Here is a 115,343-nt window from a genome sequence, read left to right on the forward strand (position 1 = left end):
CACCCCACAACAGGCCTACGACGAATACCTGAAAAAGCAGGATGCCGCGTAAATCAGCTTAATAGGACCTGGCCGGATGCAAAGGGGCGCATCAGGGTGACTCTGTCGAAGCGTGCGTCCTGGTTCCTGATCGCGGTGGGTGTGTGGACGTGGGCCATCTGGCCGAATTTGTAGAACATTCACTTATGACCTAGGTACTGGGTCTGGGCCACAGATGATCGGCCAGCGGTTGCGGGGCCAGATGGTGGGTTACCCGCGAAGGAGGGTCTCGCTGGACGCGCGCACGTCACACTCTGGAAGCCTGCCGCCTCGATCGATGATCGGCTAGGGCAGTAGCGTGAGCGTCCGATTGGCTTTGACGACAGTGAAGTGCCGGCGGTCGACGGTGGCGACCTCGTCGACGCCGAGTCGTTCCGCGCAGGCGATCACCGATGCGTCCACGGTGCCCAGGGGCAGGCTGCGGTACTGGTTGACCAGATCGGCGATCCTCAGCCAGTCGGTTGGGTGGACGGTCTCGACATCGAACGCACCGGAGGCCAAGTCCGCGAGGAAACGCAGTTCAGCCTGCGTGCCGAGTCGGGTACCGAGTAGGTAGACCACCTCGGTGATTACAAGGGTGGGGACGATCAGCGGTCCGNGGTGGGTTTCCAGCAGATCCGCGCAGGCCTCGTGATGTTGGTCGTCGGCGTCGACGTACGCGTAGAGCGGGCCGGCGTCGACTACGAGGGCTATGACGCCACCTCGTTGGCGAGGATCTCCTCCATGCGCTCGGAGATGTCCTGCCGGCCGCTGCGGCCTGCGCCCCGGGCGCCGAGTACGCGCCGTCCGTTGGTCGTCTCGACCCGTTCGAGGAGTTCGGCGAGACCTGCCGGCACGATCGCGGCCAACCGCTGGCCCTTGTCCGTCAGGTAGACGACCTGACCAGACGCGGCAGCCTCTCGGACGACCTCGGCAAGCTGGTCGTCGGGGGGAAGCGGCATCTCCGTCATGGCGACATCGTAACTTTGGTTCACTCGTCTCACCCGCTGTCGATCGCTCGCTCGGGGGCGCGGCACAGCGACGTTCCCACCACTCAAACAGCAAGCTCTCAGGGATGCCGTCTACTGGTCCCACCCTACGGGCGATCGGCGTGGCTGAAATCGCGCGTCCACAGGGAGGCCACGGAGGCTGTGGGTGCGAGGCTGGTGGAGTGACTCTGTCGAAGCGTGCGTCGTGGTTCTTGATCGCGGTGGGTGTGTGGACGTGGGCCATCTGGCCGAATTTCCTGAAGAACATCTGGAAGGACGACCGCTCCTGGGATGACGGGCCGACCAGCTTCTTCACCGTTCATCTTGTCCTGGTCGTCTCTTCTCTGGCGATTGGATCGGGCGTCGGCTGGCTCGGCATCCGCGGGGCGCGAGCAGGCCGTCCCGGTGCGTCCGGTGATGCGGCTACTCCTGACCGACTGATCAGCTCCGGTCGCTGAGGCCGCTGCGGACCGGGTAGCACCCCGCCGCCACCGGAGTCGCCGCCACCGCCGAAGTAGCCGCCACTCGCGCCGCCGGACGTGGTGGTCTTGGGGTCTGGCAGGGCGGGGTGTACACCCCGTTGCGGGTAGGTTCCCGGTTCCGTCGACCCCGCCGGCTCCGGAAACACTGTTCGCCGCGGGACATCCCGGTCCGCCGCGGGCCTTGGTCGAGCGGCGACGGGTAGTTCCGGAGGCGGTGGTCGGCGCGGCTCATCCGGACGGCTGCCGCCGGTGTCTCCTGGGATGGGTCAGCGGCGCAGATTCCGGTGGCCCGACGGCCAGGTTGGTTCGGGGAGATCTCGCCCGAGGAGCCTGTCCGCCTTCCTGGTCCATCGCGGCCGCTGATGCCACAGTTCCGCTTCGACGTCGTCGGCCCAGCGGCGGCGGTTGAGCCGGGTCATCATGGTGCCCTGGTCGAGATAGCGCTGGTAGCGGCGGTAACGCAGTCGCATCGGCACTGTCGCCGAAAACAGTGCGATGCAGCCACCCGTCAGCAGTATAATTCCGAGAATTCCGGCCGCCGCCTCGTTGCGGAAGATGAAGCCGACTGAGACTGCGATGAAAAGAACCGCTCCGCAATAGGAGTAGCCAAGAATCGCGGTCGAGCCCTCTGGCTGCCTCTCACGAATCTCCAGCCAGAAGTACCACGGCGGCGGGAGGGGTGGCCTTGGTGCGTCTTCGTGGGTGAGTGCCGGGCGGGATGGGTCGTGCAAGGTTACCGTCCCCCCGATCCTGGCAGGCGGGCTGGCAGCCCGCGGCGCGATTAATTCTAGCGGTGATGGCACGTTCGGCGGCCTGGATCGTGGGATCCCGAGACGTCGCGCCGCGGCGTGCCGGGAGTGCGGCGGAGGTGTCAACATCCGACGGGGCGGAAGTGACCCGGTGGGCCCGGATGACGGTGGAGCGGGATCCGCACCTGCGCGCGGCTCCTGCCAGCGCACAGGTCGGGTACTTCGCCCAGCTGCTCCCGGACACNGCGATCGGCCGGCACGCCGTCCAGCACATCGAGACCGCGCTGCGCCCGCGAGAGTACGGCATCTATCTGCGGCCTCGCCAAGTGGCGCTCGGGGCGCGTGCGCAATGGCTCGACCGGCAGGAGCGGATCGCCGTCGACCTGAGAGTGATCCTCGGGTCCGGAGAACACAGCCAGTTCAATGCCGCACTGCGTGCTGGCTATCGGCAGCGGGCGCGTACCGGGCCGGATGGCGTCCAGTATTTCCCGCCCCCGAACCGGCTCCTCCCCGGCAGCCATGATGTCGCGGGCTTCGCGGCGGCTGTGGTCGACTACGACTGGATCCGCCAGCTCGTGCGGGACTTCGCCGCGCGGCCGGGGCACGGTGTGCTCGGCCGCGAGCCCGCCTGATAGGGCGACCCTGATCCGGGCGCCGAAACGGCCCCGCCGGATGGCGCGTCCCGGTGTAAGGAGAAACTGGCGGGATGATGCGTGGTGCCCGCGGGGCGGTGCTGCTTTCGCTTGGTGGGTGGCTGGTCTGCTTCCTTGGTTGGATTCTCCTGCTGACGAGCGAGGCCGTACTGGGCTGCCCGGCGCTCATGCACGATTCTGACTACGGCCAGCAAAGCTGGGTCTGGGGGCCGCCGGGAAACCGGTGTACCTGGTCACTGGCCGAGGGCACCTATGTTCAGGACCCGCCGTTCGCGAGGTACGGACTGATCCTGCTGTTTGTTCTCCGGCCGGCGAGCACCTTGCTCGTGGCCGGTGCGATCCGGCGGGAGGGCCGGGGCAAGGCCGGGTAGATAGCCGGGCCACCGTGGCTGGTTCGGAACGAAGGAAAGCCGTGGGGGCGCGGAGCCCGTGCGGGCAGCCCCTGTNCCCCCAGCGATGCCGCCTCGTCTGATCGGTTGATCAGTTCCGGTCGCTCTGTCGACAGCGCCGGGGAGACCCGGCCTGGCTATGCCGACTTCGTCGTCAACCGCCTGCGCGGCTGTACCTCTCCCGGGCCGGTCTGATCGCGCTGGAGGCCATGCTCGCCCGGTAACAGCGTGGTCGCGCGGGTGCCCGTGACCAGGGTTGTCGACGCTGAACGTCAGCTCGGCGATCATGAGGCCGGCGTAGTGACCTTCCCGTCGCGCCCACGGCTGTTGGAGCGGGCGCGGCGAAGGCCGGGTCAGGTGTTGCGGCCGCCGTTGACGCCGATGATCTGGCCGGTGATGTAGCCGGCTTCCTCGGAGACGAGGAAGGAGCAGGCCGCGGCGATGTCCTCGGGCCGGCCGACGCGGCGGACCGGGGTGCGGGCGGCGTGCTCGTCCACAGTCGCGCCGAAGCGGCCCTTTTCCTCACTGTGGCGCAGCATCGGGGTGTCGACGAAGCCGGGCGGGATGGTGTTGACGGTGATTCCGGCGGGGCCGAGTTCGAGGGCGAGGGCCTTGGTGAAACCGATGACGCCGGCTTTGGAGGCGACGTAGTGGGTCATGTAGGGCTGGCCGCTGTGGGCACTGGACGAGGAGATGTTCACGATCCGGCCCCAGCCGGCCTCGATCATGTCCGGGGCGGCCACCTGGCAGCAGTGGAAGGTCCCCGTCAGGTTCACGGTCAGAATGGACGTCCACTTCTCCAGGGAGATGTCGAGGAACCGGTGGTATCCGGTCTTGCCGGCGGAGTTCACCAGGATGGCGATCGGCCCGAGCTGGTCGCGCACTTCCGCCAACGCGGCCTCGACGCTCGCGCGGTCGGCGACGTCGACGCCGACGCCGACGGAGTGCGCTGATCCGCCTTCGGTCGCGGTCGACGTCGCGGCCGCGATCTCGGCCGCGACGTCCTTCGCGGCACCCTCATTGAGGTCGAGGACGGCGACCTTGGCGCCGTCCCGCGCGAGCCGAAGCGCACACGAGCGTCCGATTCCCGAACCGCCGCCCGTGACGACGGCGACCTTGCCGATCAGTGTGCCGGCCATGTGTGATCCTTTCAGCGTCAACTGCCCGCGCCGTGTGTCGTGCGCCGCGGGGTTGGGTGTGGTGCGCGGTTGGGTGAGGCGTGCGGTTGGGTGAGGTGCGCGGTGTCCTGGTCAGTCGGCAGGCCCGGTGGCGCGATCAAGCTCCGCGATGATCTCGGTGGGGATCTCCAGCCCCGAGGCGGCGAGTACCTCGTCCAGCTGGGTGGTGGTCGAGACGGCGACGCTGGCCGTGGCGACCGGCTTCGTCCACTGCCAGGCCAGCGCGAGCTGCGCGGCGGTGCAGCCGAGCCGCCTGGCGGCCGCCCGCACGGCGGCGAGGCGTGTGTCGCCGACCGGGCGCCCGGGAGTGCTGGCAGGGCCAGTGCCGGGGCCGGGGCCCATGTCAGTGCCAGCGCCAGCGACAGGTGCGGCGACTGGTTCGGGCTGGTCCGGCCCGAGGGCCGGGACGCCGATGAAGCCCAGGCCTTCCTCGGCGAGGAGCGGGAAGTGCTCGCGTTCCGCGGCGCGGACGGTCGGGCCGTACGCCCCCCGCGCTGAGACGAAACGGGCCCGGCCGGACCGGTCGCTGGCGGCGAGGGCCTTCATGAGGCGGTAGGCGGGGAAGCCGGTCGCGCCGACGTAGAGAACCTTGCCCGCGCGGACGAGATCATCGAGTGCCTCGATGGTCTCCTCCAGCGGAGTCGTCGGATCGTCGGCACCGAGCTGGTAGAGATCGATGTGGTCGGTTCCGAGCCGGCGCAGGCTGGCGTCGCAGGCGGCGCGCAGGTGGCGCCGGCTGTTGCGGGTGCCGTGGCGGGCCGGGTCCGGTGCGGCACCGGCGGTGGCGGCGAGCACGACCTCCGAGCGCCTGCCGCGCAGCGCCGCGCCGCAGATCTCCTCGGCGGTGCCGGGCAGGTCGGTGGTGCCGGGCAGGTCGGTGGTGTCGACGAAGTTGCCGCCGGCGTCGAGGTAGCGCGCGAGGATGTCGGCGGCGGTCCGCTGGTCACAGCCTCGGCCGGGGGCACCGAAGGTCGTGGCTGCCAGTCCGAGCTGGGAGACGTAGAGACCACTTCGGCCCAGCCGCTGGTAACGCATGCGCATCGGCCCGGTAGCCGCGGGCATGGTGGACGCCACGGCGGGTGCGGGTGCGGGTGCGGGGACGGGCACGGGCACGGGCACGGGCGCCGGGTGGTCGCGGGTCAGGACTCCGCTCAGGAAGAGGCGCACGGCGTGCTGAAGACGCTGCTCCTCCATCTCGGGGGTGCGGTAGATGCCGTAGGCCGCGAGCCAGGCCGGCATCGCCCCGACCATGGCGAAGAACTGCTCGGCGGCCAGCGTGATGTCCGGGACGGACACGGCTCCCGCCTGCTGGTGGTCATGGAGAAGATCGATGATGACCTGGATGCGGGGTGACCAGGTGGTCGCCTGGGAACTGGCCGCGAACTCCGGGAAGCGGGCCGATTCGGCGATGGCCATCCGGCTCAGCCGCACGATGTCCGGGTCGACGGAGCGGGCCAGGATCGCCCTCGCGATCAGGGTCAGGCTGGCGGCGAGATCGTCCGGCAGCGGTTCGAGGACCCTGGCGTCGCGTTCCTGCCGGGTGAGCGCCCAGGAGCTGACGGCGATGAACAGCGTCCTCTTGTCGGGGTAGCGGCTGTACAGGGTGCTCTTGGTGACGCCGGCGGCCCGCGCGACGGCCTCCATCGTGGTGCGGTCGTAGCCGTACTCGAGGAAGGTGTCGACGGCGGCCCGCCGCAGCTTCTCGGTGAGCCTGGCGGCCTCCTCGGACGTCGGCCGGCCGGCGCGGGACCGTCCGCTGTCGTCAGATCTGGGCTCCACCGAAAAAACGTACGAGCACGTCTGCTTCTGGGTCAAGGCGAGGCCCTCCGGTCCGCCGGTTGACCGAAACCGGACGCCGTCGTACGTTTTTGCCCGTCCGACCTGGCCGCAGTCCCGGAGGCAGTCCCATGGCCTACTTCTCCAAGCCCGCCGAAGGCAGCTGGACGGAGCACTACCCCGACCTCGGCACGGGGCCGGTCTCCTTCGAGGACTCGATCTCCCCCGAGCACTACGAGCTCGAGCGCGCGGCCATCTTCCGGCGGACCTGGCTGAACGTCGGCCNGGTGGAGCAGGTCCCGCGCAGGGGGTCCTATTTCACCCGGGAGATCCACGCCGCGAACGCGTCGGTGATCATCGTGCGGGACGCCGAAGAGCAGGTGCGGGCCTTCCACAACGTCTGTCGGCACCGCGGCAACAAGCTGGTCTGGAACGACTTCCCGCAGGCGGAGACCAGCGGCACGGCGCGGCAGTTCACNTGCAAATACCACGCCTGGCGCTACGGGCTGGACGGTGCCTGCACGTTTGTGCAGCAGGAGTCCGAGTTCTTCGATTTCGACAAGGCGGACTACGGCCTCGTTCCGGTGCGCTGCGAGGTGTGGGAGGGGTTCGTCTTCGTCAACTTCGACAACGAGGCCGGGCCGCTGCGCGAGTATCTCGGGCGTTTCGCCGCCGGTCTCGAGGGCTACCCGTTCGGCGAGATGACGGAGGTCTACCGGTACCGGGCCGACGTCGGCAGCAACTGGAAGCTCTATCTCGACGCGTTCGCCGAGTTCTACCACGCACCCGTGCTGCACGCGAAGCAGTACGTGAGCGAGGAGTCGCAGAAGCTCATGGGCTACGGCTACGAGTCGCTGCACTACGAGCTGGACGGTCCGCACTCGATGCAGTCGGCGTGGGGCGGCATGGCCCCGCCTCGGGACCTCAAGATGGTCAAGCCGATCGAGCGGGCACTGCGCAGCGGCAACTTCGGCCCGTGGGACCGCCCCGACATCGCCGGCCTCGACCNGCTTCCGCCGGGGGTGAACCCGGCCGGGCACAAGGCCTGGGGACTGGATTCCTACGTCTTCTTCCCCAACTTCATGATCGTGGTGTGGGCGCCGGGCTGGTACCTCACGTATCACTACTGGCCGACCGCCTACAACCGGCACATTTTCGAGGGGACGCTGTACTTCGTCCCGCCGAAGACCCCCGGTGACCGACTTCGCCACGAGCTGGCCGCGGTGACGTTCAAGGAGTTCGCCCTCCAGGACTGCAACACGCTGGAGGCCACCCAGAAGATGCTGGAGACCCGGGTCGTCCGGGAGTTCCCGCTCAACGACCAGGAGCTCGCCGTCCGGCACCTGCACCGCAGCGCCGGTGACCGGGTGGCCGCCTACCAGCGGGAGATGGCCGGCGGGCACTGACCGCGGACCTTCCGGCGGCGGCGGACCCCTCGGTGGCTCTTCGCCGGGCGTGTCGGTGGCCTCGACCGGACCTCTCGCCGGCGCCAGCCGAACCGGTCGGTGGCGTCCGGTAGACAGGGGGCATGGCGGACCAGGCTGCGCACCCCGGCACGGCACCCTTCGGTACGGCACTCTCCGGCCCGGCACCCCTCGGCACGGTGCCGCCCTCCGGCACTGAGCCGGGCGGCGCGGCATCCGCCGGTGTCGGTGCCGGTGTCGGTGCCGGTGTCGGTGTCGGTGCCGGTGCCGGTGCCGGGGTGCCGCGCGCCCGGGCCGAGGAACTGCTGCGGGCGCTGGCCGGTCCGGAGGCGGCCCTGCGTGACGATCAGTGGCGGGCGATCGACGCACTCGTGACCGGCCGGCGCCGGGTGCTGCTCGTCCAGCGCACGGGGTGGGGGAAGTCGGCCGTCTACTTCCTGGCCACGGCGCTGCTGCGGGGCGGCCGGAGCGCCGGTGGCGCACCGGTCGGGCCCACGGTGATCGTCTCGCCGCTGCTCGCTCTCATCCGCAACCAGGCGGCCGCCGCCGCGCGGCTCGGGGTCCGCGCCGGGGAGATCCATTCGGGCAACCTCACCGAGTGGGACGAGGTCTACGGCGCGCTGCGGGCCGGCGAGCTCGATCTGCTGCTGGTCGGCCCGGAGCGGCTGAACAACCCGAAGTTCCGGGACGAGTACCTGCCGGAGCTGGCCCGCACGACGGGCCTGCTCGTCATCGACGAGGCACACTGCATCTCCGACTGGGGCCACGACTTCCGGCCGGACTACCGCCGCCTGCGGTCGCTGATCGGCGGGCTGCGCCCGGAGGTGCCTGTGCTCGCCACGACCGCCACCGCGAACGCGCGGGTGGTCGAGGACGTCAGCGAGCAGCTCGGCGCGGGCTCGGCCGGCGCCGAGACGTTGGTCCTGCGCGGCCCGCTGGAGCGGGAGAGCCTGCGCCTCGCGGTCGTCACGCTGCCCAGCGCCGAGGAGCGGTTCGGCTGGCTCGCGGATCGCCTCGCCGAGCTTCCCGGCTCCGGGATCGTCTACACGCTCACCAAGCCGGCGGCCGAGGAGCTGACCGGGTTCCTGCGGGCCCAGGGGCACGCCGTGGCGACCTACCACGGCGGGACGGAGCCGGCCGAGCGGATCGTGGCCGAGGAGGACCTGCTCGCGAACCGGGTCAAGGCCCTGATCGCCACCAGCGCGCTGGGCATGGGGTTCGACAAGCCGGACCTCGGCTTCGTGGTCCATGTCGGGGCGCCGAACTCGCCGATCGCCTACTACCAGCAGGTCGGCCGGGCGGGCCGCGCGCTGGAGTCGGCCGAGGCGATCCTGCTGCCGGCCGCGGAGGACCGCGCCATCTGGCGGTACTTCGCCGACACGTCCTTCCCGCCCGAGCAGCTGGTGCGGGGGGTGCTCGGTGCGCTGGAGCAGGCATCCAGGCCGATGTCGACCCAGGCGTTGCTCGCCGTGGTCGACCTGGGGCCCAGCCGCCTGGAACAGATGCTGAAGGTGCTGGACACCGACGGCGCCGTGCGGCGGGTCAAGGGCGGCTGGGAGCACACCGGGCAGCCGTGGGCCTACGACGCACGCCGGTACGCGCGGGTCGCGGCGGCCCGTGCGGCCGAGGAGCAGGCGATGCTCGACTACATCGCGACCCCGTCCTGCCGGATGGAGTTCCTGCGCCGCGCCCTCGACGACCCGCACGCCCGCCCGTGCGGCCGGTGCGACCGGTGCACCGGCCAGGCCTGGGCTTCGGACGTCTCCGCCGGTGCGCGGGCCAGTGCCCGCGCCGAACTGCACCGCCCCGGAGTCGTCATCGAGCCGCGCAAGATGTGGCCCACCGGCATGCGCACACTGGGTATCGACGCCTCCGGCCGGATTCCGGCCTCCGCCGCGGCGAGGTCCGGGCGGGCACTGGCGCGGCTCAACGATCTGGGCTGGGGAAACAGGCTGCGGCCCATGTTCACCGGCGGCCCGGGGAGCGCCGGCCGGGAAGGGGGTCTGGACGCGCCGGTGCCCGACGACGTGTTCGACGCGGTGGTGCGGATGCTCGCCGCCTGGCAGTGGGAACAGCGCCCGGCGGCTGTGGTGACCATCGGGTCGCGGACCCGTCCGCGACTCGTCGCCGACTTCGGGAAGCGTGTCGCCGAGGTGGGCCGGTTGCCGCTGCTCGGGGAGCTGGCTCGGGTCGCGGACGGGCCGTTCGCGGGCCAGGTGCACAACAGCGCGCACCGGCTCGCCGGGCTGTGGTCCGCGTTCGAGGCGCCGCCCGCGCTGTCCCGGGCGCTCGGTGAGCTGGCCGGTCCGGTGTTGCTGGTGGACGATCTGGTCGTCACGGGCTGGACGATGACGGCCGCCGCCCGGGTGCTGCGCGCGGCCGGCGCACCCGCCGTGCTGCCGCTGACCCTGGCGGTCGAGAGCGGCTGACGGCTGACCGCGGCGGTGGCTGCGCGCGTTACGGACAGGGCCCGCCGCCTGCCCGGGGCCGGTAAGATCAAAACCGAATCCAGGCTTTCCCGCCCCATGAAGAGCGAGGTCCTCGATGGCGCTGCGGGCCAGGATCACCGGTCACCTGGCGCCCTTCCTCGTCCCAGGAGAGCGCGTTCAGCAGGCGTTTCCGGCGCAGGCCGGGCCGTCTTTCGCCCCCGGCCTTCTCATGATCCTGGGCTCCTTGCCGACCCTGCTGGTCGGTCATCTTTTTCCCGATCTCTATTTCCTTGGCTTCGGTGTTCTGGTGGTCTGCTACGCCGCCGCTCTCGTGATCCTGCTGGTCTCGGTGGAGAACAGGATTGTGGCCGTCACCGACCAGGGCATCCTGGTGCTCGCCGCCGGCCCGTTCTCGCCGTTCACGCCGAAGTGGCAGGCGCCGCTCGCGCGCCTGCCACGGCAGACCGCTCTGGGCCCGGTCAGGGGTCTGTGGGGAACGAGCAGGTTGGCCGGCGAGAAGCTGCGGGTCTCGATCGTGTACCGCGGGGAGGTCGCCGCCGCGAACGCCGCCGTGGCCGAGGCCATGGTGTGACGGAGTCGTCGCCGTGGCGGGGTGTCTCGACCCGGCTCGACCCACCCTGGCCGCGTGTGTCGGCGCTGGCGCCAGCGCTGTTGCGATGACGCGACACGGGCCGTGGTGTCTCCGATGTGGGTTTGTTGCGATGAAATGAGCTTCGTGATTAAGTTAGCTTTCCTTTACTTGCCCAGGATCGAGCAGGGGCCGTCAGCCCTGCCCTGATTCAGGGATGCAGGAAGGCAGGCGAGATCAGCGATGGCAGTGGATGTGCGGCCTGTGGTGTCTGGCCCGACGACGGTGCTGTATCCCCTGCGTAACCGCCTGGTAGAGGTCCGCCGAGTCACCCGGCTGACGCCCCGCATGGTGCGGGTGACCCTCGGCGGGGAGGAGATGGCGGGCTTCCAGGACGGCCAGGCGGGTTCGCCCGACGACCACGTGAAGCTCTGCTTCCCGGCACCCGGCGCGGATCTTCCGGTGCTGCCGGTCGTCAGGCCGGACGACCTGGGGGAGCAGGACCCGAATGGGCCGCTCCCGATCCTGCGGGACTACACCGTCCGCGCCTGGCGCCCCGAGCGGCTGGAAATCGACGTCGACATGGTGCTGCACGGCCACGGCATCGCCACCACCTGGGCCCGGGAGGCAAGGCCGGGGAAGGTGATCGGCGTGCTGGGGCCGCGCGGCTCGGTGCACTACACCGGTGACTACCCCTGGTACCTGCTCGGCGCGGACGAGACCGGGCTGCCGGCACTCGCCCGCCGCCTGGCGGAGTTGCCGGCCGGCGTGCCCACGTTCGTCTTCGTGCAGGTGGCGGGCCCGGCCGAGGAGCAGGAGCTGACGTCGGCGGCCGACGTGTCGCTGACCTGGCTGCACCACGGCCCGGCGCCGGCCGGCGCCGGCTCCCCGCTGGAGGCGGCGGTCCGGGCGCTCACCCTGCCCCCGGGCGAGGGCCTGGTGTGGTTCGCCGGTGAGGCGACGATGCTGCGCCCCATCCGCCGCTACCTGCGCCGGGAGCTGGGCCTCCCCAAGGAGCGGGTCGACGTCGACGGCTACTGGAGGCGTGGTGTGATCGAGCTCGATCACCAGGAGGCCGTCGGCGAGGACTGACGCCGACGGCCGCTCCCGGCCGGCTACTGATGGGTCAGCTTCTCGGCGATCTGGTCGATGAAGCCCTGCTCGATGGTGCGCGGCGGGACGTTCTGCACATTGATGACGGTGAGCTCGACCGCCACCCGGCCGACGTAGAAGTAGAACGTGTCGTACACGTAGCCGTAGGTGTCGTACTGGTCCGAGATGCCCAGCGAGGTGCGGACAAGCGCGGTGACGCCGCGCGGCGGGGTCGGTGTCTCGACCGCGACGATCTCGTAGCTGATGTCGTCGGTTCCCGCGCCCGCCAGCTGTTCTTCCAGGGAGCCGCGGAAGCAGTCACCGAAACGCGGGTTGGTCACGATCTCCGCGTCCTGGCGAATCTGCTCCGCCGGAAGAATCTTCGCCCGGCTGGACGCCGTGAAGTCGGACTCCTCGATGTTGGCGAACCTGTCACCGGTCGCCTCGTCCGAGGGGGGCGGCGGATCGTAGCCCGGAACCCCGACGCAGGCGGCGACCTCCGCGCGCATCGAGCTGTCCTGCTCGCTCTGGCCGGCGGCGCCCGAGCGTTCGAAGTCCGCCGTCTCGGGACCGGCGGTGAGCAGGTAGTCGTTCGCGCGCAGCTCCCGCGCGGGTGCGCCGGTGGGTCGCTCGGACGGGGCCGCCGGCCCGGTCGCCGCGGGCGCGCTCGCCGTGGGCGCGGCCGTGTCCGGGAGCGTGAGGGTGCCCTCCTGACAGCCGGCGACCGTGACCGCCAACGCCGCCGCGGCGATCCCACCGGACACCGCCCGCAGCGCGCCCCGGCGCCGCCGAATGCCGCCCATCGCCTACCTCCGTGTGTTCGCTCAGCCGGTGTCGAACGGCGCGAACCGCCGTTGACGACGAGCAAAACGATGCCGGAGGAAAGGTATTCATGCCAATTCCTGGGATGTCTTCCGCGAGACATGTGTCGTCTACTGAATATCCGGAGAGAATTCGGCCCGGTGGCGTCCGGTGCTTGTTCGTGATGCCCCCCTTGACAGCGGGGGTGGAGGGCCTCGGAGTCCCGTGGGTGCCGGGTGCCGGGTGCCGGGTGCCGGGTGCCGGGTGCCGGGTGCCGGGTGCCGGCGGAGCGGCCTTCCGCACCCATCGGTTCGCGTCCGGCGGGCCGGCGCCTCGCCGGCAGCCCGACGTGGTCGTCACGGCGGGCCGCCGGGTCGGGCGACGGTCGAACCACTCACCGAGGCCGCCACGACCACGACGGCGTCGGTGAGGTGCGGATGAGGTGCGGTGAGGCTCGGTGAGGTGCGGTGGGTGGGTGGTTGGGGCGGCCGCGTCGGTCAGTTCTGTGGCTGCGGGTTGTGCGGCGCCGGCAGGTACCGCGGCTCCGGGACCCCTGAAGCCACGCCCGCCAGCGGCGTCTCCAGCTCGGCGCGGCGGAGCACCGAGCCCAGGATCTCCCCGGCCCGGACGGAGATGTTCGACAGCAGCGAAGAGGAGATGCCGTGCGCGTATTCGCTGGCGCCGGGGATGTAGATCCCGGCGGTGGTCTCGGGTTTCGTGTCGACGCTGTAGTCCCGGCCCACCTGTAGCCGCCCGTCCTCGCCGACCAGGCAGGAGGATTCCAGGCCGCCGAGCACCCGGCGGGGGTCGCGGGCGTCGTAGCCGGTGGCGAGAACGACGATGTCGGTGTCGAGGAGCCGTTTGTCCCCGGTCGAAAGGTGGCGGATGTGCAGCCGGGTGCCGTCCGCCAGTTTCTCGTAGGACTCCACCGTCGACGCCCGCAGGAAGTGCAGCCGGCGCGGGCCGCGGATCTTCTCCTGGTAGGTGCGGCGGTACAGCTCGTCGATCAGGTCCAGATCGACCGCGGAATAGTTCGTGCCGCGATGGTAGGAGAGCAGCATCGACCGGACGCTTTCCGGCGCGTGGTAGAACTCGCCGACCGCGTCCGGGTCGAAGATCTGGTTGACGAAACCGCTGTTGTCGGCCGGGCTCAGGCCGTAGCGGGCGAACACGGCGTAGATCTCGGCCTGCGGGAACCGGGAGTGCAGGTGCTCGGTCGCCTCGGCGGCGCTCTGCCCGGCCCCGACCACGACGAAGCGCTGCCGGGGCAGCTCCGGCAGGTTCTCCAGCCGGTGCAGAAGCTGGTGGTTGTGCCAGGTGCGGTCGTCGAGCTCCACGCCGGCGGGAACGCGGGGTTCGAGCCCGGCCGCGATGACGACGTTGCGAGCCCGCCGGACGACGGTGCGATCGGGCTGGCCCGGCCGCCGGCNGATCACGTCGATGTAGGCGATGACGCCGTCCTGGAAGACCGGCTGCAGGTCGAGGACCTCGGTGTCGTATTCGACGACGTCCGAGAGCCGGTTCGCGGCCCATTCCAGATAGTCGTGGTACTCGCACCGCAGCGGGTACATCGTCTTGAGGTTGATGAAATCGACCAGGCGGTCCTGGGAATGCAGGTAGGAGAGAAAGCTGAAACTACTGGCCGGATTGCGCAGCGTGACCAGGTCCTTGAGATAGGAGACCTGCATGGTCGCGCCGTCCAGCAGCATCCCCCGGTGCCAGCCGAAGCGCTGCTGCCGTTCCAGGAAAACGGCGCGGAGCGCGGCCCCCGCGGAGACACTGCTGTTGTGTTCCTCGATCGCGATGGCCAGGGCGATGTTCGAGGGCCCGAAGCCGACTCCGATGACGTCGTGAACGCCGAGTTCCGCAATCGGTGAACGGTCTCCCACGGCTGNCCCTCATGTCGGTTGATTCAGTCTTCGGATCGATCCGTGTGATCCGAAATATTAACTTAGGCTAACTTTACCTATGTTCGGACGGACATGTTGCGCTGTCAAGGTGTTCGCCGAGGTCGGGGTGGTTGTCCCGGTGAGCCGACAGGCCCGCCGGGGTCGGACGGTTGCCCTGGGTGGTCGAGGTGTTCCGGTCGGGAGGCTCCGGCCGGTTGGAGTCGCGTGGCCCCTCTTGACGGTGTTGTGGGTGTTAAGTGAACCTAACTTAGGTGGGATGCGGTTGGTGGTCAAGTGAGTCGGATGGGCGGTCTGGGTCACTCGTAGGCGCCTGACCTGTATCGCGAGGTTATGTAGGTTAGGTTCACCTAATACGCCCGGCGACACGTCCGACGCCGACCGCGAGCCCAACACACACTCGGAGGACCGTTGCTTCCGCTGTTGACCGAGCCGGCGGACCTGCTGGCGGACTATCGATCCGGGGGGTCCTTCCTCTTCGCCTCGCGGCGGGGCGTGCTGCTCGCCGAGGGGGCGGCGGCGCTGGTGGCCGCCGGCCCGTGGGGGCTGGCCGCGGACAGCATCAGCGGCGAACTCGCCGGCTACACCGGTCTCGACCAGTTCGCCGGTGCCGGCTGGACCGGCACCCGTCGCTCGCCGATCGCCGTCGGGGTCGTCCCCTTCGACCTGAACCGACCCGGCCGCCTCGTCGTCCCCGCGGCGGTGCGCGAGTCCGAGCCGTTGGACGTCCCCGTCGCGCGGCCGAGGAACCCGGCCGCCGCCCCCGACGACAGCCTGGACCCGCTGGCCCCCCACCCCCACCCCGAGCCGGAGATGGCCGTGCGCGCCAGCGGGCGGCTGGAGGCGCTGCCCACCCCCGCCGACTACGCCGCCGGCGTCGCCCGCGCGGTGCGGATGCTGCGGGCCGGGGAACTCGACAAGGTCGTGCTGGCCCGCACCCTGCGGGTACCCGGCCCGGTGGACGCCGCCGCCCTGCTCCGCCGGCTCGCCCGGCGCGATCCGCAGGCGTTCGTTTTCGGGGCGCAGGCACCGCTGCCGGCGATCGGCCAGCCGGGCGTGTACGGGAGTGTGGGCGGCACGCTGGTCGGGGCGAGCCCGGAACTCCTGCTCTCCCGGCGCGGGCCGCTGGTCGTCAGCAATCCGCTGGCCGGTTCCGCGGCCCGCAGCGCCGATCCGCAGGAGGACCGCCGCCGGGCCGCGGCACTGCTCGCCTCGGCGAAGGACGCCCACGAGCACGCCGTCGTCGTCGGCGCGGTCGCCGACGCGCTGCGCCCGTTCTGCCTCGGGCTGGACGTCCCCGCGGCCCCCAGCCTGATCCGCACCGCGACCATGTGGCATCTGTCCACCAGGATCAGCGGCTGGCTGGCCGACCCTTCGGTGTCGTCGCTGCGGCTCGCCGCGGCCCTGCATCCCACCCCGGCCGTGTGCGGCTGGCCGACGTCCGCCGCCCGGGCGGCCCTCAACGAGCTGGAGCCGTTCGACCGGGGTAGCTACACCGGCCTGGTCGGCTGGTGCGACGCCGAGGGCGACGGCGAGTGGGCCCTGGCGATCCGCTGCGCCGAGATCGCCTCGGACGGCTCCCTGCGCCTGTTCGCCGGTGCCGGGATCGTCGCCGAATCCCGGCCGGCGGACGAGCTCGCCGAGACCTCGGCGAAGTTCCGCACGCTGGGCCGGGCGATGGGGCTGGGGGACGACCTCTGATGCCCGCTCGCCGGCCCGCGAGGCGGTCAGCGCGCGCTGAGGGCCATGGCGTCGCCCGCACCGCCCGCGTCGCCCGCCCCGCCCGGCGCGCCGGGCTCGAGGCCGAGATCCAGGCCCCGGGCGGCGCGCGCGCCCTGGGCGGCCCGGCGCCGGGAACGGTCCGCGGGCACCACCAGCGGCGTGCCGCTCTCGGGGTCGGGGACCACGACGCAGGGCAGCCCGAACACCTCCTCGACCAGCTCCGCGGTGACGACCTCGGTCGGGTCGCCCTGCGCCACGATCCGGCCGGCCTTCATCGCGACCAGGTGCGTGGCGTAGCGGCAGGCCTGGTTGAGGTCGTGCAGGACCGCGACGAGTGTGCGGTTGCTCTCCTCGTGCAGGTCCGCGCACAGGTCGAGGATCTCGATCTGGTGCGCGAGATCGAGGAAGGTCGTCGGCTCGTCCAACAGCATGATCGGGGTCTGCTGGGCCAGCGCCATCGCGAGCCACACCCGCTGGCGCTGGCCGCCGGAGAGCTCGTCGACGTAACGGTCGGCGAGATCCTGGGTGTTGGTCGCGGCGAGGGCGTCGCGGACGGCCTCGTCGTCCTGCCGCGACCACTGGCGCAGCAGCCGCTGGTGCGGGTAGCGGCCCCGGGCCACCAGGTCGGAGACGAGGATGCCGCTCGGGGCGATCGAGGTCTGCGGCAGCAGCCCCAGCCGGCGGGCGACCTCCTTGGACGGCAGCGACCGGATGAGCGCCCCGTCCAGGTAGACCGCGCCGGTGCGCGGGCGCAGCATCCTGGCCAGCGCCCGCAGCAGCGTCGACTTGCCGCAGGCGTTCGGGCCGACGATCACCGTGAAGGAGTTGTCCGGGATGCGCAGGCCCAGGTCGGTGGCGACGACGCGCTGTTCGTAGGCGAGGGTGAGGTCCTCGGCATACAGGCGGGCCCCGCCGGACGTCGAGGCACCGGCCGCGCCGGCCGGGGCCACCGCGGCGGCCGGGGCCACCGGGCCCGCCAGGTCGGCCGGGTCCAGCGGGCCCGGGGCGCTCGACGCGGCTCGCGTGCGATCCGTCCCGTCGGGGCCGCGGGATCCGTCGCTCCCGGGCCGGTCCGTCGCGTGGCGCTTTCCGCGTCGTATGTCCAAGACCTCAACCAATCCGCGTCATATTAAGTGAACCTCACTTATCGTGTGGGCTGGTGTCGTGACTGGTCAAGGGGCGATCCGTGGCATCCGGCGCGGTCGGTGGTGAGTCCGATGCATGCGGAGTTGACGGATAGAGGTAAGCCTGACCTAAATGGCCACGTGGACCAAGGAGCGGCGATCCGGAAGCCCGCCGAGCTCGTGCTGCCGGGGGCGCGAACACCCACCCCGCCCGATGGGCGGCGCGGGCGGCCTGACGAGGCGGCTGGGTCGGGCCGATCAGACGAGGCTGGTGAGGCGCGCGGGGCTGGTCAGGCGGGCAGGGCTGGTCAGGCGGGCGGTGCTGGTGAGTCAGGGGCCCGCAGGGCTGTCCGTCCGCTCGGGCTCGCCGCCGCGCTGGTGCTGCTCGCGGGCGGCGTCCTGGCCAGTGTGGCCCTCGGCGCCAAGCAGCTGCCGCCGGCCGAGGTGTGGCAGGTGCTCTGGCACGACGACCGCTCGGAAGCCGCCATCATCGTCCACGACCTGCGCGTGCCGCGGACGCTCGTCGGCCTCGTCGTCGGCCTCGGGCTCGGGGTTGCCGGCACGTTGGCGCAGGCGCTGACCCGCAACTCGCTGGCCGACCCGGGTCTGCTCGGCGTCAACCTGGGCGCGTCGGCGGCGGTCGTGGCCGCCGTGTCGTTCCTGGGGGTCACGACGCCGGCGGGCTATGTCTGGTTCGCGCTGATCGGCGCGGCGCTCGCCTCCGTCGCGGTCTACGTGCTCGGCGCGACCGGCCGGGCGGCGGTGGCGCCCGAGCGCCTCATCGTCGCCGGCGCGGCGCTGAGCGCGGTGCTCGCCGCCTTCACCTACGGTGTCGCCTTCCTCGACCACGAGACGTTCGACCGGCTGCGCTTCTGGGACGTCGCCGCGCTGAACCGGGCCAGCCTCGCCCAGGTCGGCGCCGTCGCGCCGTTCATCAGTGTGGGTGTCGCGCTGGCCGTCGCGATCGCGCCGGCGCTCAACGCCCTGGCGATGGGGGAGGACTCCGGGCGGGGCCTCGGCGTCAACGTTCGGTGGACCCGGGTGCAGGGCGTGCTCGCGATCGCGCTGATGTGCGGCGCCGGCACCGCGGTCGCCGGGCCCATCACCTTCGTGGGACTCGCTGTGCCGCACGTCGCCCGCGCGATCTGCGGGCCGGACCAGCGCTGGGTGATCGCGTACTCCGCCGTTCTCGCGCCGACACTGCTGCTGGTCGCCGATGTCGTGGGCCGGCTCATCATCGCCCCCGCCGAACTGGAGGTCGGGGTCGTCACCGCGCTCGTGGGTGCCCCGGTGTTCATCGTGCTGTGTCGGCGCGCACGGTTGGGCCGATTGTGAGCGGACCGCATCCCGGGCTGGCCACGATGATCGTGGCCACCGCCGGGACCCACGACGGTGACGGGGCGGGGGAGGTGAGCGGGCCATGACGCGGGCGGTGACGGGCACGGCGGTGGGCGGCGCGGCGGTGACCAGCGCGGCGGTGACCAGCGCGGTGACCAGCGCGGCGGTGGGCGGCGTGCCGACCCGGGGCTGGGTCGTCCGCGACCGCGCCGACCGGCTGTCCCTGCGGATCGACGGCCGCGGCCTGGTGGTCTGCGTGGGCCTGTTCGTCGCGATCCTGGCCGCCGGTGCGGTGGCCCTGACGACGGGCGACTTCCACGTCCCGGTCGGGGCGGTGGTCGACAGCCTGCTCGGCCAGGGCAGCCCGGGGACGGATTTCGTCATCCTCGACCTCCGGCTGCCCCGGCTGCTCACCGGGATCATGGTCGGCGCCGCGCTCGCCGTCAGCGGAGCGATCTTCCAGACGATGACGGCGAACCCGCTCGGCAGCCCGGATGTCATCGGCTTCACGGCGGGTTCGTCCACCGGAGCGGTGATCGTCATCCTGGTCCTGCACGGCAACACCTACGAGACGTCCTTCGGCGCGCTCGTCGGCGGGTTGGTGACGGCCGTGGCGATCTATCTGCTGTCGTTCCGGCGCGGGGTCGCCGGGCCGCGGCTGATCCTGGTGGGCATCGGGACGGCGTCCATGCTCACCGCGGTGAACTCCTACCTGATCACCCGGGCCTCGCTCGGTGACGCGATCACCGCGCAGACCTGGCTGCTGGGCAGCCTGAACCGGCGGAGCTGGGACAACGTGCGCCCGCTGGCGATCGCGCTGGTGGTGCTGCTGCCGACGGCGTGGTTTCTGGGCCGGCGGCTGTCGATGCTCGCGATGGGTTCCGACGCCGCGCGGGCACTGGGCGTCCCGGTGGAGCGCACCCGGCTGACCCTGCTCGCGACGGGCGCGGCGCTCGCCGCCTGCGCGACGGCCGCGGCGGGGCCGATCGGATTCGTGGCGCTGGCCGCGCCGCAGCTCGCCCGGCACCTGGCTCGCTCGCCGGGGGCGGCCCTCGTCCCGGCGGCGCTGCTCGGCGCGCTGGTGGTGGTGGTGAGCGACCTGGCCGCCCAGCGGATGTTCGCGCCGTCGCAGCTGCCGGTGGGCGTGGCGACGAACGCGGTCGGCGGCCTGTACCTGGTGTGGCTGCTGTCCCGCCAGCGGCGGCGGACTTGACCGGCGCGGTGGCGTCGAAAAATCCGCTGGCCTGGCCTTCTCCCAACTATTCCGCACCCACGATGGAGTGGTCCCGATGACCATGTCAGCCGGCAACACCGTCCTGTGGGCGCAGCTCCGCTCGATGCCCGGCCCGCTGTCGCTGAGCGTGCTGGCCACCCTCGTCCAGCAGCTGGCGATGCTCGCGTTGCCCTGGTGCATCCAGCACGCCCTCGACGACGGCATCACCCCGCTCGACGTGGGGGACACGGTGCGCTGGGCGCTCGTCACCGCGGCGGTCTCCCTCGCCTTCCTGCTCGGCGGGGTGGGCGGCCAGTGGTGGTCGGGTATCGCGGCCAACCGGGTCGCGCACGGGCTGCGCGCCGCGCTGATCGACAAGGTGACCGTGCTGGACCGCCCGGCGCTGGCCCGGTTCGGGCGCGGTGACCTCGCCATGCGGGTCACCCGGGACGTCGACCTGGTCCGCCTGTGGCTGCAGAACCTCAACATCTGGGTCCGGGTGATCGTCACCCTGGTCGTCGTCCTGCCCGCGCTGGGTCTGCTCGACCCGCTGCTGCTGGTCGTCGGCCTGGTCACCGTGCCGCTGGTCGGGCTGGCCAACGCGTTCTTCCCCGGCCGCTACGACGCCGCCAACGAGGCGCTATCCGAAGCGCACAGCACCCGCGCGGACGCCGTCGAGGACCTGCTCTCCGCCAGCGCCGCGGTGCGGGGCCTGGGCGGCGAGCGGGTGCTGGTCCGCCGCCACCACGGCCTCTCCCGCACGGTCACCGGCACCTCGCTGCGGGTCGCCGGGGTCTCGGCCTGGTGGTCCGCGGTGCCGCCGGCGCTGCCTCGGCTGGCCATCGCGGTCGGCCTCGGCCTCGGCGGCACCGCCGCCATCCGCGGCGACCTGACCGTGGGCGGCCTCGTCGCGTTCACCTCGTGGATGACCACCCTCGCGCTGGCCATCGCCATCCTGGTCGACCTGCTCGCCGGCCGCGGCCAGGCCCGGGTCGCGGCGACCCGCATCGCCGAGGTGCTCGACACCCCGGGGATGGCGGCGGACGACGCCGACCCGGTGCCGCTTCCCGCGGGCGGGGTCCTGGAAGCCGCGGCGGTCGTCGTCCGCGGCGAGGACGGGCGGGCCATCCTCGGGCCGGTCGACCTGAGCGCCGGGCCGGGCGAGTTCGTGGCGATCACCGGCCCGACCGGGTCCGGCAAGTCGACCCTGACCCGCCTGCTGTGCCGGATCGACGACCCGGCGTCGGGCACCCTCCGCTTCGGCGGGGTGGACCTGCGTTCCGCGTCGCGGACGGAGGTGCTGACCCGGATCGGGCTCGTCCCGCAGCGCCCGCTCGTGCTCTCCGGGACGGTCGCCGACAACCTGCGCCTCGGCCGTGACCTCGAGCTGGCCGAGCTGCGGGCCGCCTGCCACGCCGCCGCCCTCGACGAGTTCGTCATGAGCCTGCCCGACCAGTACGACACGGTGCTCGGCGAGCGCGGCGGAACCCTTTCCGGGGGGCAGGGGCAGCGGCTCGCGCTGGCCCGCGGCCTGCTCGGACGTCCCGCGGTGCTGGTGCTCGACGACGTCACCTCGGCGCTGGACGTCGAGACCGAGGCGGCCGTCCTGCGGCGGCTGCGCGAGTGGAACCCGGACGGCACGCTCATCGTCGTCTCCCACCGGCCGGCGGTGCTGGCCGCCGCGGACCGCGTGGTGACCCTGCCACCCCCCGACCGGACCACCACCCGCTCCGGCGACGGCGCGGCCCTGCCCATCACCCGCTCCGGCGACGAGGCGGCCCTGCCCACCACCGGAGGTCACCGTGGCTGAGGCCCGCCTGCTGACGGAAGAACCGGACACCGCGGGCGCGCTGCGCCGCGGGTGGGTGTACCTGCGCCCGCACCGCGCGCTGCTCGCGCTGGCGCTCCTCGTCACGGTGGCGAGCACGGCGGCCGTGGTCGGGATCGCGCCCGTGGTCGGCCGCGGTGTCGACGCCGTGATCGACCGTGACCGCACGGCGCTGTGGTGGTCGGTGGGTGCCCTGGCGGTGGTCGTCCTGGCCCGCCTGCTGCTGCTTCGCTGGTCGGAGCTGCTGCTGGCCCGGGCCGGCGAACGGGTCGTGCAGGACCTGCGCGACCTGGTCGTGGAACGCCTGGCCGGCGCGCCGCTGCGGTTCGTGGAGGCCCACCGCACCGGAGACCTGCTCCGCCGTGCCACCGGCGAGATCGCCGACCTGGCGCTGTTCATCCGCGAGCAGGTGCCGAACCTGCTCGGCATCGGGCTCACCGTGGTGCTGACGACGATCCTGCTGATCGTCTACTCGCCGCTGCTGGCCCTGATGCTCATCGTGCTCTTCCTCCCGGCGGCGTTCGCGGTCATCTGGTGGTTCAACCGGGTGGCGGGCCGGGCGTTCGGCCGGCAGGCCACCGCGGACGCGGCGATGACCGCGACCTTCACCGAGACGCTGGCCGCGAGCGAGGCGCTGGTGGTCGTCGGGCGTCCCGGAGAGTGGGTCGAGCGGTTCCGCCGCGACAACGACGAGCTGCTGCGGGCGTCCAACGGGACCATCGGGGCGCAGAACCGGTTGGAGCTGTTCAACCTGCTCGAAGGGCTGGCGACGGCCGCGCTGCTGCTGCTGAGCGTGTGGCTGGCCCGGGCCGGTCACCTCGGGGTGGGCGCCGTCGTGGTCTTCGTCCTGGCCACCCGCAACCTGTTCGAGGGCATCGCCGGGCTCTCCCGGCTGATCGGGCAGCTGCAGACGGCCCGGGTGGGTGTGGCGCGGCTGATCGACCTGCTCGACGCGACCGACACCTCGGCGACCGGTTCCTCGGCGACGGAGACCTCGGCGACCGGTTCGTCTGCGACCGAGACCTCGGCGTCGGGCGTCCCGGCGGACAGCGCCTCGGCGGGCGGCGGGTCGCTGCCGGCCCGCGGGGAGCTGGCGGCGACGGAGCTGCGGTTCGGGTACGGGACGGCCGGGGACGACGTGCTCCGCGGCGTGTCGGTCAGCTTCCCGGCCGGCGACCGCGCCGGCCTCGTGGGTACGACCGGTTCCGGCAAGACCACGCTCGCGAAGCTGCTCTGCGGCCTCTACCAGCCGGACAGCGGGGCGGTGACTTTCGGCGGCGTCGACCTGAGCACCGTGTCGCCCGCCGAGATCCGCTCCCGCATCGTGCTGGTGCCGCAGCAGGTCCACATCATCACCGGGTCACTCGCGGAGAATCTGGCGCTGGCGCCGGGCGAGCCCGACCGGGCGGCGATGGAGCGGGCGGTGACCGCGCTGGGGCTCGGCGAGTGGGTGTCGGGGCTGCCCGGCGGGCTGGACGCGTCGGTGGGGGCCCGCGGCGAGCTGCTGTCCGCGGGCGAGCGCCAGATCGTCGGCCTGCTGCGGGCGGCGCTGGTCGACCCGCCGGTGCTGGTGCTGGACGAGGCCACGGCCGACCTGGATCCCGAAGTGGCGCGCCGGCTGGAGACCGCGGTCGAGCATCTGCGCCCAGGCCGGACCCTGATCGTGATCGCACACCGTCAGTCCACGATCGACCGCCTGCCTCGCCGTGTCGGGCTGGCCGCCGGGCGGATCGTCACCGCCGACCACGCACCCTCCGTGCCTGGTCAGGCGCATAACGGGCACGTCGCCACCGATCGCGCCTAAAGGCTGACAAGCGGCCGAACTTAGCCTAGCCTTACCTAATACCACTAAGGTTGGCCTTACCCTGACGACGCGATCCGAGGAGACGGCAGCATGTCGACGAATCCCTTCGACGACGAGAGCGGAAGCTTCTTCGTGCTGGTGAACGACGAGGGACAGCACTCGCTGTGGCCGAGCTTCGCCGCCGTCCCGGCCGGCTGGACCGTCGTGCACGGNGAGGAGAGCCGCCAGTCCTGCCTCGACTACGTGGAGGCCAACTGGACGGATCTGCGCCCGCGCAGCCTCGTCGCCCAGATGGCCGCCCACGCGCCCGCGGGTGTCGCCGGCTCTGACACTCCCGCCAAGCGGTGATGGCGCCGTCGACTTCGTACCGAAGGACGGTCCCCCTCGCCCAACCCCCGGCGGCCGCCGCGGCACATCTTGCCCGTAGCGCCGCCGGGCCGTTCGTGGTCTACGAACGAGCCGGCGAGTGGTCCTTCGGCGCGGGAGTGCTCGCCGAGATCGAACTGCGGGCCAGCGAGCTGCGGCACCGCGTCGGCTCCGGGCCGTGGCAGGCCGAGCCGACCGGCCCGGATCCGCTGCACCGGGTGGCCGACCTCCTCGCCGGCCTCGGCGGCGCGGACTGGCGGGCCTACGGCTGGGCGGCGTTCGAGCTCAGCCATCTGCTGGCCGGTCTCGAGGTGCCAGCCGGCCCCGATCCGCTGCTGCATCTGATCATCCCGCGGCGGGAGGTGCGGCTGACCGACGGTGTCGCCGTTCTGCGGTCACTGGCGGCCTCCGGCCGGCCGGAGCTGGCCGAGCGGGCCGAGGCTGAGCGGGTCGAGGCTGAGCGGGCCGAGGCTGAGCGGGTCGAGCTGGACAGCCTGGCGGGGGCGTTGACGGCGGTGCGGCCGCCGGCCGCCGCCGACCGGCTGCTCACCGTCGATCTCGAGTACGGAGTCGACGACTACCAGCGGACGGTCGCGACCGCCGTCGCCGACATCCGCGCGGGGCGCCTGCGCAAGGTGATCCTCTCCCGGGCCGTGCCGGTCGACGGGGACGTAGACCTGGTCGCCACCTACGAGGCGGGTCGGGCGGGCAACACCCCGGCCCGGTCGTACCTGCTCGACACCGGCTACCTGCGCGCCACCGGATTCAGTCCCGAGACCGTGGTCGAGGTGAGCGCCGACGGCCTGGTCTCGACCCAGCCGCTGGCCGGCACCCGGGCACTGACCGGCGAGCCCGTCCTCGACGAGCGGCTGCGGGCGGAGCTGCGCGCCGACCCCAAGGAGATCTACGAGCACGCCGTCTCCGTCCAGGCCGCCCAGGACGAGCTGCGCCGGTTCTGCCGGCCCGGTTCGGTGACGGTCGACGAGTTCATGACGGTGCTCGCGCGCGGCAGCGTCCAGCACCTCGCCTCCCGCGTCGCGGGACGCCTCGCCGCCGGCCGCGACGCCTGGGACGCGTTCGCGACGGTCTTCCCCTCCATCACCGCCTCCGGCGTGCCCAAGGCCGACGCCTGCGCGGCGATCTCCGGCTACGAGGCGAGCCCCCGCGGCCTTTACAGCGGCGCCGTGCTCACCGTCGACGCGGACGGCTCCCTGGACGCCGCGCTCGTCCTGCGCAGCGTCTTCCAGCGGGAGGGCCGGACGTGGCTGCGCGCCGGTGCCGGGATCGTGGCGCAGTCCGACCCCGAGCGGGAGGCTGAGGAGACCCGGGAGAAGCTGCGCAGCGTCAGCCGTTTCCTGGTGGCCGCTCCCGCTCCCGCACCCGCACCCGCTGCCGGCCCCGCGCCCGCGGGCGTCCCGCCGTTCTGGTCGAGCCTCGCGGGCGTCCGCGCGGTGGTGGCCGAGCTGCTGGACGAGGAGCCGGCGGACATCGGCGACGAGGAGAACCTCTTCGAGCTGGGGCTGGAATCCATCGCGCTGATGAAGCTCGTCGGCCGGTGGCGCCGGGACGGGGTTCCGGTCTCCTTCGGGGAGCTCGCGGAGAACCCCACCGTCGACGGCTGGTTCAAGATCCTTTCCACCCGGGCGCCCGTGGAACCATCCGGGCCCGCGCCGACGGCGGGAACCGCGCCGTCGGCCGAGGCGGGTGGGGCGGCGGGCGAGCCCGCGGCCCCGGCAGGCCCGGACCCGGTCGTTCCCGCACTACCCGAGCAGGCCGTGCCCGAGCAGGCCGTGCCCGAGCAGGCCGTGGCGGACGGGACGTCCGCGGCGGCGCTGCCGGCAGCGGGGGCCGCGAGCTCGACCGCCGCGCTGGTGGACGACGCGGCCGAGGCGCGGGACGAGTTCCCGCTCGCGCTCATGCAGCACGCCTACTGGGTCGGCCGGGACGGCGGGCAGCCGCTGGGCGAGGTCGCCGCGCACCTGTTCACCGAGTTCGACGGCGCCGGCGTCGACCCCGAGCGGTTGCGCGCCGCGATCGAGAAGCTCATCGCGCGCCACGACATGCTCCGCATGCGGGTCACCGACAACGGCGCGCAGATCATCGAGGAGACGTCCGGCTGGCGCGGCCTCACCGTGCACGACCTGCGCGACCTGGAAGAGGCCGCGGTCCGGGCCAGGCTCGGCGAGATCCGCGAGCGGATGTCGCACCAGATGCTCGACATCGAGGCCGGCGAGGTCTTCGCGACCGCGCTGAGCCTGCTGCCGGGCGGCCGCGCCCGACTGCATCTCGACGTCGACATGGTGGCCGCCGACGCGGTCAGCTACCGGGTCCTGCTGGCCGACCTCGCGCACTTCTACGAGCGGCCGGCGGAGCCGGCGGTGCCGCCGGGCTACAGCTACCGCGAGTACCGGGCCGCGCGTGGCCCGGCCCGCGCGGCGGCCGCCCGGGCCGCGGCGGACTGGTGGCAGGGCCGCCTGCCCAGCCTGCCCGGTGCTCCCGGCCTGCCCCGCCCGTCGGTGCGCACCGAAAGCACCGGCCCGCGGGTCTCCCGCCGGTACTTCCTCCTCCCGCCGGCGGCCCGCGACGCGCTGCGCCGGGCCGCCCACAGCCGGGGTGTCACCCCGGCGATGACGGTGGCCGCGGCGTTCGCCGAGGTCCTCGCCGGGTGGAGCACCGAGTCGCGGTTCGTGCTCAACGTGCCGATGTTCGACCGCGAGCCGGTGCACCCGGACATCAACCACGTGGTCGGCGACTTCACCAGCTCGGTGCTGCTGGAGGTCGACCTGACCGAGTCGCTGCCGTTCGCCGCCCGCGTCCGCCAGCTCCAGGGCCGGCTGCACGCCGACGCGGCCCACGCCGAGTACTCCGGCGTCGAGGTGCTGCGGGACCTCACCCGCCGCAACGGTGAGCAGGTCCTGGCGCCGGTGGTGTTCACCAGCGCGCTCGGGCTAGGCGAGCTGTTCGACCCGAGCGTGCGCCGGCACTTCGGGGACCCGGTCTGGATCATCTCCCAGGGCCCGCAGGTGCTGCTGGACGCGCAGGTCACCGAGCTCGACGGCGGCCTGCTGGTCAACTGGGACGTCCGGGAGAACGAGTTCCCACCCGGGGTGGTGGACGAGATGTTCGCCGCCTTCGAGCGGCTCGTGCGCGACCTCGCCGACACCGCCGACGCCTGGGACTCCGCCGTGGACGCCCTGTTGCCGGCGGCGGCGCGGGACGTCCGCCGGGCGGTGAACGAGACTGCCGGGCCGCGCCCGACGCGCCTGCTGCACGAGGCGTTCTTCGAGCGGGCCGGGCAGCACCCCGACGCCCCCGCCCTGCGGTGGGACGGCGGCGACGGGCCGGCCGGGCTCAGCTACGGCGAGCTGAGCACCCGGGCGCTGGCCCTCGCGGCCGCGCTGGCCCGCCACGGGGTGCGCCGCGGTGACCTGGTCGGTATCAGCCTGCCGAAGGGGCCGGCCCAGGTCGTCGCCGTCCTCGGTGTGCTGGCGGCCGGCGGGACGTATGTGCCGGTCGGTGTCGAGCAGCCACCCGCCCGGGTGGAGCGGATCGCGACCGCCGCCGGGTTCACCCTTCTGATCACCGACGGCCCGCGGGACGGCCTGCCCGCCGGGGTCGTCCAGCTCGCACCCGACCAGCTCGCACCCGACCAGCTCGCACCCGACCAGCTCGCACCCGACCAGACCGCAGCCGACCAGACCGCAGCCGACCAGACCGCAGCCGACCAGACCGCAGCCGACCAGACCGCAGCCGAGCGGATCACGGGTCCCGACGTGCTGGCGCCCGCGGAGCTCGGTGGGCTCGACCGGCCGGCCTATGTGCTGTTCACCTCCGGGTCGACCGGCCAGCCCAAGGGCGTGGAGGTCGGGCACCTGGCCGCGGCGAACACCATCGACGACCTGATCGACCGCCTCGGCCTCGGCCCGGGTGACCGGACGCTCGCCGTCTCGGCGCTCGACTTCGACCTGTCGGTGTTCGACCTGTTCGCGCCGCTGTCCGTCGGTGGCGCCGTCGTCCTGCTCGACGAGACGTCCCGGCGGGAGGCGCGGCGCTGGGCGGAACTGGTGCGCGACCACCAGGTGACCATCCTGAACTGCGTACCCACCGTGCTCGATCTGGTGCTGTCCACCGGGGTGGAGCTCGGCGGCTCGCTGCGGGCCGTGCTGCTCGGCGGTGACCGGGTGGACGTCGACCTGCCGGCCCGGCTGGTCGCCGCGGTACCCGGCGCCCGCTTCCTCGGGCTCGGCGGCACCACCGAGACGGCGATCCACTCGACGGTGTGCGAGGTCGACGGCGCCCGGCCGGTACCCGACTGGTGGCGCTCCGTGCCGTACGGGACGCCGTTGCGCAACGTGCGCCTGCGGGTCGTCGACCCACTGGGCCGCGACTGCCCCGACCACGTGGCCGGCGAGCTGTGGATCGGCGGCGCCGGTGTCGCCCGGGGCTACCTGGGCGATCCGGAACGGACCGCCGACCGGTTCGTCGAACACGCCGGCCTGCGCTGGTATCGCACCGGTGACCTGGCGCGATACCAGCCCGACGGCTCGGTTGAGTTCCTCGGGCGGCGCGACCACCAGGTCAAGATCCGGGGCTTCCGGGTCGAGCTCGGTGAGGTCGAGGCGGCGCTGGCGACCCTGCCCGAGGTGCAGGCCGGTGTCGCGGTGCTCCTCGAAGGCGCCGGCGGGCATCCCGCCGCCCTCGGTGCCGGCATCGTGCCGGCCGCCGGGAGTGGTGGTGCCGGCGGGAGTGGTGGTGCCGGCGGGGCCGGTGGTGCGGTGGTGGACGCGTCGCCGGCGGCCGTGCGGGAGCGGCTGCGCGGGGTGCTGCCGCCGCACATGGTGCCGGACCTGATCGTCACCTTCGACGCGATGCCGCTCACCGCGAACGGCAAGATCGACCGTCGGGCCGTCACCGCCGCCGTGCGCCGGGCGGTCGGCGGCTCCGGCGAGCACGCCCCACCGCGCGACGACCTGGAACGGGTCGTGCACGCCGTCTGGCGGGAGGTGCTGGGGGTCGCGGAGTTCGGCGTCACCGACGAGTTCTTCGCGCTCGGCGGCGACTCCGTCCTCGCCACGGCGGTGGTGCGGCGGCTGCGCGACGAGCTGGACACGACGGCGGTCAGCGTGCGGTCCCTGTTCGCGGCCCCGACCGTGGCGACGCTCGCCGAGCGCATCCGCGCCGCCGACACCGTGCCCGGCCGGTCCGACCGGGTAGCCACGATCGCCCTGGAGATCGCGGCGATGACGGACGACGAGGTCGCCCTGGAGCTGGGCGATCCGGGCGACACAGGAGGCTCCCGATGACCGCCCCGTCGACGACGCCGTCGACCCCGCCCGCGCCCGCGCCCGCGCCCGCGCCCGCGCCGGCTCCGGCTCCGGCACCGGCCCTGGCCCCGGCCTCTCAACCGGGGGGCGCCGAGGCCGACTGGGTGCGGTGGCCGGCCGAGTTCGCCCAGCTCTACCAGGACACGGGGTACTGGCGGGAGCAGACCCTGGACGGGCTGCTGCGGGAGTGGGCCCACCGGTTCGGATCGGCCACCGCGGTGGTCGCCGGCTCCGAGCGGATCAGCTACGCGGCGCTCGACGAGGCGGTGGACGACCTCAGCGCCGGCCTGTCGGCGCTCGGCGTCGGCCCCGGTGACCACCTGGTCGTGCACCTGCCGAACCGGGCCGAGTTCGTGACCGTCCTGTTCGCGCTGATGCGCGTCGGGGCGATCGGGGTGCTGGCACTGCCCGCCCACCGGCGGGTGGAGATCGAGCACTTCGCCCGGCTGGCCGGTGCCGTCGGGTACGTCATCGCCGACCGGCACGAGGGCTTCGACTACCGGGAGCTGGCCCGCGAGGTGGCCGGCGCGGTCCCGTCGGTGCGGCACGTGCTGGTGGCCGGGGACCCCGGGGCGGGCTCCGAGACGGCGGCCCCCGCGGATGCCCCCGCCTTCACCGGGCTCGGCGAGCTCGCCGCGGCCGGGCGCGCCGCCCGCCGGGCCGCGGCGGCCGGCGGCGGGAACGCGGGCGTCGCGCCCCCCGGGCGGGGGCCGGATGACGTCGCCCTCCTGCTCATCTCCGGGGGGACGACCGGCAAGCCGAAGCTGATCCCGCGCACCCACCGCGACTACGCCTACAACGCCCGGGCCAGTGCCGAGGTGTGCGGGCTGACCGCCGACGACGTGTACCTGGCCGCGCTGCCGGCCGCGCACAACTTCCCGCTCGCGTGCCCGGGGATCCTCGGCACGTTCGGGGTGGGCGGCACGGTCGTGCTGGCGGCGGCGTCCAGCCCGGACGCCGTCTTCGACCTGATCGGCCGCGAGCGGGTCACCGTGACCGCCGCCGTGCCGCCGCTGGCCGGGCTGTGGGTCGAGGCCGCCGGGTGGGAGGGGCCGGACACGACCAGCCTGCGCCTGCTCCAGGTCGGCGGGGCCAAGCTCGACGAGGGCCTGGCCCGGCGGATCACGCCGGCGCTCGGGGCCCGCGTCCAGCAGGTTTTCGGGATGGCCGAGGGGCTGCTGAACTTCACCCGCCTCGACGACCCCGACGAGATCGTCTTCACCACCCAGGGCCGGCCGCTGGCCGAGGCCGACGAGCTGCGGGTCCTCGACGGGTCCGGGCACCCGGTTGTGGCCGGCCAGGTGGGTGAGCTGTGGACCCGCGGCCCGTACACCATCCGCGGGTACTACCGGGCCGCCGAGCACAACAGCACCGTCTTCAGCGACGACGGCTTCTTCCGCACCGGGGATCTCGTCCGCCGGCTCCCGACCGGCCACCTGGTCGTCGAGGGGCGGGTCAAGGATGTGATCAACCGGGGTGGGGAGAACGTGTCGGCCGGTGAGCTCGAGGAGCACCTGCTGACCCACCCGGCGATCGCCCGGGCCGCCGTCGTCGGCCTGCCCGACCCCGATGTGGGGGAGAAGGTGTGCGCGGCCGTCGTGCCCGTCGCGGGCGGGGCCGCGCCACGGCTCAAGGAGCTCAAGAACTACCTGCGTGACCGCGGCCTGGCCCATTTCATGCTTCCCGATCGCCTGGCGGTCGTCGCCGACTTCCCGTACACGGCTGTCGGCAAGATCGACAAGAGGGAGCTGCGCCGCCGCCTGGAGGAGTGAGCCTGCCCCGCTCACCCAGTCCGGAACCGCCCTGTCCCGCGGTCACCGGCCCGTTTGCCTGAGATCGCATCGATTCCGCCCGTCCCGCGTGCCCGCAGGTCCGCACGTTTCCGCTGGTGGAGGTCGGCCGTCACCCGCGGCCGCCTCGCCCCAGGCGGGAGCGCGCGAACGGGGGCGGGGGCGAGGCCCGCGGCCTGGCCGCGACGCATTTCCGGAGGTACGACACGTGGCCAGCCCCGACCCGCAGGAGCGCAAGCGCGAGCTGCTCCGCCGCCGCCTGGCGGCCGAGAGCCTCGCCGTGGCCGGGGGGCCGGCCGAGAGCCTCGCGGTGGCCGGCCCGCGGCGCCCCAGGCTGCCCGGCGTGGGTCATCCGCTGAGCCCCGGGCAGCTGCGGATGTGGTTCCTCCAGCAGCTCGACCCCACGAGCACCGCCTACAACGTCGCCGCGGCCTTCGACCTCACCGGGCCGGTGGACGCCCCCGCGCTCCGGGACGCCCTGCGCGCGCTCGCCGGCCGCCACGAGATCCTGCGGACCACCTACCGCACGGCGCCCGGCGGCCAGCCCGAGCAGGTGGTGCACGCCGAGCTGGAACCGGGCTGGTCCAGCCACGATGTCCAGGCCGAGCCGGAGCCGCGCCGCGAGGCGCTCGTCGAGGAGATCGCGCAGCGCGCCGGACGCCACGTCTTCGACCTCACCGCGACCTCCCCGCTGCGGGTCACGCTGATCCGCACCGCGCCCGAACGGCACGTTCTCGTCGTCGTCGCGCACCACGTGGCGTGGGACGACACCTCCTGGGAGATCTTCTTCCGGGAGCTGTTCGCCGACTACGACCGGCTGCGTTCCGGTGCCGCCGCGGCGCCGGTGGACGCCCGGACACCGCAGTACCTGGACCTGGCCGTGCCCGCCGCCGCGGGCGCGGGCGCGATGGCCGGAACCGACGCGGGCGCGGGCGCGGCGACAGGCGATGCCGAGGCCCTGGCGTACTGGCGGGACGCCCTCGGCGGCCTGCCCGAACCGCTGCGGTTCACCGGCGGCGCTGACGGCGCTGGCATGGATCGGGCCGGGCAGGTCGTCCACCGGGCGGCGGACGGGACCGCCGCGCGGGTGCGGGCCTTCGCGGCCGACCACGGCGCCACCCCGTTCATGGTGCTGCTCGCCGCGTTCGCCGGGGTGCTGCACCGGCACACCGGTGCCACCGACCTCGTCATCGGCTCCCCGGTCGTCAACCGGGACGCCCCGGGCGCGGACCGCCTCATCGGCTACTTCGGGAACACCGTCGCCGTGCGCGTCGGCGTGCGGCCCGGTGACACCTTCGCGGACCTGGTGGCGCGGACCCGGCAGGCCTGCCGGGGCGCGTTCGCCCACCGGCACGTCGACCTCGAAGACGTCGTCCGCGCCGTCAACCCGGACCGCTCGGACGGTGTCTGGAGCGTCTTCACCACGATGTTCGCGGTGCGCACCCCGGCCGCGGAGCACCTCGCGGCCCGCGACCTGCGTGGTTCCCGGCGCCCGCTGCACAACGGCAGCGCCCAGTTCCCGCTGGGGGTCATGGCCGAGATCGGCGACGACCAGCTCGACCTGGAGGCCACGTTCCTGGCGGCGGAGGTGTCCGCGGCGACGGCGGGGACGCTGCCACGCCACCTGGAGGCGTTCCTCGAGCAGGCGCTGCGGCACCCGGAGCGTCCGATCGCCGCGGTCGACCTGCTGACGTCCACCGAACGCCACCGGATTATCACCGAGTGGAACGACACGGTGGCGCCGAGTCCGGCGGAGACCTGGGTGGAGCTGTTCGCCCGGCAGGCCGGCGCGAACCCCCGGCGCCCCGCCGTCGTCACCACCGACGCCTCGCTCACCTACGGCGAGCTGGCCGACCGCGCCGAGCTGTTCGCGGGCCGGCTGCGCGGGTGCGGCGCCGGGCCGGGCACTCTCGTTGCCCTGGCGCTGCCGCGCACCCTCGACCTGCTCGTGGCCCTGGTGGGGGTCGCCCGCGCCGGTGCCGCGCACCTGCCGGTGGACCCCGGCTACCCGGCCGACCGGATCCGCTTCGTCCTCGACGACGCCGCCCCGGCGCTGCTGGTGACCACCCGCGCGCTCGCCGCCGAGCTGCCCACCCCCGCCGGGATCAGGGTCCTCCTCGTCGACGGATCCCCCGACTCGCCGCCGGCCGAACCAGCCGAACCAGCCGAACCGGCCGCCGCGGCCCCGGCCGCCCCGTCCTCGCTCAGGGCACCGGCGTACGTCATCTACACCTCGGGGTCGACGGGACGCCCGAAGGGCGTCGTGGTGCCACACCGCGCGCTGACGAACTTCCTGGACTGCATGGTCGACCAGTTCCAGCTGGGGCCGGCGGACCGCGTGCTCGCGCTGACCACCCTGTCGTTCGACATCGCCGTGCTGGAACTGCTCGCGCCGCTGACCGCGGGCGCCACTGTCCACCTCGCCAGCCAGGACGAGGCCCGCGACCCCGCCGGCCTCGCCGCACTGCTCGCCGGCGGAACCCTCACGCTCGCCCAGGCGACACCGTCGATGTGGCAGTCGATCATCGCGGCGGCCGGCGACGGCGCCCGCTTCCCCGGCGTGCGGCTGCTCAGCGGCGGGGAGGGCCTGCCCCCCGGGCTCGCCGACGCGCTCACCGCCCGCGCCGACGAGGTCGTGAACATGTACGGCCCGACCGAGACGACCGTCTGGTCGACGACCGGCCCGGTGCCGGCGGCGGGAGCCGGCCGGCCGACCGTGGGGCGCCCGATCCGCTCCACGCAGGTCTACCTGCTCGACGCCGGGCTCGCTCCGGTCGGCCCCGGCATGCTCGGCGAGCTCTACATCGGGGGCGTCGGCGTCGCCGACGGGTACCTGGGCCGCCCCGGGCTCACCGCATCCCGCTTCGTCGCCGACCCGTTCGGCGCCGGCGGGCGGATCTACCGCACCGGCGACCTGGCCCGCTGGACGCCCGACGGCGACCTGGACGTCGTCGGGCGGGTCGACGACCAGGTCAAGCTGCGCGGTTTCCGGATCGAGCCGGGCGAGATCGAGGCGGTGCTGTCCGCGCACCCGCGGGTGGGGCGGGCCGCGGTGATCGTCCGCGACGACGGCCCGGCCGGTCGCCACCTCGTCGCCTACCTCGTCCCGGCCGGTGACGCGGGTGACGCGGGGGGCACGGCCGGGCCGGATCACGCGGAGCTGCGCGCGCATGTCGCCGCCGCGCTGCCGGAGTACCTGGTCCCGGCCGCGTTCGTGCTGCTCCCGGCGCTGCCGACGACCCCGAACGGAAAGCTCGACCGGCGGGCGCTGCCGCGCCCCGACTTCGCCGCCGAGGCGGGGACCCGGGCCCCGGCCACCGCGGCCGAGGAAGTGTTCTGCGAACTGTTCGCCGCCGTCCTCGGCGTGGGGCGGGTCGGCGCCGACGACGCGTTCTTCCACCTCGGTGGCGACAGCATTCTGGCGTTCCAGCTGGTGGCCGGGGCACAGGCCCGCGGGCTCGCCTGCACCCTGCGGGACGTCTTCGCCCACCCCACTCCCGCCGGCCTCGCCGCGGCGGCCACCCTCGCCGCCGCCCCCGCCGCCCCCGCCGCCCCCGCGGACTCGGCAGCCGGCGGGGCGGCAGCCGGCGCCGGCACCGAGCCCCCGGACGGGATCACGCTCGCCGGGGCCAGCCCCGCCGACGTCGAGCGGTGGCGCGGGCGCTACCCGGACCTCGCCGACGTCTGGCCGCTGTCCCCCCTGCAGTCCGGGCTGCTCTTCCACGCGCTGCTCGACGACGCCTCGGCGGACGCCTACATCCTGCAGTTCGTCGTGGACGTCCACGGTGAGCTGGAGCCGGCCCGGCTGCGGTCCGCCGCCCGGGCGCTGTTCGACCGGTACCCCAACCTGCGCTCGGCGTTCGTCTACGACGGGGACACTCCCGTGCAGGTCGTGCCGGCGGGCGTCGGCGAGGCCGCGTTCGACCAGGCGTGGATTGAGGCCGACCTGGCCGGCTGGCCGCGGGCCGAGGCCCTCGCGGAGGCCGAGCGGCTCGGGCGCGGTGACCGCCAGACCCCGTTCGACCTCACCGCCCCGCCGCTGGTGCGGTTCCTGCTGGTGCGCACCGGCCCGCGGGACTGGCGGCTGGCGGTGAGCCCGCACCACATCGTCCTGGACGGCTGGTCGGTGCCGCTGCTGCTGCGCGAGCTGTTCGCCCTCTACACCGCGGCCGCCGACGGCGCCGGTCGGCTGGACGTCGCCGCGGCGGCGCTGCCGGCCGCCCCGTCCTACCTGGGCTACCTGCGCTGGCTCGCCGGCCGGGACAGGGCGGCGTCCCGGCGGGCGTGGGCCGAGATCCTCGACGGCGTCACCGAGCCGACCCTGCTCGCCGCCAGCCACGGCCCGACCGGCCCGCGGGCCACGCCGCCCGAGGCGGCGGCCGGCGCCGAGGTGACGGCGACCCTGGAGCGGCACGTCGACGCCGACCTGACGGCGCGGCTCGGGGAGCTCGTCCGCGCCCACGGCTCGACCCTCAACACGGTGCTGCGCGCCGCGTGGGCGATCGTGCTCGGCCGGGCCGTCGGCCGCGGCGATGTGATCTTCGGGACGTCCGTCGCCGGGCGCCCGGCGGAGCTGCCCGGCGCCGCGGAGATGGTCGGCCTGCTGCTCGCGACGGTGCCGGTGCGGGTCACCGTCGACCCGGCGGAGACCTTCGCCGACCTGCTCGACCGCGTCCGCGTCGAGCAGGCGTCGACGTTCGAGCACCACCATCTGGGCCTCGCCGACATCCACGCGGCGGCGGGCCTGCCCGAGCTGTTCGACACGCTGCTGGTGCTGGAGTCCTACCCGTTCGACCAGGCCGGGCTGCTCGGGACGGGCAGCGGGCTGACCCTGGCCAGTCTGACCGGCTACGACGCCACGCACTACCCGCTGACGATCCGGGTGATCCCGGGTGAGCGCCTGCGCGTCACCCTCAGCTACCGGCCGGACCGCCTGCCGCCGACGACCGTCGAAGGGCTCGCCGACCAGCTCCTCGCCCTGCTCACCGCCGCGGTGGCGGAGCCGCGCCGGACCGTCGGCACCCTCGGTTCGGTCGGTGCCGCGGACGGTGTGGCCGGTGCCGCGGACGGCGCGGTGGCCGCTTCGGCGGCCGGTGTGGTCGGCGGCCCGGGGCCCGTCGGTGGGAGCGCCGGGTGGTTCGACGCCGAGGCGGTGACGCTGCCCGAGCTGTTCGAGGCCCAGGCCGCCCGGGTACCCGGCAACGTCGCCGTGACCTGGGGTGACGTCCAGCTGACCTATGCCGAGCTGGATGCCGCGGCGAACCGGCTGGCCCGGTTGCTGGCCGCCCGCGGGGTCGGGGTGGAGTCGATCGTCGCCGTCGCGGTGCCGAGGTCGGCCGACCTGGTCGTCGCGCTGCTCGCGGTGCAGAAGGCGGGCGCCGCCTACCTGCCGCTGGACACCGCCTACCCGGCCGACCGGCTGGCCTACATGATCGCCGATGCGGCCCCGGTCTGCCTGGTGACGACCGCCGAGGCGCTGACGGCCATCCCCGCCCGCACCCGCGTCCCGGTGATCACGCTGGACGCCCAGCCGGTGGTCGCCGCGCTCGCCGAGCAGGACGCCGCGCCGCTGCCGCCGGGGCGGCGGGCACGTCCCGGCAACGCCGCCTACGTGATCTACACGTCGGGGTCGACGGGGCGCCCGAAGGGCGTCCCCGTCCCGCATCAGACCGTGACCAGGCTGTTCGCGAACGTCCAGCCGTGGTTCGGTTTCGACGAGACCGACGTGTGGACGATGTTCCACTCGGCGTCGTTCGACTTCTCCGTCTGGGAGCTGTGGGGCCCGCTGCTCTACGGCGGCCGGCTCGTCGTCGTCGACCATGACGTCTCGCGTTCCCCGGAGCTGTTCGAGCGGCTGCTGCGGCGCGAGGCGGTGACGGTGCTCAGCCAGACCCCGTCCGCGTTCAGCCAGCTCATCGAGGCCGACCGGGCCCGACACGAAGCCCTCGCCGCGGGCGCGACCGAGGACGCCCCCGCGGAGCTGGCGCTGCGTTACGTCGTGTTCGGGGGCGAGGCGCTCGACTTCACCCGGCTGCCCGGCTGGTACGCCCGGCACCGTGACGACGCCCCCGTGCTCGTCAACATGTACGGGATCACCGAGACGACCGTTCACGTCACCTACCTGCGGCTGGACGAGCGGATCGTCGCGGCGGCGCGGGCCAGCCTGGTCGGCGAGCCGATCCCGGGCCTGCGGGCCCGGGTCCTGGACCACCACCTGCGGCCGGTGCCGGTCGGCGGCGTCGGCGAGCTCTACGTCAGCGGCGGCCAGCTCGCCCGCGGCTACCTCGGGCGCCCCGGGCTGACCGCCACCCGCTTCGTCGCGGACCCGTCCGGCCCCGCGGGCAGCCGGATGTACCGCACCGGGGACCTGGCCCGGCGCACCGCCGACGGCGAGGCCGGTGGCTTCGAGTACCTGGGCCGCGCCGACGACCAGGTCAAGATCCGCGGGTTCCGGATCGAGCTCGGCGAGATCCAGGCGGCGATCGCGACGCACCCGGCGGTGGAACAGGCCGTGGTGGTGGCCCGCGAGGACCAGCCGGGCCAGCCCCGCCTCGTCGGCTACGTGGTGCCGGCCCCGGGTGCCCAGGTCAGTTCCGAGGAGCTGCGCCAGCACGCCGCCGCGACCCTGCCCGACTTCATGGTTCCGGTCGCGGTCGTGGAGGTGGCCGCGTTCCCCCTCACCGGCAACGGCAAGCTGGACCGTGCCGCGCTGCCCGCTCCCGACCTGTCGAGCGCGTCCACCGGCACCCGGGCGCGCACGGAGCGCGAGCAGAAGCTGTGCGACATCTTCGCCGGCGTGCTCGGCCTGGAACAGGTGGGCGCCCAGGACGACTTCTTCAGCCTCGGCGGCGACAGCATCAGCGCGATCCAGCTGGTCAACCGGGCCCGCCGCGAGCTGATCGGCTTCTCGCCGCGGGACGTCTTCACCCACCGCACCCCGGCCGCCCTCGCCGAGTCCGCCGGCTCGCTGGCCACCCCCGCCACTCCCGCCAGCGCCGCCACTCCCGCCAGCGCCGAACCCCACGCCGCGCCCGGCGCTCCCGCCGTGCCGGCCGGGCCCGGGACCCCCGCCGCGCCCGCCGGCCCCACCGGAGCCGGCGCCGCCGCCGATGCCGAGGCGATCGGCGTGTTCACCCCGCTGCCGATCGTCGCCCGCCTCGCCGGCTGGGGCGGCTCGGTTCGCCGGTACAACCAGGCGCTGCTGGTGTCCGTCCCCGCCGAGATCACCGAGGACGTCCTGCGGGTAAGCCTGCGGGCCGTGCTCGACCAGCACGACGCGCTGCGGGCCAGGCTGCTGCGGCCGACGCCGGCACTGTGGCTGATGGAGACCCGGTCCGCCGGCTCGGTGCGGGTCGACGACCTGCTGCGCCGGGTGGACGTCGCCGGGCTCGACGAGGCCGGGCTGCGCGCCGCCGTCGCCGCCGAGTCGGATGCGGCCGCCGGGGCGCTCGACCCCGAGGCCGGCTCGGTGCTGCGCGTGACCTGGCTCGACGCCGGTCGGGAGCGCCCGGGCCGGCTGCTGCTGGTCGGTCACCACCTCGTCGTCGACGGGGTGTCGTGGCGGATCCTGCTCGCCGACCTGCGGACCGCCGCCGAGGCGGCACTGGCCGGCGAGGAACCGCGGCTGGACCCGGTGGGGACGTCCCTGCGCGGTTTCGCGCGGATCGTCGCCGAGCGGGCCCAGGACCCGGCGCGCCTCGCCGAGCTCGCCCACTGGACCGAGACCCTCGCCCCCGGCGCCCGCCTGCTGGACCAGCCGGCCGCGACCGGCACCGCCGGCACCGTCGCACAGACCAGCCGGCAGGTCGTGGAGATTCCCGCGCGGCTCACCACGCCGCTGCTGACCACGCTGCCGGCCGCCGCCGGGGTGGACGTCACCGAGGTGCTGCTGGCCGCGCTGCGGATCGCGGTCTCCACCTGGCGGCAGACCCAGGGCCGGGACGTGCCGGCCGACCTGCTCGTCGATCTGGAACGCCATGGCCGCGAGCCGATCGCCCCCGAGGTCGACCTGGCGCGCACCGTCGGCTGGTTCACCTCGATCGCACCCGTCCGCCTGCCCGCCGGAACGCCGACCGCCGGCACCGCCTCCGCGGTGGATGGGGCGGCGGCCACGCTCGCCGCCGTCGCGGCCCGGCTGCGCGCCGTCCCCGACGGCGGCGCCGGCTTCGGGATGCTGCGCTACGCCAACGCGGCCGCCGCGCCGGTGCTGGCCGGGCTGGACCGCCCGGAAATCCTCTTCAACTACCTGGGACGGTTCGGCGCCGACGCGGCGGACGCCTGGGCACCGGCGCCCGAGTTCGACGCGCTGGCCGCCGACCCCGACCCGGACCTGGGCGTCGCCTACCCGCTGACCGTGGACGCCGTCTGCGTGCAGACCCCCGCCGGGCCCGTCCTGCGGGCGACCTTCACCCACCTGACGACGCTGCTCGACCACGCGGCCGTGGCGGCGCTGGGCGACGCCTGGCGTGACGCGCTCGCCAGCCTGGCCGCCCTCGGACCGTCGGTGCCGGCGGCCGGCGACCTCGTCGAGCTCGCGCCGCGGGACCGGGCGCGGGTCGAGGCGGCCAGCCCCGGCCCCGTCGAGGAGATCTGGCCGCTGTCGCCGCTGCAGGAGGGACTGTTCTTCCACTCGGCGTTCGACCGCACCAGCGACGCCTACACCGCCCAGTTCGCCCTCGACTTCGGCCACCGCTTCGACGCCGACCGGCTGCGCCGCGCCTGCGAGACGTTCCTGCGCCGCAACCCGACGCTGCGCGCCGGCTTCCTCGGAGACGGGCTGCCCAACCCGGTGCAGTTCGTCGTCACCGAGGTGCCCGCGCCGCTGTCGGAGGTCGATCTCACCGGCCTGCCTGAGCAGGAGCGGCTGGCCCGCGCCGAGCAGATCGCCGAGCGGGACCGCTCCCGGCCGTTCGACCTCACCCGCCCGCCGCTGTGGCGGCTGACCCTGCTGCGCCTCGGGCCCGACCACGACCGGCTGGTGTTCAACCGCCAGGTACTCGTGTGGGACGGCTGGTCCGGCGCGCTGGTCATCGACCAGCTTCTCGGCCTGTACGAGCGGGGCGGCCACGACGACGGCCTGGCTGCCCCGGCGGCCTCCTACCGCGACTTCCTGGTGTGGCTGCGGGGCCGGGACACCGACGCCGCCCGCGACGCGTGGCGGTCGGCGCTGGCCGGCCTGGAAGGCCCGACGCTGGTCGTGCCCGAGGCCCGCGGGCTGCCGCCCATCGAGCCGGGACGGATCACCGCGGAGGTCCCGGAGGCGACCGCGCACGCCGTGCGGGAGCTGTCCCGCCGGCACGGCATCACGGTGAACACCGTGTTCAACGCGGCGCTGGCGCTGGTCCTCGGCAGCGCGGTGAACTCCGACGACATCGTGTTCGGCACCACCGTCGCCGGCCGGCCGACCGACGTCGACGGCATCGACGAGGTCGTCGGCCTGTTCCTCAACACCGTGCCGGTGCGGGTGCGGATGGATCCGCGGGAACCCGTCCTGGACCTGCTGCGCCGCGTCCAGGAGCAGCGGGTCGAGCTGATGGACCACGAGTACCTGGGCCTGGGCGACATCCAGCGGGCGGCCGGCGCCACGCTGCTGTTCGACACCCTGTACGTGTTGCAGAACTTCATCGACGAGGTCGCGACCGACCAGAGCAGCGACCGGTTCGGCATCACCGGCGGCACCAGCATCGACCACACGCACTACCCGCTGACGTTCGTGCTGTTCCCCGGCGCGCGCATCACCGTGCGGCTGGAGTACCGGCCGGACGTGGTGGGCGCCGCCCGCGCCCAGGCGCTGTTCGACCGGTTCCTCAACCTGCTCGACGAGCTCGTCCGGGATGTCTGCGCCCCGGTCGGTTCGGTCGAGGTGCTGCTGCCGGCGGAACGGGCCGCGCTCGCCGCCGACTGGTCCCGCCCCTTCCTCCCCGTCGGGACGGAGAGCATCGCCGACCTGCTGGCCGCCCCGGCGGCACGCACCCCCGACCTGACCGCGCTGGTCCTCGGCGACGAGCGGGTCACCTACGCCGAGCTCGACGCGCGGGTGAACCAGATGGCCAGGCTGCTGCTCGCCCACGGCGCCGGCCCGGAGACGGTGGTGGCCCTCGGCCTCGGCCGCTCCGTGAACATGGTGGTGGCGCTGTTCGCCGTGCTGCGCACCGGCGCCGCCTACCTGCCGCTGGAACTGGACCACCCGCCGGCCCGCCTGCTCGGCATGGTCGCCGACGCCGGCGCCGCGCTGCTGGTGGCGACCACCGCCACCGCCGCCTACCTGGACGGCGCCACCGCCGACCCGGCCACGGGGCCGGCCGGCGCCGCCGGCGCGGTTCGGCTGCTGCTGGACGACCCGGCGACGGCCGCGGAGCTCGCCGCCGCCGACGGGGGCGCGTTGTCCGACGCGGAACTGGGTGCGTTCGCCCGCGGCCGCGCCGACCGCCTCGACCACCCCGCCTACGTCATCTACACCTCGGGTTCGACGGGACGTCCCAAGGGTGTCGTGACGCCGTACCGGGGCCTGACGAACATGCAGCTCAACCACCAGGCGGAGATCTTCGCGCCGGCGGTGGCGGCGGCCGGCGGGCGGCGGATGCGCATCGCGCACACCGTCTCGTTCGCGTTCGACATGTCCTGGGAGGAACTGCTCTGGCTCGTCGAGGGCCACGAGGTCCACGTCTGCGACGAGAACCTGCGCCGGGACGCCGAGGCCCTGGTCGCCTACTGCGACACCCACCGGATCGACGTCATCAACGTGACGCCGACCTACGCCCATCACCTGATCGAACTGGGCCTGCTCGACCGCGCCGAGGACGCGCGGGCCACCGCCGATGCCCGCACCGGTGGCGGTGGGGGGCACCGGCCGGCGCTGGTCATGCTCGGCGGCGAGGCGGTCTCGGAGGCGGTGTGGAGCCGGCTGCGCGACACCGAGGACACAGCCGGCTACAACCTGTACGGCCCCACCGAGTACACGATCAACACCCTCGGGGGCGGCACCGCGGACAGCGCCACGCCGACGGTCGGGCGGCCCATCCGCAACACCCGCGGCTACATCCTGGACCGCTGGCTGCGCCCGGTGCCGGACGGCGTCCCCGGTGAGCTCTACATCGCCGGTGACGGGCTGGCCCGCGGCTACCTCGACCGGTTCGCGCTGACCGCCGCCCGGTTCGTCGCCGACCCGCACACGCCCGGCGGCCGGATGTACCGCACCGGCGACCTGGTCGTGCGCGGCGCCGACGGCAACCTGGACTTCCTGGGCCGCACCGACGAGCAGGTCAAGATCCGCGGCTACCGGGTGGAACTCGGGGAGATCACCGCGGCGCTCGACCGGCACCCCCGGGTCAGCCAGTCCGCGGTCATCGCCACCGACGACGCCGCCGTGCCGGGCACCCGCCGGCTGGTCGCCTACCTCGTGCCCGCCGAGCTGACCGCCGCCGACCGGGCCGCGGTCGAGGCCGACCAGGTCGGCGAGTGGCAGCAGGTCTACAGCGACGAGTACGTCCAGATCCCGACCGCGGTGCACGCGGAGGACTTCGCCGGCTGGGACTCCAGCTACGACGGGCAGCCCATTCCGCTGGAGCACATGCGCGAGTGGCGGGCGGCGACGGTCGACCGGATCCGCGCCCTCGCCCCGCGCCGCGTCCTGGAGATCGGTGTCGGGACGGGCCTGCTGCTCGGCCAGCTGGCGCCCGACTGCGAGAGCTACTGGGGCACGGACTTCGCCGCCCCGGTCATCGACAAGCTCCGCGCCGAGGCCGCCGCCGACCCGGCGCGACTGTCCGGTGTCGAGCTGCGCTGCCAGCCGGCGCACGTGACGGACGGCCTGCCCACCGGCTTCTTCGACGTGATCGTGATCAACTCGGTGATCCAGTACTTCCCGAGCCCGGACTACCTGCGCTCGGTGCTGCGCGCGGCCCTGGATCTGCTGGTACCCGGCGGTTCGCTGTTCGTCGGGGATGTGCGCAACCTGGCTCGTCTCCGGGCCTTCCACACGGCGATCGAAGTCGGCCGGGCCGGCGCCGCGGACCGTGGCGGTGACCTCAGCAGGCTCGCCCCGGCCGTCGACCGCCGGGTCCGGCTGGACAAGGAGCTGGTGCTCGCCCCCGAGTTCTTCACCGAGCTCGCGGAGGCCGCCGGGGTGGGGGTGTCGCTCCGGGTCAAGCGCGGCACTTTCCACAACGAGCTGACCCGCCACCGCTTCGACGTCGTGCTGACCCGTCCCGCCGACACCGCCGACACCGCCGACCCCGCCGACACCGCCGACACCGCCGACCCCACCGGCTCCGGCAGGGCGGCGGTGAGCCTCGCCGGCGCGCCCACGCTGGTCTGGGGCCTGCAGATCAGCGACCTGGACGGCCTCGGGGAGCACCTGCGCGGGCAGCGGCCGGCGACCCTGCGGGTGGCCGGTATCCCCGACGCCCGGGTCGCCGCGGAGCTCGCGCTCGCCGCCCGCCTCGACGGCGCCGACACCACCGACACCACCGGTGCTAGCGGTGCTAGCGGCGCTAGCGGTGCTGCCGGGGCGATCGACCCCGAGGATCTGTTCGCGCTGGCCGACCGGCTCGGCTACGAGCAGCACCTGACGTTGTCGGCCGAGGCCCCGGGCCTGCTCGACGCGGTCTTCGTCCGAGCTGAGGGGGCTCCCGCCGGCCCGCGCGTCGACGGCTACCTGCCGGACCCGGCCGCGCCACTCGCGAACGACCCGACTGCGGCCCGCGGTGACGCGGCGCTCGCCGCGGTGCTGCGCGCCGACCTCACGGCCGTGCTGCCGGACTACATGGTTCCCGCCGCCTACGTCACGCTGCGGGAGATCCCGCGAACGGCGAACGGCAAGCTCGACGTGGCCAGCCTGCCCCCGGCCGAGCCGACGGTGTCGCTGGTCGCCTCCCGGCCGGCGTCGTCGCCCGCGGAGGTGGCGCTGTGCGCCCTGTACGCGGAGGTGCTGGGTCTTCCCGAGGTGGGCGTGGAGGACGACTTCTTCGCCCTCGGCGGCCACTCGCTGCTGGCCACCCGGCTGGTCAGCCGGGCACGGGCGACCCTCGGCACCGACCTGGCCATCCGCGACCTGTTCGAGGCGCCGACGGTGGCCGCGCTCGCCGAGCGCATCACGGCGGCGGGCGCGGCCACCGAGGCCGGCCGCGGTTCCGGTTCCGGGACGGGGAGCGGCCCGGCCCGGCCGCCGCTGGTTCCCGCCACCCGGCCGGAGCGCGTCCCGCTCTCGTCGGCGCAGCGCCGGCTGTGGCTGGTCGACCGCTTCGCGGACGGCACCGACGCCTACAACTACCCGCTGGTCATCCGCCTGCACGGCCAGGTGGACGTGGCCGCGCTGCGGCTGGCCGCCGCCGACGTCGCGGCTCGGCACGAGATCCTGCGCACGGTCGTCGCCGAGCACGACGGCGAGGGCTACCAGCGGATCCTCGCCCCCGCCGACGCCCGCCCACCCCTGCGGGAGGTCGACCTGACCGGGCGGGCCGCCGAGCTCGACCGGCTCGTCGAGGAGTTCGTCGCCGAACCGTTCGATCTGCGGGCGGACCCGCCGCTGCGGCTGGCGGTGTTCCGCACCGGCGCGGCGGAGTCGGTGCTCGCGGTCGTGCTGCACCACATCGCGACCGACGAGTGGTCCGACCGGCCCTTCCTGGAGGACCTGGACACCGCCTACGCGGCGCGCCGGGCCGGGCGGGCCCCCGAGTGGGAGCCGCTGCCCGTCCAGTACGCCGACTACACCCTCTGGCAGCGCGAGCTGCTGGGCGACCCGGCCGACCCGGCCTCGCTGGCCGGCCGCCAGCTCGCCTACTGGCGGCAGGCGTTGCGCGGGATGCCCGAGGAGATCGCGCTGCCGCTGGACCGGCCGCGTCCCGCCGTCCGCGACGGTGCCGGCGGGCGGGAGGCACGCGAGCTGCCGGCGGCGACCGTGACGGCGCTGCGCGCCCTGTGCGCGCGCACCGGGGCCAGCATGTCGATGCTCGCGCACGCGGCGACCGCCACGCTGCTGCACCGCTTCGGCGCGGGTGACGACATCCCGCTGGGGGTGCCGATCGCGGGCCGCACGGATACCGCGCTGGACCGTCTCGTGGGCTTCTTCGTCAACACGCTGGTCCTGCGCTCCGACCTCAGCGGCGATCCGTCGTTCGCCGAGCTGCTGGCCCGGACGAGGGAGACGGACCTGGCCGCGTTCGACCACGCCGACATTCCCTTCGAGCAGGTGGTCGCGGCGGCCAACCCGCGCCGCTCGGCCGGCCGCAACCCGCTGTTCCAGGTGATGACCGGCTACCACCACCTCGCCGAGGACGAGCACACGCTCTTCGGCCTGCCTACGACCTGGCTGGTCACCGAGGCCGGCACGGTCAAGTTCGACCTGGACGTCACGTTCGTCGACCGGGCCGCGAGCGACCGGATCACCCTGCTGGTCGAGTACGCCCGGGACGTCTGGGATCCGGCCACCGCCGGCGGCCTCGCCGACCGGCTGGTCGCGCTCCTCGGCGCGCTCGCCCGGGACCCGGACCGGCCCGTCGGCCGGCTCGACCTGCTCGGCGCCGCCGCCGCTGCCGATGTCGACGGAGCCGGAGCCGGAGCCGGAGCCGACGGAGCCGCCCTCGGCGGTGGCGGCGGCGGCCTGGCCGGCCCCCGCCGGGAACCCGCTCGGCCCACCGCGGCGGAGCTGTTCGCCGCGGCGGCTGCCGCCGCCCCGCACGGCCCGGCCCTGGTCACCGGGGGCGAGGAGCTGACCTTCGCCGAGCTGTCGGCGCGGGTCGGAGCCCTCGCCGGGCTGGTCGCGCGGCACGGCGCGGGCAGCGAGGACATCGTCGCGCTCGCGCTGCCGCGGGCCGCGATGGTGCCCGCGCTGCTCGGCGTCATGACGGCCGGCGCGGCCTACCTGCCGCTCGACATCGAACATCCGGCCGAGCGGTTGTCCTTCCTGCTCACCGACGCCCAGCCGCGGCTCCTGCTCACCACCGCGGAGTTCGCCGGCCGGCTGCCGGCCACCGGGCCGGGGGTCGAGGTGATCTTGCTGGACGCGCCGGCCGTCGCGGCGGAGCTGTCGGCGGACCCCCCGGCCCCGGCCACGGCCGGCCCGGGCTCGGCCACCGAGCCGGAGCCGGCCCGGCTTCGCCTGCTGCCGGACAACGCGGCCTACGTGATCTACACGTCCGGCACCACGGGACGGCCGAAGGCCGTCGTCGGCACCCACCGTGGGCTGGCGAACCTGTTCACCTCGCACGAGGCCGAACTGATCGGTCCGGCGGTCGCCGCCCGCGGCGGCGAGGCGCCGTGGCGGGCCGTCCACGCCGCGTCCTTCAGCTTCGACGGCTCGTGGGAACCGCTGTTGTGGCTGCTGGCCGGGCACACCCTGCACGTCGTCGACGAGTCGACGATGCGTGACCCGGCGGCCCTCGCCGGCTACGTGGCCCGGGCCGGCATCGACGTCCTCGACGTCACCCCGACCTACCTGCGCGAACTCGTCCACCACGGCTTCCTCGACGGTGACCGGCTGCCGGGGGTGATCCTCGTCGGCGGGGAGGCGACGGCACCCGCGCTGTGGGAGCGCCTGCGTTCCCTGCCCGGGGTCAGCGCGCACGACCTCTACGGGCCGACCGAGTACAGCGTCGACGCCTACGGCTGGCACGGCGGCGGCGAGGCCGGGCCGGTGGCCAACACGTGGGCCTACGTGCTCGACGCCGGCCTCGGGCCCGTCCCCGACGGTGTCCCCGGTGAGCTGTACCTGGCCGGCGCGGGCCTGGCCCGCGGCTACCTGGGCCGGCCTGGGCTGACGGCCGGGCGGTTCGTCGCCGACCCGTTCGGTCCCGCGGGCGGCCGGATGTACCGCACCGGCGACCGGGTGTCGCGCCGTGCCGACGGCACGCTGGCCTTCCTCGGCCGGGCGGATGACCAGGTGAAGGTGCGTGGCTTCCGGATCGAGCCGGGGGAGGTCGAGGCCGCGCTGTCGGCGCTGCCCGGCGTGGGCGCGGCCGCGGTGATCGTCCGGGAGGACACCCCGGGAGACCCGCGCCTGGTCGCTTATGTCGTCGCCGCGCGCGCCGAGGAGGCCGCGCGGGTCGATCTTGCCGCGGTGCGGGCCGAGCTCGCCCGGGTGCTGCCCTCCCACCTTGTGCCGGCGGCGTTCGTCGCCGTCCCCGAACTTCCGCGCACCGTGAGCGGCAAGCTGGACCGGGCGGCGCTGCCCGCGCCGGCGGACCAGGGCGGGCCGGTGGGCCGGCGTCCGCGCGGTGCCCGCGAGGAGCTGTTGGCCGAGCAGTTCGCGGCGGTCCTCGGCACACCCGCCGTCGGCGCGGACGACGACTTCTTCGCCCTCGGCGGGCACTCACTGCTGGCGATGCGGCTGCGCAGCCGCATCCGCGCCGCGTTCGGGGTGGAGATCTCCCCCCGGGAGATCTTCGACGCGCCGACGGTCGCGGGTCTCGCGCGCCGGCTGGAGGGCGCCACGGTGACGGCGCGCCCGGCACTCGCGCCCGCCGCGCGGCCGGCGCGTCCGCCGCTGTCGCCCGCCCAGGCCCGGCTGTGGGTGCTCGGGCAGGTCGAGGGGCCCAGCCCGACCTACAACATCCCGGTCACCTGGCGCCTGGACGGCCCGCTCGACATCGGCGCGCTGCGGGCCGCCGTCGACGACGTCGTCGCCCGCCACGAGGCGCTGCGCACGGTGTTCCCGGCCCCGGACGGCGTGCCGCACCAGCGGGTCCTCGACCCCGCCGAGGCGCGGGTGGACGTCGAGGTGATCGACCTCGCCGGCGCGGAGGCGGCCGGCGGCGGCGCGGAGGGGGCCGGCGCGGGCGAGCTCGCCCGTTGCCTGGAGACTGCCGCGGCGGGCGTTTTCGATCTTGAGAACAGCCTGCCGGTGCGGGTCACGGTCGTGCGGCTCGGGCCGCTGGCGCATGTGGTGCAGTTCCTCTTCCACCACATCGCCGCCGACGAGGGATCCGACCGGGCGCTGGCCCGCGACCTGTCGACGGCCTACCGCGCGCGGCTGCGCGGTGCCGCCCCCGACTGGGCGGAGCTGCCGGTCCAGTACGTCGACTACACGCTCTGGCAGCGGGCGCTGCTCGGTGACGACACCGACCCGGCGAGCCTCGTCGCCGCCCAGCGCGAGTTCTGGCGGCGTGAGCTCGCGGGCCTGCCGGCCGAGCTGGCGGTGCCCACCGACCGGCCCCGCCCGGCGGAGCCCTCGCACCGCGGCGGCGTCGTCGAGCTGACCTGGGAGGCGGAGCTGCTCGAACAGCTGCGCGCCCTGGCCCGCTCCCACGACGTCAGCCTCTTCATGGCGCTGCAGGCGCTGGTCGCCACCCTGCTGCACCGCCTCGGCGCCGGGGACGACATCCCGATCGGCAGCCCGGTGGCCGGCCGCGGCGACGAGCGGCTCGACGAACTGGTGGGCTTCTTCCTGAACACGCTGGTACTGCGGACGGACCTGTCTGGCCCGGTGAGCTTCGCCGAGCTGCTGGGACGGGTCCGCACCGCGGATCTCGCCGCGTTCGACCACCAGGACCTGCCCTTCGACCGGGTGGTCGAGGTGGTGAACCCGCCGCGGTCGCTGGCCCGGCACCCGCTGTTCCAGGTGATGGTCGTGCACCTGCCCGCCGCCGACACGGCCGACGGCCTCGACCTGCCCGGGGTGGTCGCCCGTCCCGAGCCGGTGCACGCCGCCACCGCCAAGTTCGACCTCTCCTTCGACTTCCTGGAACGCCCGGCGGCGCCCGGTACCGCCGGCACCGGTACCGCCGGCACTGATACCGCCGGCACTGATACCGCCGGCACTGATACCGCCGGCACCGAGCTGGTTGTCGGGCTCGCCTACAGCGCCGACCTGTTCGACCGGAGCACGGTCGAGGTCTTCGGGCGCCGGCTGCGGCTGCTGGCCGAGGCCGTCATCGCCGCGCCGACCACGCCGGTGGCCCAGCTGCCCGTTCTCGACTCCACCGAGCACGACCTGGTGGTCGCCGGGTTCAACCGGACCGGCCGCGAGGTCACCGAGCTCACCTGGCCGGCGGCGTTCGAGGTCTGCGTCGACCGGGCACCCGACGCGGTGGCCGTGGTCTGCGAGGACCTCGAACTGACCTACGCCGAGCTGGACGCGGCGGCAAACCGGCTCGCCCGGCTGCTGACCGCCCGCGGCGCCGGGCCGGAGTCGGTGGTGGCCGTGGCCGTGCCGCGCTCGGCCGACCTGGTGGTGGCGTTGCTGGGCGTGCTGAAGACGGGTGCGGCCTACCTGCCGCTCGACCTGGATCATCCGTCCGACCGGGTTGCTTTCATGATCAACGATGCCGGTGCCCGGCTGCTGGTCTCCTCCCGGGGCCACGCCGAGGAGCTGATCGCCCTCGGCGGGCTCGGCCCGGACGGGCAGCATCCCGAGCTGGTGCTGCTCGACGACCCCGAGACGATGGCCGAGCTCGCCACCAGCGACCCGGCCCGGCCGGCGACCGGCCCCGCCGGGCTCGACGCGGCGGCCTACGTGATCTACACCTCGGGTTCGACGGGGCGTCCCAAGGGCGTCATCGCGACCCACGAGGGCATCGGGAGCCTGGTGGCGACCGCGATCGACCGGCTGGGAGTCGGCGCGACGTCGCGGGTGGCGCAGTTCGCCTCGGTCGGGTTCGACGTGACGGTCTTCGACCTGTGCATGGCCCTGTGCGTGGGCGGTCGGGTGATCATGGTGCCCGCGCACCGCCGGGTCGCCGGGCCGGAGCTCACCGAGTACCTCGCCCGGCACGGCGCCACCCACATGATCCTCCCGCCGGCCCTGGTGGCCGCCCTGCCGGACGACTGCGAGCTGCCGGCGGGCGCGGTGCTGGTCGTGGGCACCGAGACCGTGCCGATCGAGACGGTGCGGCGCTGGTCGCGCCACCTGCGGGTGGTCGCCGCCTATGGCCTCACCGAGGCGACGGTGAACTCGACGCTGTGGCGGGCGGACCCGGACTGGACCGGCGCGGTTCCCATCGGCGTGCCCGATCCCAACACCCGCGCCTATGTGCTGGACGGGGCGCTGCGCCCGGTCGGCGTCGGGGTTGTCGGCGAGCTGTATGTGGGCGGCCGCGGTCTGGCCCGCGGTTNCCTCGGCCGCCCCGGCCTGACCGCCACTCGGTTCGTCGCCGACCCGTTCGGCGGGCCCGGCGACCGGTTGTACCGCACCGGTGACCGCGCGCGCTGGCGGCCGGGCGGCATCCTGGACTTCCTCGGCCGGTCGGATGACCAGATCAAGATCCGGGGCTACCGGATCGAGCCGGGCGAGGTCCAGTCCGTGCTGATGCGCCACCCGGACGTGCGGCAGGCCGCCGTGCTCGCCCGGTCGGACGGCGCCGGTCCGCCGCGGCTCGTCGCCTACGTGGTCCCCGAGCGGGACGGGCTCGATCCGGCGGAGCTGCGGGTGCACGCCGCCGAGTCACTACCCGAGTACATGGTTCCGGCGGCGGTCATCCCGGTGGCCGGCCGGCTGCCGATGACGCCCAACGGCAAGCTCGACCGGGCCGCGCTGCCGGTGCCCGACTTCGCCGCGGCGGCCGTCGGCCGGGCCCCCGCCTCGGCGGGGGAGGCGCGGCTTTGCGCGCTGTTCACCGAGGTCCTCGGGCTGCGGGCGGCCGGGGGAACCCCGGCGGTCGGCGCCGACGACGACTTCTTCGCGCTCGGCGGCGACAGCATCATCGCGATGCGGCTGGTGAGCCGCCTGCGGCGGGACGGTCACGAGATCCGGCCGGCGCAGGTGTTCCGGCACCGCACTCCCGCCGCGCTCGCGGCGGCACTCGGCCTGCCCGCCTCGGCCGGCGGCGTCGGCAGTGGTGCGCAGGCCGGCAGTGGTGCGCAGGCCGGCAGTGGTGCGCACGCGACTGACGGGGTCGGGACAGTGCCGCCGACGCCTCCGCTGCTGGCGCTGCGGGCGGGCGGCGGCGGCGTCGACGGGTTCTCCTCGCCGATGCTGCTGCGGGTCCCGGCCACGGCGACGCTGCCGGCGTTGCGGGCCGTCCTGGCCGCGGTCGCCGACCGGCACGAGATCCTGCGGTCGCGACTGGTGCGCCCGTCCCGCGGGCCGCTGCCCGACGACTGCCCGCCGGTCAGTGCCGACCGCGGCGAGGCCTGGTATCTCGACGTCCCACCGCCCGGCGCACCGGGCGTCGGCGGATGGCTGCGGCGGGTCGAGGTCGGCCCGGGGGACGACCTCGACCAGGTGCTCGCCGCCGAGGCGCGGCGAGCGGACGGGGAACTCGACCCGGACGGCGGGGTGATGGTCCGGGCAGTCTGGTTCGACGCCGGACGCACCACCCCGGGCCGACTACTGATCATCGTGCACCACCTGGTGATCGACGGGGTGTCCTGGCAGATCCTGCTCGACGACCTCGCGGCCGCCTGGCAGGCGCTCGCCGCCGGCGGCGTACCGACGCTGCCGGCGGTGCCGACGTCCTACCGCCGGTGGGCACTGGACGTCACGGAGCAGGCCACCGACTCGGAGCGCGAGGCGGAGCTGCCGTTCTGGCTGCGGGCGGTCGAGGGCGGCGCTCCGCTGCCCCGCCGTCCGCACCCCGCCGTGCCCGCCGTGCCTGCCGTGCCCGCCGCGGTCGCCGTGGTCGGCAGCGCGGCGGCGGAGCCGCTGGCCGACGGGGTGACCATCCGGACGGAACGGGAACCGGCCGCCACCACCGTGACGTTGTCCGCCGCCTGGGCCGGCGACATCCTCACCACCGCGCCCGCGGCCTGGCAGGTCGGGGTCGACGACGTACTGCTCACCGCGCTGGCGCTGGCGGTCGCCGACTGCCGGCGCCGCTGGGAGTCCGGTGCCGCCGAGGGGCTCGTGGTGGCGCTGCAGAGCCACGGCCGAGGAGACCTGGCAACCGGCGATCTTGACCTGACCCGCACCGTGGGCTGGTTCGCCGACGTGTACCCGCTCTGCCTCGACCAGCGCCCGATCGATCTGGCGGCCACGGAGGCGGCGGCGGAGGGCCGTACCGACGGCTCGGCTCTCCCGGGCTCAGGTCTCCCGGGCTCAGGTGTTCTGGGCTCAGGTGTTCTGGACTCCGACGTGCTGGATGCCGCGGTTGCCGACGTCCACCGGCGCAGGGCCGCGGTGCCGGGAGACGGCGGTGGGTACGGGCTGCTGCGTCATCTCAACCCGCGTACCGCGCCGGTGCTCGCGCGGGCGACGCCGCCGCAGGTGTACCTCAACTACGAGGGGCGCCTGTCTCGTCCGGAGCCCGCGGACTGGGATGTCGCGGTGGAGGACGAGGGCCTGTTCGCCGCCTGGAACTCCGAGCGGCCGGACCCGTTCCCATTGACGGTCATCATCCGGGCACTCGACCTGCCGGCCGGCCCCGAGATCGTCGCCCGCTGGACGGCGGGTGCCGACGGGCCGCCCGCCGACGCGGTCGCGGACTTCGCCGCGACGTGGGCGCGCGCTCTTTCCGCGCTCTGCGCGCGCGCCAGGCGGTTGCTGCAGCGCAGCGACTACGCCGATAGTTCAAGGTTTTAGGTTGATCGACCTAAAGGTCAGGCGTCGTCGCGACGACGACGTGAAGTCAGAGAGTTGAGGGGCAATGCGGGGTATTGCAAGGGCGTTGGCGGCGTTGTGCGTCGCCGGCGCGGTAATGACTGGGGCCGCGGCCTGCGGTGATGACAACGATGGCGGTGGTTCCTCGACTGGCGGTGCCGCCGCGGCCGGCTTCCCGGTGGAGATCAAGCACGCGTTCGGTACCACCACCATTTCCAAGGCGCCGACCAAAATCATCGCCCTCAGCTATGAAGAGGACACGCTGGCGGCGCTGGGAATCACCCCGATCGCCTACGCGGAGAACCCCTACAAGGAGGACGGGGAGTTTCCCTGGCTCAAGGGGAAGATCGACCTCGCCGACAGCACGGCGCTCGACACCAGTGGCGATCTCAACCTCGAGCAGATCGCCTCGCTCGCCCCTGACCTGATCCTCGCCACCAACTTCTACGGTCTCGAGGACTACTACGAGCGGCTCAGCAAAATCGCGCCGACCGTGGCCTACGAGACCGAAGCTGGCATCGCGACCTGGCAGGACGTGAGCAAGGTGATCGGGAAGGCCGTCGGCCGCGAGGCGGACACCGCCGCCGCGATCGCCGCCACCGAGAAGGTGATCTCCGACACCGCGGCGAAGCTGCCGGGGCTCAAGGACAAGACCTTCAGCTACAGCTTCTACTACGAGTCCGGTGGACTCGCGGTGATCGACGATCCGGAGACCGTCGCCATCCAGCTTTACGGCCAGCTCGGCATGAAACTCTCGCCGAAGGTGACCGCGAGCGTCGTCGACCGGTCCCTGAGCATGGAGAAGATCGGCGAGCTCGACGCCGACTTCCTGATGATCGGGTTCGCCACCGATGAGCTGGGCGCCGAGATGCGGGCGAACGAGCTGTACAAGAAGATCCCGGCGGTCGTGGACGGCCGGGCCCAGGAGGTCGACGCCTTCACCGCGGGCGCGGTGAACAACCCGACCATCCTGAACATCCCCTGGCAGCTTGAGCAGCTGGAGCCGACCCTCGCGAAGGTCGCCGGCGCCACGGGCTGACACCCGTCCGGCGGGTGGACGACAGCCGGGCTGCCGCGCGTGGTGAGCGCGCGGCAGCCCGGCTGCTTCGTCTGACGACCTGGGTGACCTGGGTGATCCGGGTGATCCGGTGACCGGGCGCTCCGCCGGCGGCGGGGTCGTCGGGTGCGTTGCTCAGGGTCGGTCGGTGAGATACCCGCCCATGGTGGTGAAGTAGTCGGTGGCGGCCAGTTCGCGGCCGTCGTCCAGGCGCACCGTGCGGATCAACAGGCCGTGGCTGCGCCCGTACCGCGCCTGCGCGCCGGCGACGATGACGACACCGTCCCCCTCTCGAATGAAGATCCGTCCCGGCGTGCCGCCGTAGCAGCCCCTGGAGACCTCCGCGGAGACGATGCGGACCCGCTCGCCGTTCCGGTAGGTGAAGGCGTTGGGGTAGGGGTCGCACTGCGCCCGTACGAGCCGGTCGAGCTCCTCGGCCGACCACGTCCAGTCGATGAGGCTGTCCCGCTCCGAGCGCTTGTGGAAGAAGCTGGCCTTCGAGCGGTCCTGCGCGATCCAGTCGGTGCGCCCGGTCGCCATCAGGTCCAGCCCCTCCACGGCCATCGGGCCGAACAGCGCGAGGGTGCGGTGGAACAGGTCGGCGGTGGTGTCGCGCGGGCCGACCGGAACCCGGTGCTGGAGAACGATGTCACCGGCGTCGAGCTCGTCGGTCATGATGTGCGCCGTCACGCCGACCTCGGGCTCGCCGTTGATCAGCGCCCAGATCAGCGGCGCGAATCCGGCGTAGGCGGGCAGGAGCGAGTCGTGGATGTTCAGCGTCCCCAGCCGGGGCAGATTGAAGATCTGCGGCGGGATCCAGGTCCGCCAGTTCGTCGCGACGATGGCGTCCGGATCGGCCGCCTTGAGCATCGCCATCAGGTCCTCGTCGTCCGGGCGGTTGCGGATCGCGAGGGGCACGCCGTACTCGGCCGCGAGATCGGCTACCGAGTCGTCCCAGATCTTCTCGTACGCGTGGTCGCTCTTCTCGTGCGTGACGACCAGGACCACCTCGTGGTGGGAGTCGAGAAGAGTCTTCAGCGTGCGATGTCCCCAGGTCTGGTATCCGAACATTACGACCCGCATGTCTGATGTCTCTCCTCTGGTCGCTGGAAAAGATCTTGCCGGGTGCGGCCCGGACGCGTCGGGCCGGGCGGCCACGCACGGGCGGCCGGGACGCACTGGAATTCGGGACGTGCTGGAATTCGGGACGTGCTGGAACGGCGGTTGCGGCGGAGCCGGTCGGCGGGGGAGCTCCGCAACCCCGCGCAGGCCGGGGTCGGCCAGGGGTCCCCGGGTCGGACGTCCTGACGGCCCGGCGGCGCCGCGGGAATCGGCGGAACGAATACGCCTCACTTAGGTGAGGCTTACCAATGTTGATGGGCTGCCTGGTTGGGTGTCAAGCGGTCAGCGCTTTCTGCATCCCTGGCGGCGGAATCCTGCGGTACACGGCAGCGCCCCATGTATGGGAGCCGTCACCGCGAACGGATGGCATCGGCATGGGCGAAGGCAATGGCAGATGTCAGCTGGCCGGGCCGCGGTTCGCTCCGCCCGGATGCGCGCCGTCCGCGGTGCGACGGCGGCCGCGATGCGGGGAGGCCGCGACGCGGGGAGGGGCGGTACGGAGAGGCGCGGTGCGAGGGCCGGTGTGCGGCCGCTGACCGCCGGCGGTCAGGGGCCGCCGGTCGCCGGAGTGCTCGGTGACACCGTCGAGCCGGGTCCAGGCGAGGTGGTGGGGCCCGGGCTCTGGGTGGCCGGGGGAGTCGTCGCCGGGGCCGTCGGTGTCGCGGTCGGTGTCGCCGACGGGGGCGGCGTCTCGACGGGCGGATCGACGATCGCGGGCTCGGTCTGCGGCGCGGGGACCGTGGCCCGGCGGGTCGGGCGGGGGTAGGTCGTCTGGGGCGAGGTCTCCGCCGGCTCGGGCGTCACGTCGGCGGTCGGGGGGGCGCTCCACGGCGTGGGCGCGAGCGACGGTGAGGGCGAGGCGCCGTCCGCGCTGGTTCCCCGCGGGGCATCCCCGTTCCCGCCCGTGAGCAGGATTGTCAGCAGGACCGCGAGGCCCGCGAGGGCGGCCACCGCCGCGCCGGCGATGATCGCGAGCTGTGGCGGCCGCCCGCCGTGAGCACCGCCGCGGGCGGAGTCTCCGCGGTGGTCGCCGCGGCCCGAGGGCGCCCGGTGGGAGGCCGGTGCCCGGCTCGTGCGCTCGGCGTCGCGCTCCAGTGGGAGCAGGCCCGCCGCCATGTTGGCGTCGTCCTGGTCGAAAAGGTCCGACGCCGGGGTCAGCGCGCCGATCTGGGTGAGATCATCGTGCGGGCCGGTGGACGGCACCGCTCCCGGGCCGGTGATGGGCGTGTGCCCGACCGCTGTCAGCTCGTCACCGGTCAGGGGCAGGCCAGCGGCCGGCGGCACGGGCGTGATCTCCCGGCCGGGGACGAGCCGGTCGGTCACGCCGATGTCGTCGGCGGGCGTCGGCTGCCGATCCGTCCGCGCCACGGCCGGTGGCGGTGGCGGTGGCGGCGCGGCGAGGTTCTCCAGACCGTCGTCCGAGCTGACCGGGTCCTCCGACGGCTCGGACGAACGGCTGCGGGGGTTCGTCACGACACTCGGGACCGGGTTGGCGTTGCGGGCGATCGGGGTCAGCCGGCGGCGGATCTCCTCGACGTCCGGGCGCAGCTCGGCCGGGCGGTCGAGCAGGTCGGTGAGCAGCCCGCGCAGCGGACCGGCCAGCCGGAACGGGCGGCGGCGACCCTCGACGACCGCGCTCAGCACGGCGTATGTCTCCGGCCCCTCGAAGGGCGGGCAGCCCTCGACCGCGGAGTACAGCGTCGCGCCGAGGCCCCACAGGTCGCTCGCGGGCGTGCCGGAGGACCCGCGAACCCGCTCCGGGGCGATGTAGGCGGGTGAGCCGACGAGCGCGCCGGTACCGGTCAGCGTGACGTCGCCCTCAGTCGCCGCGATGCCGAAGTCGGTGAGGCGGACGCGGTTGTCCCGGCCGAGCAGCACGTTGCCGGGCTTGACGTCACGGTGCAGCACACCGGCCGAATGGGCGGCGGCGAGCGCGTCGGCGAGTGCCAGGCCGATCGCCGCGACCTGGTCGAAGGGCAGCGGGCCGTGGTTCTTGATGGTGTCACCGAGGCTGTCCGCGTCGATGAGCTCCATGATGATCCAGTGCCGCTCGTGCTCCTCGACGACGTCGAAGACCGAGACGATGGCCGGGCTGTGCAACCGGGCCAGCGCCCGCGCCTCGCGCAGCACCCGCGCCCGAATGGCATCGCGCTCCGACTGCGCGCCGGCCATCGGCACCAGGATTTCCTTGATGGCGACGGGCCGCTGGAGAAGCTCGTCCTCGCCGCACCACACGACACCGGCGCCACCGCGCCCGATAGGTGCGTCGAGGCGGTAGCGCTGCGCTACGTAGCGGGGTGTGCCGTGCCGAGATGTGTCGGGGGGCACGCTCGCCGATCTGGCCATCGATTCAAGTCTGACAGACGAATTGGTCGGAGCGGACCTGGCCCCGCCGGCTGGTCAGACGGCGCTCGCGCCCGGGGCGCCTCATGGCGCCGGCCGAAACGTCGAGAGGAGCTGGCGCATCAGCGGCTGGTTCGCCGCCCACAGCTTCTCGGCCGTGTGCCAGTACAGAGCGTATCCATGCCCGTTTCGCACAGCGCCACGGTTGAGCACATGCACCGTCCCCCCACCGGAGGCGTAGGTGAACTCCCAGTCGGCCTGCCGTGAGCCGTCAGCCTGATCGCCTGGTTCGATCCGTACCCGCCGGTAGTCCCGCACCTGATTCCGGAAGCGTGCCTCGTTCGTGCGCCAGTCCTCGATGGCCGAGGTCTTCGCCGTCCCGATACTTCCGATGCGCATGAAGGTACCAGTAGCAGTATCCACGAAGTCCAGGTTCTCCGCGCCGCTCGGGCTCGGCCGGCGGTCCCAGGTCGCCGGATAGGCGATCGACCATCCGCTCGGATCGACGTACGAGACCCAGCCCGGCGCGGGAACGACCGGGGTGGAATCGGTCGCGACGGCCTCGCCCGCCTCGATCGCGGCCGCCCGGGGATCGACCGTCACAGTTGGGTTCGGACCGGGCACGGATGGTTCCTCGTCACCGCCACCAAGGAGCAGGACGGCGGCCAGGCCGAAAACGATCACGAGAATCAGGGCGACGAGAATCACAACAGGCCGCCGGGGGCGGCGGCGGGCGACGGGCGGAGCGCCGCGGTCGGCCTCCCCGGCGCCGGCGGCTTCTCCGGCGCCGGCGGCTTCCGTGGTGCGGGGGGTCTCGGCGGGGCTGGCGGTCGCCGTGGCACCGGCTGCCGCCGCGGCTTCGGTACCGGCAGCCGGCCCCGCGCTCGCGGTATCCGGAGCTGGGGCCGGGGTCACCGGCGGCGGCACCGGCTGGGCCCGGGCCGGGATCCCGCCGAGCGCCCGCATCCGGTCGAGCGCGCGCATCCGGTCCAGGGCTCGTGGGCGGTCGGCCGACCTCGGACCGTCCGTGTCCCGAGCACGCTCGGCCGCGGCGGCACGCCGTCGCTCCATCGCGCGGACCCGCTCCAGTCGGCTCGCGAGCCGGGAGGGAGACCCGGGCGAACCGCCCAGGGGGGCGTGCACGACGGTCGTCTCGGACCCGGGGGCCGGGGAACCCGTCGGCTCCGGGGGGGAGACAGCTCCGCCCTCGGTCGATGTGGTCCCTTCGGCGGTCTCCTCGGGTGCCGCCGGTGCGGCGGGGCCGCCCTGCGCCGGTGCTGGTGCTGGGGGTGCGGTGGTCGTACCGCGCATCGGCCCCATCAGCACTGTTCCGTCCACGGTGCTGCCGGAGGCGTCCACGGCGGAGTCGACCAGGACGGTCCGCGCTGCCCCCGGGTCGGCCGGAGCGGCACCGGAGCCGCGCTCCACGACGGTGGTGACGCTGTCCGCGGCTTCGCCCGGCCGCAGGACCGCCGTCGCGTCGACCGGTGCACCGGGTTCGGCCCGCGTCCCGGCGGCTGCCCGCGCTCCGGCGGCCTGCCCCCCGGCTGCCTGGGCACCGGCGGCCGGCCGGCTGACCAGCTGGGTGGCGTTCTCGGTGATCGGGGCACCCGCCGGGGCCGCGGCGCCGTCAGCGGGCGCGGGCGCCGCTGCCAGCGGGATACCTGGTTTCGGGGTGTTGGCCGACACGGTCGGGCGGGCCGGCCGGCTGCGGGAGCGGTGCGGGCGGGTCCGGCCCTCGTGCTCGAGGATCTCGCGCATCCGGGCCCGCGCGTGGGCCAGGCTCGGGCGCTGGGCCTGGCTCGGCGCCATCAGGTCGTCGATGACGGGCGCCAGCCGCCCCGCGGCGTGGAACGGCCGGCGGCGGCCCTGCACCACCGCCGCCAGAATCGAGATCGGGTCGTTCCCCGGGAAGGGGGAGACCCCTTCCACGGAGGTGAACAGGGTCGCCCCCAGGCCCCAGCGGTCACTCGCGGCTGTCCCGGCGTCGCCCCGGGCCCGCTCGGGGGACAGGTAGGCCGGCGAGCCCAGCACCATCCCGGTGCTGGTCAGCCGGGGGTCCCCGTGGCTGACGGCGATACCGAAGTCGGTGAGCCGCGCGCGCTGGTCCGCCGTCACGAGGACGTTGCTCGGCTTGACATCGCGGTGGACGATGCCCAGTCGGTGCGCCGCCTCCAGCGCGTAGGCGAGGCTGATGCCGATGCGGCAGACCTCCGTGACGCTCAGCGCCCCGCGCTCGTCGATGAGCCGCGACAGGGCCTGCCCGTCCACGAACTCCATCACGATCCAGGGCAGGTCACCCTCGGAGATGACGTCGAGCACCGCGACCGCGCCCGGGTGGTGCAGGCGGCCGGCGGCGCGGGCCTCCCGCAGGACCCTCTCCCGCGCCAGCTCGCGTTCCTGCTCGCTGCCGTCGTAGGGGAGCAGGACCTCCTTGACGGCGACCTGGCGGCGAAGCAGCTCGTCCGTCGCCCGGTGCACGACACCGAAGCCGCCGCGACCGATCACCCCGTCGAGCCGGTACCTGCGCCCGATGAGCGCACGCGAACCGGCTGAATCGGGAGCGTCACGGCGCGCGCCTGACATCGGCTGTCCTTTCCGCTCAGGTTGTCGCTCTCATGGGATCACACTCGGCGTGCCCGCTGACAGCGGGGCATGCTGGTCGCGGCCCCGGGCTGTGTGCCTGAGCGCCGGGTGCCGGCGGGGCCTCCTCGGCAGCGGGGCGGCCCGGTGGTCGACACTGCCCGGGGCGGGGGGAAACCGACCCGGGAGGGGTTCGTGGACGACAGTGTGTGGCAGCGGTTGCGCGCGGCGGCGGTGGGCGTCGCGCGGCACGCCTACGCTCCCTACTCGGGCCTGCGGGTGGGTGCCGCGGCGCTCGTCGACGACGGCCGGGTCGTCGTCGGCTGCAACGTCGAGAACGCGTCCTACNGGCTGACGCTGTGCGCCGAGTGCGGGCTGGTGTCGGCGCTGCGGGCAAGTGGCGGCGGGCGGCTGGTCGCCTTCGTGTGCGTGGACGGGACGGGCGCCCCGCTGGCGCCGTGCGGGCGCTGCCGCCAGCTCCTGCACGAGCACGGCGGGCCGGAACTCAGGCTCGCCACGGCGGGTGGGGTGCGAACGCTCGCCGAGCTCCTCCCGGACTCGTTCGGTCCCGCCGACCTGCCGCCCGGTGCGGGATTCGGGACGGGACCCGGTACGGGGCCGGCGGCATGAGCGCCGACCCGCGGACGACGCCGGCCGCCTACGACGCGGTCGACCTCATCCGGGCCAAGCGGGACGGTGGCGCACTGCCCGCGGACGCGATCGCCTGGCTGGTCGACGCCTACACCCACGGCCGGGTCGCCGACGAGCAGATGTCCGCCTTCCTGATGGCCGTCTGCTGGCGGGGTCTGACCGCCGACGAGCTGGATCACTGGACGGCCGCCATGGTCGCCAGCGGCGAGCGCGCCGACCTGGGCGGACTGCCCCGCCCCACCGTCGACAAGCATTCGACCGGGGGCGTCGGGGACAAGGTCTCCCTGGTGCTCACCCCGTTGGTGGCGGCCTGTGGCGCGGCCGTCCCGCAGGCAGCCGGCCGCGGGCTCGGCCACACCGGCGGAACCCTGGACAAGATGGAGGCGATCCCGGGCTGGCGCGCCGACCTCGACACCGGACGGATGCGGGAGATCCTCACCGACGTCGGTGGGGTCATCTGCGCCGCCGGCCCGCGGCTCGCGCCCGCGGACCGCCGGCTCTACGCCTTGCGGGATGTCACCGCAACCGTCGAGTCGATCCCGCTGATCGCCTCGTCCATTATGAGCAAGAAGATCGCCGAGGGGACGTCCTCGCTGGTCCTGGATGTCAAGGTGGGCACGGGCGCGTTCATGACGTCGATGGACGACGCCCATGAGCTGGCGCGCACCATGGTTCGTCTCGGCGACCGCGCCGGGGTGCGGACGCAGGCGCTGCTGACCGCGATGGACACGCCGCTGGGCCGCACCGCGGGCAACGGGCCCGAGGTGGCCGAGGCGGTCGCGACGCTGCGTGGCGCTGGTCCGGCCGATCTCGTCGAGATCACGGTGGCGCTGGCCCGGGTGATGCTCGACCTGGCCGGCCTCGGCCCGGTGGCGCCTGATCCGGCGGAGCTGCTGGCCTCGGGCGCCGCGTTCAAGGTGTGGCGCGCGATGGTCGCGGCCCAGGGCGGCGACCCGGACGCCGCGCTGCCGGTGCCCGCGTTCACCCGGGTCGTGCCGGCGCCGGCGAGCGGCTACCTCAGCCGGCTGGAGGCCCGCGCGGTCGGCGTCGCGGCCTGGCGGCTGGGGGCGGGGCGTGCCCGCAAGGAGGATCCGGTGTCGGCCGCGGCCGGGCTGCGGTGGTTCGCGGGGGTGGGGGAGCGGGTCCGGGCCGGCGAGCCGCTGATCGAGCTCTACAGCGACGACGAGTCGACCTTCCCGCGGGCGATCGAGGCCCTGGCCGGCGCTGTCGCGGTCACCGCGGAGCCACCCGCCTTCGCCCCCCTGGTGCTGGCCCACATCCGCTGACCTGTGACGGCCCGGTTGACCGGCGGCCCGCGGGCCCGGGGGCTAGCGTCTGGGAGGCGGCGCGGGAGGCGGTCGGGCCCGGCCACGGGTGGGTCCGGCCCAGTCGTGAGGAGGTGGCGAGCTGATCACCGAGGCCGAGATCCGGCAGGCGCCGAAGGTCCTGCTGCATGACCATCTGGACGGCGGGCTGCGGCCCGAGACCATCATCGAGCTGGCCGACGCCGACGGGTACACGGGCCTGCCCACGACCGATGTCGACAAGCTCCGGACCTGGTTCCGCGGTGGCGCGCACACCGGGTCGCTGGTGCGCTACCTGGAGACGTTCAGCCACACGGTGGGCGTCACGCAGACGTCCGAGGCCCTGGTCCGGGTGGCGCGCGAATGCGCCGAGGACCTCGCCGCCGACGGCGTCGTCTACGCCGAGGTCCGCTTCGCCCCCGAGCTGCACGGGGAGCGCGGACTGTCACTCGACGAGGTCGTCGAGGCCGTGCTGGACGGCTTCCGGGCCGGCTCGGCCGGCACCGGCCTGCACGTGCGCGCGCTGCTGACGGCGATGCGCCACCAGGCCCGCTCGCTGGAGATCGCCGAGCTCGCCGTGCGCTGGCGCGAGGCCGGTGTGGTCGGCTTCGACATCGCGGGCGCGGAGGCGGGCAACCCGCCTACCCGTCACCTGGACGCGTTCCAGTACATCCAGCGCGCGAACGGGCACTTCACCATCCACGCCGGGGAGGCCTTCGGGCTGCCGTCCATCTGGGAGGCGCTCCAGTGGTGCAACGCCGACCGGCTGGGGCACGGCGTGCGCATCGTCGACGACATCACGGTCGACCCGGACGGCAACGCGACCCTGGGTGACCTCGCGAACTTCGTGCGGGATGTCCGCGTGCCGCTGGAGATGTGCCCGACGTCGAACGTGCACACCGGGGCGGCGCCGAGCCTGGAACAGCACCCGATCGGCCTGCTGCGCCGGCTGCGGTTCCGGGTGACGGTGAACACCGACAACCGGCTGATGAGCNGGGTGACGCTGTCGAGCGAGTTCGCGGCCCTCGCCGAGACGTTCGGGTACGGCTGGTCGGACATCAGCTGGCTGACCATCAATGCGATGAAGTCGGCGTTCCTGCCGTTCGACCAGCGCCTCGCCCTGATCAACGACGTCATCAAGCCCGGGTTCGACGCGCTCGGGGCCGCGGCGGCCCCCGGCGGGCCGCCGTGCCCTGATCGGCCGTGAGAGGCTGAGCGGCATGACGGACGAGGGCGGCACGGTGACCGCCACCGCCACCGCCACCGCCACCGCCACCGCCGGCGCCACCGGCCTCGTCGCCGGTGCGGACGGCCTGCCGCGTTGCCCGTGGGCGGTGTCGACCCCGCTGTACGTCGAATACCACGACGCCGAATGGGGCCGGCCCGTCCGGGACACCGTCGGGCTGTTCGAGCGGATCACCCTGGAAGCGTTCCAGTCCGGGCTGTCGTGGCTGACGATCCTGCGCAAGCGGCCGGCGTTCCGGGCCGCCTTCGCCGGGTTCGACCCGGCGGCCGTCGCCGCCTTCGGCGAGGAGGAGGTCACGGCACTGCTCGCCGACGCGGGCATCGTCCGGAACCGGCGCAAGATCGAGGCCACCATCGCCAACGCCCGCGCCGTCCTCGGGCTGAGCGAGCCGCTGGCGGACATCGTGTGGTCCTTCGCCCCGGCGCCGTCCCGGCCGGCCCCCGTGACCGTCGCGGACGTGCCNGCGGTGACCGACGAGTCGAGGGCACTGGCCAGGGCGCTGCGGGCGCGCGGCTTCGTGTTCCTCGGCCCGACCACCGCCTACGCGCTGATGCAGGCCTGCGGGCTGGTAGACGATCATCTCGCCGGCTGCGTCGCCCGCGGCCCCGAGACCTGACGGCCGGCCGCCCGGCGGTCAGGTCATCCAGCTTCGGGTGCCGAAGCTCTGCACGGAGCGCGCGGCCACCCGGGACGCCTCGCCGAGTGAGCCGACCAGTTCGTCGGTCTCGATCGCGCCGTGGGCCATCATCCAGGCGAAGGCGCCGTGGAAGACGTCACCGGCGCCGAGGGTGTCACGTGCCGTGACCACCGGCGGCAGCACGTAGCCGCGCCGGTCCTTGGTCGCCCACCGGATCGGCCCCGGCCCGTCCGTCACGGCGACGAAGAACGGGCCGTAGCGCAGCAGCAGGTCCAGGATGTCCGCGCCGGGGTCGAAACCCGGCGGCCGGAACGCGGTGGAGCAGATCACGATGTCGACGAACGGCAGCAGCTGCTCGGTGCCCGGCTTCCAGCTCCCGCCGTCGAGCAGGACCGGCGGCCCGCCGCGCCGCAGCGTGCGGAGCAGTCCGACCGTGGCGTCCACCTGGTGGCCGTCGACCAGGACGACATCCGCGTCGGCGACGGCGGCGGCCGCCGCGGTGTTCGCCGTGCACCGCGGCACCATCCCGTGGGTCGAGGTCACTGCCCGCTCGCCGGTCAGTGCGGTGACCATGACCGCTGACATGGGGAGGGCATAGGAGGTTCCCGCCAGGCCGGCGAGATGGCCGGCGGCGGGGATCAGCCCGCCCGGGCCGGCGCCGGGGTGCCCGGCGGCCGCCCCGCCGTGACCAGGCGCCAGGCCGTGACCAGGCGCCAGGCCGTGACCAGGCGCCGCGCCGTGGCCGCCCGGCCCGCCGGCGCTCCCGTAGCCGCCGGGACCGCCGGGGCCGCCGTGCCCCAGGACGGCACCGTGCCCGACGGGGCTGGCCTGCCCGGCGTGCCCGCCCGCGCCACCGTGGCGGTGGCCGCCCGGCCCGGGACGGCCGGGAACCTTGCCGTGCGCCGGGGAACCACCGCCGGCCGCCCCGGGCAGCCCGTAGCCGCGGATGCCGCCGGCGCGCGCCCCGGCCGGCTTGTGCTGTAGGCCGTGCTGGCCGATCCCGCCGACACCGGCGGCCGAGTCGCCGGAGGTCTCGGGCACCAGCTCGATATGGCGGACGCCGTGGCGGGCCAGATCCGCGTGCACGAGCGCGGCGGCGGGAGAACTGCCGATCGCGCTCACCAGGCAGGGCCGGCCGCCGAGGTAGGCGAACGTCACCGCCGCGTTCGTGGCGGGGCCGCCAGCATTCATCGCGAAATCCCGGGCCACACACTTCTCGTCGGCACCGGGAAGCTGGTCCACGAGGTAGACCGAATCCAGCGTCGTCAGGCCGACGAAGACGCCTTTCATGGGCCCATTATCCGGCCTGGGCCGGAGTGGGAGGCCTGTTCAGGCGGGGGTGTCGAACCCGGCGAACAGGTCGCGAGGGCGCAGGACCCGGGCCGCCTCGGTGATGGAACCGGACAAGGAGGGATAGATCGAGAAGGTGTGCGCGATCTGGTCGACGGTGAGACCGTTCTCGACCGCGAGCGAAATTGAGAGGATTAGTTCACTTGCACGCGGAGCAACGATGACGCCACCCAGAACGCTGCCACTTCCGGGCCTACAGAACAGCTTCACGAAACCGTCCGATATCCCCATCATCTTCGCCCGGGGATTGCGGGCCAGTGGCACTGTGGTGACCTCGGCGGCGATCGCGCCGGAGTCCTTCATCCGCTGGGTCACGCCCACGGTCGCGATCTCGGGCTCGGTGAAGATGTTCGACGAGACCGTGCCCAGGCGCAGCGGCGTGACGGCCTCGCCCAGCGCGTGCCACATGGCGATCCGCCCCTGCATGGCCGCCACCGAGGCCAGTGGGAGCACTCCGGTGCAGTCGCCGGCCGCGTAGACGCCCGGCACCGACGTCCGGGACATGCGGTCGACCACGATGTGGCCGCCCGAGCCCAGCCGGACGCCGACGTCGGTGAGGCCGAGGCCCCTCGTCCGCGGTACCGACCCGACCGCCATCAGGGCGTGACTCCCCGTCACCGCCCGCCCGTCGGTCAGCTCGACGAGCACCCCGTCGCCGATCCGCCGGACCGACGCGGCGCGGGAGCGGTTGAGCACCTGGATGCCGCGGCGGACGAAGACATCCTCGATCACCCGGGCGGCGTCGGAGTCCTCGCCCGGAAGCACCCGTTCGCGGGAGGACACCAGTGTGACCTCCGCGCCCAGGGCGCGGTAGGCGCTGGCGAACTCGGCGCCGGTCACACCCGAGCCCACCACCACCAGGTGTTCCGGGATCTCCTTGAGCTCGTAGAGGTGGCGCCAGGTCAGGATCCGCTCGCCGTCCGGCTCACAGCCGGGGACCTCGCGCGGTGACGCCCCGGTCGCCACCAGCACCACGTCGCCGACGAAGGTCTCGCCGTCGGCGGTCTCCACCGCGTGCGGGCCGACGAGCCGCCCCGTCCCGTGCACCACCCGGACCCGCTCGCGCTCCAGATGGCTCTGGATGTCGGCGGACTGCGCCCGGGCCAGCGCGCGCACCCGCTCGTTGACCTGCTCGGGGTCGACCGACACCACGTCCGGCGGGGTGAGGTGCGACCGCCCGGTAGCGTCCCAGCTCCCGACCTCGACCCCGGGATCGCCATGTGGACGGACCCCGAGCGCCGGAGCCATCGCGAAGTTCGTCATCGTCTCCGACGTCGCGATGAGCGTCTTGGACGGGACGCAGTCGGTGAGGACGCAGGCGCCGCCGATGCCGTCCGAGTCGATCACTGTCGCGGTCGCGCCGAGCGACGCGGCGACCAGGGCGGCTTCGTAGCCGCCCGGCCCGCCGCCAAGGATGACGATGCGCGTCACGTGGGGTCCTCCCATGGCTTCGTGTTACCCCCTCCAGTCTGCCCCTCCGCAGACGTCCCTCTCGTCCCGGTCCGGACCCCTCCGTAGTATCTCCACCGACGTCGGACGACCCTCCGTGACGTCGGCCCATCCCGTGACCCATCCCCGCGACGCCGGCGGCCGCACCCGGCGTGGCAGCCACCCCGCGCAGCGCACCAGGCGGGGAGATCGGAAGACCCCGACGATGACGAAGTACGCCGCCTACGCGAGCAACCTCGATCCGGCGCACATGCAGGAGCGCGCGCCGCACTCCCCGGTGATCGGCACCGGGTGGATCCGAGGCTGGCGCCTGACCTTCGGTGGTGAGAGCGTCGGCTGGGACGGAGCGCTCGCGACCATCGTCGAGGCCCCGGGCGCCCATGTGTACGTGCTGCTCTACGACCTGGACCGGTACGACCTGGAGCGGCTGGACGTCTGGGAGGGCGCCGACACCGGCCTGTACACCCGGATCCGGGTGCGGGTCTCGACGCTGGACGGCGAGAGCCTGGCCTGGACGTACGTGCTCAACGCCTACGAGGGCGGGCTGCCGTCACGCAACCACGTGGACAAGATCGCCGACGCGGCGGAGAAGGCGGGCGCGCCGTCCGAGTACGTCCTCGAACTGCGCAGCCGCCCGACCGCGTGAGCTGACCGCGCTCGCCGGCCGCCGCCGGTGGGCCGGCCGCTCAGGTGACCAGCCCCTCCGTGCGGGCCGGATCGGCATAACGGTCGAGCAGCTCACCGGCCGCGGCGGACAGGAACCGCACCCCCACGCCGATGGCCCGCTCGTCCACGTCGAAACTGCCCTGGTGGAGGTCGTAGGTGGGGCCGCCGGGCGTGCGGGTGCCCAGCCGGGCCAGCCCGCCGGGCACGTGGGTGAGGTACCAGCCGAAGTCCTCGCCGCCCAGTGACTGGGCCACGGACGTGGCCGCCTCGTGCCCGAACACCGCGTCGACGACCGCGGCGAAGGCGTCCACGACGTCGGTGTGGTTGACCACCGGGGGCACACCGCGCACGTAGTCCACGGCGATCTGCGCGCCGTAGGGTGCCACGAGCTGCTCGGCGAGCAGCTCGACCAGCTCGGGGGCCGCCTCCCAGGTCTCCCTGGAAAGGGTGCGGATCGTTCCCCGCAGCTTGCCGGTTCGTGGGATGGCGTTGGCCACCGTGCCGGCCTGTACCACGCCCCAGACCAGCGAGAGCGCCGAGCGGGGGTCGACCCGCCGGGACAGCGCGGCGGGCAGGTCGACCGCGAGCCGGGCCAGCGCGTAGACCAGATCCACCGTGTTCTGCGGGCGCGAGGTGTGCCCGCCCGGCCCGGCCAGGGTGATCTCCACCGCATCCGCGGCGGAGGTGATCGGGCCGGAGCGCAGCCCGATCGTGCCCGCGTCGAGCGCCGGGTCACAGTGCATGGTGATGGCGGCCGTCACCGGTTTGAGCACGCCCGCGTCGATCACGTCGAGCGCGCCCCCGGGCATGGTCTCCTCCGCCGGCTGGAAGAGCAGGCGGACGGTCCCGGGCAGCGGATGCGCCCGCGCGTAGGCGGCGAGCGCGAGACCGGCTCCGAGCGTGACGGTGGTGTGCACGTCATGCCCGCAGGCATGGGCGACTCCCGGCACCGTGGAGCGGTAGGCCACGTCCTTGACGTCGGGCAGCGGCAGCGCGTCCAGGTCGGCGCGCAGCATGATGACCGGGGCGCCCGAGTCCACTCCCGGGCCGATGTCGCACCACAGGCCCGGCACGTCGGGAAACCGCTGCGGGCTCAGCCCGGCGGCAAGCAGCTGCTCCTCGACCACACCCGTCGTGCGGTGCTCCTGGCGGCCGAGCTCCGGGTGGGCGTGCAGATCACGCCGCAGCGAGATCAGGTCGTGCTCGTGTTCCGCCAGCCAGGCCGCCGCGGCGGGCGCCACCGCCGCGGCGGTCCTGTGCGTCAGTTCCGATGTCATCTACTGGGCCGGGCCCTCCGCCGCCGAATACTCCGGCCGGCTACGGCTACCCGGAGGTCACCGGCCGTCCCGAGTTCATCTCCGCCAGCAGCGTATCCACCACGGCGGTGAGGTCCCCGCCGGCCCGCCGCGCGGCGGCCTCCTGCCGGGTGTGGCTGGCACCGTCGGTGAGGATCCGGTGCACGTCGGTGAGCTCGTCGGCGCAGCCGAGCCGGCGGGCCACCGGCAGGAGATCGTCGACGAGGTCGGCGATCTCGGCCCGCACCGGGCGGACCGCGCCGTGGTCGTCCACCACGATCTCGGCGTCCAGCCCGTAGCGGGCGGCGCGCCACTTGTTCTCCTGCACCACCCAGCGGTGTGGCGTCGGCAGCGTGTACCCGCGGTCCAGCTGGGTGTTCATCCGGTCGATGATGCACTGGGCGAGCGCCGCGACCGCGCCGATCTCCATCAGGGTGGGAAGTCCGTCACAGATCCGCAGCTCCACCGTCCCGAAGTTCGGGTGCGGACGGATATCCCACCAGACTTCCCGGATCGTCTCGATGGTGCCGGCGGTGACCAGGGTNTCCATGAACCCCTCGAAGGCGGCCCAGTCGTGCAGTGGATAGGGCAGGCCGGCGGTCGGCAGGCTCTCGAAGATCTGGGAACGGGACGACGCCAGCCCGGTGTGCGCACCCTTCCAGTAGGGCGACGAGGCGGACAGCGCCAGGAAATGCGGTATATAGGACATCAGCGCGTTCACGATGGGCATGGCCTTCTCGGCGGAACGGACCCCGACGTGCACGTGCACCCCGAAGATGAGCAGCCGGCGCGCCAGCCACTGCATCTGCCCCACCAGGCGCTCGTACCGCTCGTCGACGGTGATCCGCTGCGTGGTGTAGTCGCTGATCGGGTGCGTCCCGGAGCACATCAGCCCCAGCCCGCGGCGTTCGGCGAGGTCACGCAGGGGGTCCACGGTGCCGGCCAGGTCGGCCAGCGCCTCCGGGACGGTCCGGCACACGCCGGTGATGACCTCGATCGTCGACTCGAAGAGTTCGTGCTTGGCCTTGGCCGCGCTCTCGTCACCGACCTTCGCCCGCAGGTCGTCGAGGATCTCGGACGCGCCGCAACGCAGCTGGCGGCTCTGTAGATCGACGAGTTCGAGCTCCCACTCGATTCCCAGGCTAGAACTCGGCGACGGCGAGAAGGGAATGTGCACCGCGGCTCCTCCGGGTGAGCGGGCACGCCGAGAGGCGAACCCGGAACTCGGGCAGCGAGCTCTCCGGGCTGGTTACCCAGATCGCGCGGTCGTACCCCGGCTGGACACCGACAACGGGCGCCTTTGTCGCCACTGGCCGAACCGCGTGCACCGATGTACCCGGATCTGCTCCGACTCGGAAACATGCTAAGGCCACATTTGTGGCCTGTATCACGAAGCCGTGAACCTGGTGATTTTCGTCCCCGGTGTATTCGCGGTCAGGACGACGCGCGGGGCGCGGCGGGGACCGCCGGCGGCGCGACCACCCGGATGCCGAGCTCGCGCAGCTGCCGCTCGTCGACGGCGGTCGGCGCGCCCGTCATCGGGTCGAGCCCGGACTGCGTCTTCGGGAAGGCGATGACCTCGCGGATGTTGTCCTCGCCGGCGAGGATCGCGACCAGGCGGTCGATGCCGAACGCGAAACCCCCGTGCGGCGGCGCTCCGTACCCGAACGGGGTCAGGAAGAACCCGAACCGCGCCTGGGCCTGTTCGNGGGAGATGCCGAGCAGGCCGAAGATCCGCTGCTGCAGGTCGCTCTCGTGGATCCGGATCGACCCCGAACCAAGCTCCCACCCGTTCAGGACGAGGTCATAGGCCAGGCTGCGCACGGCCAGCGGGTCGGACTCCATCTTCTCGACGTCGCTGGGATGCGGCCGGGTGAAGGGGTGGTGCCCCGGCTTCGGTCGCCCGGTGGCCGCGTCCACCCCGACGAACAGCGGGAAGTCGACCACCCAGACGAACCGCAGCTCGCCCTCCCCGGCCGGCGGCCGGCCGAGATCGTTGCGCAGCTGGCCGAGGACCTCGCAGGCGGTCTCCCACTCGTCCGCGACGAGCAGCAGCAGATCTCCCTCGCTCGCCTCGGTCGCGCTGACGATGGCCGCGAGCTCCTCGGGTGAGAGGAACTTCGCGACCGGCGACTCCAGCACGCCGCCCGCGGCGACCCGCATCCACACCAGGCCCTTCGCGCCGAGCTTCTTGGCGCGGTCGGTGAGGGTGTCCAGCGCCTTGCGGTTGTGCGTGGCCGACCCGCCCGGGACGCGGATGCCCTTGACCGCCGGAGCTCCGGAGAACGCCTTGAAACCGCTGTTGGTGAAGATGGCGGTGAGTTCGACGAGCTCCATGCCGAACCGCAGGTCGGGCTTGTCGACGCCGAACCGGTTCATCGCCTCGTGCCAGGTGATCCGCTCGATCGGCCGCAGGGCCCGCCCGGAGCCGGCCCCCGCCCCGGCCGCTTCGGCCGCGCCGAGCACGGCCGAGGAGACCACATCCAGGACGTCGTCGACGCCGACGAAGCTCATCTCCAGGTCAAGCTGGGTGAACTCGTACTGGCGGTCGGCCCGCAGGTCCTCGTCGCGCAGGCAGCGGGCGAGCTGGAAGTACCGGTCCGTACCGCCGACCATCAGCAGCTGCTTGAACAGCTGGGGCGACTGCGGCAGGGCGTAGAAGCTGCCGGGGGCCTGGCGGGACGGGACGACGAACTCGCGCGCGCCCTCCGGCGTCGAGGGCATCAGCAGCGGTGTCTCGACCTCGACGAACCCCCGGTCGGCGAACGCCGCCCGCAGCGCGCCGAGAACGGCGGAACGGGTGCGCAGGTTGCGCTGCATCCGCTCCCGGCGCAGGTCCAGGTACCGGTAGGTGAGCCGGGTGCCCTCGTCGACGGAGTCGGCGCGGTCGTCCAGCGGGAACGGCGGCGGGGCCGCGGCGGAGAGGACCTCGACGGAACAGTCGGTCAGCTCGACGTCGCCGGTCGCCAGCACGGCGTTCGCGGTTCCCTCGGGGCNGGCGGAGACCGTGCCCGTGATCCGCAGGACGTACTCGGAACGGGCGTCCACGGAGCCGTCCACGACGCACTGCAGCAGCCCTGAATGGTCCCGCAGGTCGACGAACATCAGGGACTGGCCGTGCTGACGCCGGTGGGCGACCCACCCGCACACGGTCACCCGCTGGCCGGCATTCCCGAGCCTCAGATCACCGCACAGGTGGGTACGCATCACGGTGCTGTGCGTTCCGGGCGTGCTGGAGGCTGTCGACATCGCCATCCGTCCTGTGTCACCACGTGCTGATGCTGCGGCATCGCTGTGTCGATGTATCTGATACGTGCATACCTGCCGGCGACCTTATCGGACGGGAGCCTGTTGATCGCGCGGCGCAGCGGACGATCAGCGGCGCAGGGCGCGGATGAAGCGCACGGCCTCGGACCGCAGCCTGTTCGGGATCCGCAGGATCTGCCGCCCGCTCGGCGTCGTGAGCTCGACCACGATCACCTCACCGTGCCGCAGGCCCCGGGACGCCGACACGTCCCGCCGGTCGATGGAGATGTCGAACCAGTCGCCCTCCCGGGGGAAGGGAGCCAGCACGAGCAGCCGCCGGGAGGTCAGCAGAATCCAGCGCGACATGCCGAGGCGGTGCCCGACGAAGCGCTCGGCCTTCGCGACGACCCGCCCGCCACCGGCGGGGTCGGTGATCCGGCCGCGGAGCACGACCTCGACCAACTCGCCCTCTTCCAGAGGGACCCGAGGTGGCCTGCGGACGGCCGGGACGAGGGACACCCCCCCAGTGTGCTCCGCGCGCGCCGTGCCGCGTCGCGCCGTGCCGCGCCGGGCCGGGCGGGGCCACGCCCGGGGCTACCCGGGTATGGCCGGACGGTGCCCGTACAGTCGCCTGGTGGCGGAACGTGGCAGTACCGGCGGTGATCCCGCGCCCGACCCGGAGGCCTCGGCGGCACGGCTGGCCGACCGCACCGGCGCCGGGCGGCACGATGTGGCGGTTGTGCTGGGATCGGGCTGGCGGCCCGCGGCGGACATCCTCGCCGAGGCCGGTGGCGCGGGAGAGGTCGTCGACGTCTCCTTCGCCGACCTCGGCGGTTTCCCACCCGCGGACGTCGCCGGGCACGAACCGACAGCCCGCTCCATCCGGCTCGGCAGCCGCCGGGTACTGGTCTACCTCGGCCGGGTGCACGCCTACTCCGGGCACAGCCTGGCCCAGGTGGTGCACAGCGTTCGCACCGCGCACGCCGCCGGCGCCGGCACGGTGATCCTCACGAACGCGGCCGGGGGGCTGCGTTCTGACATGTACGTCGGTCAGCCGGTGCTGGTGGCCGACCACCTCAATCTCACCGGCCGCTCCCCGCTGGTCGGGCCGCTGTTCACCGATCTGACCGACGCGTACTCGCCCCGGCTGCGCTCACTGGCACGCACCATCGAGCCGAGCCTCACCGAGGGCGTCTACGCGGCGCTGCCCGGCCNGCACTACGAGACACCGGCCGAGATCCGCATGTTGCGCGGCCTCGGCGCCGACCTCGTCGGCATGTCCACAGTGCACGAGACGATCGCCGCCCGCGCACTCGGCGTCGAGGTGCTGGGCCTGTCGCTGGTGTCGAACCTGGCCGCCGGGATGACCGCCGCGCCGCTGGACCACGCCGAGGTTCTCGCCGCGGGTACCGCGGCCGCCGGCCGGATGGGTGCCATCATCGCCAGGATCATCGAGGCCCTGTGAGGTTCCATGCCCGGTGACCTTCCGGCGGGGCTGGCGGGGCAGGTCGAGTCGTGGCTGCGGGCGGACCCCGACCCCGGGGACCGTGCCGAACTGTCCGCCCTGGTCGCCGCGGGAGACGTCCAGGGGATTCGGGAGCGGTTCGCCGGGCCGCTGACCTTCGGGACCGCGGGACTGCGCGGGCCGCTGCGGGCCGGGCCCGCCGGGATGAACACCGCCGTCGTGCGCCGGACCACCGCCGGCCTCGCCGGATGGCTGCGGGGCCGGTCCGGCGCACGCCCCGTGGTGGTGATCGGTCACGACGCGCGCCTGCGCGGCGACCAGTTCGCCCTCGACGCCGCCCGGGTCCTCGCCGCCGCGGGCGTGCGGGCGCTCCTGCTGCCGGCGCCGCTGCCGACCCCGGTGCTGGCCTTCGCCGTCCGCCAGCTCGGCGCGGACGCCGGAGTCATGATCACAGCCAGCCACAATCCCGCGTCCGACAACGGCTACAAGGTGTATCTCGGTGGTGACGGGCCGGGGGGTGGCGCGCAGCTGGTGGCGCCGGCGGACGTGCAGATCGAGCAGGCGGCCGCGGCGGTCGGCCCCGCGGCCGACATACCGCTCTCCGACGGCTGGGAGCGGCTCGACGGGTCGGTCGTCGCCGCCTATGTCGACGGCGCCGTCGCCGGCGCCGGCCGCCCGTCCCCACCCGGTGCGGCACCGCTGGTCGTCGCCTACACACCGCTGCACGGCGTGGGCGCGGAGGTGCTCGACACGGTGTTCACCCGGGCCGGTTACGCCCGCCCGGTGGCGGTGCCGAACCAGCGGGAACCCGACCCGGCCTTCCCCACGGTGCCGTTCCCGAACCCGGAGGAGCCCGGCGCGCTCGACGCCGTGCTCGCCCTGGGCCGCCGCATCGGTGCCGACCTGGTGCTGGCGAACGATCCGGACGCCGACCGCTGCGCCGCGGCGGTCGGCGAACAGGTGTTGACGGGGGACGAGATCGGGCTGCTGCTGGCCGACCAGGTGCTGCGTGAGCGCCCGGGACCGGTCGCGACCACCGTCGTCAGCGCCTCGGCCCTGCGGTCACTCGCCGGGTTGTACGGCGTTCCCTGCGCGGAGACCCTGACCGGCTTCAAGTGGATCATGCGGGCGGATCCGGGGCTGGTGTTCGGCTACGAGGAGGCACTGGGCTACGCCGTCGCCCCGGGCCTGGTCCGGGACAAGGACGGCATCACCGCGGCCCTGGCGCTGGCCCGGGCGGCCCAGCGGGCGAAGGACGCCGGCCGGACCCTGCTCGACGTCCTCGACGACCTGCAGGGCCGCCTGGGCGTGCACGCCACCGGCCAGGTCTCGGCCCGGTTCACCGACCTCGCCGGGATAGCCGCGGTGATGCGTCGCCTGCGCGCGACCCCGCCGGAGCGGGTGGGTGGCCGTCCCGTCAGCGCCCTGCGCGACCTGCTTGTCGGCGGGGGCGGGCTCCCGCCGAGCGACGTCCTGATCGTCGAGCTGGGTGACGCGGCCCGTTTCGTGGCCCGGCCGAGCGGGACGGAGCCGAAGCTCAAGATCTACCTGCAGGCGGTGGTCGGCCCCGCGGAGGTCGCGGCGGCGGGGCTGCCGGCGGCTCGCCGGCGCGCCCGGTCCGAGCTGGCCGCGCTGCGCGCCGACGTCACCGCGCTGCTGGATCTCCCGGCCGCCGCCGTGCCGCCGGGCGAGGTCGCGGGCGGTTCACCGCCGGGGCCGTGCTGACGCCGGCCCCGGCCCCGCCCCGGGCCCCAGCCCGGCTGTCGCCGTCGCTGTCGCCGCTGCCGCCGGGGTCAGGCCGGGATGCCGTCGAGGATGTCCCTGGTCGCGGAGAGACCGAGGCGGGTGGCCCCGGCCTCGATGAAGGCCAGCGCCTGCTGGGCCGTGCGGATGCCCCCGGCGGCCTTCACGCCCAGCCGGCCGCCGACCGCGGCGTGCATCGCCCGGACGGCGCGCAGCGAGGCCCCGCCGGCGGGGTGGAAGCCGGTCGAGGTCTTCACGAACTCGGCCCCGCCGCTCTCCGCGGCCCGGCAGGCGGCGGTGATGCTCTCGTCGGGCAGCAGCGCGGTCTCGAGGATCACCTTGAGGATCACATGTGGCGGCACCGACAGCCGCACCTCGGTGATCTCGGTTTCGATGGCGCGCCAGTTCTCGTCCATGGCGTTGGCGATGTCGATCACCATGTCGATCTCGGTGGCGCCGTCCGCCACCGCGCGGCGGGCCTCCTCCGCCTTGATCACCGTGAGGTGTGTGCCGTGGGGGAAACCGATCACCGAGGCCACCGTGAACGAGGGCTCGACGTCCCGGCCGGCCTGCCGGGCGCTCGCCGCGGCCAGGTAGACGTGGGTCGGCGCGACACAGACCGTACCGACCCCGAGCTTGGCGGCGTCGGCGCAGAGAGCGACGATCTCCTCGCCGGTGCTTTCGGGGCGCAACAAAGTGTGATCGATGATCTTCGCGAGTTCGCCTCGGCGGAGGGTCGCCGGAGTCTGCGCCGCGTCGGCACCAGGCGCGGGACGGCCCGGAACAGCGGGGTCCGTTGTCATCGTTGCATCATCGCTCATCGAGAGTCCGTATTCGCAAGCCTCCCGGGCAGGAGCCAGTCGTGCAGCTACAGGTCGTCGATCACCCGCTGGCAGCGGCGGCGCTCACCGTGCTGCGCGACGAGCGGACGGAGCGGCAGCGCTTCCGGGCCGCCCTGCACGACCTGGCGACGATGCTGGTCTACGAGGCGGCCCGCGAGCTGCCGACCATGCCGGTCTCGGTGACAACTCCGCTGACCACCACGACCGGGGTGGTCCTCGCGGCCGAGCCGGTGGTCGCGCCGGTGCTGCGGGCCGGGCTCGGCATGCTGCCCGCGGCGCTGGCCCTCATGCCGGACGCGCGCACCGCCTTCATCGGGCTCGCGCGGGACGAGGCCACATTCGAGCCCACGGCCTACCTGGAGTCGGTGCCGGCGGACCTGACCGGGCGGCCGGTCTTCCTGCTCGATCCGATGCTGGCGACCGGCGGCTCCGCACTGCACGCGCTGGGGCTGCTCGCCGCCCGGGGCGCCACGGGCGTCACCGTCGTCTCGGTCGTCGCCGCGCCCGAGGGCCTCGCCGCGCTCGAGCGCAGCGGGCTGGACCTCCGCGTCGTCGCCGGTGTCGTGGACCAGGGGCTGAACGACGTCGCGTACATCGTGCCCGGCCTCGGCGACGCCGGTGACCGCACTTTCGGGGCCGTCTGACCGGGGCGCGCGCGGTCGCGCATCACCTCGATCCCGGCACCGTCGGCACCCGTCACTCGTCGTCNGACGGCGGGAACACGGGCGGGAAGCCGTGCTGCTCCAGGCGGCGGTTGCGGAAGTAGCCGCTGGTGGCGAGACCCAGGCCGATGCCCGAAAGCAGCAGGAAGACGACGATGGTGATCCGCACGTTGGCCTGCCCGGGCAGCAGCGCGAACACCACGGCGAACGGGACCATGAGGAAGAACGGGCGCAGCGCCTGCCGCACCCGCCAGCCGGAGCCCGTCAGGTCGTGTGAGACCCAGTCGTTGTAGCGCGGTGGCAGCGTGCCGCCGAGGAGGTAGTGAATTCTGCCCCCGAGCGGGGGGCTCTCCCGCGGCGCGCCACCGACGGGTGCGGACGGCGCCGCGCCCGGCGGATCCGGGTCCGCCGCCGGCACGGCCTCCGCTGTTCCCGTGGGTTCCGCTGTTCCCGCGGGTTCCGCCGTGCCAGTGGGTTCCGCCGTGCCCGTGCGTTCCGTGGTCGTGCCGGGAGAGGGAACAACGTCCGCGGGGTCCGCGGCGGTTTCCGGATGCTGCCCCTGACCGTCCATGCGCTAGAGCCTACGGACGGCGCCGGCCGGCGGTGCGCCGCGCCGCCCGGAAAAAGCAGCGGCGGCGGCGACCCGCTCGGGACGCCGCCGCCGCGTGACCGCCGGCGCGGTCGGTCAGTCCTTGATCTCGCAGAGAACGGCGCCGCTGGTCACGACAGCCCCGACCGCCGCCGTGAGCCCGCCGACGGTCCCCGCCCGGTGAGCGTTGATCGGCTGCTCCATCTTCATCGCCTCGAGGACGACTATCAGGTCACCGGCCTCGACCGAGTCACCGTCGCTCACCGCGACCTTGACGATGGTGCCCTGCATCGGGCTGGTCAGCGCGTCGCCGGTGACCTTGGAGGCCGCCTTGCTGGCCGACCGACGCTTCGGAGCGGCCGCCGCGGACGAGGCCGCGCCGCCACCCGCGCCGAAGCCGGCGGGCAGGACGACCTCGAGGCGCTTGCCGCCGACCTCGACGACCACGGTCTCGCGCGGCTCGGTCTCCGTGTCCGCGTCGGTGCCGCCGCTGAACGGCGGGATCGTGTTGTCGAACTCGGTCTCGATCCAGCGGTTGTGCACCCGGAACGGCTCGGTCACGTCCTCCGGCGCGAACGCCGGGTCTCGGACCACCGCGCGGTGGAACGGAAGCGCGGTGGCCATGCCCTCGACGACCATCTCGTCCAGGGCCCGCCGGGCGCGCTCCAGGGCTTCCTGGCGGGTCGCGCCGGTGACGATGAGCTTGGCGAGCAGCGAGTCGAACGCTCCGCCGATGACGCTGCCGCTCTCGATCCCGGTGTCCAGGCGGACGCCGGGGCCGGCCGGCGCGACGAACGTCGTGACCGTGCCGGGGGCCGGGAGGAAGTTGCGGCCGGGGTCCTCACCGTTGATGCGGAACTCGATCGAGTGGCCGCGCGGGGTCGGGTCGACCGGGTCGAGTGCCTCTCCCTCGGCGATGCGGAACTGAGCCCGGACGAGGTCGACGCCGGAGGTCTCCTCCGTCACCGGGTGCTCGACCTGGAGCCGGGTGTTGACCTCCAGGAAGCTGATCATCCCGTCCTTGGCGACGAGGAACTCCACCGTGCCGGCGCCGACGTAGCCGGCCTCGCGGACGACGGCCTTCGACGCCTCGTAGAGCGCGGTGTTCTGGGCCTCGGTGAGGAACGGCGCGGGCGCTTCCTCGACGAGCTTCTGGTACCGGCGCTGCAGCGAGCAGTCACGGGTGCCGACGACGACGACGTTGCCGTGGGTGTCGGCGAGCACCTGTGTCTCGACGTGCCGCGGCTGGTCCAGATACCGCTCGACGAAGCACTCGCCCCGGCCGAACGCGGCGACGGCCTCGCGGACGGCGCTCTCGAACAGCTCGGGGAGCTCCTCGGCGCTCCAGGCGACCTTGAGCCCGCGGCCACCGCCACCGAAGGCGGCCTTGATCGCGACGGGCAGGCCGTGCTCGTTCGCGAACGCGACCACCTCGTCGACACCGGCGACCGGGTCGGCGGTGCCCGGGGCGAGCGGGGCGCCGACGGCGAGTGCGATGTGCCGGGCGGCGGTCTTGTCACCGAGCCGCCGGATGGCCTCCGGCGGCGGGCCGATCCAGGTCAGCCCGGCGGAGATCACCGCCTCGGCGAAATCGGCGTTCTCGGAGAGGAAACCGTAGCCGGGGTGAACCGCATCCGCGCCGGAGCTTTCGCAGGCCTGCAGAATCTTGTCGATTCTCAGGTAGGAGTCCCCGGGGGTCGTCCCGCCCAGCGCGTAGGCCTCGTCAGCGACCCTGACATGCATGGCGTCAATGTCGGGCTCCGCATATACCGCGACGCTTGAATAACCCGCGTCGCGGCAGGCCCGCGCCACCCGGACGGCAATTTCACCCCGGTTGGCGATGAGGATCTTACGCACGTTCCTCCCGTCTCGTCCGGCCTGAGTCTAGGCGAGTCGGGCCGCACCGTGTTCCTTCTTTGCCGGCAGGGGTGAGAACGACCTGGCCCGCCGCCGGCCGCAGCGCCCGTCGTGCTCGTGTCACCCGCCGAAGCGTATGCCGGCGGTGCGAGTCGACCGGGCCCACGCCCCGGGCCCGGCCGTGTGGCCGCCGCGCATGGCGAAGGCCGGATCGGCCCAGGTGGATCTGGTCCGGGGCGCCGGCGGTCCCGACGACGCCCGCGCGGTCAGGACCGCCACCAGCGCGGCGATTTCCTCCGGGGAGGCGTCGCCGCGGACCAGCCGCAGCTGCGGCCGGCCCGGAAGCTCTTCGGCTCTGTCGGCCACCGGCCGTCCTCCTCGGTCCCTCGTCCTGGTCGTCGTGTCCGGCCGGGTGGATGGCCTGCGGCCCGCTGGCCGGAAGCCGCCCTACAGCGGGATGTTGCCGTGCTTCTTCGGCGGCAGCGTCGCGCGCTTGGTCCGCAGCAGGCGCAGCGCGCGGATGACCTCGCGGCGGGTCACCGACGGCTGGATGACAGCGTCCAGGTAACCGCGCTCGGCGGCGATGTACGGGGTCGCGAAGTGATCGGTGTAGTCCTGGATCAGCTCGGCCCGGCGCTCGTCGGGAGCCTCCGAGCCGGCGAGTTCGCGGCGGTAGATGATGTTCACCGCGCCGCGGGCGCCCATGACCGCGATCTCGGCCGTCGGCCAGGCGAGGTTGATGTCGGCGCGCAGGTGCTTGGAACCCATGACGTCATAGGCGCCGCCGTAGGCCTTGCGGGTGATGACCGTGACCTTGGGGACGGTCGCCTCGGCGTAGGCGTAGATGAGCTTCGCGCCGCGGCGGATGATGCCGTTCCATTCCTGCGACGTGCCCGGAAGGAACCCGGGGACGTCCACGAAGGTCAGCACCGGAATGTTGAACGCGTCGCACGTCCGCACGAAGCGCGCGGCCTTCTCGCTGGCGTCGATGTCCAGCGTGCCGGCGAACTGCATCGGCTGGTTCGCCACGACGCCGACCGAACGGCCGTCAATCCGGCCGAAACCGACGATCATGTTCTGGGCGAACTGGGCGTGGACCTCGAGGAAGTCCTCTTCGTCCAGGATCCGCTCGATCACCTGGTGCATGTCGTAAGGGGTGTTCGCCGAGTCCGGGATGAAGGTGTCGAGCTCGGGGTCGACCTCGGCCTCGACGTCGGCCACCTCGGCGTACGTGGGCACCTCGTCCATGTTGTTCGAGGGCAGGTAGGACAGCAGGGCGCGGGCCAGCTCCAGGCAGTCGTTCTCGTCCGCGGCCTGGAAGTGCGCGACGCCGCTGCGGGAGTTGTGGGTGTGGGCGCCGCCCAGCTCCTCCATCCCGACGTCCTCGCCGGTGACCTCTTTGATCACGTCGGGGCCGGTGATGAACATGTGGCTGGTCTGGTCGACCATCAGCGTGAAGTCGGTGATCGCCGGGGAGTACACCGCCCCGCCCGCGCACGGGCCCATGATGAGCGAGAGCTGCGGCACGACCCCGGACGCCATGACGTTGCGGTAGAAGATCTCGCCGTACAGGCCGAGCGAGACGACGCCCTCCTGGATACGCGCGCCACCGGAGTCGTTGATGCCGACGACCGGCACCCCGGTCCGCAGGGCCAGGTCCATGATCTTGACGATCTTCTCGCCGAAGACCTCACCCAGGCTGCCGCCGAAGACCGTGAAGTCCTGGCTGAAGACACAGACCTGACGGCCGTCCACCGTCCCGTAGCCGGTGACGACGCCGTCGCCGTACGGCCGGTTGCTCTCCAGGCCGAAGTCGTGCGAGCGGTGCCGGGCGAACGCGTCGGTTTCGACGAACGAACCCGGGTCGAGGAAGGCCTCGATCCGCTCCCGCGCCGTCATCTTGCCCTTGGCGTGCTGCGCGTCCACCGCGCGCTGAGAACCGGCATGGACAGCCTCGTCGGTCACTGCCTGCAATCGTGCGAGCCGACCGGCGGTGCTGTGCGGTTCGGGTGTCGGTTCGTGCGCGGAAGCCGGGAGAGCCATAGTGCGAAGCGTACGGCGATCGGCGGTCCACGTGCTCGATTGATGTGGAGACCGTCTCACCCGGCCTCTGGGAGGGTAGTCCGGTGCCCGCTGCGTCTATTGATCCGCTCGGACGGCCAACGTCCCCGTCCGATCCCGTCGTCAACTCCTCCGCCGCAGGCCAGGGGCCTGATGAAGCGGCCGCGCCCGTCGCGGAGCCCCGCGGAGACGCCGCCCCGGCCGGAAAGGGACCCGGCGTGCCGACCGGGCTGCGGCAACCGCTGGACGCCGCGGCGCTCCGGCCGCTCGCCGCCCGCCTCGGCTGCCGACTGGCCGTGGTGGCCGAGATCGACTCGACGAACGCCGAGCTGGCCCGGATCGCGCGCGGAATCGGCGGCGTCACCGGGCTGGGCGCGCCAGCTCTCGCCGGCGGAGGCGACGCGCAGCCCCCGGGCGACGCGCAGCCCCCGGGCGACGTGGTCCTCGTCGCCGAGTGGCAGACCGCGGGCCGTGGGCGCCTCGACCGGTCGTGGGAGTCGCTGGCGGGTGCCGGGCTCATGGTCTCCCTGCTGGTGCGCCCCACGGTGACCGCCCGTTGGCTGGGCTGGCTGCCGCTCGTCGTCGGCACGTCCCTGGTCCGCACGCTGCGCTCGTACGCGGGCGTCGCCGCGATGCTCAAGTGGCCGAACGACGTCCAGGTGGCGGGCGCGAAGCTCGCCGGCATCCTCGTGGAGCTCGTGCCCGGGCCGGCGTCGCCGCCGGCGGCCGTCATCGGGTTCGGGCTGAACGTCACCGCCCTGGCGGACGAACTGCCGCCCCGTTCCACCAGCCTGCTTCTGCTGGAGGTCGACCCGGCCCGCCTGGACCGCCAGGAGCTGCTCGGTGCCCTCCTCACCGATCTGGTCGCCGCCGTCCGGCGCTGGGAGACGTCGCCGGAGCAGGCCCGGGGCGAGTACCGGGAGGTCTGCTCGACGCTGGGGCGCCCGGTGCGGGTCGAGCTGCCCGACGGGACATCGGTCCGCGGGATCGCCTCCGACGTGGACGAGTTCGGCCGGCTCGTGGTGGACGGCCGCGCGTTCAGCGCCGCCGACGTGATCCACCTTCGCTGATCGCCGCGCACGGGCCCGCTCCACACGGGCCCGCTCCACACGGGCCCGCTCCACACGGGCCTGCTGCGCACGGGTCTCCCCGCCCGGGTCCGCCGAGTACCGGGGCCGGTGCCGAGCGGCGCGATCGGTCAGGATGCTGACCGCTGCTGGGCCACGACTGTCCGGGATGCGACGATCTGGCCGTGGCGTTTCCGGACGACGTTCTGACCGACGACGAAGATGTGGTTCTCCACCTGCACCCGCACTGGGGCAGTCTCGTGCTACCCGCGATCTCCGTCGTCGTCGCGCTTGGTCTCACGACCCTCGGGGTGTTCTTCGTGCCCGACGGCTTCCTGCGGGAGGCGGTCCAGTACCTGGTGCTCGCTCTGGGCCTCGCCGCCATCGGGTACTTCGGCGTCGCGCCCTGGCTGCGCTGGATCACGACCCACTACGTGATCACCACCGAGCGCCTGATGATCCGCGAGGGCGTCGTGACCCGCACCGGCCGGGACATCCCGCTCGTCTGGCTGCGGGACGTCTCCTACGACCAGTCGCTGATCGACCGTCTGACGAACTCGGGCACCCTGTCGATCGACAGCGACGGCGAGCGGGGCCGGACCGTTCTCACCCACGTGCCGCGGGTGGAGGATGTGCACGCGACCCTGTACGAGGCGGCGGAGGCAGCCGACATCCGCCGCCGCTCCGGCGGCTGAGCCGGCCCCGACCCGGACTCCGCGGGATCAGAGCGGGTCGAACGCGCGCCACCAGGCGATCAGGCCGTTCGGGTCGGCGGACTCCGCGATGAAGCCGACCCGCTCGCGGTCGATCGTCCAGTAGATGGTGAAACCTCCCGGCTCGGCCTCGCAGACGAAGGTGCCGGTGCGCCGGGACGGGAGAAGGTATGCCTCGCTGCTGGTCTGCCCGGCCTCGCAGGACCCGACATCCACGGTCGCCGCCGAGCGCCGGGCCGCGTCCGCGGTCATCGCGCCGGCGTCGGCATAGCCGAGCACGACCACCTCCGTCGGCGGCCGGCCCCCCGCCGCCACCCCGGGGGCACAACGCAGGGCGGCGGTCACGCCGGACGCCCTGGCTTCGGTCGGCCCGCCCGGCCCGGCCGAGCCGGTCACGTCGTCGGTGGCGGCCTGGCAGTCAGTCAGCTCGAACGAGGACAGCCTCGCGGCGAGGTCGCGTTCGGCGTCGGTGCGCACCGGCGGTTCCGGTCCGGTCGCGGGCGCCGCGGAGGCGGTCGGCGACCCCGCGGGCCGCGGGGTTCCGGCGGGGTCGGTCTCCGCGGGGGGCGACTGCCCGTTGGTGGCCGCGAGTGCGATCATCACGCCCGCGCAGACGAGCGCGGCCAGCGCGAGCACACCGGCGACCAGGAGACGGCGCCNCCGGCCCGGTGCGTCACCGGCGGATGGGATCGAATCCACGCCACCACGCGATCAGACGTCCGGGGTCCTGGTCCGCCGCGGCGAAGGCGACCAGCGAGTCGTTGATGCTCCACAGGGTGACGAACTGGTCGGCGTACCGGTAGCAGAGCCGGGTTCCGCCGTTCGGTTCCTGCGGGGAACTCCACTGCTCGGAGCTCTCCTGGCCGTCGTCGCAGTTCCCGGAGTCGGTGTAGTAGGTCTCGCGCGCGCCGATCTGCCGGNCGAGGGCGGAGCGGTCGGGGAAGTGATAGGCGAGGACCTCGACACCCTCGGCGCCGATACACCGCAGGGTGGCGTCGGCGTAGCTGCTGTCGCTGCGCTGCGGCGCCTCGCAGCCTGTCATCGTCACCGGATTGAGCAGGGCACGCAGAGCATCCTCGGGATTCCCGGCCGGTGGCGCCGAAGGCTGTTCCGGGCTGGCGCCGTCGGTCGGCCCGAGCGGGGCGACGGCGTTCGCCGGTGCACTCGCGACCGGCGTCGTCGCGGCGTCGTCCGGCCCCCGCGTCGTCACGACGATGCCGATGATCGCGCCGATCACGACCACCGCCGCCACGCCGGCGATCACGGCGAGCGCGCCGGCCCGGCGCCGAGGCGGCTCGGATGTGCCGCCGGGGCCCGGGCGGTCCGGGCGGTCCGGGCCGGGGCGGGGCGGGAAGTCGGGGCCGCCCAGGCCGGCGAGAGGCCCCCCCGGTGAGGTGATCCTGGGCGGGATGGCCGGGAGCAGCCCGCCGCCCGAGGGGGAGTCCGCGTAGTTCGGCGTCGGCGTCGGCGCCGGCCAGGAGGGACCGTCGCTGATGCGCCCGGGCGGCGGCAGCGGCGGGCGGCGCACCGTGAACGACTCCTTGGGCGGAGGCGGCAGCGGATGGGGCCCGGTCAGGGGCGCCAGCAGAGGTTCACGGCCGTCGCGCGGCCCTCGCGGTCCACCGGGCTCCTGGCCGGCCGGGTTCGGGCCCGGTGGGGACAGCCGATAGGTGAGGTCCTCCGGCAGGTCCGCCGAGTCCATGGCGGGCGGTCCCGAGTGCGCGGGGGGCGCGGGCGGTCGCGACGGCGCTGGCTGCCCGAACTGCGGTGGCTGCCCGAACTGCGGTGGCTGCCCGAACTGCGGTGGCTGCCCGAACTGCGGTGGCTGCCCGAACTGGGTCGGCTGATCGAACTGGGTCGGCTGATCGAACTGTGCCGGCGGAGCCGGCCAGGCGGGGCCCTGCGGTTGCGGCGGCGGGAACCCGCCCTGCGGCGGTGGGAACCCGCCCGGCGGCGAGGGAGGCCATCCCGGGCCGGCCGGCGCGAGCCCGGGGGGCGGGGCGTGATCCGGGGGATGCAGCCCGGGAGGCTGGGGACCACCCTGCCGGGGCGGACCGGCGGCCGGATCCGCGTAGAGGCCCGGGAAGGCACCGGGCGCGGGCGGCCCGCCGGAGACCCCGGGGATCGAACCCGACATCCCAGGAAGGCCACCGGGCCTCAGCACTGTCGTGCTGTCCGCCTCGTCCTCGACGTTCGCGGCATCCGTGACGTTCTCCGCGTCCGCGGGAACGGGCGTCTCGCCCGGACCCGGTGAGCGGGGCGGCTCCTGGGCGGGCGACGCGCCGTGGCCGGGGTCTTGGCTGGGCACGATTCCTCCTGAGCGGGATCTGGCCGGACGTACCGAAGCCGGAACGAACAGAGGGGACTGGATGACGGCCATCCGGATGATGTGTGCGGCAACAGACTAGGCGCACATGTTCTGCCGGACTCCTCGGCATCTCAGCGATTCATCGCCCGTTGATCCCTCGTCGGGTCCGCTGCGGCGGACCCGACGTGTCCGGAGTGCCCGTGCCCGAGCGCTGCCCGCCCCCTGGCGCGAACGTGCCCGGACGCCGATCCGTCCTGCTCAGCTCTGCGGGATGGGGTCGAAGTCGGTCCACCATTCGTAGAGCGCGCTCGGGTTCTCGTCCAGGGCCATGAACGACAGCAGCTCGTCGTTATAGGTCCAGAAGATGAAGAAATTGTTCTCGTAGTAGTAGCAAAGGGCGGTGCCCTCGGTCTCGCCCTCGTGGAAGTTCCAGGTGAAGATGTCCGGGTCCCCGCTCTTGCAGTCGCCCTGGTCGGTGACGAGTGTCTCGCGGCCGTCGACGTCGTCGTTCATCGCCGAGGTTGACTTGTACTGGTAGGCGGCCACCAGCTGCCCGTTGTCCGCGGTGCAGAACAGCGCCGCGTCGATGTTGCTGTCCTCGGCACTCGAGTTCGGCTCACACTCGGTCATCGTCGTCGGGTCCAGCTTCGCGACCAGCGCGGACTGGGCCGAGGTGAAGGACTCGGTGGTCGGGGTCGCGCTCGGTGTCGGTGCGGCCGTCGTGGTCGTCGGTGACGGGCTGGTGGTCGTGCTCGTCGTGACCGAGGGCGTCAGCGTGGACGCCGTCACCGGCCGGTCCGGCTTGTCGTCGGAGCCCTTCGTGGCGATCAGCGCGACCGGAATGGCGATGGCGAGCGCGACGACCGCGGCCACCGCGATGATGATGATGTTGCGTCGGTTGCCGGAGCCGGAGCCGGGGCCGCCGGGACCACCGGGAGCACCCGGCCCGCCGGGATAGCCCGGCGGGTAGGCGTCGTATCCGCCCTGCTGGTAGCCGGCGTTGTACCCGCCCTGCTGGTAGCCACCGGTCTGCTGGTAGCCACCGGTCTGCGGGTAGCCGTCCTGGCCGTAGCCGGGCTGCTGATAGCCCTGCTGGTAGCCGGCGGTCTGGGGGTAACCCTGCTGGTTGTGGTCGGGATACCCGGCCTGCTGGTAACCGTCGGCCGGCGGGTAACCGTCGGGCTGTGGGTAGCCCGCCGTCTGCGGGTAGGCCGCGGTCTGCTGGTAGCCCGGCTGTCCGTAGCCTCCGCCCGCCGGGGGCTGGTGTCCGCCGGCCGGGGCCGGGCCCGGCTGCTGGTAACCACCGCCGGGAGGCGGATAAGCACCGGGTTGCGCCGCGCCACCGCCGTTGACGAGCTGGGTCTCGGCATCATCGCTGAAACCGTGACCACCGCTGTCGACCCGCCGAGTCTCGGCGTCCGGGTCGTGCGCACCCGGGTTCGGTGGCTGCATGACGTCCCTCCTGATGTGCCTGTGTCGCCCGCGTCAACGGCCGGTGTGACCGTGCCCGGTGGGGTGGGGCGGTGGAACCTGGACAACCCCGCGTGACGGCGCCGCGTGACTGGGGTCGAGGTACCGGGCGTCGAACTGCTGGGCATTCGCGGGCGCCCGGTCGTCCCTGCTGCCGAGAGCGGTAGGACGGTGCTGACGGAAGGCGCGAGGGAGCGACGCCGGGTGCCCGCCCAAGAGTAGGAGTTCGGTGCGGACTGGGCGGTTGCGGGTCGCATTCCGGACATGAGGATGCGGCCGGAGTTTCCGTGTAGTCACTCCGCGTAATCGCATCGCTCGATCGTCGCCGGGCCGCTCTTCTGCCGCCCCGCCGCTACCACTGGTGATGATCCAGGATCAGATGCCGCGTGCGTAGGGCAGGATCACGTCATCCACGACATGTTCGATGAACGGGCTGTCGACCTTGTCGCCGGTGATGAGTAGCCGTTGCAGGATCAGTGCTGTGCCGATTTCCACGAGCAGGGTCGGATCGGCGTTCGCGGCCACCTCGCCGCGGGCGATCCCGCGGTTGACGATGGACTCCGACGAGGACTGCCGCTGGCTCCACATGCGTTCCNGCACCGCGGCACGTAGTTCCGGATTGCGGGGCATCTCGGAGACCATTTCGGCCATGATCCGGCCCTCCGCGCTGCCGACCAGTTCGGCGAAGCCGGTGAGGAAGGCGACCATTTCGCTGCGCATCGAGTCGGCCTCGGGAACCTGCAGCGTCCGTTCGGTGAACTGGGTGAGGGCGTCCATCACCAGTGCGATCTTGGACGGCCAGCGCCGGTAGATGGTGGCCTTCCCGGCTTTGGCGCGGGTGGCGACCCGGTCCATCGTCACGCCGTCGTAGCCGTGCTCGGCCAGCAGCTCAAGAGCGGCCTCACGGATCGTGTGGTCCCTGCTCTCGTCGCGGGGGCGACCGCCTGGTCTGGGCGATGCGAGTGTCGGCCGCGTCACGGCGCACCCTCCTGGACCTCGAGCGGGCCGCGTCGTGAGCCCGGGTTCAGGTCACGTCTGGTGGAGAATTCGGCACGCTGTGCGTGGGCTGGTCACGAGAGCCTAGCGCAGCCGACGACCAGGAGAACTGATCGGTACCGGAACCATCCTGTTCCCTTGGGTCCCGTCGGGACCAGGGTGTGGGCTGGATGTTGTCCGGCTCCCCGGAGGTTTCGGGTAACCGGGGACCGGACGACACCGCCGGGTCAGGCCTGTCCGGCCGGCTCGGGAATCCGCTGGTCCTTGACCGGCACCGCCACCTTCGGGTGGTCCGGGTGCAGGAACACGTATTTCTTGTAGGTCCAGAAGCGGAAGACCGTGCCCAGCCCCGTGCCGAGAACGTTGCCGAACAGGTTGAACGCGACGACCCCTTCGAGGTGCAGCACGTACCGGGCGAAGCCCAGGCACGCGAGCGCGATGAGCAGGCCGATCGCGTTGAGGACCACGAACAGGGTGTACTCGCGGCGGACGCCGGTGCGGGCCCGGTGGTTGAACGACCAGTGCCGGTTGCCGATGTACGCGCAGGTCGCCGCGATCACCGTCGATACGGTCTTCGCGCTGAGCGGCCCCATCCCNAGAAGGGTGTGGCACAGGTTCGAGATTGCGAAGTCGATCGCGTAGCAGACCGCGCCGACGATCCCGAACTTGCCNACCTCATGGATGAGTACCTGAAGCGGTGACCGTTGCATGCGATGGCTCACCACAGGCGGCGCCGATCGACTTTGCGGACATCGATTTTGACCACCAGGAGAGACTACCGACGGCCTGCCGGGACCCGGCCGCCACCCCCGAATGCGCGGCCCACGGGTGCCGGTGGGGCTGCCATCCCGAATCGTCCGTTTACGGACCGGCGTCCGTTGCTTGTGGAAAGCCGAGCGTTGTGGGCTGGCGGCCCGTCGCGGCCCGGTCATGACGTCACCGTTGCGGAGTCCCGGCGAGAACGGTCCACCGGGCCGGTCGGACGGGTATCGAGCTGGGCGCGGACGCGGAAACAACCGGTCCGTGACAGCGCTGGGTGACGGCTCACCGCCTCAGTGTTCCCGGCTGACCCGCACCCGATACGTCGCGCCGCCCGGGTCCGCTCGCCGAATTGCCAAACGCGCTCAAAGCCCAGGTCACAGCCAGCCGCGTGCCCCGTTCCGGGCAGTGGGTTCGGCGGTGCCGGCGCCTACACCGGGCCGAGCCGGCGGACCCGGGTGGGCAGGCCGTCGGCGAGCGGCCGCGGCACGGACCAGTCCAGGGCGCTGACGCGCTCACTCCCCACCCGGCGCGCCAGCGCGGCCGGGTCGAGACGGTCGAGATGCCGGCACAGCACGACCGACGCGCCGCAAACCAGCGGTACCAGCACGGCCATCAGCAGCCCGGCGGTGCTGGCCGGCGCGCCCGCGGTGAGGACGCGGTCGTCCGGCCCCAGCGCGTCCCGGTGCGCGACACCGGCGGCGAGGCGCAGGAACTCCGCCTGCCCGGCGGGCGGGGGCGGCGGCAGGAAGCGGTCGCCGTGCGGGGGCACCTCGACCGCGTAGTCGAGCACGCCGGGAACGGCGGCCCGCATCCGGCCACCCAGGGGCCGCAGCGACAATCCGATGATCTCGTCGACACCGAGCGCGGTCGCGACGTCGATCCGGTCCTCGCCGACGAAGGCGACGCCGAGGTCGGCCGCCGCGGGCCCGCTCCGCTCCTCCAGGCCGGGCCCCTCCTGAGCGGATTCCTCCGGACCCGGCTCCTGCATGGCTATCCGGACGTCCATGCCCGCCGACCAGGCAGCCAGGAGGATCACGCAGCTCGTCCAGTGCGCGGGCAGGTCGAGGCCGACGGAGTCCCCGGGGGCCAGGCCGACGGTGTCGACGAGCAGGTTGGCGGTCTTGGCGACCCAGTTGTCCAACGTGGTGGTGGAGAACTCCACCCGTTCGCCGGTCGCGTCGTCGTAGAAGGTGATCATCGGCCGGCCCGGGTCGCGGGTGAGCCGGGCCGAGAGGGCCGCGGCGATCCCCGGGAACGGCGCGGCCGGCGTGTCCGGAGGCACGGCGACCGGGCGAAGAATCGAGGCTGCTGAGACGAACCGGACGTCCACCTGTTCCGGGCTCCAATTCGGTCGTCGTCGACAGGGGTGAGCCGGGCGGTGTCCGGCTTCCGGCGGTGCCGAGTTCTCGATGATCCGCCTTGGTGGGTAACGCTACCGACTCGGGCGTCCACATCCGCGAACGTCCGGGTCGCGGCCTGGTGCGTCGTACCGTTCGGGTCTGCCGGATCCGCCGCCGCTCACGGGGTGCAGGAGGTGTCGGCCGGCGGCGGAGACGCTGTGGCGGGTGAACTGCCCGCGGCTCCGGTCCCCGGGGGTGGGGTGCCCGCGGTCGAGGAGCCCATCGACGGAACCGAGGGGGGCGACGACCCGGCGGGGGCAGACAGCGTGGCGGGGGCAGACAGCGTGGCGGGGGCAGACAGCGTGGCGGGGTCGGGCGCCGCCGCCCCGCCGCCGGCGCGCATGGGCGCGAGCAGCGCCTCCAGGCCGGCCGGTTCGTGCAGCAGAACCATCCCGTGCGGCGGGATCGTGCCCTTGTCGTCCACGGCCCCGTCGGCGGCGAGTGGCACGTAGGTCGGGATCGTGACGAACCGCGGGCCCCCCGGGCCTAGATCACTGACTCGCCTGGCCAACCGCAGCATCTCGGTCCGGGTGAGGCTCCTGCTCGTCTCCAGCGTCCCGCCGACGGCGCCGAGCAGGCTGGAGATCTTCGCGGGATTGGTGAGCACGCCGGTGCTGGTGGCCTCGTGGAGCAGGCGGGAGAGGAACTGCTGCTGACGCAGGATGCGCAGCCGTTCCTCCCCGAGCGCCTTGCGGGTGCGTACGAACGCCAGCGCCTGGTCCCCGTCCAGCCGGTTGTCGCCGAGCTGGCCGCGCCAGCCTGACTCCGCGTCGCGCAGGTTGCGGGTGCTGCCGTCCGGCAGCGGCGCCACGCACACGGTGACGCCGCCCACGGCGTCGGTCATCGCGCGGAAACCGGCGAGGTTGATCGATACCGTGTGGTCGATCCGCAGGCCGGTGAACTGCTCCAGCGTGGAGATCAGGCCGGGNACCCCGGCCAGCGGGATCACATCAGCGATCTTGGACAGGCCGTCCCGGGCGGTCGCGGCCGAGGCGGGCACGACCGGCACCAGCGTGTCGCGGGGGAAGGAGACCAGCGTCGCGGTGCCGTCCGAGTCGAGGTGAGCGATGATCGTCGTGTCGGCCCGGGTGCCGCCGGGATCGCCGAACTCGCCGTTCGTCCCCTCCCTGCTGTCGTTGCCGAGCAGCAGGATGTTCAGGTCGCCGGGAACCTCCGCGGGCCGGTTGCCGGCGACCGGCTCCCAGTCCCTGCGGTCGACGGCGCGGTCGAACTGCCGGTAGGCGGCCCAGCCGACGGAGGTGACCGCGAGGACCGAAATCGAGATCATCGCCACCAGGGTGACGGACAGTCGGCGCAGCGGTGAGGGCCGCCGGCGGCCGGCGCGCGGGTCCAGCGCCGGCGGGAGCCGCCGGGCCGCGCCCGTGCGGCCAGCCCGGCCGTCCGCGCGCGAAACGTGCCGGCGGGTCGCCGCGGCCTGGTCCGCCCTGGTCGGCGGCTCCGGCCCGGGCGCGAAGGCGGAGAAATCATCCGTACGCCTCGCCATCACCACAATGTGACGCCCGGGGCGGCGGCCTGGTTGCCCGGGTCGGTTGATCGGACCGTGACATCCGGCACGTCGAGGACCCTGGCCCGCATCCGCGTCCCAGGGGCCACGCACCGCATCCGGCAGGCCCGTGGACGCCGGCCGCCTGGTCGCGTTCGGTAGTCGGTGCCGGGTGATCGCAGCCGGGTAGCCCGCGGCCGGCCAGTCAGCGGTGTCGGCGGTGGGCCACCGGCGGTGGGCCAGGCGGTGGGCCAGGCGGTGGTCTGCCAGCCGGCGGCGGGGCAGCGGCGGGGAGGGTCAGTAGGTGCAGGCGGTGGTCAGCTCCGTGGCGGTCACGGGCGCGGAGGGCCGGGTGCTGGCCGTCGGCTCCCCGGAGCCGGGTCCGGAGACGGCGCGGGCGCCCGCCGGGAGGGCGTCGGCGGAACGCACGTTCTGGAACGAGCTGCCGAGGACGAGCGCCACCCGGTCGACGAGGTTGCTGTCCGGTACCAGCCGGGCGTCCGGCACGACGGCGGCCACCGCGCGCGCCGCGGCCTCCTGCCCGGGCGCGTACCGGACCTCGGTGTGCGCGCGGGCGCCGGCCGGCCAGTCCCGCGGGGAACCGACCCGGAAGCCGAGCTTCGACAGGTCACCGCTGACCGTTCCGGCCAGGCCGCCGATCCGCGCGGCGTTGAAGACGTCGACGGTCACCTCCCGCGGTGGCAGCGTCGTGGGCTTCGTCGGCGCGGGACCGGTGGGCACCCGCCCGCGCAGCGGTGCGAGGAACGCGTCGAGCTGCGCGGGGTCGTACAGCTGCACCGAGCCGAACCGCGGCAGCTCGCCGACGGCGTTCCCGCCCTCGGCCGGGCTCGGGGCGTGCACGGGGATCGTGACGAACCTGATCTGGTCGGAGCTCATCGAGCCCAGCCGCTTCGCGAGGAGGCGGATGTCGTCGATGTCCGTGCTGTCGTCGATGGTGAGGGATCTCGTCGTCGCGCTGATCAGATTCTCCAGCCGCGCGGGATTCGTCAGCACGCCTTCGCTGGTGGCCTTTCGGAACACCGCGCCGATGAACTGCTGCTGGCGCCGGATGCGGTCGAAGTCGTTGTCGGGCAGCCCGTGGCGTTGCCGGACGAAGGCGAGGGCCTGATCGCCGTCGAGGTGGTTCTCGCCGACCTTCCCGCGCCACTGCGACCATTCGTCCCGCAGGTTGGTCCGGGAGCCGTCCGGCAGGGCCTTCACACAGACGGTCACCCCACCGATGGCGTCGGTCATCTCGCGGAAGCCGGCGAGATCAACCGATACGTAGTGGTCCNCCCGGATGTCGGTGAGGTTCTCGATGGTCCGGATGAGCAGCGACGGCCCGCCGATGGAGATCGCCTGGGTCAGCTTGTCCCGCCCGTGACCCGGTATGTGGACGAGTGTGTCGCGCGGGAAGGAGACCAGGGTGGTCGTCCCGTTCGCGTCGAGATGGGCGAGGATCGTGGTGTCGGAACGCTGGCCGGCGACCTCGCCGTCGCGCTGGAACTCGTTGCCCGTGCCGGCGCGGCTGTCCGAGCCGACGAGGAGGAAGTTGGTCGTCCCCTCGACCGGATTTGCGGGGCGGTCACCGTCCAGGCTGAGCCGCAGCCGGTTGATCTGCCGGTCGAAGTGCTCGTAGAGCGCGAATCCGCCGACCGCGAAGCCGAAGATCAGGCAGGACAGGAGGGCGCAGAGCCCGGTGGCGATCCGCGCGGCTACCGGCCGGCGCCCGGGGCAGCCCGGAGCGCTCCTCTCGGGCCGCGGGCCAGAGCCGGATCGCGGGCCAGAGCCGGATCGCGGGCCAGGGCCGGATCGCGGGTCAGGGCCGGATCGCGGATCGTGACCAGGCTCCTGCTCGGCCGCGGCGCGCGGTACAGCGCCGGTCACCGCGCCCCCCTCCGTGGTACGCCGGGTAACTCGGAGTGGTCGTTGGATGTCCGGCCCCTCCGCGGTCCGGTCGTTCCGCGACCGGCCTTCGGCTACTCAACGTACCCGGACTGTGACGGCACATGCGTCCGAGGGGCCGAGTCCTCGCGATGTCGTCGGATCACGGAGAGTGGGAGGACGACGGCCCACAGCAGGGCGGTCAGCGTGACCGTGGCAACGGTGATCCCGCAGGGCAGCGGCGCCCAGCGGGCGACCGCGGAGACGACATCCGGAACGCGGGCGGGGGTGAGATCGACACCTCGCGGCAGCCAGTAGTAGCTGCACACCGCGATCAGGGCGAGTACCTGCATGACGAGGGCACCGGTCAGCACGACCGCCGGCGCCCACCCGGCCCGCCGGCCGAGCGCCCGCCCGAGCCCGGCGGCGAGGACCACCGCCAGCCCCACCAGGCCCAGGTACAGGTACCGGCCCTGAACGGCGATGCCCCGGGTGTACCGCTCGTACTCGGCCCAGCTGCGCTGGCCGACCATCAGGTACGCGAAGGCCACGGGGGCGAGCAGCACCAGCGGAGCGGCCGCGCGGGTGGCCCACCCCGGGCCGGCTGCCGGTGCTCCGCGGCGCGCGGCCGTGACCACCGCCGTCACCCCCAGCCCGATCACGGCCACCGTCGCCGCGACGATCGCCACCGGGGAGAGCTGTGGCGGCTCGAACATGCCGAGGCCGCCCCAGAACCTGCTGATCATCGTCCGGAAGAAGTACCAGAACCAGGTGAAGAAGGAGTCGGGGAGCAGCAGTGGCTCCCGGCGCGGCGGATTCGCGGCCCACCCGTTCGGCTGGACGGCGTCGTAGAGCAGGTAGTTGCGGACCCACCACCAGCCGCCGATCGCCAGCCCCAGGCCGACGGCGATCGCCGCGGGCAGCACCGGCAGCCGGGGCCGCCCGTCGCCCCGTGCCGGGCCGCCCGCGCTGTCTCCCGCCGTCTGTCCCGTGGTCCGTTCCGTGGTCTGTTCCGGGGGCTGGGCTGCCTCCCGTTCCGGGTCTCGCCGGGCGTACCGCCAGCCGACTAGGTAGGCGGCGATGATCGTGAACGGGAGTGCGAACGCGAACGCCTTGGACAGCATCGCGACGCCGAACCAGAGGCCGGCCCACGCGGCGGTGCGCCGGCGCAGATCGCCGCGCAGGACGCCGGCCAGCACCACGGCGAGCGCGCCGGTCGCGAGAATCAGAATGCCGTCGTTGTTGAACGTCGCACCCACCCGGGTGAACCCGGGCACCGCCAGCGGCAGGGCCGCGGCCGCGGTGGCCAGCGGCCCGGGTAGCCCGAACCGGCGCGCCGCCGCCCAGGCGAGCAACGGCAGCGGCGCGACGATGAGGATGTTCAGCAGCCGCAGGGCCAGCACCTGCTGGTCGTAGGTCCAGCCCTCGGCGCCGGGCAGGACCTCCAGCAGCCCGGCGCCGACGGCGTAGACCAGTGGCGGATGCTGGATCATCTGGTTCGACAGCCGGCCGTCGTCGACGGGGGTCGCGCCCCCCAGCTCGTCGAAGGAGAGCCGGCTGCCGCGCGGCGTGGGGTCGATCTCGGCGAACGACGGTGAGCCGCGGCGTTTGCCGCCCGACTGGAACATGTCCTGGAAGCGGCCGCGGTCGAAGTCGTCCGAGGTCGCCGCGACCCCGGTGGCGATCATCTTCTCGCCGGGCGCGGGCCAGCCGGCCCCGTGCTGCAGGCCGTAGACCATGTCGACGTGCTGGGCCTCGTCGTAGCCCGTCCAGGTGGTGTAGACGAACGAGTAGGTCACCAGAAGTGCCACATGCAGCGCTGTGATGAGCAGAACCAGGGCCGGGATCTCCGGGCGCCGCGGCCCGCGTGGGCGCTCGGCGCGCGGCCGGCTCTCCCGGGACGGGGTCGCCGGTGGCTGGCCGGCGGGCGGGCTGGCACCGCCCTGCCCGGGCTCGCGCGAGCCGGTCGGCTCCGGCGTGGGTGACCCGGACTTTTCCGGCATGGGAGTCTCGAGCGTCATCAGGGGCCAGGTTAGCCGCACCCGCCGCGCCCCGGTCGGTACCGCCACGGCCGGGCCGTTGTGACGGCGGTGTTACTGCCGGGGTGTCACCGGCTGGCCGGAAACGTCTGCAAGACTCGCGGGGTGCGCATCCTCGTCACTGGTGCCGGTGGACAGCTCGGCAGCGACCTGTGTCGTCTCCTGGACGCAGAGTCGCGTGCCGCCAGCCCGCGTGTGCTCGCCTGGGCCGGCCTCACCCGCTCCGAACTCGACCTCGCCGACGCGGCCCGGGTGCGAGCGGTCATCAGGGATCAGACCCGCCCCGCCAACGTCCAGGGTGGCCTCGTCGTCATCAACACCGCGGCCTGGACGGATGTCGACGGTGCCGAGGCGGACGAGGCCGGTGCCTACGCGGTGAACGCGGCCGGCCCGGCCCACCTGGCGGCGGCCTGTGCCCAGGCCGGAGCCACGCTGGTGCACATCTCCACCGACTACGTCTTCGACGGCACGGCCACCAAGCCATACGAGACGAACGACCCGCCGGCGCCGGTCGGAGCCTACGGGCGGACGAAGCTCGCCGGGGAGGAGGCCGTGCTGGCGCTCTGCCCGGGCTCGTACGTCGTGCGCACCGCCTGGGTCTACGGGCGGACGGGCGGCAACTTCGTGAAGACGATCGCGCGGCTGGCCCGTGAGCGTGACCGGCTCACCGTCGTCGCCGACCAGCACGGCAGCCCGACCTGGTCGGCCGATCTCGCCGCCGGCCTGCTCGACCTGGTCACCGAGCGCCNCGCGCCGGGGGTCTACCACTGCACCGGCAGTGGTGAGACGACCTGGTTCGGCTTCGCGCGCTCGATCGTGGCGGCCCTCGGCCAGGACCCGGCCAAGGTGGTGCCGATCACCACGGCCGAGTTCCCGCGCCCGGCCCGGCGGCCGGCCTACTCGGTCCTCTCCCAGCGGTCGTGGCTGGACGCGGGCCTCCGCCCGCTGCGCCCGTGGGACGAGGCGTTCACCGCCGCGTTCGCGGACTTCGGCGCCGAGCTGTCCGGCTGACGGCGCCGGCCCGCGCGGGGCGATCGGGGGAGATCAGGAGCGCGGCCGGCGAGTAGTTTGATGCTGTGAGCACTCAGACCCCCGACACGGCCGCCTCCGACACGGCGGCGCGGCGTCCGGGCCGTCCGGTCCTCGTCGCCGTCGCGTGGCCGTACGCCAACGGGCAGCCGCATCTTGGGCATATCGCCGGTGCCTACCTGCCCGCGGACATCTTCGCCCGCTATCAGCGCATGGCGGGCAACCGGGTGCTGATGGTCTCGGGATCCGACGCGCACGGCACGCCGATCACCGTGCGGGCGGACGAGGAGGGGGTCTCGCCGCAGGCGGTCGTCGACCGGTACCACCCGGAGTTCCTGCGGATCTGGTCCGATCTGGGGATCAGCTTCGATCTGTTCACCACCACCCGCACCGACAACCACGCCGCGGTCGCCCAGGACGTGTTCACCCGGCTGCGGGCGGCGGGGTACATCTACCCGAAGGAGACCTCGCAGTTCTTCGACCCGGACGCGAGCCGTTTCCTGCCCGACCGGTACGTCGTCGGCACCTGCCCGTTCTGCTCGTACCCGCAGGCCCGTGGTGACCAGTGCGAGAACTGCGGGCGCACGCTCGACCCGGAGCTGCTGATCGACCCGCGCAGCAAGGTCACCGGCGCGGTGCCCGAGATGCGGCAGACCACCCACTTCTTCCTGCGCCTGTCCGGTCTGTCCGACCAGCTGCTCGACTGGCTGCAGTCCCGCCAGGGCTGGCGCCGGCACGTGCTGAACTGGTCGGTGCAGTTCGTCAAGGACGGACTGCACGACCGCGCAATCACCCGCGACCTGGACTGGGGCGTCCCGCTGCCCACGGACGAGCTGGGGCCGGGCAAGCGGCTCTACGTCTGGTTCGAGGCGGTCATCGGCTACCTGTCGGCGAGCAAGGAGTGGGCCGCGTCCACCGGTGACGAAGAGGCCTGGCGGGCCTGGTGGGAGGACCCGCAGGCGACCGCGTACTACTTCGTGGGCAAGGACAACATCCCGTTCCACACCGTCATCTGGCCGGCGATGCTGCTCGGCTACGGCGGCCTGAACCTGCCGACGGACGTCCCGGCCAACCAGTACGTCACCTTCGGGGGCGCCAAGGCGTCGAAGTCGGCGGGGATCGGCCGGGGGGTGCGCGAGTACCTCGAACTGCTCCAGCCGGACGCGCTGCGGTTCGCGCTGGCCTCGGTGCTGCCGGAGCAGAACGACACCGAGATCTCGGACGCGGACATCATCCGCCGGGTGAACGACGAGCTCATCGCCAACTGGGGAAACCTGGTCAACCGGGTGATGGCGCAGGTCAACAAGTTCTTCGGGGGTGAGCTGCCGGCGACCGGCGAGCTCGACGGCGTGCACGCGGAGCTGCTCGCCTCCGTCGACGCCGGTCTCGGCCGGGTTGCCGAGCTGCTGGAGCGGGTCGAGCTGCGGGCCGCCCTGCGCGCGGCGATGGAGATCTCCGCCGAGGTGAACGCCTACCTCTACCGCGAGGAGCCGTGGAAGACGGTCAAGGTCGACAAGGACGCCGCGGCCCGCAGCCTGGTGGTGGCGATCCAGGCGATCTCCGGGATCACGACCGCGCTGGCGCCGTTCCTGCCGTTCAGCTCGGCGCGGGTCGCCGAGGTGCTGGGTATCGACCTGGATGTCTGGGCGCGTCAGCCGGTTCCGGCGGGCCGTCGGCTGGCCTGGTCCGGCGGCCTGTTCACCAAGCTGGACGTGGACGCCCTGGAGACCGGCGGCTGAGGCCCGCGTGCCAGACTGACTGGCAATGGCGAGCTCATCGGGCCCGCCGTCCCCGGTGGGCGCACCGCCATCCCGGGACGGGACGGCGGCTGGGAACCTACCGGTCCAGTCAGGCCACGCCGACCTCAATCATCTTGTTTACGCGGATCAGGTCACCGATCCGCGCGGCCATGCAGCCTTCCTGCTGGTGCTCGCGCTGGCGGTCGCGGCCCGGGTGGCCGTCATCGCGGCCTACCGGCCCGCGCTGCTCTACCACGGCGATTCCCCGGCCTACCTGGACCAGGCCGCCCGCCGGCTGTGGGCCGGGGACTGGCGGCCCTCCGGCTACCCGATGTTCCTGCGGCTCCTCGGCGCTCCCGATCACCTGACCAGGCTGGTGATCGCGCAGCACACGCTGTCGCTGCTGGCCGGGGTGGCCCTGTACGCGACGTCCCGGCGGCTGTTCGAGCGGTGCGGCCCGGCCGCCGCGGCGCGCGGGCGCGGCGGCTGGCCGGCCGCGCTGGTGGCGGCACCGGCCCTGCTGGCGCCCTGGGTACTCGACCTCGGCCAGTTCGTCCTGGCCGACAGCCTGTTCGGGACGCTGGCCCTCGGCGGGGTCCTGGCGCTCGCCTGGCCGGGCGGCCCGTCGACCAGGCGGTTCGCGCTCGCCGGGCTGTTGCTCGGCGCGAGCGTGACCGTCCGGACCGTCGGCTACGGCCCGATCGCCGTCGGAGCCCTCGGCGCCGTCCTGCTGGTGGTCGGTCACCGGCGCCGCGCCGGTGACGACGGGCGGCGGCCGCCACGGCTGGCCCGGCCGCCACGGCTGGCCCGGCCGCCACGGCTGGCCCGGCCGCCACGGCTGGCCCGGCTGGCGGCCGGCACACCCGTCATCGCGTTCGTCCTGGCCGCGGCGGCGCCGGTCGTCGCCTACTCGGCGTGGAGCGCCAGCCAGGGCCAGGGCTTCACGGCGACGGCGCACTCGGGCTTCTTCCTCTACGGGCGGGTCGCGCCGTTCGCCGACTGTGCCCGGCTGCCCGAGGACCCCGAGCTGCGATCCCTGTGCGATCCCCGACCGGTCGGTGAACGTGGCTCTCCCGTGACCTACCTGTGGCCCGACGACTCGCTGCTGCGCCAGGGCAACGACCTCGTCCCACCCGGGCGGGAGGAACTCGCCGGCGACTTCGCGCACCGCGTCATCCGCGAGCAGCCCTGGATGATGATCAGCAGTACGGCCCGCTACCTGGGCGGATACTTCCTGCCCGTCCGGTACGAGACGGCGCTCACCAGCCGCGCCGGCACCTGGGAGCTGCCCCGGGCCGACACCAACCGCCTGCCCGGAGGGCAGCCGCATGCCACCGACGGCTACTTCACCGTCGAGGAGCGCAACGGTCAGCTTGCCGGCGCGCTCGCGGCCTGGTCACCGGTGTCCTATCCGGCGATGCCGCTGGTCGGTCTTGGCCTGCTCGGGGGGGTGCTCGCCGGTGCCGTCGGATGGGCCAGGGGGCGCCCCGGCCCGGGCCCGCTGTTCTGGCTCACGGCGGGCGCGGGTATGTCCACCCTGCTGCTCAGTTCCCTGACCTCCGGATTCGACTACCGCTACCTGGGGTCCGTCATCGGCCTGCTCGCCCCCGGCGCGCTGCTGGGAGCCTTCGGGCTGGCGCGGGTGCTGCGGGCGGGGCCGGGTGGAGGCATCGACGTCACGGACGAGGGGGAAAACCCATGAGAGTCGCGTTTCTCGGCCTCGGGCGGATGGGCCGGCGGATGGCCCGGCACATCCTGGACGCGGGTCACGAGCTGGTGGTCTGGAACCGGACGCCGGGCCGGGCCGAGGAACTGCTGGCCGCCGGGGCCGTGGCCGCCGCCGATCCCGCCATCGCGGTGCGGGGTGCCGACGTCTGCGTCCTCATGCTGTTCGATCCGGAGTCCGCCGCGGACGTGCTCGCGCAGGTCACGCCGGCCGCGAAACGGGGCCTGTTGATCGTCAACTGCACGACGGTGGGCCCGGCGGCCGCCCGCGAGCTGGGCAGTACCGCCGCCACCGCGGGACTGCGCTACCTGGACGCCCCGGTGATCGGCACGGTCGGTCCCGCCGAGGCCGGCACCCTGCGGGTCCTGGTCGGTGCGACTGACGACGACCTCGCTGCCGCCCGCGACATCCTGGAGACCTTCGGTGATCCGGAGAAGGTCGAGCACGTGGGCGCGGTCGGGGCCGCCAGCGCGTTGAAGACCGTCTTCAACCTCGGCCTCGCCGAGGGGATGGCGGCGGTGGCCGAGGTCCTCCGCTACGGCACGGAGCTCGGTATCGACCGAGACCTGCTGCTGCGCGAGCTCGCGGCCGGGCCGCTCGGGTACCTGGTCAACTACAAGCGATCGATGCTGGAGACGGACGACTACGCCCAGGTCGCGTTCACCGTCGCCGGGCTCGCCAAGGACGTCCGGCTCGCGACGGCCGCGGTCACCGGGCGGCTCCCGCTCGCCGAGGCCACGCTGGAGATCACCAGCGCGGCCGAGCGGGCCGGTCACGCCGGGGACGACTTCGCCGCGATGGCGGCGGCGGATGTCCCCGCTCCGGCCTGAGCGGACTGCCGCCCACACCGGCCGGGCCGGTCGTGGTGCCGCCCCGGCCGGGCGCTGGCTGGCGCTCGGTGTCGTCGCCGCCGGACTGCTGCTGGTTTCCGTCGGCCTGCTCGGAGCGTTCGCCACGGCGCCGTTCGCCAGCGCGGACGAGGCGCAGCACACCGCCTACGCCGTCGAGATCACCGACGGGCGGCTGCCCGAGCTGGACACACCGGTGCGTTCCACCGTTCCCGGCATGCCCGGTCTGCCCGCCGACTGCCGGGTACCGCGCGGAACGGCGCGGGCCGCCATCGACCGGGCCGGCGCGGGGTCGCTGCCGACCTGCGCGGCCCGGGACGCCGGGCTCAGCAACTTCGATCTCGTGTACACGGCGAACCATCCGCCGCTGTTCTACCTGCTCGAAGCCGTACCGCTCGGCGCCGGTGCGGCGGCGGGCCATCCACTGGCCGGCTTCTACGCGGCGCGGGTGCTCAACCTCGCGGTGGGGTTCGCGGCCCTGGTCGCGACGGCGCTGCTGGTGCGCCTTCTCCTACCCGCCCGGCCGGATCTCGCGGTGGCCGCGGCCGCCGTCACCGGTGTGACCGGTGCGTTCGTCGCCATCGCGTCCCAGGTGTACAACGACGCGCTCGCCGTCGCCCTGATCACCGCGGCGACAGCGGCGACGCTCGCCCTCGCCCGGCGAGGCCCTTCGGCGCGCACGCTCCTGCCGGTGGCGGTGCTGCTCCCCGCCGCTGCGCTCAGCCGCGCCGCCGGTGCGCTGGCGGTGCTTCCGCTCGTGCCCGCGGTCGGGATCGCCGTCGCGCTCGGCCGGGCCGGCTCCGCCGCCGCCCGCCCCCGTGCCCGGGCGTGGCCCCGTGCCCGGGCGTGGCCGGGGTGGGGGAGGGCGGCCATGGCAGGAGCCGCCGCGGCAGCGGCGGCGGGCCTGCTGACGGCCCTGTCAGCCGGCTGGTTCTACCTGCGCAACGTCAGGCTGTACGGCGACGCGACGGGCACCCGGCGGATCGCCGCGATGTTCCCCACCGGGTCCGGGCACCGGCCGGCCGGCGAGGTGGCCACGTCCGGGGATTTCTGGTGGTTGGTCTACCGCGGGCTGTACGGGCGCCCAACCCTGCTGGCGGGGCTGCCGATCCGCGTCGCCGCCGGGATCGGGCTGCTCACCCTGCTGGGCCTGTTGATCGCCGCCGCGGGTAGTGCCGTTCGGGCCGTCCGTGCCGTTCGGGACGATTCCGCCGAACCCGGTGCCGGCGGTGGCGGGGGGCCTGGCCCGGAGAGCGGGCGGAGCAGGGCGGTCGAGGTTCTGTGCTGGGTTGTCGTGGCCGCGCAGGCGCTGGCCGCGGTGGCGACGCTCGTCGGGTTCACGGCGGCCGGCGGGGCGCCGTTCACGCGGTACCTGCTGCCGGCGCTGCCCGTCCTCGCGCTGGCCGTGGCGGCCGGCTGCTCAGCGCTCCCGCTTCCGCCGGCGCTGGCGCGGCGCGGCGTGCCGGCGGTGCTGGTGGTGGGCGCGCTGGGTGGCACCGCGGCGATCATGTTGGGCCGGGAGCTGGCCCGGCGCGATCCCGCCCTGGCCGGGAACGACACCCTCGGCCGGTTGCGCGGTGCGCTGGCGGCCGGCGTCATCGGGCCGGACCATGCCCCGTTGTTCCTGGGCGCCCTGGCGATGCTGGGCCTGATCGGCCTTCTCCTGCTCGGGACGTCGATCGCCAGGCTCTCGGTGGGCCAGGAGAGCGCCTCAGCCGGCGACCCGCCGGTAGACGGCGGCGGTCAGTTCGGCGGTGCGCCGCCAGGTGAACGCCCGGGCGTGCTCGCGGCCCCGGGCGGTGGTGTCGGTGTCGGCGGGTTCGGCGAGCGCGGACCGCAGTGCCCCGGCGAGGCTGTCGGCGAAGTCGTCCGGCCGGCCGGGAGGGACCAGCCGGACCCCGGCGGCACCACCGACGACCTCGCGAACGGCGGGGATGTCGGCGGCCACCACCCGCGTGCCGGCGGCGAGCGCCTCCAGGGGCGGTAGCCCGAAGCCCTCGTAGCGGGACGGGAAACACAGCGCCGCCGCGCCCGCGACCACCGACCGCAGCTCGGCGTCGTCCAGGTAGCCGACGGTGACGACCGCGCCGGCGGGCAGGCCGGCGGTGTCGAGCGCCGGACCCCAGCCGGGCGGCCCGACCAGTGCCAGCGGCGGGGTGTCGGGCTCATCGGCACGCAGCCGGCGCAGCGCCGCCAGCAGGGCCGGCAGGTTCTTGCGCGGTTCCGCGGAACCGACGAAGAGCAGGTAGCGCTCCGGCAGCCCGCGGGCGGCCAGCCAGCCGCGGGCCGGCGGGGCGGCGTCGAACCAGGCGGCGTCGACTCCGAGCGGGGTCGGGGTGACCAGCGCCGGGTCGAGCCGGTAGGCGGCGATGACCTCGTCGGCGACGGCCTGGCTGGGGGTCAGCACCGCGTCGGCTCGGCGCAGCCCGCGGGGCACCAGCGTCGTGTAACGGGCGGACGCGTCGGACACCGTGTCCGGGGTCCGCAGGTAGGACAGGTCGTGGACGGTCAGCACCCCGCGGGCCGACGCCAGCGGGCCGAGGACGAAGTTCGTCGCGTGGACGACGTCCGCGGGTCCGGTGAGCCATTCGGTCGGCGGGTGCTCCGAACGTGTCCAGGCGTCCTGCAACAGCCGGGCCGGGACGCGCCGGGCCGCCGGCCGGACCCCGGGCGGCAGCGCGGCCGCGAGGCCGGCGGAACCCCGCCAGGTGAAGGCGGTCGCCGCCACGTCGAGGTCGGCTTCACCCAGGCCGGCCAGCTCGGCGAGCAGCGCCGCGGTGTACCGGCCGACGCCGGTGCGCGGCCCGAGCAGCGGGGTCCCGTCGAGCACGACGCGCATGTCAGGGCCTCGGATCCGGGGAGCGGCCCGGTTCGGGAGTCATGAGACGGCTGGCCCCGGCCTAGGAGTACAGCCGGCGGCGTTCGACGATGTCGTGCCACCGATCGGCGAACGCGGCGTCGGAGAACTGCTGGGCCCGCTCCACGGCGGACGCGGCGAGCCGGGACCGCAGCCCGACCTCGGTGGCGAGCCGCCGGGTGAACGAGGCGACCTGCTCGGGACCGTTCCAGCGGTAGCCGTCCCGCCCGTGCCGGACGATCTCGCGCTGGCCGGCGCGGTCGATGACGACCGGCACACAGCCCCCGGCCATCGCCTCGACGGTCGTCATCCCGAAGTGCTCCGCCGTCCAGGGCCGGCGCCGGTCGTCCTCGCCGTAGCCGGTCGCCGACCAGAACACCGAGCTGGTGGACAGCAGCCGCTCGACCTCGGCGCGCGGCGCGTTCGGCAGCACGTCGACCGGCAGCCCGGCGCCCGCGGCGCGAACCTGCTCCACGTAGGGCTTCTGCGAGTCCTCACAGCCGCCCACCACGTACATGCGCCACCCGGGCAGCCCGCCGGAGCGGTACAGCTCACCGAACCACTGCACCATCTCCAGCTGCCGCTTGGCGTGACCGAGGCCGGGGGCGAAGAAGCGCCCGACGGTGATGACGGCGTTCTCCCGCTCCGGCGCCGGGGTGAGCCGGTCGACCTGGATGGGCGGGAACAGCACGTCGGATTCCCGGCCCCACAACCGGCTGATCCAGCCGCGGGTGTACTCGGAGTTGGCCATGACGGTGTCGTAGCCGTCGAGGTAGCCGAGGTCGGCCGGATCGCGCAGCAGCCACGGGAACCGCAGCGCCATCCGCTCCAGCGGGCCCTCGTCGGCGTCGGTGACCCGCGGCCGGCTGACCGCCACCCCCAGCTCGCGGACGTCCGCCTCGCCGGGGGAGAAGGCATCGCTGACCAGGGTCAGCTCGGTGCCGTCCGTCGACGACGGCAGCGTCACCTCGAACGGCGCGAACTCCTGGCCGACCGTCAGCTTGGCGAGGACCGTCCCGTCCGCGTCGAGGACGTTCAGCCGCACGCCCTCGGGTGCGCCGGGGCGCCCGATGTCCGCCCGCAGGGTCCGCCCGCCGCCGGGGTTGACCGCGAGGACGCCGGCGCCGTTCGTCCAGGTCCACTGGCGGCGCCGGCCGCCCTCGGGCGGGTACCAGCCCTGCCCGAAGCTGACCGCGGGGGTCACGCCCCGCAGCAGCGGCCCGGCGGTGCGCACCGCGGCCTTGCGCCAGGTGGCCATGTCGTGGTCGAACGGGGTGGGGAAGAAGCACAGGTAGGCCGACCGCGGCGAGCGCGGGGCGAGCCTGCTCATGTACGAGCCGTTGACGAACAGGTGGTAGGAGTCGGACAGCGCGGCGATCGCCTCCTCGCCGCGGTCGGGCAGGCGCCGGTAGTGGCACCGGGACAGGTCCAGCCCCAGATGACTGCCGAGCGCGTCGAGGTCGACGTCGGAGTGCCCGATGAGGTCGACGTCCAGGCCGTCCGCCGCGAGCACCTGCGCGATCATGCCGTTGTGCCGCTCACCGCCGCCCATCGAGTGCCAGAAGCGGTTGTAGACGGCGGCCTTCGTCCCGGGCGCCACGGCCGGCGCCGTGCCGCCGCCCGCCGAGGTGCCCGGCTCGGGGGCGGTCATCGCTCGACCAGCCAGCTCTGCAGGCTGCGACGCCGTTCGGTGGCCGCGGCGCTGATCTCCCGGCGGCGACGCAGCATCGTGGGCAGCAGCCGCAGGTAGGAGGCGAAGACGCGGACCCGCAGCAGGGTGGGGCGCACCGCCGGGCGGCTGCGTGACCGCCAGGCCTGGCGCAGGGTGCGCACCGCGATCGAAGCGGTCGTCAACGGGTAGCGCGCGACCGCCGAGAACGCGGTGCGGGCGGTCGCGTCCTTGGTCAGCATCAGCAGCCGGTTGCGGTCGGTGTGGAACACGAACAGCGGGGACCACTCGACGCTGGAGGCGGAGTGCACGTGCCGCAGCACCGCGTCCGGGATGTAGCGGATCTGGTACCCGCGGGAGCGGATCCGCCAGGAGAGGTCGGTGTCCTCGTAGTACAGGAAGAAGTCGTCGTCGAACCAGCCGAGCCGCTGGCCGAGCTCGGTCCGCATCGCCATGCCGTTGCCGCAGGCGGTGAAGACCTCCTCGGCGTTGTCGAACTGGCCGGTGTCGATCTGCTGGTAGCCGCGGTCGGCGCCGTAGCCGTCGGTGAGCACGATGCCCCCGACGTTGTTGATGACATCCACCCGCGGGGCCTCGGCGTCCACGGTGAAGGACACCGTCGTCGGCTCGGCGGTGACCGGCAGCACCCGACTCGGTGATCCCGGGCCGTCCCAGCCCAGGGTGACCTCCTTGGCGGCGTCGGCCGCCCAGGTGACGCCGATCGTGACCGGGCCGCCCTCCGGCACCGGGACGCACAGCTCGCCCTCGCCGCGGGTCCAGAAGTAGGGGGCCTTCGCGGGGCCCTCGGCGCCGAACGTCAGCTTCTCCCAGAGCACCTCCCGCAGCACCTCCCGCCCGTCCACCGTTACCGAGCTGATCCGTACGCCCAGCTCGCGGGGGTCGTGCGGGCCGGGGGAGAAGGTCGGTGACGACAGGGTGAGCCGCAGGAAGCGGGGGAGGAAGACCACCTTGCCGGTGACCGCGCCGAGCCGGTTGCCGCCGGGCGCGTCGAACGGGGCGAGCAGCCGGGCCAGCCAGTCGGGCTCGGGGATGGCGTCGTTGTTCAGCAGCACCGCGAGCGGGGTGGTGACCTGGCGCAGCGCCAGGTTGTTCCCACCGGCGAAACCGAGGTTGCGCTCCGACCGCACGATCTTCACCCAGGGGTAGCGGCGGGCGAGCAGCTCCCGGGAGTCGTCGGCTGACGCGTTGTCGACCACGTGGGTCTCGAACGTGAACGGCACATCCTGCTTGGCGAGCGCGTCCAGGCAGGGTGGGAGCAGGTGTGCCCCGTTCCAGTTGACGATGACGACCGTGGCGAGCGGCTCGGCGCCCTCCAGCGCGCCCTCCCGCGGCCCCGCCGGGGCGCTCGCCCCGGTAGCCGGGGTCGGGAACGCCTCGGTGGCACCGGCACCCGGGCGCCGCGAGCCATGCCCGTTGAGCCCGTTGGTCCCGTTGAGGCCCTCGCGCCCACCGCCCGGAGCGCTGCCTGTCCCGCCGCTCATCGCACCATCCGCCTTCGGCTCGCAGTCACCGGCGCAGCCGCGCCTCGTAGTCGACCCGGAGCAGCCCGGCGACCTGCGGCCCGCTGACCCCGAACAGGTCCTCGAACCGCCGCACGGTGACCGGCTGACCCGTGAGGGCGTCGGACACCCGGACATTGACCGCGAACGCGCCGAGCAGCTCGGGCAGCCGCGGGACGACGAAATCCACCACCGTGACGCCCGGACCGGGGCTGATCCCGCCCGCCGGGGTCTCCATCAGCCAGATCGGCACCTCGCCCTGGCCCATGATCTCCACGTGCAGGTAGACGTGCCGCGGAGCGGCCTCGGTGATGTCGAGCTCGACACTGACGGTGAGCCGCTCACCCGGGTCGTACTGCACCTGGGCCGGCCCGCCGGGGTCGCGGCTGAACCGCACCGCCGCCGGCTTCACCGGCGACAGGTCGTAGGGCACCACGCCGCTCTCGGTGGGCAGACTGCCCAGCCGCTGGCGCAGCAGCTTCGTCCCCACCGCCGGCTGCCCGTCGAAGATGAGGTTGCCCGTCTCCAGCACCAGGATCCGATCGCACATGTTCTCGATCAGGTCGAGGGAGTGGGTGACGAACAGGATCGTCCGCCCCTCGGCCCGGAACTGGGCGATCTTGTCGAGGCACTTGCGCTGGAACGCCTCGTCACCGACGGCGAGGACCTCGTCGACGAGCAGGATGTCCGGGTCGACATGCACCGCCACGGCGAAGCCGAGCCGCACGTACTGGCCGGACGAGTAGTGCTTCACCTCGTCGTCGATCTTGTGGCGCAGCTCGGAGAAGTCGACGATCGAGTCGAAGAGCCGGTCGATCTCGCGCTTGGACAACCCGAGCAGGGAGGCGTTGAGGTACACGTTGTCCCGGCCGGAGAGCTCGCCGTTGAACCCGGCCCCGAGTTCCAGCAGGGAGGCGATCCGCCCGTTGACCGCCACCTCGCCGCTGGACGGGCGCAGGATGCCGGCCAGCACCTTGAGCAGCGTCGACTTGCCCGAGCCGTTCGCGCCGGCCAGGCCGACCGTCTGCCCGCGGCCGATCTGGACGTCGATGTCGCGCAGTGCCCAGAAGTCGTCTCCGCTCGCGGCCTCCCGCCGGACGAGGCGTTCCTTCAGGCTGGTCGCGCGCTTGTGGTAGGCGACGAACTTCTTGCTGACCCCGGAGGCGCGGATCACCGTCGGCGCGCCCGGCGACGATGATCCGGCCGCGGCGGCGGCCGCGGGCCGGTCGGGCTGCGCGGGCTGGGCTGGCGGGGCCAGTGGGGCTGACGACACTAGAGGTCCTCGGCGAAGTCGGCCTGGAACCGCTTGAACACCCGCAGCCCCAGCCACAGCACGGCCAGCGAGATGAGCGCGGCGATCGCCAGGTGTTCGAGGTAGAAGGCGTACCCGGTGTCGGCGATGACCGACGACGTGCCGGTGGTGTTGCCCGGGGGTGGGTCGTAGATCGCCCGTTGGAAGGTGACCACGACCACCGCCATCGGATTGAGCAGGTACACCCACGTCCATTCGTCCAGCCGGTTCTGGATCAGGCCGAAGGCGTAGACCATCGGGTTGACCCAGAACCAGGCCAGCAGCGCGACGTCCAGCAGGTGCTGGGTGTCGCGGTAGCGGACGTTGAGCGCGGACAGCAGTACCGACAGCGCGACGGTGAACAGCAGCGCCACCGCGCCGGCGGGGATCAGCAGCAGCAGCTCGGGCCCGAGCAGGCTGTACCCCAGCGCCAGGATCACCACGAAGAGCACGATGAGCTGGAGCAGGAAGTGCACCGCGGCGAAACCGACCGCCGACAGCGGCAGCACCATCAGCGGGAAACGGACCTTCTTCACCAGGTTCCCGTTGGCCACCACCGCCCCGCAGGCCGCCGAGACGCTGCCCGAGAACGCGTTCCACACCAGCAGGCCGGACATCAGATAGATGCCGAAGTGCNGGATGCCGGTCTTCAACACGACCTGGAAGACGAATGTGTAGACCACGAGGAGCAACAACGGGTTCGCCAACGACCAGGCGAAACCGAGCGTCGAGCCCTTGTACTTGACCTTCAGGTCCTTGCGGACGAGGTTGCGCAGCAGCTCCCAGCGGACTCTGGTCTGCGCCCGGCTGCGGTGGTCGACATGACGCGCGCCGTGGCGCGCGCCGCGCGGGCGACCGGCCGGGGCCTGGCCCGGCGGCTGCGACGGGGGGAGCGTGGACAGGTCAGCGACCCGCGACATGACCTTCTTCTTCCCGCGTCGGGCGTGCATCTGGGACCCGCATCGAGCTCGGCTCCTCCTCCGCCCAGCGCAACCGTCGCCGGTTCGCGTCGAGTGCCGCCACCGGGTTGGCGACGATGGCCGTAGACCGTACCGCGTGCCAGCCCGGCGAGGATGCCCCGAGTCCGGTGACTGGCGTCCCCGAGGGTGTTCATAGTATCGACCCGTCTATCTGGCTCCGGCCGGCAGCCGCTCCACCGGTGTACCGCCCCGTCGACATCCGGGAATTCCCGTCGGCGTCCAGCGGAGTCGATCCGGGGGGCGCCTGGCCGGCCCAGGTGGGGCAGCCGGGGGATCGGCTGCCCGGGAGGGGCGGGCAGTGTTCACCGACGTCCGGCTTCGCGAGGTCTGGTCGCATCTGGAGTCGGGCGGTGCGCAGGCCCTGACTCTCGACGTGTTCGACACCCTGCTCTGGCGCATGGTTCCCGAACCGGCGCACGCGTTCATCACGCTGGGGCACCGGCTGGCCGACATCGGCCAGCTGCCGTCCGGCGTCACGCCCGGCGAGTTCGCCCGGCTGCGGGTCTACGCCGAGCACAAGGCCCGGACGCACTCGCACGAGGTGCGGGGCACCTACGAGGTACGCCTCGACGAGATCTGGCAGGTCCTGGTGCCCGCGCTGCCGGGGGCGGGCTCCCTCGGCGACCTGATGGACGTCGAGCTGGCCGTCGAGCGGGACCTGTGCCGCGCCGACCTCGCCGTGGTGGAGCTCGCCGAGCTGGCCATGACCAAGCTCGGGCTGCCGGTCTACCTGCTGTCCGACACGTACTTCTCCGCCGCCCAGCTGGAGCGGCTGCTCAGCCGGCCCGAGCTGGCCGGCGTGCCGTTCACGCAGATCTTCACCTCGTCCGACGCCGGGATCAGCAAGAGCGACGGGCTGTTCCGGCACATGCTGGCCGCCTCGAACCTGCAGCCGTCCCGGGTCGTGCACCTCGGCGACCACCCGGTGGCCGACGTCGAGAGTGCCCGTGAGCACGGTCTGGTCGCGATCCACTACCCGAAGTACTCGGGCTCGCTGCAGGCCACCCTCAAGCTGGAAGGGCTGCTCGGCGGCCCCGGCGACGACTCCCCGATCGACTCCGCGCACGGCGACTACGGCATGACCGCGCTGCGGGCCCGCTCGCTGCACCGGGCGGACGCCGCCGCCGTCCCGCCGGGCCTGCGCCGCTACTGGGAGTCCGGCGCGACGGTGTTCGGCCCGGTCTTCACCGGCTTCGCCGACTGGGCGGTCGAACGCACCAGGGACCACGGCGCGGACCACATCTACTGCCTCATGCGCGAGGGCGAGTTCCTCTCCCGGCTGATCGCCGAGCCGGGTATGGACGCCGGCATCAGCACGTCCACCCTGTGGGCCTCCCGCCAGGTGTGCGCGCTGTCGAACGTGTTCGAGGGCAGCCCCGAGGAGCTGCGCGGGTTCCTCGTCCGCCGGCACGCGCCGAGCGTCGGTCAGCTGCTGCGCCAGCTCGGGGTGGCCATCGACAACGTCGCCGGCATCTCCTCGCTGACCGACCGGCGGCTGGACGTCCCCGGCCTGCTCGACGACACGCTTGAGGCGCTGTGCTCGGACGAGCGCATCCGCAGCGAGATCGTCCTCACCGCGGCCCGGCTGCGTGACCGGTACGTCCAGTACCTCGACACGCAGCTGCCCGAGTCGGGCCGGATCGTCCTGGTCGACCTCGGCTGGGGCGGCACGATCCAGGCCCTGCTCGCCCGCCTGCTGGCCTCCACCGGCCGCGAGTTCGACGTCGTCGGCCTCTACCTGGCGACGAACGCCGCCGCCGGCACCCACCGGCTCGCCGGCCTGCAGATCGAGGGCTACGCGGCCTCCGGCGGGCAGCCGGAGCTGATGGCCAACCAGCTCATGCGCAGCCCCGAGGTGCTCGAACAGCTCTGCATGCCCGACATCGGCTCGCTGGTCTCGTTCGACGACGAGCACCGCCCGGTGCTGAGCATCGACCGCACCTCGCGCACCCAGGTCGCCCAGCGGGTCGCCGTCCAGGACGGAATCCTGGCCTTCCAGCGCGAATGGCTGCGCTACCGGCGCTCGGAGACGGCGATGCCCTCGCTATCCGAAGCCGGGGCCCGCAACGCCGCGCTGCGGACGCTGACCCGCTTCGTCGCCCGCCCCACCGCCGCCGAGGCCTCCGCGTTCGGCGCGTGGGCGCACGACGACAACTTCGGCTCCGACTCCACCGAGGGCCTGCTGCCCCCCGAGCTCGTCCGCCGGATGCCGTACCTGACCCCGGCGGACGTCGAGAAGATCACCATGCGGGAGCTGTACTGGCCCGCCGGTGTCGCCGGGGTCGCGAACCGGTCGCTGGCGGTCATCAGCGGGCTGGCGGCCGCCGCCGGGGTCCCCCCCGAGGAGGTCTCCCCGGAGGCCGCCGCCGGCCCCGTCGAGGTGTACGTCGACACCGGCGCCGACTTCGTCAACGGGCACAAGGAAGTCGCCGTCACCCGCTCCGGCCGGGACGGGATGTCGATCGTCCGGCTGCGGGTCGAGGGCGTCGGCGCCCGCCGGGTTCGGATCGACCCGGCCGGCCGGCGTGGCCTGCTCCGCGTCGACTGGCTGACGATCGCCTTCCACCTGCACAACGCCGTGGAGCCCTACAAGGTCACGGTCACCTCGCTGGACGACCTCGCCGGCCAGCAGCTCGCCCTGATCGGCCTGCGACCACTGCAGGCGAACCTCCTGGAGATCGTCGGTGACGACCCCCAGATCATCTACTCGGTCGACCTCACGACGCAGCCGCAGCTCGGCGGGACGTACGCGATCGAGGTCGAGATGGCCTTCGGCTGGCTGGGGATCCGGGCCGACCCGCTGCAGGTGCCGACGGGCCCTGCGGCCCGTACCGGGCTCCCCGTCCGAGCCGCCCGGAAGATACGCCGTGAGCTGGGAGGGCTTCGATGACGTCCGAGGCGGACGGAGCCGGCGACACCAACGGCAGAGCCGACGACATCGGCGGAGCAGCTGACGAAACCGGCGGCAGGCCAGCCGGCGACGGCGAGGCCGGTCGCTGGTTCCGGCCGTTGTCGGAGCAGACCCGGCCCGACGCGAGCCCCCAGCCGCCGCCGAACTCGGTCTTCACCCCGCGTTCGGCCCGCCGTGCCGCCGAGGCGGCTCCTCCGGCCGCGGCGACCGGCGGCGGCGAGCCGACGGCCCATGACCGCGGCGCACCCGGCACCGACCACGACGCCCGCCCGGACCACGACGCCCGCCCGGACCACGAGACGCCGGGCTACGAATCCCACCCGGACTACGATCTCCCGCTCGCCGACGAGCTCCGGCCCGCCGACGAGCTCCGGCCCGGCCGCGACGGCCTCTCCGACTGGGAGGGCCGGTCCGACTGGGATGGCGGGTCGGAGTGGGAGGACCGGTCCGACTGGGACGGCGGCTCCGCCTGGGACAGCCGTTCCGACCGCGCGGGCCGTTCCGACCGTGCGAGTGCCGCTGACGGCTCGTTCGTCGGCGCGTCCGACCCGGCGTCCGCCGGCGCGTCCCGGCTGGTGTCCGAAGAGGCGGCCGACGGGGCGCCCGAGGGGACATCCGGCGAGGTGCGTGCCAGTGTCGCCGACCTGCCCGTCGACGCCTACGACGGCGGTGACCACGCGGCCGAGGCAGGTGAGATCACCGAGGAGACCCTCGCCCCGCTGCTGTTGCACTCGCTGACCGACCTCCGGGAGATCTGGATCCCGCTGCTGGAGGCGGCCGGCGCGCGCAGCGTCGCCGAGATCGGTTCGGAGAGCGGCGCGACCACCTCACTGCTCGTCAACCTGCTGCGCCGCGGCGGCGGCGGGCGCCTGCTGGTCGTCGACCCCGAGCCGGGCGTGACGCCGACCTCCGGCGGTGGCCTGGATGTCGAGGTCATCCGCGGCTACAGCCCTGAGGCACTCGAGGGCCACGCCCCGACCGACGCCTACCTGGTCGACGGCGACCACAACTACGCCACCGTCCACGCCGAGCTCACGGCGATCGACACCGCCGCGCGGGCCGTCGGGCGCTCCTACTTCCNGTTGGTGATCCTGCACGACGTCGGCTGGCCGGCCGGCCGCCGGGACCAGTATTACGCCCCCGACCGCATCCCCGAGGCGCAGCGCCAGCCGTACTCCTGGGACGTCGGCGTGGAGATCGACAAGACCGACGCGATCCCCGGCCGCGGTTTCCGCGGAGCGGGTGCCTTCGCCTGGGCGCTCGCCGAAGGCGGTCGGAAGAACGGGGTGCGCACCGCCGTCGAGGACTTCGCGGTCGAACATCCCGACCTGCGGTTCATCACGGTGGCGCCGATCTTCGGCCTCGGGGTGCTGCTCGACCGGCGCGCGCCGTGGGCCCGCGGCGTCGCGGACCTGCTCGCCCCCTGGGTCGCCAACACCCTGCTCGCCCGGATGGAACGCAACCGCATCGACCTCTACCTGCGGGTCCTCGCCATGCAGGACGACGCGGTCGCGGCGGCCCGGGCCCGGCAGCGGGAGTGGGCCCGCATCGACGACGAACGCAGCGGCAGTGCCGCGCGTGACCTGCAGCTGCTCAACCGGATCAGTGAGCTGGAACAGGAGCTCGCCGAAGCCCGCCGCCAGCCGCGTCCGCCGTGGGCGCCCGCCTCCCCGGACGAACCGAAGATCGTGACCGCCGCCAGGGTGGCGCGGGCCGCCATCCGCGCACGCCGCGGTGGCGACGCCGGCCCGCGGGACGCGTCGGCCCGGCCCGGCCCGGCGGCGCTGCCGGGCCGCGGCGGCAGCGGTCGGGCCGGCCAGGCCGCTGCCACCGGCAGCGCCATGGTCCTGCGGCTGGGCTCGGGCATCTCCCGCTTCGTGGAGAACAGAACCCCCGGCGGCGGAACCTCCGGCGGCGGCCCCACCAACAACCCGGAACGCTAGAAATGTCAGATCGCAGGGCTGCGGCCGCTAACCACGTGGTGACTCGACCGTTGGCGGGTTACTGGCCGAAGGTGTAGCGCAGGTTGGCGTTGATCAGCTGATTGAGGCGTTTGCGCAGGTGCCCGGCGAGGCTGTCGTCCGGAACAGGTTCTTCCACGTGAAGGATCCAGCGCAGGTCGGTACCGCCGTCGGCGGAGCGTTCCAGGCCGAAGCGGATCACCGCGTCCGGGCGCCTGGGCCAGAGCGAGGACCAGGTCAGCTCGGTCGGCCGGGTGGCAGCCAGCACCTGTGGGCGCTGCTCGTCGGCCAGCAGGATCAGCCACGGGCGGCCTTGATCCCGGTCGGGCTCGGTGAGGGCCTCGAACACCACGTGGGGAGGCGCCGGCTGGCTGCGGCATCGGTTCCCGATCTCGACCACACCCCAGGATAGCCAGGCGTCTCCGCCGGCCTGGATCAGTCGTGCCGGCTGAACAGGCCGGAGCGAAAGCCTGCCAAGGCAGCGGAATCCCCCGACCTGGCATGTGAGCAAATGGCAACAGTTCGCGTCAGCAGACGGGCTGGTAGGGGATGTCGACGATGTCGCGCTGCCATTCCGCCGGGGTGATTTGGCTGGCGGGATCGGCGCAGGCCCGGGCCACCAGGCCCGCATCGTCGATGCGGGAGACCCGAGCCGTGTAGTCGTCGCTGATGGTGACCAGCGATGCGCCGTCCGGGGTGAACTCGACACCCTGCACCCAGTCACCGTGGCCGGAGATCCGCCCGGCCGAGAGCCCCCCGCCCGGGCTGGTGATATCCCACAGGTGGGCGGTGGTGTCCCAGCCGGCGGTGGCCAGGGTCCGGCCGTCGGGGCTGTAGGCGAGGTCGAAGACCCATTTCTCGTCGGCCTGGAACGACGCGGTCGCACGTGGGCTCGCCGGGTCGGTCACATCCCAGAGTTTCACCAGGCCGTCATAGGCGCCGGTGGCGAGTTGCCTGCCGTCCGGGCTGAAGGCGACAGTCCAGACGTAGTCCGTGTGGGCGGTGATGGCGGCCAGCGGGCGGGGCTCGCTCGGTTTGCTGATGTCCCACAGCCGCGCGGTGCGGTCGGCGCTGGCGGTCGCCAGCAGCTTCCCGTCCGGGCTGAAGGCGACCTCGTTGACCCAGCTGGTGTGCCGATCGAGCACGGACAGCTCCCGCGGCGAGGCCGGATCGCTGAGATCCCACAGCCGGGCGGTGTTGTCGTAGCCCGAGGTGGCCAGTATCCGCCCATCGGGGGAGAAGGCGGCGTCGAGGACATAGCCGTTGTGACCCAGCAGCACGGCGAGCTGTCGCGGCGACGCCGGATCGCTGATGTCCCACAGCCGCACGGTGCGGTCGTAGCTGGCAGTGGCCAGCAGCTTCCCGTTCGGGCTGAACGCGGCGTCGAGCGCCCAGCCGGTGTGCGCGGTGATGGTGGCCAGCTGCCGGGGGCTGGCCCGGTCGGTGATGTCCCAGAGAATCACGAGGTTGTCGGCACCGCCGGTCGCGACGATGCGGCCGTCCGGGCTGACGCCCAGGCCGAGCACCGAGACGGTGTGGCCCTTGAGCACGGTCGCCGTCGCGGGGGCGAAGGACGTCCGCAGGCTGGCCTGGGCCTGCGGCACCGGGCTGATTCGGAAGGCGGCCAGGCTGAGGCGCGCGGCGCGTTCGGTGTCGGAGTCGCGGATGGCCTCGGCGCTCGACGCGACCCGGCGGGCCACCTCGTCCCGGGTGGTCTTCTCGTCTTTTCCGCCGATGAGAGCGAGCGGAATGAGCACGGCGATGAGCAGCAGCGTGATTATCGGCGCGATGATGAGCGCGACCCGGCGTGTCGTAGGGGTGAGGAACCGGGTGGTGCGGGGGCCGCCGCGCCCCGCGGTCCCGGCGTCGGCGCCCCCGGTGCCGGGACCTCCGCCGGTGCCGGGACCTCCAGTGCTGCCGGTGCCCAGGCCGGCTCCGGCGGTGCCGGTGAACGACGGCCGGTGCGGGCCGGTGGCCACGTCGTGCTCCGGCGCGGGCTGGGCGGGCACGCCCGCGAGTGAGCGGGCGGCCCCGGCGCTCGGCCGGC

At 73.5% G+C, this 115,343-nt stretch carries 65 protein-coding genes and 23 pseudogenes (1 of these 88 running past the window's edge); 42 read left to right on the plus strand and 46 right to left on the minus strand.

Features of this window, described 5'->3' with window-relative positions:
* Nucleotides 1-324: 324 nt before the first annotated feature.
* The 3 genes and pseudogenes from UG55_RS15700 to UG55_RS15705 all read right to left on the minus strand — a co-directional run.
* On the minus strand, nt 325-637 hold a 313-nt coding region (locus tag UG55_RS15700), incomplete at its 5' end, for a type II toxin-antitoxin system VapC family toxin (RefSeq protein WP_242424562.1).
* Nucleotide 638: 1 nt separating this feature from the next.
* A pseudogene (locus tag UG55_RS37695) lies at nt 639-732 on the minus strand (VapC toxin family PIN domain ribonuclease); the annotation flags it as partial.
* Entirely contained in the window at nt 729-989 is a 261-nt protein-coding gene (locus tag UG55_RS15705; protein WP_066069165.1) for a hypothetical protein, read from the minus strand. The pseudogene UG55_RS37695 and the gene UG55_RS15705, both read right to left, overlap by 4 nt.
* Before the next feature lie 200 nt (nt 990-1,189).
* Here UG55_RS15705 and UG55_RS27405 point away from each other — a divergent pair, with 200 nt between their 5' ends.
* Nucleotides 1,190-1,465, plus strand: a complete 276-nt coding sequence (locus tag UG55_RS27405) for an SCO4848 family membrane protein (RefSeq protein WP_083986849.1) — start codon at nt 1,190-1,192, stop codon at nt 1,463-1,465.
* Nucleotides 1,466-1,755: 290 nt separating this feature from the next.
* On the opposite strand, the gene UG55_RS28560 is transcribed toward UG55_RS27405, so the two are convergent.
* Nucleotides 1,756-2,220, minus strand: a complete 465-nt coding sequence (locus UG55_RS28560; RefSeq protein WP_128423013.1) for a hypothetical protein — start codon at nt 2,218-2,220, stop codon at nt 1,756-1,758.
* 727 nt (nt 2,221-2,947) lie between these two features.
* On the opposite strand from UG55_RS28560, the gene UG55_RS15720 reads away from it, so the two are divergent.
* Nucleotides 2,948-3,262: a hypothetical protein gene (locus UG55_RS15720; protein ID WP_128423015.1), complete on the plus strand. Its 315-nt coding sequence runs from the start codon at nt 2,948-2,950 to the stop codon at nt 3,260-3,262.
* A 371-nt stretch (nt 3,263-3,633) separates the two neighbouring features.
* Here UG55_RS15720 and UG55_RS15725 read toward each other — a convergent pair whose 3' ends face one another.
* Nucleotides 3,634-4,419 carry an SDR family NAD(P)-dependent oxidoreductase gene (locus UG55_RS15725; protein WP_066069179.1) on the minus strand — a complete coding sequence of 262 codons (786 nt, stop codon included), beginning with the start codon at nt 4,417-4,419 and terminating at the stop codon, nt 3,634-3,636.
* Between the two features lie 111 nt (nt 4,420-4,530).
* A complete protein-coding gene (locus UG55_RS15730; protein WP_066069182.1) occupies nt 4,531-6,237 on the minus strand; it encodes an aldo/keto reductase in 1,707 nt (568 codons plus the stop codon).
* Nucleotides 6,238-6,365: 128 nt separating this feature from the next.
* On the opposite strand from UG55_RS15730, the pseudogene UG55_RS37700 reads away from it, so the two are divergent.
* The 7 genes and pseudogenes from UG55_RS37700 to UG55_RS15750 form a co-directional block, all read left to right on the plus strand.
* A pseudogene (locus UG55_RS37700) lies at nt 6,366-6,519 on the plus strand (aromatic ring-hydroxylating dioxygenase subunit alpha); the annotation flags it as partial.
* A gap of 1 nt (nt 6,520) precedes the next feature.
* Nucleotides 6,521-6,712 (plus strand): annotated as a pseudogene (locus UG55_RS37705) (Rieske 2Fe-2S domain-containing protein); the annotation flags it as partial.
* Between the two features lies 1 nt (nt 6,713).
* Nucleotides 6,714-7,242, plus strand: a pseudogene (locus tag UG55_RS37710) (SRPBCC family protein); the annotation flags it as partial.
* 1 nt (nt 7,243) lies between these two features.
* Nucleotides 7,244-7,640, plus strand: a pseudogene (locus tag UG55_RS37715) (RHO alpha subunit C-terminal catalytic domain-containing protein); the annotation flags it as partial.
* A 122-nt stretch (nt 7,641-7,762) separates the two neighbouring features.
* Complete coding sequence (locus tag UG55_RS15740; RefSeq protein ID WP_242424565.1) at nt 7,763-10,087, plus strand: RecQ family ATP-dependent DNA helicase; 2,325 nt, start codon at nt 7,763-7,765, stop codon at nt 10,085-10,087.
* Nucleotides 10,088-10,202: 115 nt separating this feature from the next.
* Nucleotides 10,203-10,679 carry a hypothetical protein gene (locus UG55_RS15745; RefSeq protein WP_066069189.1) on the plus strand — a complete coding sequence of 159 codons (477 nt, stop codon included), beginning with the start codon at nt 10,203-10,205 and terminating at the stop codon, nt 10,677-10,679.
* A gap of 264 nt (nt 10,680-10,943) precedes the next feature.
* Complete coding sequence (locus tag UG55_RS15750) at nt 10,944-11,768, plus strand: siderophore-interacting protein (protein ID WP_199865152.1); 825 nt, start codon at nt 10,944-10,946, stop codon at nt 11,766-11,768.
* Nucleotides 11,769-11,791: 23 nt separating this feature from the next.
* Here the strand turns inward: UG55_RS15750 and UG55_RS15755 are convergent, their stop codons facing one another.
* From UG55_RS15755 to UG55_RS37720, 3 genes and pseudogenes are all read right to left on the minus strand, one after another.
* Nucleotides 11,792-12,571 carry a hypothetical protein gene (locus UG55_RS15755; protein WP_066069194.1) on the minus strand — a complete coding sequence of 260 codons (780 nt, stop codon included), beginning with the start codon at nt 12,569-12,571 and terminating at the stop codon, nt 11,792-11,794.
* 495 nt (nt 12,572-13,066) lie between these two features.
* The coding region (locus tag UG55_RS15760) for a SidA/IucD/PvdA family monooxygenase (RefSeq protein WP_242424571.1) at nt 13,067-13,998 on the minus strand (932 nt) is incomplete at its 5' end.
* A gap of 1 nt (nt 13,999) precedes the next feature.
* Nucleotides 14,000-14,458: pseudogene (locus tag UG55_RS37720) on the minus strand (SidA/IucD/PvdA family monooxygenase); the annotation flags it as partial.
* Between the two features lie 441 nt (nt 14,459-14,899).
* Here UG55_RS37720 and UG55_RS15765 point away from each other — a divergent pair.
* Entirely contained in the window at nt 14,900-16,177 is a 1,278-nt protein-coding gene (locus tag UG55_RS15765; RefSeq protein ID WP_242424572.1) for an isochorismate synthase, read from the plus strand.
* A 26-nt stretch (nt 16,178-16,203) separates the two neighbouring features.
* On the opposite strand, the gene UG55_RS15770 is transcribed toward UG55_RS15765, so the two are convergent.
* On the minus strand, nt 16,204-17,148 hold the full coding sequence (locus UG55_RS15770; RefSeq protein ID WP_066069369.1) for an ABC transporter ATP-binding protein: 945 nt from the start codon (nt 17,146-17,148) through the stop codon (nt 16,204-16,206).
* 315 nt (nt 17,149-17,463) lie between these two features.
* Between UG55_RS15770 and UG55_RS15775 the strand changes: the two genes are divergently transcribed.
* The 11 genes and pseudogenes from UG55_RS15775 to UG55_RS15815 all read left to right on the plus strand — a co-directional run bounded on the left by UG55_RS15775 (nt 17,464) and on the right by UG55_RS15815 (nt 53,493).
* On the plus strand, nt 17,464-18,657 hold the full coding sequence (locus tag UG55_RS15775) for an iron ABC transporter permease (RefSeq protein ID WP_242424574.1): 1,194 nt from the start codon (nt 17,464-17,466) through the stop codon (nt 18,655-18,657).
* Nucleotides 18,658-18,742: 85 nt separating this feature from the next.
* Entirely contained in the window at nt 18,743-19,873 is a 1,131-nt protein-coding gene (locus UG55_RS15780) for an iron chelate uptake ABC transporter family permease subunit (RefSeq protein ID WP_083986852.1), read from the plus strand.
* Between the two features lie 76 nt (nt 19,874-19,949).
* Entirely contained in the window at nt 19,950-21,683 is a 1,734-nt protein-coding gene (locus tag UG55_RS15785; RefSeq protein ID WP_066069204.1) for an ABC transporter ATP-binding protein, read from the plus strand.
* Nucleotides 21,676-23,505, plus strand: a complete 1,830-nt coding sequence (locus UG55_RS15790; protein ID WP_066069208.1) for an ABC transporter ATP-binding protein — start codon at nt 21,676-21,678, stop codon at nt 23,503-23,505. Before UG55_RS15785 ends, UG55_RS15790 begins: the two co-directional genes overlap by 8 nt.
* A 90-nt stretch (nt 23,506-23,595) precedes the next feature.
* On the plus strand, nt 23,596-23,717 hold a 122-nt coding region (locus UG55_RS37725; RefSeq protein ID WP_242424610.1), incomplete at its 3' end, for an MbtH family protein.
* A 1-nt stretch (nt 23,718) separates the two neighbouring features.
* A pseudogene (locus UG55_RS37730) lies at nt 23,719-23,853 on the plus strand (MbtH family protein); the annotation flags it as partial.
* A complete protein-coding gene (locus UG55_RS15800) occupies nt 23,853-29,174 on the plus strand; it encodes a salicylate synthase (protein ID WP_128423017.1) in 5,322 nt (1,773 codons plus the stop codon). The pseudogene UG55_RS37730 and the gene UG55_RS15800, both read left to right, overlap by 1 nt.
* Nucleotides 29,171-30,967 carry a (2,3-dihydroxybenzoyl)adenylate synthase gene (locus UG55_RS15805; protein WP_083986853.1) on the plus strand — a complete coding sequence of 599 codons (1,797 nt, stop codon included), beginning with the start codon at nt 29,171-29,173 and terminating at the stop codon, nt 30,965-30,967. Before UG55_RS15800 ends, UG55_RS15805 begins: the two co-directional genes overlap by 4 nt.
* A gap of 394 nt (nt 30,968-31,361) precedes the next feature.
* On the plus strand, nt 31,362-50,031 hold an 18,670-nt coding region (locus tag UG55_RS15810), incomplete at its 3' end, for a non-ribosomal peptide synthetase (RefSeq protein ID WP_242424611.1).
* Between the two features lies 1 nt (nt 50,032).
* Nucleotides 50,033-52,436: pseudogene (locus tag UG55_RS37735) on the plus strand (condensation domain-containing protein); the annotation flags it as partial.
* Between the two features lie 115 nt (nt 52,437-52,551).
* Nucleotides 52,552-53,493, plus strand: coding sequence for an ABC transporter substrate-binding protein (locus UG55_RS15815; RefSeq protein WP_242424576.1), 942 nt, complete (start codon nt 52,552-52,554; stop codon nt 53,491-53,493).
* Nucleotides 53,494-53,646: 153 nt separating this feature from the next.
* Here the strand turns inward: UG55_RS15815 and UG55_RS15820 are convergent, their stop codons facing one another.
* The 3 genes from UG55_RS15820 to UG55_RS15830 form a co-directional block, all read right to left on the minus strand.
* Complete coding sequence (locus UG55_RS15820) at nt 53,647-54,594, minus strand: methionyl-tRNA formyltransferase (RefSeq protein ID WP_066069218.1); 948 nt, start codon at nt 54,592-54,594, stop codon at nt 53,647-53,649.
* Between the two features lie 585 nt (nt 54,595-55,179).
* Nucleotides 55,180-56,979, minus strand: coding sequence for a serine/threonine-protein kinase (locus UG55_RS15825; protein WP_066069221.1), 1,800 nt, complete (start codon nt 56,977-56,979; stop codon nt 55,180-55,182).
* An 81-nt stretch (nt 56,980-57,060) separates the two neighbouring features.
* Entirely contained in the window at nt 57,061-59,562 is a 2,502-nt protein-coding gene (locus tag UG55_RS15830; protein WP_066069224.1) for a serine/threonine-protein kinase, read from the minus strand.
* A gap of 192 nt (nt 59,563-59,754) precedes the next feature.
* Here UG55_RS15830 and UG55_RS37740 point away from each other — a divergent pair.
* The 7 genes and pseudogenes from UG55_RS37740 to UG55_RS37755 all read left to right on the plus strand — a co-directional run.
* Nucleotides 59,755-59,907 (plus strand): annotated as a pseudogene (locus UG55_RS37740) (cytidine deaminase); the annotation flags it as partial.
* Between the two features lies 1 nt (nt 59,908).
* Nucleotides 59,909-60,189 (plus strand): annotated as a pseudogene (locus tag UG55_RS37745) (cytidine deaminase); the annotation flags it as partial.
* Complete coding sequence (locus tag UG55_RS15840; protein ID WP_066069226.1) at nt 60,186-61,496, plus strand: thymidine phosphorylase; 1,311 nt, start codon at nt 60,186-60,188, stop codon at nt 61,494-61,496. The pseudogene UG55_RS37745 and the gene UG55_RS15840, both read left to right, overlap by 4 nt.
* 121 nt (nt 61,497-61,617) lie before the next feature.
* Nucleotides 61,618-62,508 (plus strand): adenosine deaminase (locus tag UG55_RS15845; protein ID WP_242424614.1); only part of this gene is annotated, 891 nt, incomplete at its 3' end.
* A gap of 1 nt (nt 62,509) precedes the next feature.
* Nucleotides 62,510-62,721: pseudogene (locus UG55_RS37750) on the plus strand (hypothetical protein); the annotation flags it as partial.
* Nucleotides 62,722-62,734: 13 nt separating this feature from the next.
* Nucleotides 62,735-63,222, plus strand: a 488-nt coding sequence (locus UG55_RS15850) for a DNA-3-methyladenine glycosylase I (RefSeq protein ID WP_242424578.1), incomplete at its 3' end; no start/stop codon positions are given.
* Between the two features lies 1 nt (nt 63,223).
* Nucleotides 63,224-63,376 (plus strand): annotated as a pseudogene (locus UG55_RS37755) (DNA-3-methyladenine glycosylase I); the annotation flags it as partial.
* A gap of 18 nt (nt 63,377-63,394) precedes the next feature.
* Here UG55_RS37755 and UG55_RS15855 read toward each other — a convergent pair.
* Both UG55_RS15855 and UG55_RS15860 read right to left on the minus strand, forming a co-directional pair.
* A complete protein-coding gene (locus UG55_RS15855) occupies nt 63,395-64,687 on the minus strand; it encodes a PfkB family carbohydrate kinase (RefSeq protein ID WP_066069236.1) in 1,293 nt (430 codons plus the stop codon).
* A 39-nt stretch (nt 64,688-64,726) separates the two neighbouring features.
* On the minus strand, nt 64,727-66,178 hold the full coding sequence (locus UG55_RS15860) for an NAD(P)H-quinone dehydrogenase (protein ID WP_066069238.1): 1,452 nt from the start codon (nt 66,176-66,178) through the stop codon (nt 64,727-64,729).
* A 223-nt stretch (nt 66,179-66,401) separates the two neighbouring features.
* On the opposite strand from UG55_RS15860, the gene UG55_RS15865 reads away from it, so the two are divergent.
* On the plus strand, nt 66,402-66,842 hold the full coding sequence (locus tag UG55_RS15865; protein ID WP_066069390.1) for a gamma-glutamylcyclotransferase: 441 nt from the start codon (nt 66,402-66,404) through the stop codon (nt 66,840-66,842).
* A gap of 40 nt (nt 66,843-66,882) precedes the next feature.
* Here the strand turns inward: UG55_RS15865 and UG55_RS15870 are convergent, their stop codons facing one another.
* From UG55_RS15870 to UG55_RS15885, 7 genes and pseudogenes are all read right to left on the minus strand, one after another.
* A complete protein-coding gene (locus tag UG55_RS15870; RefSeq protein ID WP_066069243.1) occupies nt 66,883-68,139 on the minus strand; it encodes an amidohydrolase in 1,257 nt (418 codons plus the stop codon).
* A gap of 46 nt (nt 68,140-68,185) precedes the next feature.
* Nucleotides 68,186-68,701, minus strand: a 516-nt coding sequence (locus tag UG55_RS37760; protein ID WP_242424580.1) for a glutamate-cysteine ligase family protein, incomplete at its 5' end; no start/stop codon positions are given.
* Nucleotide 68,702: 1 nt separating this feature from the next.
* Nucleotides 68,703-69,334 (minus strand): annotated as a pseudogene (locus tag UG55_RS37765) (YbdK family carboxylate-amine ligase); the annotation flags it as partial.
* A gap of 257 nt (nt 69,335-69,591) precedes the next feature.
* A partial coding sequence (locus UG55_RS37770; protein WP_304440416.1) for an amino acid--tRNA ligase-related protein occupies nt 69,592-69,865 on the minus strand: 274 nt, incomplete at its 5' end.
* Nucleotide 69,866: 1 nt separating this feature from the next.
* Nucleotides 69,867-71,153, minus strand: a pseudogene (aspS, locus tag UG55_RS15880) (aspartate--tRNA ligase); the annotation flags it as partial.
* A 1-nt stretch (nt 71,154) separates the two neighbouring features.
* Nucleotides 71,155-71,406, minus strand: a pseudogene (locus UG55_RS37775) (OB-fold nucleic acid binding domain-containing protein); the annotation flags it as partial.
* Nucleotides 71,407-71,532: 126 nt separating this feature from the next.
* The gene (locus tag UG55_RS15885) at nt 71,533-71,922 is read right to left on the minus strand and encodes a hypothetical protein (RefSeq protein WP_066069249.1); all 390 of its coding nucleotides are present in this window, start codon (nt 71,920-71,922) and stop codon (nt 71,533-71,535) included.
* 85 nt (nt 71,923-72,007) lie between these two features.
* Here UG55_RS15885 and UG55_RS15890 point away from each other — a divergent pair.
* The 3 genes and pseudogenes from UG55_RS15890 to UG55_RS15895 form a co-directional block, all read left to right on the plus strand.
* Nucleotides 72,008-72,617 (plus strand): purine-nucleoside phosphorylase (locus tag UG55_RS15890; RefSeq protein ID WP_242424581.1); only part of this gene is annotated, 610 nt, incomplete at its 3' end.
* A gap of 1 nt (nt 72,618) precedes the next feature.
* Nucleotides 72,619-72,868 (plus strand): annotated as a pseudogene (locus UG55_RS37780) (purine-nucleoside phosphorylase); the annotation flags it as partial.
* A 6-nt stretch (nt 72,869-72,874) separates the two neighbouring features.
* Nucleotides 72,875-74,593 carry a phospho-sugar mutase gene (locus UG55_RS15895; protein ID WP_066069253.1) on the plus strand — a complete coding sequence of 573 codons (1,719 nt, stop codon included), beginning with the start codon at nt 72,875-72,877 and terminating at the stop codon, nt 74,591-74,593.
* A 68-nt stretch (nt 74,594-74,661) separates the two neighbouring features.
* On the opposite strand, the gene deoC is transcribed toward UG55_RS15895, so the two are convergent.
* Entirely contained in the window at nt 74,662-75,414 is a 753-nt protein-coding gene (gene deoC / locus UG55_RS15900; protein WP_066069255.1) for a deoxyribose-phosphate aldolase, read from the minus strand.
* 59 nt (nt 75,415-75,473) lie between these two features.
* Here deoC and upp point away from each other — a divergent pair, with 59 nt between their 5' ends.
* Nucleotides 75,474-76,097 (plus strand): uracil phosphoribosyltransferase, encoded by a 624-nt coding sequence (gene upp / locus UG55_RS15905; RefSeq protein WP_066069258.1) that lies wholly within the window; start codon nt 75,474-75,476, stop codon nt 76,095-76,097.
* A gap of 65 nt (nt 76,098-76,162) precedes the next feature.
* Here upp and UG55_RS15910 read toward each other — a convergent pair.
* From UG55_RS15910 to UG55_RS15925, 4 genes and pseudogenes are all read right to left on the minus strand, one after another.
* Nucleotides 76,163-76,686 (minus strand): annotated as a pseudogene (locus tag UG55_RS15910) (DUF5313 family protein); the annotation flags it as partial.
* Between the two features lie 114 nt (nt 76,687-76,800).
* The gene (locus tag UG55_RS15915) at nt 76,801-78,561 is read right to left on the minus strand and encodes a biotin carboxylase N-terminal domain-containing protein (RefSeq protein ID WP_066069265.1); all 1,761 of its coding nucleotides are present in this window, start codon (nt 78,559-78,561) and stop codon (nt 76,801-76,803) included.
* Between the two features lie 120 nt (nt 78,562-78,681).
* Entirely contained in the window at nt 78,682-78,927 is a 246-nt protein-coding gene (locus tag UG55_RS15920; protein WP_066069267.1) for an acyl-CoA carboxylase subunit epsilon, read from the minus strand.
* 81 nt (nt 78,928-79,008) lie between these two features.
* Nucleotides 79,009-80,604, minus strand: a complete 1,596-nt coding sequence (locus UG55_RS15925) for an acyl-CoA carboxylase subunit beta (protein ID WP_066069270.1) — start codon at nt 80,602-80,604, stop codon at nt 79,009-79,011.
* 236 nt (nt 80,605-80,840) lie between these two features.
* Here UG55_RS15925 and UG55_RS15930 point away from each other — a divergent pair, with 236 nt between their 5' ends.
* Entirely contained in the window at nt 80,841-81,692 is an 852-nt protein-coding gene (locus tag UG55_RS15930; RefSeq protein ID WP_128423018.1) for a biotin--[acetyl-CoA-carboxylase] ligase, read from the plus strand.
* Between the two features lie 182 nt (nt 81,693-81,874).
* Complete coding sequence (locus tag UG55_RS15935; RefSeq protein WP_066069273.1) at nt 81,875-82,384, plus strand: PH domain-containing protein; 510 nt, start codon at nt 81,875-81,877, stop codon at nt 82,382-82,384.
* 2,584 nt (nt 82,385-84,968) lie between these two features.
* On the opposite strand, the gene UG55_RS15950 is transcribed toward UG55_RS15935, so the two are convergent.
* From UG55_RS15950 to UG55_RS15980, 11 genes and pseudogenes are all read right to left on the minus strand, one after another.
* Nucleotides 84,969-86,162: a hypothetical protein gene (locus UG55_RS15950; RefSeq protein ID WP_066069278.1), complete on the minus strand. Its 1,194-nt coding sequence runs from the start codon at nt 86,160-86,162 to the stop codon at nt 84,969-84,971.
* A 393-nt stretch (nt 86,163-86,555) separates the two neighbouring features.
* Nucleotides 86,556-86,775 (minus strand): TetR-like C-terminal domain-containing protein (locus UG55_RS37785; protein WP_242424585.1); only part of this gene is annotated, 220 nt, incomplete at its 5' end.
* A gap of 1 nt (nt 86,776) precedes the next feature.
* Nucleotides 86,777-87,158: pseudogene (locus tag UG55_RS37790) on the minus strand (TetR/AcrR family transcriptional regulator); the annotation flags it as partial.
* 245 nt (nt 87,159-87,403) lie between these two features.
* The coding region (locus tag UG55_RS15960; protein ID WP_242424587.1) for a GtrA family protein at nt 87,404-87,772 on the minus strand (369 nt) is incomplete at its 5' end.
* 1 nt (nt 87,773) lies between these two features.
* Nucleotides 87,774-87,847, minus strand: a pseudogene (locus tag UG55_RS37795) (GtrA family protein); the annotation flags it as partial.
* Nucleotides 87,848-88,365: 518 nt separating this feature from the next.
* On the minus strand, nt 88,366-89,268 hold the full coding sequence (locus UG55_RS15965; RefSeq protein ID WP_066069288.1) for a TIGR03089 family protein: 903 nt from the start codon (nt 89,266-89,268) through the stop codon (nt 88,366-88,368).
* Between the two features lie 188 nt (nt 89,269-89,456).
* Nucleotides 89,457-90,266 (minus strand): LCP family protein (locus tag UG55_RS37800; RefSeq protein WP_242424588.1); only part of this gene is annotated, 810 nt, incomplete at its 5' end.
* A gap of 1 nt (nt 90,267) precedes the next feature.
* A pseudogene (locus UG55_RS46275) lies at nt 90,268-90,842 on the minus strand (LytR family transcriptional regulator); the annotation flags it as partial.
* 297 nt (nt 90,843-91,139) lie between these two features.
* Nucleotides 91,140-92,136 (minus strand): LCP family protein (locus UG55_RS15975; RefSeq protein ID WP_242424590.1); only part of this gene is annotated, 997 nt, incomplete at its 5' end.
* A 1-nt stretch (nt 92,137) separates the two neighbouring features.
* Nucleotides 92,138-92,729, minus strand: a pseudogene (locus UG55_RS37810) (LCP family protein); the annotation flags it as partial.
* A 92-nt stretch (nt 92,730-92,821) separates the two neighbouring features.
* Nucleotides 92,822-94,747, minus strand: a complete 1,926-nt coding sequence (locus UG55_RS15980; RefSeq protein WP_242424591.1) for a glycosyltransferase family 39 protein — start codon at nt 94,745-94,747, stop codon at nt 92,822-92,824.
* A gap of 123 nt (nt 94,748-94,870) precedes the next feature.
* Between UG55_RS15980 and rfbD the strand changes: the two genes are divergently transcribed.
* The 5 genes and pseudogenes from rfbD to UG55_RS16000 form a co-directional block, all read left to right on the plus strand.
* Nucleotides 94,871-95,513, plus strand: a 643-nt coding sequence (gene rfbD, locus UG55_RS15985; RefSeq protein WP_242424592.1) for a dTDP-4-dehydrorhamnose reductase, incomplete at its 3' end; no start/stop codon positions are given.
* 1 nt (nt 95,514) lies between these two features.
* Nucleotides 95,515-95,776, plus strand: a pseudogene (locus UG55_RS37815) (sugar nucleotide-binding protein); the annotation flags it as partial.
* A gap of 65 nt (nt 95,777-95,841) precedes the next feature.
* Nucleotides 95,842-97,533 (plus strand): methionine--tRNA ligase, encoded by a 1,692-nt coding sequence (gene metG / locus UG55_RS15990; RefSeq protein ID WP_066069293.1) that lies wholly within the window; start codon nt 95,842-95,844, stop codon nt 97,531-97,533.
* Nucleotides 97,534-97,558: 25 nt separating this feature from the next.
* On the plus strand, nt 97,559-99,235 hold the full coding sequence (locus UG55_RS15995; protein WP_066069296.1) for a hypothetical protein: 1,677 nt from the start codon (nt 97,559-97,561) through the stop codon (nt 99,233-99,235).
* Nucleotides 99,232-100,089, plus strand: coding sequence for an NAD(P)-dependent oxidoreductase (locus UG55_RS16000; protein ID WP_066069299.1), 858 nt, complete (start codon nt 99,232-99,234; stop codon nt 100,087-100,089). Before UG55_RS15995 ends, UG55_RS16000 begins: the two co-directional genes overlap by 4 nt.
* A gap of 1,729 nt (nt 100,090-101,818) precedes the next feature.
* Here UG55_RS16000 and UG55_RS27415 read toward each other — a convergent pair.
* The 6 genes and pseudogenes from UG55_RS27415 to UG55_RS37820 all read right to left on the minus strand — a co-directional run.
* On the minus strand, nt 101,819-102,946 hold the full coding sequence (locus UG55_RS27415) for a glycosyltransferase family 1 protein (protein ID WP_083986857.1): 1,128 nt from the start codon (nt 102,944-102,946) through the stop codon (nt 101,819-101,821).
* A gap of 61 nt (nt 102,947-103,007) precedes the next feature.
* Nucleotides 103,008-104,615: a glycosyltransferase gene (locus UG55_RS16015; RefSeq protein WP_066069310.1), complete on the minus strand. Its 1,608-nt coding sequence runs from the start codon at nt 104,613-104,615 to the stop codon at nt 103,008-103,010.
* Entirely contained in the window at nt 104,612-106,135 is a 1,524-nt protein-coding gene (locus UG55_RS16020) for a glycosyltransferase family 2 protein (RefSeq protein WP_242424594.1), read from the minus strand. Before UG55_RS16020 ends, UG55_RS16015 begins: the two co-directional genes overlap by 4 nt.
* A 25-nt stretch (nt 106,136-106,160) precedes the next feature.
* Nucleotides 106,161-107,426, minus strand: a complete 1,266-nt coding sequence (locus tag UG55_RS16025; protein ID WP_066069315.1) for an ABC transporter ATP-binding protein — start codon at nt 107,424-107,426, stop codon at nt 106,161-106,163.
* Nucleotides 107,426-108,080, minus strand: a 655-nt coding sequence (locus UG55_RS16030) for an ABC transporter permease (protein WP_242424595.1), incomplete at its 5' end; no start/stop codon positions are given. The genes UG55_RS16025 and UG55_RS16030, both read right to left, overlap by 1 nt.
* Before the next feature lies 1 nt (nt 108,081).
* A pseudogene (locus UG55_RS37820) lies at nt 108,082-108,364 on the minus strand (ABC transporter permease); the annotation flags it as partial.
* 358 nt (nt 108,365-108,722) lie between these two features.
* Between UG55_RS37820 and UG55_RS16035 the strand changes: the two are divergent.
* Nucleotides 108,723-111,314, plus strand: a complete 2,592-nt coding sequence (locus UG55_RS16035) for a haloacid dehalogenase (protein WP_066069318.1) — start codon at nt 108,723-108,725, stop codon at nt 111,312-111,314.
* A partial coding sequence (locus tag UG55_RS37825) for a class I SAM-dependent methyltransferase (protein ID WP_242424596.1) occupies nt 111,311-112,415 on the plus strand: 1,105 nt, incomplete at its 3' end. The genes UG55_RS16035 and UG55_RS37825, both read left to right, overlap by 4 nt.
* A gap of 921 nt (nt 112,416-113,336) precedes the next feature.
* On the opposite strand, the gene UG55_RS16045 is transcribed toward UG55_RS37825, so the two are convergent.
* Together UG55_RS16045 and UG55_RS16050 are read right to left on the minus strand one after the other, a co-directional pair.
* Nucleotides 113,337-113,696, minus strand: coding sequence for a hypothetical protein (locus tag UG55_RS16045; RefSeq protein WP_066069321.1), 360 nt, complete (start codon nt 113,694-113,696; stop codon nt 113,337-113,339).
* A 127-nt stretch (nt 113,697-113,823) separates the two neighbouring features.
* Nucleotides 113,824-115,343, minus strand: partial view of a WD40 repeat domain-containing serine/threonine protein kinase gene (locus tag UG55_RS16050; protein ID WP_242424599.1) — the 3' portion only. 1,042 nt of this gene lie beyond the right edge of the window; 1,520 of the gene's 2,562 nt are visible here — the last part of the coding sequence; its start codon lies beyond the right edge, outside the window; it ends in the stop codon at nt 113,824-113,826.

Source organism: Frankia sp. EI5c, from assembly GCF_001636565.1.
Classification (GTDB): domain Bacteria; phylum Actinomycetota; class Actinomycetes; order Frankiales; family Frankiaceae; genus Parafrankia.

Excerpts from the sequence above, each read along its gene's own strand:
- UG55_RS15705 (WP_066069165.1), bottom strand. The coding sequence starts at position 989 with ATGACGGAGATGCCGCTTCCCCCCGACGACCAGCTTGCCGAGGTCGTC.
- UG55_RS15720 (WP_128423015.1), top strand. The coding sequence starts at position 2,948 with ATGCGTGGTGCCCGCGGGGCGGTGCTGCTTTCGCTTGGTGGGTGGCTG.
- UG55_RS15725 (WP_066069179.1), bottom strand. The coding sequence starts at position 4,419 with ATGGCCGGCACACTGATCGGCAAGGTCGCCGTCGTCACGGGCGGCGGT.
- UG55_RS15740 (WP_242424565.1), top strand. The coding sequence starts at position 7,763 with ATGGCGGACCAGGCTGCGCACCCCGGCACGGCACCCTTCGGTACGGCA.
- UG55_RS15745 (WP_066069189.1), top strand. The coding sequence starts at position 10,203 with ATGGCGCTGCGGGCCAGGATCACCGGTCACCTGGCGCCCTTCCTCGTC.
- UG55_RS15755 (WP_066069194.1), bottom strand. The coding sequence starts at position 12,571 with ATGGGCGGCATTCGGCGGCGCCGGGGCGCGCTGCGGGCGGTGTCCGGT.
- UG55_RS15780 (WP_083986852.1), top strand. The coding sequence starts at position 18,743 with ATGACGCGGGCGGTGACGGGCACGGCGGTGGGCGGCGCGGCGGTGACC.
- UG55_RS15785 (WP_066069204.1), top strand. The coding sequence starts at position 19,950 with ATGACCATGTCAGCCGGCAACACCGTCCTGTGGGCGCAGCTCCGCTCG.
- UG55_RS15800 (WP_128423017.1), top strand. The coding sequence starts at position 23,853 with ATGGCGCCGTCGACTTCGTACCGAAGGACGGTCCCCCTCGCCCAACCC.
- UG55_RS15805 (WP_083986853.1), top strand. The coding sequence starts at position 29,171 with ATGACCGCCCCGTCGACGACGCCGTCGACCCCGCCCGCGCCCGCGCCC.
- UG55_RS15815 (WP_242424576.1), top strand. The coding sequence starts at position 52,552 with ATGACTGGGGCCGCGGCCTGCGGTGATGACAACGATGGCGGTGGTTCC.
- UG55_RS15820 (WP_066069218.1), bottom strand. The coding sequence starts at position 54,594 with ATGCGGGTCGTAATGTTCGGATACCAGACCTGGGGACATCGCACGCTG.
- UG55_RS15825 (WP_066069221.1), bottom strand. The coding sequence starts at position 56,979 with ATGGCCAGATCGGCGAGCGTGCCCCCCGACACATCTCGGCACGGCACA.
- UG55_RS15830 (WP_066069224.1), bottom strand. The coding sequence starts at position 59,562 with ATGTCAGGCGCGCGCCGTGACGCTCCCGATTCAGCCGGTTCGCGTGCG.
- UG55_RS15840 (WP_066069226.1), top strand. The coding sequence starts at position 60,186 with ATGAGCGCCGACCCGCGGACGACGCCGGCCGCCTACGACGCGGTCGAC.
- UG55_RS15855 (WP_066069236.1), bottom strand. The coding sequence starts at position 64,687 with ATGAAAGGCGTCTTCGTCGGCCTGACGACGCTGGATTCGGTCTACCTC.
- UG55_RS15865 (WP_066069390.1), top strand. The coding sequence starts at position 66,402 with ATGACGAAGTACGCCGCCTACGCGAGCAACCTCGATCCGGCGCACATG.
- UG55_RS15870 (WP_066069243.1), bottom strand. The coding sequence starts at position 68,139 with ATGACATCGGAACTGACGCACAGGACCGCCGCGGCGGTGGCGCCCGCC.
- UG55_RS15895 (WP_066069253.1), top strand. The coding sequence starts at position 72,875 with ATGCCCGGTGACCTTCCGGCGGGGCTGGCGGGGCAGGTCGAGTCGTGG.
- deoC (WP_066069255.1), bottom strand. The coding sequence starts at position 75,414 with ATGACAACGGACCCCGCTGTTCCGGGCCGTCCCGCGCCTGGTGCCGAC.
- UG55_RS15925 (WP_066069270.1), bottom strand. The coding sequence starts at position 80,604 with ATGGCTCTCCCGGCTTCCGCGCACGAACCGACACCCGAACCGCACAGC.
- UG55_RS15950 (WP_066069278.1), bottom strand. The coding sequence starts at position 86,162 with ATGCAGCCACCGAACCCGGGTGCGCACGACCCGGACGCCGAGACTCGG.
- UG55_RS15980 (WP_242424591.1), bottom strand. The coding sequence starts at position 94,747 with ATGACGCTCGAGACTCCCATGCCGGAAAAGTCCGGGTCACCCACGCCG.
- UG55_RS15995 (WP_066069296.1), top strand. The coding sequence starts at position 97,559 with ATGGCGAGCTCATCGGGCCCGCCGTCCCCGGTGGGCGCACCGCCATCC.
- UG55_RS16000 (WP_066069299.1), top strand. The coding sequence starts at position 99,232 with ATGAGAGTCGCGTTTCTCGGCCTCGGGCGGATGGGCCGGCGGATGGCC.
- UG55_RS27415 (WP_083986857.1), bottom strand. The coding sequence starts at position 102,946 with ATGCGCGTCGTGCTCGACGGGACCCCGCTGCTCGGGCCGCGCACCGGC.
- UG55_RS16015 (WP_066069310.1), bottom strand. The coding sequence starts at position 104,615 with ATGACCGCCCCCGAGCCGGGCACCTCGGCGGGCGGCGGCACGGCGCCG.
- UG55_RS16020 (WP_242424594.1), bottom strand. The coding sequence starts at position 106,135 with ATGAGCGGCGGGACAGGCAGCGCTCCGGGCGGTGGGCGCGAGGGCCTC.